General features: G+C 63.2%; 101 protein-coding genes (1 of these 101 only partly in view). 49 read left to right on the forward strand and 52 right to left on the reverse strand.

The genetic code is table 11. The annotated features are described in order from the left end of the window. Nucleotides 1-124, forward strand: the final stretch of a protein-coding gene (locus ACFQ95_RS06340) for a carbon-nitrogen hydrolase family protein (protein WP_422829992.1). The gene continues 650 nt to the left of window position 1, outside the view; the window shows 124 of its 774 coding nt (coding positions 651-774); the start codon falls outside the window, past its left edge; the stop codon is at nucleotides 122-124. Nucleotides 125-178: 54 nt separating this feature from the next. On the opposite strand, the gene ybaL is transcribed toward ACFQ95_RS06340, so the two are convergent. The 4 genes from ybaL to ACFQ95_RS06360 form a co-directional block, all read right to left on the reverse strand. Further along, complete coding sequence (gene ybaL / locus ACFQ95_RS06345; RefSeq protein ID WP_422829993.1) at nucleotides 179-1,915, reverse strand: YbaL family putative K(+) efflux transporter; 1,737 nt, start codon at nucleotides 1,913-1,915, stop codon at nucleotides 179-181. 204 nt (nucleotides 1,916-2,119) lie between these two features. Further along, nucleotides 2,120-2,857, reverse strand: a complete 738-nt coding sequence (gene phbB, locus ACFQ95_RS06350; protein ID WP_422829994.1) for an acetoacetyl-CoA reductase — start codon at nucleotides 2,855-2,857, stop codon at nucleotides 2,120-2,122. A gap of 99 nt (nucleotides 2,858-2,956) precedes the next feature. Continuing rightward, nucleotides 2,957-4,135: an acetyl-CoA C-acetyltransferase gene (locus ACFQ95_RS06355; protein ID WP_422829995.1), complete on the reverse strand. Its 1,179-nt coding sequence runs from the start codon at nucleotides 4,133-4,135 to the stop codon at nucleotides 2,957-2,959. Between the two features lie 193 nt (nucleotides 4,136-4,328). Further along, nucleotides 4,329-6,098: a PHA/PHB synthase family protein gene (locus ACFQ95_RS06360; protein ID WP_422829996.1), complete on the reverse strand. Its 1,770-nt coding sequence runs from the start codon at nucleotides 6,096-6,098 to the stop codon at nucleotides 4,329-4,331. Nucleotides 6,099-6,261: 163 nt separating this feature from the next. Here ACFQ95_RS06360 and ACFQ95_RS06365 point away from each other — a divergent pair, with 163 nt between their 5' ends. After that, nucleotides 6,262-6,564 carry a hypothetical protein gene (locus ACFQ95_RS06365; RefSeq protein WP_422830095.1) on the forward strand — a complete coding sequence of 101 codons (303 nt, stop codon included), beginning with the start codon at nucleotides 6,262-6,264 and terminating at the stop codon, nucleotides 6,562-6,564. Here the strand turns inward: ACFQ95_RS06365 and pgeF are convergent. Both pgeF and maiA read right to left on the reverse strand, forming a co-directional pair. Next, nucleotides 6,496-7,296 carry a peptidoglycan editing factor PgeF gene (gene pgeF / locus ACFQ95_RS06370; protein WP_422829997.1) on the reverse strand — a complete coding sequence of 267 codons (801 nt, stop codon included), beginning with the start codon at nucleotides 7,294-7,296 and terminating at the stop codon, nucleotides 6,496-6,498. The two genes, ACFQ95_RS06365 and pgeF, sit on opposite strands and share 69 nt — an antisense overlap. Next, nucleotides 7,293-7,958, reverse strand: a complete 666-nt coding sequence (maiA, locus tag ACFQ95_RS06375; protein WP_422829998.1) for a maleylacetoacetate isomerase — start codon at nucleotides 7,956-7,958, stop codon at nucleotides 7,293-7,295. The genes pgeF and maiA overlap by 4 nt, the downstream gene beginning before the upstream one ends. Before the next feature lie 194 nt (nucleotides 7,959-8,152). On the opposite strand from maiA, the gene ACFQ95_RS06380 reads away from it, so the two are divergent. Next, entirely contained in the window at nucleotides 8,153-9,379 is a 1,227-nt protein-coding gene (locus ACFQ95_RS06380; RefSeq protein ID WP_422829999.1) for an AI-2E family transporter, read from the forward strand. Between the two features lie 11 nt (nucleotides 9,380-9,390). Here the strand turns inward: ACFQ95_RS06380 and ACFQ95_RS06385 are convergent, their stop codons facing one another. After that, complete coding sequence (locus ACFQ95_RS06385; protein ID WP_422830000.1) at nucleotides 9,391-10,440, reverse strand: NAD(P)H-dependent flavin oxidoreductase; 1,050 nt, start codon at nucleotides 10,438-10,440, stop codon at nucleotides 9,391-9,393. Nucleotides 10,441-10,572: 132 nt separating this feature from the next. On the opposite strand from ACFQ95_RS06385, the gene ACFQ95_RS06390 reads away from it, so the two are divergent. Beyond that, complete coding sequence (locus ACFQ95_RS06390; protein WP_422830001.1) at nucleotides 10,573-11,262, forward strand: mobilization protein; 690 nt, start codon at nucleotides 10,573-10,575, stop codon at nucleotides 11,260-11,262. A gap of 26 nt (nucleotides 11,263-11,288) precedes the next feature. Here ACFQ95_RS06390 and ACFQ95_RS06395 read toward each other — a convergent pair whose 3' ends face one another. The 8 genes from ACFQ95_RS06395 to ACFQ95_RS06430 all read right to left on the reverse strand — a co-directional run bounded on the left by ACFQ95_RS06395 (nucleotide 11,289) and on the right by ACFQ95_RS06430 (nucleotide 19,017). Continuing rightward, nucleotides 11,289-11,903 (reverse strand): GNAT family N-acetyltransferase, encoded by a 615-nt coding sequence (locus tag ACFQ95_RS06395; protein ID WP_422830002.1) that lies wholly within the window; start codon nucleotides 11,901-11,903, stop codon nucleotides 11,289-11,291. After that, complete coding sequence (locus ACFQ95_RS06400; RefSeq protein WP_422830003.1) at nucleotides 11,900-13,102, reverse strand: PP2C family protein-serine/threonine phosphatase; 1,203 nt, start codon at nucleotides 13,100-13,102, stop codon at nucleotides 11,900-11,902. The genes ACFQ95_RS06395 and ACFQ95_RS06400 overlap by 4 nt, the downstream gene beginning before the upstream one ends. A 33-nt stretch (nucleotides 13,103-13,135) precedes the next feature. After that, nucleotides 13,136-14,035: a patatin-like phospholipase family protein gene (locus ACFQ95_RS06405; RefSeq protein WP_422830004.1), complete on the reverse strand. Its 900-nt coding sequence runs from the start codon at nucleotides 14,033-14,035 to the stop codon at nucleotides 13,136-13,138. After that, the gene (locus ACFQ95_RS06410; RefSeq protein ID WP_422830005.1) at nucleotides 14,032-14,376 is read right to left on the reverse strand and encodes an STAS domain-containing protein; all 345 of its coding nucleotides are present in this window, start codon (nucleotides 14,374-14,376) and stop codon (nucleotides 14,032-14,034) included. Before ACFQ95_RS06410 ends, ACFQ95_RS06405 begins: the two co-directional genes overlap by 4 nt. 16 nt (nucleotides 14,377-14,392) lie before the next feature. After that, complete coding sequence (locus ACFQ95_RS06415; RefSeq protein ID WP_422830006.1) at nucleotides 14,393-14,905, reverse strand: ATP-binding protein; 513 nt, start codon at nucleotides 14,903-14,905, stop codon at nucleotides 14,393-14,395. Beyond that, nucleotides 14,902-16,347 (reverse strand): ATP-binding protein, encoded by a 1,446-nt coding sequence (locus tag ACFQ95_RS06420; protein WP_422830007.1) that lies wholly within the window; start codon nucleotides 16,345-16,347, stop codon nucleotides 14,902-14,904. Before ACFQ95_RS06420 ends, ACFQ95_RS06415 begins: the two co-directional genes overlap by 4 nt. A 1-nt stretch (nucleotide 16,348) precedes the next feature. Further along, nucleotides 16,349-17,743, reverse strand: a complete 1,395-nt coding sequence (locus ACFQ95_RS06425; protein ID WP_422830008.1) for an ATP-binding protein — start codon at nucleotides 17,741-17,743, stop codon at nucleotides 16,349-16,351. A 281-nt stretch (nucleotides 17,744-18,024) separates the two neighbouring features. Next, on the reverse strand, nucleotides 18,025-19,017 hold the full coding sequence (locus tag ACFQ95_RS06430; RefSeq protein ID WP_422830009.1) for a Bug family tripartite tricarboxylate transporter substrate binding protein: 993 nt from the start codon (nucleotides 19,015-19,017) through the stop codon (nucleotides 18,025-18,027). Nucleotides 19,018-19,117: 100 nt separating this feature from the next. Between ACFQ95_RS06430 and ACFQ95_RS06435 the strand changes: the two genes are divergently transcribed. After that, nucleotides 19,118-20,170, forward strand: a complete 1,053-nt coding sequence (locus ACFQ95_RS06435; RefSeq protein ID WP_422830010.1) for a LacI family DNA-binding transcriptional regulator — start codon at nucleotides 19,118-19,120, stop codon at nucleotides 20,168-20,170. Between the two features lie 21 nt (nucleotides 20,171-20,191). On the opposite strand, the gene ACFQ95_RS06440 is transcribed toward ACFQ95_RS06435, so the two are convergent. Beyond that, nucleotides 20,192-20,458 carry a hypothetical protein gene (locus ACFQ95_RS06440; protein WP_422830011.1) on the reverse strand — a complete coding sequence of 89 codons (267 nt, stop codon included), beginning with the start codon at nucleotides 20,456-20,458 and terminating at the stop codon, nucleotides 20,192-20,194. Nucleotides 20,459-20,591: 133 nt separating this feature from the next. Between ACFQ95_RS06440 and ACFQ95_RS06445 the strand changes: the two genes are divergently transcribed. The 3 genes from ACFQ95_RS06445 to ACFQ95_RS06455 all read left to right on the forward strand — a co-directional run bounded on the left by ACFQ95_RS06445 (nucleotide 20,592) and on the right by ACFQ95_RS06455 (nucleotide 22,265). Next, nucleotides 20,592-21,248 carry a hypothetical protein gene (locus tag ACFQ95_RS06445; RefSeq protein ID WP_422830012.1) on the forward strand — a complete coding sequence of 219 codons (657 nt, stop codon included), beginning with the start codon at nucleotides 20,592-20,594 and terminating at the stop codon, nucleotides 21,246-21,248. Between the two features lie 74 nt (nucleotides 21,249-21,322). Next, nucleotides 21,323-21,655, forward strand: a complete 333-nt coding sequence (locus ACFQ95_RS06450) for a FlxA-like family protein (protein ID WP_422830013.1) — start codon at nucleotides 21,323-21,325, stop codon at nucleotides 21,653-21,655. A gap of 208 nt (nucleotides 21,656-21,863) precedes the next feature. Further along, complete coding sequence (locus ACFQ95_RS06455) at nucleotides 21,864-22,265, forward strand: hypothetical protein (protein WP_422830014.1); 402 nt, start codon at nucleotides 21,864-21,866, stop codon at nucleotides 22,263-22,265. A 358-nt stretch (nucleotides 22,266-22,623) separates the two neighbouring features. Here the strand turns inward: ACFQ95_RS06455 and ACFQ95_RS06460 are convergent, their stop codons facing one another. From ACFQ95_RS06460 to ACFQ95_RS06475, 4 genes are all read right to left on the reverse strand, one after another. Then, on the reverse strand, nucleotides 22,624-24,699 hold the full coding sequence (locus ACFQ95_RS06460; RefSeq protein WP_422830015.1) for a glycoside hydrolase family 3 N-terminal domain-containing protein: 2,076 nt from the start codon (nucleotides 24,697-24,699) through the stop codon (nucleotides 22,624-22,626). 458 nt (nucleotides 24,700-25,157) lie between these two features. Beyond that, nucleotides 25,158-26,330: a GGDEF domain-containing protein gene (locus tag ACFQ95_RS06465; protein ID WP_422830016.1), complete on the reverse strand. Its 1,173-nt coding sequence runs from the start codon at nucleotides 26,328-26,330 to the stop codon at nucleotides 25,158-25,160. Nucleotides 26,331-26,454: 124 nt separating this feature from the next. After that, a complete protein-coding gene (locus ACFQ95_RS06470; protein WP_422830017.1) occupies nucleotides 26,455-27,228 on the reverse strand; it encodes an alpha/beta hydrolase family protein in 774 nt (257 codons plus the stop codon). Continuing rightward, nucleotides 27,212-28,375 (reverse strand): DUF3182 family protein, encoded by a 1,164-nt coding sequence (locus tag ACFQ95_RS06475; protein ID WP_422830018.1) that lies wholly within the window; start codon nucleotides 28,373-28,375, stop codon nucleotides 27,212-27,214. Before ACFQ95_RS06475 ends, ACFQ95_RS06470 begins: the two co-directional genes overlap by 17 nt. A gap of 354 nt (nucleotides 28,376-28,729) precedes the next feature. Between ACFQ95_RS06475 and ACFQ95_RS06480 the strand changes: the two genes are divergently transcribed. The 5 genes from ACFQ95_RS06480 to groL all read left to right on the forward strand — a co-directional run bounded on the left by ACFQ95_RS06480 (nucleotide 28,730) and on the right by groL (nucleotide 34,178). Then, nucleotides 28,730-29,668, forward strand: a complete 939-nt coding sequence (locus ACFQ95_RS06480) for an ABC transporter substrate-binding protein (RefSeq protein ID WP_422830019.1) — start codon at nucleotides 28,730-28,732, stop codon at nucleotides 29,666-29,668. Next, entirely contained in the window at nucleotides 29,665-31,056 is a 1,392-nt protein-coding gene (locus tag ACFQ95_RS06485) for an LLM class flavin-dependent oxidoreductase (RefSeq protein ID WP_422830020.1), read from the forward strand. The genes ACFQ95_RS06480 and ACFQ95_RS06485 overlap by 4 nt, the downstream gene beginning before the upstream one ends. Before the next feature lie 151 nt (nucleotides 31,057-31,207). After that, nucleotides 31,208-31,675 carry a surface-adhesin E family protein gene (locus ACFQ95_RS06490; protein ID WP_422830021.1) on the forward strand — a complete coding sequence of 156 codons (468 nt, stop codon included), beginning with the start codon at nucleotides 31,208-31,210 and terminating at the stop codon, nucleotides 31,673-31,675. A 437-nt stretch (nucleotides 31,676-32,112) separates the two neighbouring features. Then, a complete protein-coding gene (locus ACFQ95_RS06495) occupies nucleotides 32,113-32,403 on the forward strand; it encodes a co-chaperone GroES (RefSeq protein WP_076197711.1) in 291 nt (96 codons plus the stop codon). Nucleotides 32,404-32,525: 122 nt separating this feature from the next. After that, the gene (groL, locus tag ACFQ95_RS06500) at nucleotides 32,526-34,178 is read left to right on the forward strand and encodes a chaperonin GroEL (protein WP_422830023.1); all 1,653 of its coding nucleotides are present in this window, start codon (nucleotides 32,526-32,528) and stop codon (nucleotides 34,176-34,178) included. Nucleotides 34,179-34,375: 197 nt separating this feature from the next. On the opposite strand, the gene ACFQ95_RS06505 is transcribed toward groL, so the two are convergent. Continuing rightward, a complete protein-coding gene (locus ACFQ95_RS06505; RefSeq protein WP_422830024.1) occupies nucleotides 34,376-35,296 on the reverse strand; it encodes a LysR family transcriptional regulator in 921 nt (306 codons plus the stop codon). Between the two features lie 130 nt (nucleotides 35,297-35,426). Between ACFQ95_RS06505 and ACFQ95_RS06510 the strand changes: the two genes are divergently transcribed. The 3 genes from ACFQ95_RS06510 to ACFQ95_RS06520 are packed head-to-tail and all read left to right on the forward strand — an operon-like array spanning nucleotide 35,427 to nucleotide 38,920. Then, nucleotides 35,427-36,926: a sulfatase-like hydrolase/transferase gene (locus tag ACFQ95_RS06510; RefSeq protein WP_422830025.1), complete on the forward strand. Its 1,500-nt coding sequence runs from the start codon at nucleotides 35,427-35,429 to the stop codon at nucleotides 36,924-36,926. A 36-nt stretch (nucleotides 36,927-36,962) separates the two neighbouring features. Next, entirely contained in the window at nucleotides 36,963-37,970 is a 1,008-nt protein-coding gene (locus ACFQ95_RS06515) for a Bug family tripartite tricarboxylate transporter substrate binding protein (protein ID WP_422830026.1), read from the forward strand. Between the two features lie 47 nt (nucleotides 37,971-38,017). Then, nucleotides 38,018-38,920, forward strand: a complete 903-nt coding sequence (locus ACFQ95_RS06520; RefSeq protein WP_422830027.1) for a DMT family transporter — start codon at nucleotides 38,018-38,020, stop codon at nucleotides 38,918-38,920. Nucleotides 38,921-38,943: 23 nt separating this feature from the next. On the opposite strand, the gene ACFQ95_RS06525 is transcribed toward ACFQ95_RS06520, so the two are convergent. Then, on the reverse strand, nucleotides 38,944-39,894 hold the full coding sequence (locus ACFQ95_RS06525; protein ID WP_422830028.1) for a LysR substrate-binding domain-containing protein: 951 nt from the start codon (nucleotides 39,892-39,894) through the stop codon (nucleotides 38,944-38,946). A 158-nt stretch (nucleotides 39,895-40,052) separates the two neighbouring features. On the opposite strand from ACFQ95_RS06525, the gene ACFQ95_RS06530 reads away from it, so the two are divergent. The 5 genes from ACFQ95_RS06530 to ACFQ95_RS06550 all read left to right on the forward strand — a co-directional run bounded on the left by ACFQ95_RS06530 (nucleotide 40,053) and on the right by ACFQ95_RS06550 (nucleotide 50,624). Further along, entirely contained in the window at nucleotides 40,053-41,039 is a 987-nt protein-coding gene (locus ACFQ95_RS06530) for a Bug family tripartite tricarboxylate transporter substrate binding protein (protein WP_422830029.1), read from the forward strand. A 160-nt stretch (nucleotides 41,040-41,199) separates the two neighbouring features. Beyond that, entirely contained in the window at nucleotides 41,200-42,225 is a 1,026-nt protein-coding gene (locus ACFQ95_RS06535; protein ID WP_422830030.1) for a 4-hydroxythreonine-4-phosphate dehydrogenase PdxA, read from the forward strand. 277 nt (nucleotides 42,226-42,502) lie between these two features. Continuing rightward, nucleotides 42,503-45,151, forward strand: coding sequence for a hypothetical protein (locus ACFQ95_RS06540; protein WP_422830031.1), 2,649 nt, complete (start codon nucleotides 42,503-42,505; stop codon nucleotides 45,149-45,151). Further along, the gene (locus tag ACFQ95_RS06545; protein WP_422830032.1) at nucleotides 45,148-48,789 is read left to right on the forward strand and encodes a hypothetical protein; all 3,642 of its coding nucleotides are present in this window, start codon (nucleotides 45,148-45,150) and stop codon (nucleotides 48,787-48,789) included. The genes ACFQ95_RS06540 and ACFQ95_RS06545 overlap by 4 nt, the downstream gene beginning before the upstream one ends. 26 nt (nucleotides 48,790-48,815) lie before the next feature. After that, the gene (locus ACFQ95_RS06550; RefSeq protein WP_422830033.1) at nucleotides 48,816-50,624 is read left to right on the forward strand and encodes a hypothetical protein; all 1,809 of its coding nucleotides are present in this window, start codon (nucleotides 48,816-48,818) and stop codon (nucleotides 50,622-50,624) included. 123 nt (nucleotides 50,625-50,747) lie between these two features. Here the strand turns inward: ACFQ95_RS06550 and ACFQ95_RS06555 are convergent, their stop codons facing one another. The 5 genes from ACFQ95_RS06555 to ACFQ95_RS06575 form a co-directional block, all read right to left on the reverse strand. Next, on the reverse strand, nucleotides 50,748-51,386 hold the full coding sequence (locus tag ACFQ95_RS06555; RefSeq protein WP_422830034.1) for an HAD family hydrolase: 639 nt from the start codon (nucleotides 51,384-51,386) through the stop codon (nucleotides 50,748-50,750). Nucleotides 51,387-51,414: 28 nt separating this feature from the next. Continuing rightward, nucleotides 51,415-52,644: a winged helix-turn-helix domain-containing protein gene (locus ACFQ95_RS06560; protein WP_422830035.1), complete on the reverse strand. Its 1,230-nt coding sequence runs from the start codon at nucleotides 52,642-52,644 to the stop codon at nucleotides 51,415-51,417. Between the two features lie 24 nt (nucleotides 52,645-52,668). Beyond that, nucleotides 52,669-54,228 carry a glucose-6-phosphate isomerase gene (gene pgi / locus ACFQ95_RS06565; RefSeq protein WP_422830036.1) on the reverse strand — a complete coding sequence of 520 codons (1,560 nt, stop codon included), beginning with the start codon at nucleotides 54,226-54,228 and terminating at the stop codon, nucleotides 52,669-52,671. Nucleotides 54,229-54,256: 28 nt separating this feature from the next. Further along, nucleotides 54,257-55,204, reverse strand: coding sequence for a transaldolase (gene tal, locus ACFQ95_RS06570; RefSeq protein ID WP_422830037.1), 948 nt, complete (start codon nucleotides 55,202-55,204; stop codon nucleotides 54,257-54,259). 222 nt (nucleotides 55,205-55,426) lie between these two features. Beyond that, entirely contained in the window at nucleotides 55,427-56,359 is a 933-nt protein-coding gene (locus tag ACFQ95_RS06575; RefSeq protein WP_422830038.1) for a LysR family transcriptional regulator, read from the reverse strand. A gap of 117 nt (nucleotides 56,360-56,476) precedes the next feature. Between ACFQ95_RS06575 and ACFQ95_RS06580 the strand changes: the two genes are divergently transcribed. Continuing rightward, nucleotides 56,477-57,892, forward strand: coding sequence for a coniferyl aldehyde dehydrogenase (locus tag ACFQ95_RS06580; RefSeq protein ID WP_422830039.1), 1,416 nt, complete (start codon nucleotides 56,477-56,479; stop codon nucleotides 57,890-57,892). A 15-nt stretch (nucleotides 57,893-57,907) separates the two neighbouring features. Here the strand turns inward: ACFQ95_RS06580 and ACFQ95_RS06585 are convergent, their stop codons facing one another. From ACFQ95_RS06585 to ACFQ95_RS06595, 3 genes are all read right to left on the reverse strand, one after another. Continuing rightward, entirely contained in the window at nucleotides 57,908-58,966 is a 1,059-nt protein-coding gene (locus ACFQ95_RS06585; RefSeq protein WP_422830040.1) for an ABC transporter ATP-binding protein, read from the reverse strand. Between the two features lie 103 nt (nucleotides 58,967-59,069). Further along, nucleotides 59,070-61,283: an ABC transporter permease gene (locus ACFQ95_RS06590; protein ID WP_422830041.1), complete on the reverse strand. Its 2,214-nt coding sequence runs from the start codon at nucleotides 61,281-61,283 to the stop codon at nucleotides 59,070-59,072. A 121-nt stretch (nucleotides 61,284-61,404) separates the two neighbouring features. Further along, nucleotides 61,405-62,400, reverse strand: a complete 996-nt coding sequence (locus tag ACFQ95_RS06595; protein ID WP_422830096.1) for an ABC transporter substrate-binding protein — start codon at nucleotides 62,398-62,400, stop codon at nucleotides 61,405-61,407. A gap of 207 nt (nucleotides 62,401-62,607) precedes the next feature. Between ACFQ95_RS06595 and zwf the strand changes: the two genes are divergently transcribed. The 8 genes from zwf (at nucleotide 62,608) to ACFQ95_RS06635 (ending at nucleotide 69,363) form a co-directional block, all read left to right on the forward strand. Continuing rightward, nucleotides 62,608-64,068: a glucose-6-phosphate dehydrogenase gene (zwf, locus tag ACFQ95_RS06600; protein WP_422830042.1), complete on the forward strand. Its 1,461-nt coding sequence runs from the start codon at nucleotides 62,608-62,610 to the stop codon at nucleotides 64,066-64,068. 30 nt (nucleotides 64,069-64,098) lie between these two features. Next, nucleotides 64,099-64,947, forward strand: a complete 849-nt coding sequence (locus tag ACFQ95_RS06605; protein WP_422830043.1) for a MurR/RpiR family transcriptional regulator — start codon at nucleotides 64,099-64,101, stop codon at nucleotides 64,945-64,947. A 96-nt stretch (nucleotides 64,948-65,043) separates the two neighbouring features. Then, complete coding sequence (locus ACFQ95_RS06610) at nucleotides 65,044-65,502, forward strand: hypothetical protein (RefSeq protein WP_422830044.1); 459 nt, start codon at nucleotides 65,044-65,046, stop codon at nucleotides 65,500-65,502. Next, on the forward strand, nucleotides 65,499-65,831 hold the full coding sequence (locus ACFQ95_RS06615) for a c-type cytochrome (RefSeq protein ID WP_422830045.1): 333 nt from the start codon (nucleotides 65,499-65,501) through the stop codon (nucleotides 65,829-65,831). Before ACFQ95_RS06610 ends, ACFQ95_RS06615 begins: the two co-directional genes overlap by 4 nt. Nucleotides 65,832-65,915: 84 nt before the next feature. Beyond that, nucleotides 65,916-66,830, forward strand: coding sequence for a hypothetical protein (locus ACFQ95_RS06620; RefSeq protein ID WP_422830046.1), 915 nt, complete (start codon nucleotides 65,916-65,918; stop codon nucleotides 66,828-66,830). Between the two features lie 13 nt (nucleotides 66,831-66,843). After that, nucleotides 66,844-68,175 (forward strand): leucine-rich repeat-containing protein kinase family protein, encoded by a 1,332-nt coding sequence (locus tag ACFQ95_RS06625; protein ID WP_422830047.1) that lies wholly within the window; start codon nucleotides 66,844-66,846, stop codon nucleotides 68,173-68,175. 600 nt (nucleotides 68,176-68,775) lie between these two features. Beyond that, on the forward strand, nucleotides 68,776-69,048 hold the full coding sequence (locus tag ACFQ95_RS06630) for a hypothetical protein (RefSeq protein ID WP_422830048.1): 273 nt from the start codon (nucleotides 68,776-68,778) through the stop codon (nucleotides 69,046-69,048). 81 nt (nucleotides 69,049-69,129) lie between these two features. After that, nucleotides 69,130-69,363, forward strand: coding sequence for a hypothetical protein (locus ACFQ95_RS06635; RefSeq protein WP_422830049.1), 234 nt, complete (start codon nucleotides 69,130-69,132; stop codon nucleotides 69,361-69,363). A gap of 357 nt (nucleotides 69,364-69,720) precedes the next feature. Here the strand turns inward: ACFQ95_RS06635 and ACFQ95_RS06640 are convergent, their stop codons facing one another. Further along, entirely contained in the window at nucleotides 69,721-70,056 is a 336-nt protein-coding gene (locus ACFQ95_RS06640; RefSeq protein ID WP_422830050.1) for a hypothetical protein, read from the reverse strand. A gap of 333 nt (nucleotides 70,057-70,389) precedes the next feature. Then, nucleotides 70,390-70,995, reverse strand: a complete 606-nt coding sequence (locus tag ACFQ95_RS06645) for a DUF3237 domain-containing protein (RefSeq protein ID WP_422830051.1) — start codon at nucleotides 70,993-70,995, stop codon at nucleotides 70,390-70,392. A 288-nt stretch (nucleotides 70,996-71,283) separates the two neighbouring features. Here ACFQ95_RS06645 and ACFQ95_RS06650 point away from each other — a divergent pair, with 288 nt between their 5' ends. The 3 genes from ACFQ95_RS06650 (at nucleotide 71,284) to ACFQ95_RS06660 (ending at nucleotide 74,573) form a co-directional block, all read left to right on the forward strand. Further along, entirely contained in the window at nucleotides 71,284-71,763 is a 480-nt protein-coding gene (locus ACFQ95_RS06650) for a MarR family winged helix-turn-helix transcriptional regulator (RefSeq protein ID WP_422830052.1), read from the forward strand. 294 nt (nucleotides 71,764-72,057) lie between these two features. After that, on the forward strand, nucleotides 72,058-73,680 hold the full coding sequence (locus ACFQ95_RS06655) for a tannase/feruloyl esterase family alpha/beta hydrolase (RefSeq protein ID WP_422830053.1): 1,623 nt from the start codon (nucleotides 72,058-72,060) through the stop codon (nucleotides 73,678-73,680). 47 nt (nucleotides 73,681-73,727) lie between these two features. Next, the gene (locus tag ACFQ95_RS06660; protein ID WP_422830054.1) at nucleotides 73,728-74,573 is read left to right on the forward strand and encodes a hypothetical protein; all 846 of its coding nucleotides are present in this window, start codon (nucleotides 73,728-73,730) and stop codon (nucleotides 74,571-74,573) included. A 495-nt stretch (nucleotides 74,574-75,068) separates the two neighbouring features. Here the strand turns inward: ACFQ95_RS06660 and ACFQ95_RS06665 are convergent, their stop codons facing one another. Further along, a complete protein-coding gene (locus tag ACFQ95_RS06665) occupies nucleotides 75,069-75,623 on the reverse strand; it encodes a TetR/AcrR family transcriptional regulator (RefSeq protein WP_422830055.1) in 555 nt (184 codons plus the stop codon). A gap of 177 nt (nucleotides 75,624-75,800) precedes the next feature. Here ACFQ95_RS06665 and ACFQ95_RS06670 point away from each other — a divergent pair, with 177 nt between their 5' ends. After that, nucleotides 75,801-78,941 carry a multidrug efflux RND transporter permease subunit gene (locus ACFQ95_RS06670; protein ID WP_422830056.1) on the forward strand — a complete coding sequence of 1,047 codons (3,141 nt, stop codon included), beginning with the start codon at nucleotides 75,801-75,803 and terminating at the stop codon, nucleotides 78,939-78,941. 406 nt (nucleotides 78,942-79,347) lie between these two features. Here the strand turns inward: ACFQ95_RS06670 and ACFQ95_RS06675 are convergent, their stop codons facing one another. Beyond that, a complete protein-coding gene (locus ACFQ95_RS06675) occupies nucleotides 79,348-79,719 on the reverse strand; it encodes a response regulator (protein ID WP_422830057.1) in 372 nt (123 codons plus the stop codon). Nucleotides 79,720-79,837: 118 nt separating this feature from the next. Here ACFQ95_RS06675 and ACFQ95_RS06680 point away from each other — a divergent pair, with 118 nt between their 5' ends. The 3 genes from ACFQ95_RS06680 (at nucleotide 79,838) to ACFQ95_RS06690 (ending at nucleotide 83,366) form a co-directional block, all read left to right on the forward strand. Next, on the forward strand, nucleotides 79,838-81,301 hold the full coding sequence (locus tag ACFQ95_RS06680) for an ATPase domain-containing protein (protein WP_422830058.1): 1,464 nt from the start codon (nucleotides 79,838-79,840) through the stop codon (nucleotides 81,299-81,301). Then, complete coding sequence (locus ACFQ95_RS06685; protein ID WP_422830059.1) at nucleotides 81,301-82,806, forward strand: hybrid sensor histidine kinase/response regulator; 1,506 nt, start codon at nucleotides 81,301-81,303, stop codon at nucleotides 82,804-82,806. Before ACFQ95_RS06680 ends, ACFQ95_RS06685 begins: the two co-directional genes overlap by 1 nt. Before the next feature lie 206 nt (nucleotides 82,807-83,012). Continuing rightward, entirely contained in the window at nucleotides 83,013-83,366 is a 354-nt protein-coding gene (locus ACFQ95_RS06690; protein ID WP_422830060.1) for an H-NS family nucleoid-associated regulatory protein, read from the forward strand. A 126-nt stretch (nucleotides 83,367-83,492) separates the two neighbouring features. On the opposite strand, the gene ACFQ95_RS06695 is transcribed toward ACFQ95_RS06690, so the two are convergent. Together ACFQ95_RS06695 and ACFQ95_RS06700 are read right to left on the reverse strand one after the other, a co-directional pair. Beyond that, complete coding sequence (locus ACFQ95_RS06695; protein ID WP_422830061.1) at nucleotides 83,493-84,854, reverse strand: M16 family metallopeptidase; 1,362 nt, start codon at nucleotides 84,852-84,854, stop codon at nucleotides 83,493-83,495. 22 nt (nucleotides 84,855-84,876) lie between these two features. Beyond that, entirely contained in the window at nucleotides 84,877-86,334 is a 1,458-nt protein-coding gene (locus ACFQ95_RS06700; RefSeq protein WP_422830062.1) for a M16 family metallopeptidase, read from the reverse strand. A 28-nt stretch (nucleotides 86,335-86,362) separates the two neighbouring features. Here ACFQ95_RS06700 and ftsY point away from each other — a divergent pair, with 28 nt between their 5' ends. Then, nucleotides 86,363-87,472 carry a signal recognition particle-docking protein FtsY gene (gene ftsY / locus ACFQ95_RS06705; RefSeq protein ID WP_422830063.1) on the forward strand — a complete coding sequence of 370 codons (1,110 nt, stop codon included), beginning with the start codon at nucleotides 86,363-86,365 and terminating at the stop codon, nucleotides 87,470-87,472. A gap of 13 nt (nucleotides 87,473-87,485) precedes the next feature. Here ftsY and ACFQ95_RS06710 read toward each other — a convergent pair whose 3' ends face one another. Next, nucleotides 87,486-89,039: a hypothetical protein gene (locus ACFQ95_RS06710; protein WP_422830064.1), complete on the reverse strand. Its 1,554-nt coding sequence runs from the start codon at nucleotides 89,037-89,039 to the stop codon at nucleotides 87,486-87,488. Nucleotides 89,040-89,145: 106 nt separating this feature from the next. Continuing rightward, complete coding sequence (locus ACFQ95_RS06715) at nucleotides 89,146-90,057, reverse strand: SDR family NAD(P)-dependent oxidoreductase (RefSeq protein WP_422830065.1); 912 nt, start codon at nucleotides 90,055-90,057, stop codon at nucleotides 89,146-89,148. Between the two features lie 119 nt (nucleotides 90,058-90,176). Between ACFQ95_RS06715 and ACFQ95_RS06720 the strand changes: the two genes are divergently transcribed. The 3 genes from ACFQ95_RS06720 (at nucleotide 90,177) to ACFQ95_RS06730 (ending at nucleotide 92,524) form a co-directional block, all read left to right on the forward strand. Then, nucleotides 90,177-91,052, forward strand: coding sequence for an NUDIX hydrolase (locus ACFQ95_RS06720; protein WP_422830066.1), 876 nt, complete (start codon nucleotides 90,177-90,179; stop codon nucleotides 91,050-91,052). 18 nt (nucleotides 91,053-91,070) lie between these two features. Beyond that, the gene (gene nudC / locus ACFQ95_RS06725) at nucleotides 91,071-91,883 is read left to right on the forward strand and encodes an NAD(+) diphosphatase (protein ID WP_422830067.1); all 813 of its coding nucleotides are present in this window, start codon (nucleotides 91,071-91,073) and stop codon (nucleotides 91,881-91,883) included. 71 nt (nucleotides 91,884-91,954) lie between these two features. Continuing rightward, entirely contained in the window at nucleotides 91,955-92,524 is a 570-nt protein-coding gene (locus ACFQ95_RS06730) for a hypothetical protein (protein WP_422830068.1), read from the forward strand. Here ACFQ95_RS06730 and ACFQ95_RS06735 read toward each other — a convergent pair. From ACFQ95_RS06735 to ACFQ95_RS06760, 6 genes are all read right to left on the reverse strand, one after another. Further along, the gene (locus ACFQ95_RS06735) at nucleotides 92,521-93,528 is read right to left on the reverse strand and encodes a tRNA dihydrouridine synthase (RefSeq protein ID WP_422830097.1); all 1,008 of its coding nucleotides are present in this window, start codon (nucleotides 93,526-93,528) and stop codon (nucleotides 92,521-92,523) included. The two genes, ACFQ95_RS06730 and ACFQ95_RS06735, sit on opposite strands and share 4 nt — an antisense overlap. Nucleotides 93,529-93,553: 25 nt before the next feature. Further along, a complete protein-coding gene (locus tag ACFQ95_RS06740) occupies nucleotides 93,554-94,063 on the reverse strand; it encodes a DUF1993 domain-containing protein (protein WP_422830069.1) in 510 nt (169 codons plus the stop codon). Nucleotides 94,064-94,183: 120 nt separating this feature from the next. Beyond that, nucleotides 94,184-94,579, reverse strand: coding sequence for a hypothetical protein (locus ACFQ95_RS06745; protein ID WP_422830070.1), 396 nt, complete (start codon nucleotides 94,577-94,579; stop codon nucleotides 94,184-94,186). A gap of 194 nt (nucleotides 94,580-94,773) precedes the next feature. Further along, nucleotides 94,774-95,712, reverse strand: a complete 939-nt coding sequence (locus tag ACFQ95_RS06750) for a DUF808 domain-containing protein (RefSeq protein ID WP_422830071.1) — start codon at nucleotides 95,710-95,712, stop codon at nucleotides 94,774-94,776. Between the two features lie 193 nt (nucleotides 95,713-95,905). Beyond that, complete coding sequence (locus ACFQ95_RS06755; RefSeq protein ID WP_422830072.1) at nucleotides 95,906-97,399, reverse strand: GTPase/DUF3482 domain-containing protein; 1,494 nt, start codon at nucleotides 97,397-97,399, stop codon at nucleotides 95,906-95,908. After that, entirely contained in the window at nucleotides 97,396-98,811 is a 1,416-nt protein-coding gene (locus ACFQ95_RS06760) for a DUF2868 domain-containing protein (protein WP_422830073.1), read from the reverse strand. The genes ACFQ95_RS06755 and ACFQ95_RS06760 overlap by 4 nt, the downstream gene beginning before the upstream one ends. A gap of 178 nt (nucleotides 98,812-98,989) precedes the next feature. On the opposite strand from ACFQ95_RS06760, the gene ACFQ95_RS06765 reads away from it, so the two are divergent. After that, entirely contained in the window at nucleotides 98,990-100,045 is a 1,056-nt protein-coding gene (locus tag ACFQ95_RS06765) for a GGDEF domain-containing protein (protein ID WP_422830074.1), read from the forward strand. A 20-nt stretch (nucleotides 100,046-100,065) separates the two neighbouring features. Here the strand turns inward: ACFQ95_RS06765 and ACFQ95_RS06770 are convergent, their stop codons facing one another. Together ACFQ95_RS06770 and ACFQ95_RS06775 are read right to left on the reverse strand one after the other, a co-directional pair. After that, the gene (locus tag ACFQ95_RS06770) at nucleotides 100,066-100,707 is read right to left on the reverse strand and encodes an NrsF family protein (protein WP_422830075.1); all 642 of its coding nucleotides are present in this window, start codon (nucleotides 100,705-100,707) and stop codon (nucleotides 100,066-100,068) included. Next, nucleotides 100,704-101,258 carry a sigma-70 family RNA polymerase sigma factor gene (locus ACFQ95_RS06775; RefSeq protein ID WP_422830076.1) on the reverse strand — a complete coding sequence of 185 codons (555 nt, stop codon included), beginning with the start codon at nucleotides 101,256-101,258 and terminating at the stop codon, nucleotides 100,704-100,706. Before ACFQ95_RS06775 ends, ACFQ95_RS06770 begins: the two co-directional genes overlap by 4 nt. Nucleotides 101,259-101,427: 169 nt before the next feature. Between ACFQ95_RS06775 and ACFQ95_RS06780 the strand changes: the two genes are divergently transcribed. From ACFQ95_RS06780 to ACFQ95_RS06800, 5 genes are all read left to right on the forward strand, one after another. Then, entirely contained in the window at nucleotides 101,428-101,718 is a 291-nt protein-coding gene (locus ACFQ95_RS06780) for a DUF2282 domain-containing protein (RefSeq protein ID WP_422830077.1), read from the forward strand. A 56-nt stretch (nucleotides 101,719-101,774) separates the two neighbouring features. After that, a complete protein-coding gene (locus ACFQ95_RS06785; RefSeq protein ID WP_422830078.1) occupies nucleotides 101,775-102,614 on the forward strand; it encodes a DUF692 domain-containing protein in 840 nt (279 codons plus the stop codon). Continuing rightward, nucleotides 102,611-103,378, forward strand: a complete 768-nt coding sequence (locus ACFQ95_RS06790) for a putative DNA-binding domain-containing protein (protein ID WP_422830079.1) — start codon at nucleotides 102,611-102,613, stop codon at nucleotides 103,376-103,378. Before ACFQ95_RS06785 ends, ACFQ95_RS06790 begins: the two co-directional genes overlap by 4 nt. 34 nt (nucleotides 103,379-103,412) lie before the next feature. Beyond that, nucleotides 103,413-103,880 (forward strand): DoxX family protein, encoded by a 468-nt coding sequence (locus ACFQ95_RS06795; RefSeq protein ID WP_422830080.1) that lies wholly within the window; start codon nucleotides 103,413-103,415, stop codon nucleotides 103,878-103,880. Nucleotides 103,881-103,949: 69 nt separating this feature from the next. Then, entirely contained in the window at nucleotides 103,950-104,219 is a 270-nt protein-coding gene (locus ACFQ95_RS06800) for a hypothetical protein (protein WP_422830081.1), read from the forward strand. A gap of 11 nt (nucleotides 104,220-104,230) precedes the next feature. On the opposite strand, the gene ACFQ95_RS06805 is transcribed toward ACFQ95_RS06800, so the two are convergent. The 5 genes from ACFQ95_RS06805 to ACFQ95_RS06825 are packed head-to-tail and all read right to left on the reverse strand — an operon-like array spanning nucleotide 104,231 to nucleotide 108,736. Continuing rightward, nucleotides 104,231-104,995 carry an HpcH/HpaI aldolase family protein gene (locus ACFQ95_RS06805; RefSeq protein ID WP_422830082.1) on the reverse strand — a complete coding sequence of 255 codons (765 nt, stop codon included), beginning with the start codon at nucleotides 104,993-104,995 and terminating at the stop codon, nucleotides 104,231-104,233. 42 nt (nucleotides 104,996-105,037) lie between these two features. Further along, the gene (locus tag ACFQ95_RS06810; protein WP_422830083.1) at nucleotides 105,038-105,817 is read right to left on the reverse strand and encodes an SDR family NAD(P)-dependent oxidoreductase; all 780 of its coding nucleotides are present in this window, start codon (nucleotides 105,815-105,817) and stop codon (nucleotides 105,038-105,040) included. Next, entirely contained in the window at nucleotides 105,814-106,851 is a 1,038-nt protein-coding gene (gene pdxA / locus ACFQ95_RS06815; protein ID WP_422830084.1) for a 4-hydroxythreonine-4-phosphate dehydrogenase PdxA, read from the reverse strand. The genes ACFQ95_RS06810 and pdxA overlap by 4 nt, the downstream gene beginning before the upstream one ends. Beyond that, nucleotides 106,848-107,921, reverse strand: a complete 1,074-nt coding sequence (locus ACFQ95_RS06820; protein WP_422830085.1) for a four-carbon acid sugar kinase family protein — start codon at nucleotides 107,919-107,921, stop codon at nucleotides 106,848-106,850. Before ACFQ95_RS06820 ends, pdxA begins: the two co-directional genes overlap by 4 nt. Further along, entirely contained in the window at nucleotides 107,918-108,736 is an 819-nt protein-coding gene (locus tag ACFQ95_RS06825) for a DeoR/GlpR family DNA-binding transcription regulator (protein WP_422830086.1), read from the reverse strand. The genes ACFQ95_RS06820 and ACFQ95_RS06825 overlap by 4 nt, the downstream gene beginning before the upstream one ends. A 180-nt stretch (nucleotides 108,737-108,916) precedes the next feature. Here ACFQ95_RS06825 and ACFQ95_RS06830 point away from each other — a divergent pair, with 180 nt between their 5' ends. Then, entirely contained in the window at nucleotides 108,917-109,930 is a 1,014-nt protein-coding gene (locus tag ACFQ95_RS06830) for a Bug family tripartite tricarboxylate transporter substrate binding protein (protein WP_422830087.1), read from the forward strand. Between the two features lie 29 nt (nucleotides 109,931-109,959). On the opposite strand, the gene ACFQ95_RS06835 is transcribed toward ACFQ95_RS06830, so the two are convergent. After that, entirely contained in the window at nucleotides 109,960-110,871 is a 912-nt protein-coding gene (locus tag ACFQ95_RS06835; RefSeq protein WP_422830088.1) for a LysR family transcriptional regulator, read from the reverse strand. A 441-nt stretch (nucleotides 110,872-111,312) separates the two neighbouring features. Here ACFQ95_RS06835 and ACFQ95_RS06840 point away from each other — a divergent pair. After that, on the forward strand, nucleotides 111,313-111,959 hold a 647-nt coding region (locus ACFQ95_RS06840), incomplete at its 3' end, for an alpha/beta hydrolase fold domain-containing protein (RefSeq protein ID WP_422830089.1).

Here is a 111,959-nt window from a genome sequence, read left to right on the forward strand (position 1 = left end):
AAGCGCCTTCTGGGCGCCGGGCGGGGAGCTTGTCGTGCAAGCCCCCGGCAGCGGCGACGTGTTGGTCATCGCCACGCGGGAAGATGGTCAATGGCGCGGTGAGGTGCTGGCCGTGCCGGTGTAAGCAGTCAACGCCCGTGGGCGTATGAACAATTAACGCCCGTGGGCGTATGAACAATTAACGCCCGTGGGCGTGTAGGGCACCGTGCCCTGAATTGGGCCGAGCTTCCTCGGGACGCGCCAGCACCTGGCGCACCATCGCCTGCGCCAACTCCTGCTCGCCCAGGAAGACGTGCTGAGCGCCTTCGCTCTCGAGCAAGCGCGCCTCGGTTTCGTTGTGGGTGCGCACCAGTGTCTGGATGTTGGGGTTGAGCGTACGCGCGGTGCTGATCATCTGGCGCACGTTGAACGCATCGTGTGTGGCAATCACCAGCATGCGTGCGTTCGCAATATGCGCCTGGATCAACACCGTAGGCTCGGCCGCATCGCCAAACACGGCGGCCGTGCCCTCGGCGCGCAGGCGCTCCACCAGTTCGCGGTTTTGGTCGGCCACAACAAACGGAATATGGTGCGCCCGCATGGCGTTGGCGATGCGTTCACCAACCCGGCCATAACCCACCAGCACCACTTGGCGCGAGAGGTATTTGTCTTCGGTGTTCATGGGCAGTTCAGCCATCGGGTCGTCACGCGCCTCCAGCCTGCGCGCGTAGGCCGACTTCGCCAGTATCCACTGCTGCAGCGGCTCCACCATCTTGAAGCAGAGTTGGTTCACGGCGATGGAGATCAGTGCACCGGCCAGTACCAGGCTGTTGGCCTCGGGTGGCAACAGGCCCAGCGCACCACCCAGCCCCATCAAGATGAAGGAAAACTCGCCGATCTGCGCCAGGCTGGCCGACACCGTGAGCGCTGTGTTCAGCGGGTAGCGGAACATCAACACCAAGGCCCCCGCCGCCACAGACTTGCCCACGATGATGATGCCCGCCACGGCCAACACCTGCAGCGGCCGGTCGAGAATGACCAACGGGTCGAACAACATGCCGACCGAGACAAAAAACAGCACGGCAAAAGCATCGCGCAGCGGCAGCGACTCTTCCGCTGCCCGGTGGCTGAACTCGGATTCACGCATCACCATACCGGCGAAGAAGGCGCCCAGCGCAAACGACACACCAAACAGCGCCGTGGCGCCAAACGCAATGCTGACCGCTGCGGCCACCACACACAGGGTGAACAACTCACGCGAGCCCGTGCGCTGCACCTGCCACAACACCCAAGGGAAAAAGCGCCGGCCCAACACCAGCATCAAGGCGACAAAAGCGCCCACCTGCAAAAGCGTCAAACCCAAGGTGCGCCACAGACCCGCCAAACTCTCGCTACCCTCTTCACGCCCGGCCAGCCAGCCACCCAGCGGCGGCAGCAGCACCAACACCAGCACCATGGCCAGGTCTTCCACAACCAGCCAACCGACCGCGATGCGGCCGTTGAAGGTATCGAGCACGCCGCGGCTTTCCAGCGCGCGCAGCAGCACCACCGTGCTGGCACACGACAACGCCAAACCGAACACCAGCGCAGCACCCAGGTTCCAGCCCCACCAATGCGCCAGGCCCATGCCCAAGGCCGTGGCCACCGACATCTGCACCACTGCCCCCGGCACGGCGATCTTGCGCACGGCCAGCAAGTCGTCTAGCGAAAAATGCAGACCGACACCAAACATCAGCAGCATCACGCCAATTTCGGCCAACTGGCTGGCGATGCTGGCGTCCGCGACAAAACCGGGCGTAAACGGCCCTATCACCACCCCGGCGAGCAAATAGCCCACCAACGCCGGCAAGCGCAGGCGTATCGCCAGCATGCCCAGCACAAGGGCCAGGCCCAGACCGGCGGCGATGGTGCTGATGAGCGAAACACTGTGGGGCATGCGCGGGGGCTCCTCTCGAGATGAGATTTAAATATTCTTAGAACGTGTTTTGCAATTTACTACAGCAGGCCCCAAGCCAATCCCCGAAAAGGCGAAGTTCCATGCGTGCGTGGGGTTACCCGAAAGAACAAAACCCGCTGGACCTGAGCCCAGCGGGTTTTGTATGAGCAAACGAGGCGAAAGCGGCGCCACGCCGCTAAAGCATCAGCCCATGTGCAAGCCACCGTTGACCGAGAAGTCGGCGCCAGTGGAGTAACCACCTTCTTCCGACGCCAGCCACGCAATGATGGAGGCAATTTCTTCAGGCTGGCCCAAGCGCTTCACCGGAATGGTGGCAACGATTTTGTCGAGCACTTCCTGGCGGATGGCGCGCACCATTTCGGTCCCGATATAACCCGGGCTCACGGTGTTGACCGTCACACCCTTGTTGGCCAACTCCTGCGCCAGCGCCATGGTGAAGCCGTGCATGCCGGCCTTGGCCGCCGAGTAATTGGTCTGACCGGCCTGGCCCTTTTCGCCGTTCACCGAGCTGATGTTGATGATGCGGCCCCAGCCTTTTTCCACCATGTCGCCGACCACCTGCTTGGTGACGTTGAACATGCTGTTCAGGTTGGTTTCGATCACGGCGTCCCAGTCTTCGCGGCTCATCTTCAGGAACATGCGGTCGCGTGTGATGCCGGCGTTGTTCACCAGCACATCAATGGGGCCATGCTCGGCCTTGGTCTTGGTAAAGGCTTCGACCGTGGATTCCCACGCACCTACATTGCCCACGGATGCATAGAACTTGTAGCCCAGAGCCGCTTGCTCGGCCAGCCATTTGTCGTAGTCGCGGGTCGGTCCGCAACCAGCAATCACTTTGAAACCTTCTTTGTGCAGACGTTGGCAAATGGCGGAACCAATGCCACCCATGCCACCCGTGACGTACGCTACTTTTTGACTCATCTCATATCCCCTTTTTTAAATGTTCGTTGAACCGAATAGCGGGTCACACTTTCGCTGGCAGGACCTTGCCCACCAGGTCTAAACCATTGTGGGCCGATCTCACCGCTCGATAGCTAGGGCAACTCCCATGCCACCCCCGATGCACAGCGAGGCGATGCCCTTCTTTGCGTCGCGACGCCCCATTTCGTGCAGCAGCGTCACCAAAATACGGCAGCCGGACGCACCAATCGGATGCCCAATCGCAATCGCGCCGCCGTTGACGTTGACCTTGCTGGTGTCCCAGCCCATTTCGTTGTTGACGGCGCAAGCCTGCGCCGCAAAAGCTTCGTTGATTTCGAGCAGGTCGAGGTCTTGTGCCTTCCAGCCAGCGCGCGCCAAGGCCTTTTGCGAGGCCGGTACCGGGCCCATGCCCATGTAGGCGGGGTCCAGGCCCGAGGTGGCGTAGCTGGCAATGCGGCCCAGCGGCTTCAGGCCCAGGGCGGCGGCCTTCTTGGCCGTCATCACCATTACGGCAGCGGCGCCGTCATTGATGCCGGAGGCGTTACCGGCGGTCACGCCGCCAGCCTTGTCGAACGCCGGGCGCAGGCCGGCCAGCGCTTCTGCGTTGGTCTTCTTGTTGATGAACTCATCGCTGTCAAAAATGACAGGGTCACCCTTCTTCTGCGGAATGCTGAACGGCACGATTTCGTCCTTGAAGCGGCCGGCCTCTTGTGCGGCTGCCGCCTTTTGTTGGCTGGCCAGGGCCAGCGCGTCCTGCATCTCGCGGCTGATGCCGTACTTCTTGGCCACGTTCTCGGCGGTAATGCCCATGTGGTACTGGTTGTAGACGTCCCACAGGCCGTCGACGATCATGGTGTCGGTCATCTTCCAGTCGCCCATACGCATGCCGTCGCGTGAGCCCAGCAATACGTGCGGCGAGGCGCTCATGTTTTCCTGCCCACCAGCGATGACGATTTCGCTGTCGCCCGTGGCCACGGCCTGCGCCGCCAGCATCACGGACTTCAGGCCCGAGCCACACACGGCGTTGATGGTCAGGCCGGGTGTTCCCTGGTTCAGGCCACTTTTGATGACGGCTTGGCGTGCCGGGTTCTGGCCCGCACCAGCGGCCAGCACCTGGCCCATGATGACTTCACCGATCTGGTCGGCGGCCAGGCCGCTACGGGCCAGCACTTCTTTCACAACGGCAGCGCCCAGGTCGGTGGCGGCGATCTTGGCGAGCGAGCCGCCAAACTTGCCAACAGCGGTACGGGTGGCGGCTACGATGACGATGTCTTCCATGGTGTGCTCCAGAGTGAATTTGAGGTGATGAAAAAAGTTAGTGAACTTGCAGCCGCAAAGCGCGCCCTAGCCCCTAGGTCACACGCCGAGGCCATGCTAAGCCGTCCTCGAGCAAAAGATGACTAGGGCTTTGCCTTGTCAGTCATTCTGCGTACTTTGGATGACCAATACGAACGCGACCTGAAAACCCTGCTCAGGCTCGGGCCTTCACGTAGCGCCCGGGCGCGGGCTCAATGGCTTTGTACTGCGTACCCTTTCCGTAGGTCGTGGGTGCAGCAACTTGCTTGCCAGCATGGCCCTTGAGCCAATCGGACCAGTCGCTCCACCAACTGCCGGGCTGCTCAGTGGCGCCCTTCACCCAGTCCTGTACATCGGCCGGGAACTTGGCAGAGTCGCTGACCCAGTGGCTGCGCTTCTTCTTCGCCGGTGGATTAATCACACCCGCAATATGGCCGGATGCCCCCATGACGAAGCGCTTGGGTCCGCGCAAGTGCTGCGTGGAGGCGTAGGCGCCGCCAATCGGCACGATGTGGTCTTCACGCGAGCCGTAGATGTAGACCGGCGCATCGATCTTGCCCAGGTCTATCTTTTCGCCGCACACCGTCATGTGCCCAGGCTTGACCAGATTGTTTTCCAGGTAGGTATTGCGCAAGTACCAGGCGTAAAAAGGCCCTGGCAGGTTGGTGGCGTCGCTGTTCCAGTACAGCAGGTCAAACGGTGGCGGCGTTTCCCCCTTGAGGTAGTTGCCCACCACGTAGTTCCACACCAGATCGTTCGGCCGCAAGAACGAGAAGGTCGACGCCAGTTCGCTGCCGGCCAAAAGGCCGCCCTTGCCCATCTGCATTTCGCGGTAGGCCACCATGGCCTCGTCGATGAAGACGTCCAGAATGCCCGTGTCTTTGAAGTCCAGAAACGTGGTCAGCAGCGTCAGACTGGCCAGCGGCTTTTCGCCGCGCGCGGCGAGTACCGCGGCAGCCGTGCTGAGTATGGTGCCGCCGACACAAAAGCCCAAGCCGTTGATGGTTTTGCCGCCAGAGATATCGCGCACCACTTCGATGGCCTTGATGGCGGCGTTTTCAATGTAGTCGTCCCAGGTCTTCTCGCCCATGGAGGCGTCGGGGTTGCGCCAACTCACCACGAAGGTGCGGTGGCCTTGCTCCACCGCATAACGGATCAGCGAATTTTCCGGCTGCAGGTCGAGCACGTAGTACTTGTTGATACACGGCGGCACCAGCAGGAACGGGCGTTCGTAGACTTTCGTCGCACCCTTGGCAGCCGGCAAGGGTTTGTATTCGATGAGTTGAAAAAAGTCGTTCTCGAAGACCACCGCCCCCTCGGTGGTGGCGACGTTTTTGCCGACCTCGAAGGCACTTTCATCGGTCATGGACAAATGCCCCTTGCGGATGTCGGCCGCCAGGTTTTGCAGGCCTTTGGCGATGCTTTCACCCTTGGTTTCCACCGCCGTTTTCAGCGCATCCGCGTTCATCGCCAAAAAGTTGCTGGGCGATGCTGCAGCCGTTGCCTGCTCCACGGCAAAACGAATACGCGCACGGGTTTTGTCATCCCCTTCCACGGCATCGGCCAGGGCCAGCAAGGTGCGGGTTTGCAGCAAATACGCCGCCGCTGAAAACGCGGCGCTGGGGTTGTGCCCCCAGGCTTGAGCGGCAAAACGCCGGTCGCCGCCAATCTGGCTCTGGTCAACGGAGCTGTTCCAGAGCTTGGCCGACTCCTCCAGATACTGCTGCTGCAGGGCCAGCAGTTTCTCTGGAGAAAAAGCGATGCGGGGCAGCGTTGCACCGTCTGGAAACGAAGGAAGTGATCCGGACTGAGCACCAAAGGCCGGCGTGCCCGTCATGCTGCTCTGCAGACCCTGCATGGCTTGGAGCCAATTTTTCGACCAGCCCTCACCGAAGGCTTTTTGGAATTGCAAACCTACACTGGTCCAATCCGACTCAGAATGCATGCTGTCTCCTCGCGTGTGAAGCCTGAGAATTAAGGCCTCCTATTATGAGAGCCTTGTACGCACTCTATTGGGACCATTCAATAGACAGCGCACCGACCACCCAGGGTTAACCCTAAATTCTTTCAGAGTCTGTTTGCCGAGGCAATGGAGGTAGTTTCTATTGTTGTACCTAGTTGTAATTGCGTGGACTTATGTCGCGCTGATGATGGGCATTGCCGAGGCCACCAACACCACGGGCACGGTGCTGGGCGGCATCCTCACGTTTGTGCTGTATGGCGCGGCACCCGTGGCGCTGGTGGTGTACCTGTGGGGCGCCCCGTTGCGTCGCCGTGCCATCAAGGCGCAGGAAGCGGCCGAGGCCACGCAAGAGGCCACCTCAGCCGCCGCAGTTGCTGACTCAGCCGAGCCAGATACAAGCGGCCATGCGCCCGCTGACACGCTCCCGCCGGTAGGAAAAGAAACTTGAGGCCTGGTCCACGGTGCACCAGTCGGTACTGCCGTTGTTGCCATAAACACTGCTGATGCCCATGGCCGCCAAGCGCTGGCGCGCCAAGCCTGGTAAATCTGCGAGCCACTTGCCTGGACCATGGGCTTGGAACAGCGCGCTGGCCTGAGCCTGCTGCGCCACAAATGCGCTGCGCACTTCGTCACCCACTTCAAACCGCGCCGGGCCAATACAAGGGCCTAGCCACGCTATGAATTGCGAAGCATCTGGCGCATCTGCAGCCTGCGTTGCCGCCATGATTTGCTTAAAGCTACTTTCCAGGACGCCGCCCTCACCCGGCAACCCCACCAGGCCACGCCAGCCCGCGTGGGCCGCTGCGACCACGGTGCCGCTGCGGTTGGTAAACAACACCGGCAAACAATCGGCCACCATGATGGTGCAGGCCGGGCCGCGTTCGGTGGTGAAGCAGGCATCGGCCTGTACGGGGGCAGCGTTCGGCGACGTAGGCGTAATCGGCAGCCGCACCACGCCCGAACCATGCACCTGCTGCAAATACACCGGTGTGGCACCCAGAACTTCGGCCAGGCGCGCCCGGTTGGTTTGCACCGCTGCCGCATCGTCCCCTACGTGGTCGCCCAGGTTCAGGCTGGCATAAGGCCCGGTGGAAACTCCGCCACTGCGTGTGGTGAAGACACTGCGCACATTGGCCGGGGCCGGCCAGTCGGGCACAAGCCAGTCGATAGGCAGCGTCATGCTTGCACGTCCGGGCAGGCACTGGGGTGGGCCTGTTGCGCGGCGGGGGTTTGCAGCGCGGCTTCAAACGCGGCCATGGTCAATGGCAGGCCCTCCAGCGGCACGTTGAAGCGTTGCGCGTTGTAGATCTGCGGCAGCAGGCAGCAGTCGGCCAGCGTCAGGCTGTCGCCATAACAAAACACCGATGGCGCCAGGCCGCGCCGCGCACGGCTCTCGGCCAACACTTGCAGTTGCCGCTCAAACGCTTCCAGCCCGCTGCGGCACCAGTGGTGGTACCAGGCGGTTTTGTGCTCTTCATCCTGGGCCAGTTCGTTGACCAGGTACTTCAGCACCCGCAAATTCGTCGGCGGATGCATTTCGCAAGCCACCATCTGCGCCAGCGCACGGACCTGGGCGCGGCCCAAGGCGTCGGCAGGCAACAGCGGCGGCGTCGGGTGCTGCTCATCCAGGTATTCGATGATGGCCATGGACTGCGTGAGGAACTCGCCGTCCACCTCCAGCACCGGCACCAGACGGTCCGGCGAGATGGCCGCGTGGGCCGGGGCCTTTTGTTCGCCCTTGACCAGGTGAACGGCTAAGTAGTCATAAGCCAGGCCCTTGACGGCCAAGGCAATGCGCACGCGGTACGAGGCCGACGAGCGGAAGTAGTTGTGAAGCTTCATGGGCCCCAAGGATAGCGCGTTGCCGGGTCGACAGGCATCGCCTTGCTCACGAATCAGGAGCACCTCTCGCTTTTACTACAAGCCTGAAAAGCCTATTTGGCTTCAATCCCAGGCCTGCACTAGCGCCCTGCGCCTACAGCCGATTCCATGCGTCGCTGACGAACCAGACAAGGGCGGCCTCGTATCGTCGCCCCATGTTTGATGCGCCCAACCCCAGCGCTGCACCTAGCGCAGAACCTGTGACGACGTTCCCGTCTGCCCAGCCTGTTGCAGCGGCCGTAGCGGCGGCGCCAGCGTCGGTCGAAGCGGTTGCGCCGGTTCCGGTCGACGTACGCAACACGGCGCTGGTTTTTCTGTCGCTGGCGGTGGCGCTGTTTCTGCTGCACTGGGCGAGCGCGGTCTTCATACCGGTGATGCTGGGCTTGTTGTGCAGCTATGCACTGACCCCCATGGTGGATCGCCTGGAACGCTGGCATGTGCCGCGTGCACTCGGCGCTGGAGTGCTGCTGCTGTTGCTGATCGGGGCCATTGGCGGCGGTGCCTATGTTTTGCGCGACGACGCCTCACGCTTGGTGACGGCCTTACCCGAAGCCGTGCAAAAAGTGAAGGTGGCCACCGACCGCGAGAAACGCGCTGCCAAGGTGGTCGCGCCAAGCACCTTGGAGTCCGTGCAAAAAGCCGCCGAACAACTGGTGCAGGTGACCAGCGGGGACGCGTCCAGCACCACCACGACAACCACCCGCATCACACAGGTGCAGGTGGCACCCGCGCGCTTCAACATCAAAGACTACTTGTGGACCGGCACCATGGGGCTGGCACGCGTGGCCGGGCAAGGCATAGTCACTTTGTTCATGACGTTTTTTCTACTCACCGCTGGCGACACCTTCAGGCGCAAGCTGGTACGTGTGGCGGGCAACACGCTGGCGCAGCGCAAGATCACCGTGCAGGCGCTGAACGAGATCACCGAGCAGATCCAGCGCTACTTGCTGCTGCACCTGGCCATCAGCGCCCTGGTGGGCGTGGTGACCGGACTTTGCTTGTGGGCCGTGGGGTTGGAAAACGCCGCCTTGTGGGGCGTGGTCGGCGCGGTGTTCCGGCTGGTGCCTTATGTGGGTTCGGCAGTGGCCGCGGGTGGCGCGGCGCTGGTGGCTTTTTTGCAGTTTGGCAGCGTCAACATGGCGCTGGCGGTGCTGCTGTTGTCGGTCGCCATCCACAGCATTGCGGGCACCTTGATCACCCCGTGGCTGGCCAGCCGCAACAGCCGCCTGAACCCTGTGGCCATCTTCGTTGGTGTGATCGCCTGGGGTTGGCTTTGGGGCGTGTGGGGGCTGCTGCTGGGCGTGCCGATTCTGATGGCCGTCAAAGCGGTATGTGACCGCATTGACGACCTCAAGCCCCTGGGTGAGTTCCTCGGGAACTGAGCTTTAGAAACTCAGGCCTCCCAGGCCTGTGCCAGCAAGCGGGTGATCTCGGCCGCCGGCAAAGCCTTGCAGCCCGAGGTGTTCTGGCCCGACCAGAGCGGGGTGAAGTCACCGCGGCCTTGGCCCTCGGCCCATGCACGCAGCGGGCCTATCATGGTGGTGGCCAACGGAAAAGCCGGGGCCAGCTCACTCATGGGCCCGAGTTCGCGCATCAGCCGGTTCATGATGCCTCGCGCCGGCTTGCCGGTAAAAAGCCGTGTCAGCGCGGTATGCCGCGCTGCCGGACCTTGCAAGGCCTGGCGGTGAATGGCACTGGTGCTGGCCTCGTCGGCACACAGGTAGGCCGTGCCCACCTGCACACCCGCCGCGCCCATGGCCAGCGCCGCACGGATGCTGGCCACATCCACAATGCCGCCAGCGGCGATCACCGGCACACGCACCGCGCGCACCACTTGCGGCAGCAGGGCCATGGTGCCCATCTGGCTGCTGATGTCGTCGGTTAAAAACATGCCGCGGTGGCCGCCGGCTTCCAGACCCTGCGCAATCACCGCGTCAACCCCCTGGGCTTCCAGCCACAGCGCCTCCTCCACCGTTGTGGCACTGCTCAGCACTTTGCCACCCCAGCCGCGTACCTGCGCCAGCAGTTCGGGCGCGGGCAAACCAAAGTGAAAACTCACCACCGACGGGCGAAAGGCTTGCAGCAAATCCGCGGCTTCGGCGGTGAACGGTGAACGGCCCACGCCCGGCGCAACCGTGGCGCTGTCGATGCCGGCCTCGTCGTAAAACGGCTGCAGCGCGCCACGCCATGCGGCTGCCCGCGCCGCGTCAGGCGTGGGCGGCGTGTGGCAGAAGTAGTTGACGTTGTAGGGCTGCGTGGTTTGCGCCTTTATACGTGTGAGCTCTTCACGCAACTGCGCCGGGCTGAGCATGGCCGCCGGCAATGCGCCTAGCCCCCCCGCGTTGGACACGGCCACCGCCATGGCACTGCCTTGCACGCCCGCCATGGGCGCCTGCAGCAGGGGCCAGCGGCTACCTAGAAGTTCTGTTAAATGAGATGTCACAAAAATTTCCCCTTATGGATAGGCAAACGGCATGCTCTTTGCGTGACACTGCAGTTCGCCATTGTGGCTTTTCGAGCCTGGCTCTTGAAGCCTGTTCACGATCTCTCCACCCATTTCAAACCGGAACCCGACATGTCCCATCTTCATTTCATCGGCGGCGAAAAAGGCGGCGTGGGCAAATCGCTCACCGCACGCGTGTTGGCACAGTACATGATTGACCAAAACCTGCCGTTCATCGGGTTTGATACCGATCGCTCGCACGGCACGCTGTTGCGTTACTACGCCGACTACGCCTCGCCGATTGTGCTGGACCGGTATGACGCATTTGACGCCATCATCGAATCGGCTTCGCAAGACCCGGAACGCCGTATTCTGGTCGATCTGGCGGCACAAACCTATCTTCCGCTGGTGGAGTGGATAGAGGGTGCCGACGTGCTCACACTCGCCAAGGATCTCGGCATGAAGCTGACCTACTGGCACGTGATGGATTCGGGCAAGGATTCGGTCGATCTGCTGGAAAAGCTGCTCGACCGTTTTGGCCACAGCCTGAACCTGCGCATCGTACGCAACCAGTTGCGTGGCAACGACTTCTCCATCCTGGAGGCCTCAGGCTTGCAGGCGCGCGCCGAAGGCATGGGTGCCAAGGTCATCACGCTGAAGAAGCTGGCCGACAGCATCGTGCAGAAAATTGATGCCGGCAACAGCAGCTTCTGGGCCGCGACCCATGCGCAAGACGACGGTGGCCTGGGCCTGATGGACCGCCAGCGCGTGAAGATCTGGCTGCGCGACGCCTACCGCGAAATCGCCGACGCGGGGCTTTAAGGCACGTTAAGGCACGTTAAGGCGTTTTAGTAATTCGCCCAGTCCTCGGGCAGCATGGCGGGTTGATCGGCTGAAGATGCGGCGGAAAACCCGCTCTGCGTGAGTTGGCAGCTGACACGCTCGACACCGCGGTCGGGCGGTGCATCAAAGCCCGGCTCCAGTCCGTGTTTCTTCATGAACGCCAGCATGCGTTTGTTGACATCCAGCACGTCGCCGTAGAGATGGCGTACCCCGGCCTCGCGCGCGCCGGCAATCAGGGTGCTCATCAGCCGGCTCGCCACGCCCGAGCCCTGCCAGCCGTCGAGCACGCTCAGCGCCAGCTCGGCACTGCCGCGCGCCGGGTCCACCAGAAACCAGGTCGCCTCGCCGACGATTTCTTCACCGTTGGCCCCCCAGATGCAGGCCACCCAAGCCGCATGTTGTGTGCCATCGGCGGTGACCAGATCGTCCACCAGCTTGGCTGAGGCGGCGCTCACCCCGCCGTGGAAGCGGTTGCGTCGTGATGGCACGCTCAGTTCCAGTAAAAAGCGCCGCATGGTTTGGGCATCTTCCAGGCGCACACGGCGCAGGAAAACAGGCGGTGGTGAAGACGCTGAGAAACCCCCATCGCCGCTGGCCACATCATCAGGCTGCAGGTTCATGCGCTTCCCCTTTCGCGCGTCAGCGCCAAAAATGTAACGTCGTCATGCGGCTCGAATGCACCCACATGGCCCGCGAGGTGCGCACACACACCGTCCACCATGTTCTGCGCCGATCCGGCCAAAGAGGCCAACGCCTGGCCCAAACTTTCTTCGCCATAAGCCCCCGATGGCCCCTGGGCCTCGGTCGCCCCATCGGTGTAGACCAGCAGCCTGGCGCCGGCCTGCATCGTCAAGCTCTGCACGCCGCAGCGGTTGCCGGGCAACAAACCCACAGCCGGCCCGGTAACCGCGAGCCGGTGCATGGCGCCACCTTCGGCCTGTTGCAAAAACGGCGCTTCATGGCCCGCATTCAGGTAGTACATGCGCCCGCTGCCGGGCTCCAAAAGGGCAAAAAAAACCGTGGCAAACATGTTCTCGTGGCCATGCACGGTGGCGATGTAGTCGTTGGCGAAGGCCACGCTGCGCACCAGCGTCGCCGAGGGCGACTCGTCCGGCAAAGCCTGGCAGGCCATGGCGCGCAGCAAGGTGCGGAACAAGGCCATGTAAAGCGCAGCGCCCACCCCCTTGTCACACACGTCGGCGGCCACCAGCGCAAGCAAACCACCGGGGAGGGTGTAGGCGTCATAGAAATCGCCACCCACCTGCCGCGCCGGCGTACAGCTTGCGCCCAGGGTCCAGCCGCTCAGTTGCGGCAATTCCGCGGGCAGAAAACCCTGCTGTATGCGCTGGCCGATCTGCAGCTCGCGTGAAAGTGCCTGAAACAACTCGCTTCTGTGGTCTTGCAGGCGTTTCTTGGCGAGCGAGGCTTCAATGCGTGCCTGCAGCACCACCGGGTTGAAGGGTTTGGGCAAGTAGTCGTCGGCGCCCAACTCCAGGCAGCGCACCACACTTTCGCTCTCGTCTATGGCCGAGACCATGACCACCGGCAATTGCGCCGAATGCGGCGCGAGCCGGATGCGGCGCAAGGTCTCATAACCGTCCATCTCGGGCATGGTGATGTCCAGCAGCACCAGATCCCAGTCCTGCTGCTGCAGTTGTTCAAGTGCCTCGCGGCCGTTGGCCGCCATGCCGGTCTCGTGGCCCAGCCGTTGGATGCGCCGCACCAGCAGCTCACGGTTGAGCTCCAGGTCGTCCACCACCAGGATACGCATGGGGCGCTCCAGGTGCTCCGCTGAGCTTGACGCCAGGGTAGAGATCATGCTGCCCACACCCGCAAGATGCAGGCCCTGCCCTCAGGCCGCAGCCAGGGCATGGCGATGTTCAACGCGCCGACGATCGGCATCCAGCAACGCGCGCAGGTAAGGCAGCTGCTGCAACGTGGCCTGCTCCCCCTCTTCGATGATGTAGGGCACCTTTTCGGTATCAAACAGGCGCACACGCTGCTTGAATTCCGGCAGGATCAGAATCAGCTCGGAGTGATGTGCTGCACTCTGGAACGCCAGGCGCGACTTCTGCAGATTGTTCGCCAGAATGGCACTCAGTTGTGCCGCGAAGCGCCCCGCGCTGCGGATATTCTCCTGGAAGGGTGTGTCGAAACCCACCGCCACAATCACCCGGCTGCCGCTTTTCATGGCCACGCTGATGGGCAAGGGATCGGACATATAGCCATCCACCAGCAGCCGGCCATCGAGCTTCACCGGCCGAAACGCCAGGGGCAGCGAGACGCTGGCGCGCAGCGCCTGCACCAGGTCACCACGGGTGATGTCGACCAGCTCGCCGTTCATGAAATCGGTCGCCGTGATGTGCAGTGGAATCGCTGTGTCTTCAATGCGCTGCTGGCCAAACACATCGCGAAAGGCGGCCAGCATGGGAGCGTCGTCGCGCAGGCCAAAACTGTCCGGCTTGAAGCCGAACAGCTTGGGTGCCAAAAGCCGCAGAACACCCATGTGGTTGCGCTTGGAGGTGAGCTTGCGCGTCCAGGTGCGCAGCGTGATGTCGGTCAACTTGCGGGCATCGAAACCGAGGGCAATGCCGGCCGCGAACAGCGCCCCGCCACTGCAGCCGACCAGCCGGTCGATGCCGATACCGGCCTCGCTGAGCGCCTTCACCACACCGATGGCGGCCGCACACTTGACGCTGCCCGAACCAATCACCAGCGTGACCACAGGACGGTCTTCCAGAACACCTTTCATGCGGCCTCCGTGAAGCTGTCCAATGCCTGACGCACATCCGGAAAGATGTTCAGAATGCTGGTGAAACCGGCGATCTCCAGCACCCGCTGCACCTGCGGCTGCACCGTGGCCATGCGCAGATCACCGCCAGCGATACGACAGCTCTTGACCGTGCCCAGCAAAGATCTCAGGCCCGCACTGCTGGTGTAGTTCACCAACGAAAAGTCCGCCACCAGGCGGGTGTTGCCCTGGGCAATCGACTCCGCAAAACGTTGCGTCAGGGTGTCGGCGCTCAGGCTGTCTATGCTGCCGGTGATGGCCAGCACAAAAATCTTGTCGTGTTGGGTGATGTCGATTTGCATGAAGGTTCTCCAAAATTTAGGGCGATACGGCTGAAGCTGATGCGGCGGCCGGCGTGGGTGATGCCAGGTACTTTTCCAGGGTGAGCACATTGCCGCGGCTGGGGCTGCGCTGGTAATGCTGGTGGTCGGAGAGCTGCCGGATCAGATGCACACCCAAGCCCCCGAGCGCGCGCGCTTCCACGGCCAGGCTGGTGTCCACAGGCACGACCCGCAATGGGTCAAATGGCTTGCCCTGGTCTTCCAGCGTCAGCACCATGCGGCGCGCGCCTGCGCTGCCGTCCACATCACCCTGGACGATGCGCACTTCCAGCGCCAGCGGACCACATTCGCCGGCCGGATAGGCGTGGTGTATGACGTTGGCACAGGCCTCCTCAACGATGAGCTGAAGATCGTGGCACTCCGCGTCGCTGACCCTGCCCCGCTTGCATATCGTGGCCACCACGTCCTGCAGCGCCGGCAGGCTGGCAAGCTCGGCGCGGCAGACCAGGCGTTCGCCTGCATCCTCTGACCTGAGGCTGGGGGTATTCATGCCAAACGCTCCGATACGCCATCAGGCCCAGGCCCAGGCCCAGGCGCTGCGCGCGGCTCCGGCCCTAGCTCTGCGTCCGTCGACTGCGGCAGCCAGATGGTCAGGCACGAGCCCACGCCGGGCGTGCTGCGTACCTGGATGTCGCCGCCCATCAAACGGCACAGGCGGCGGCTCACGGCCAAGCCCAGGCCGCTGCCACCAAACGCACGTGTCGTGCCTTCGTCAGCTTGCTGAAAGGGCTGAAACAGCGAGTCCATCTGCGATTCACTCAGGCCGATACCGCTGTCTTCGACCTCGATGCGCAAGCCCGGCACACCAGGTGTGCGCTCACCCACGCTGGCGCGCAATTGCACCAGGCCCTGGGTTGTGAATTTGGCCGCGTTGGAGACCAGCGCGGCCAGCACCTGCCGCAAACGCAAGGCATCCACATGGACCAGCGCCAGCCCCGGCTGTATCGTCACCAGCATGTGATTGCCGTTGGCCCTCAGCAGGGGCTGCGCTGCGGCCTCGACCGACGAAAACAACACCCGCAGGTCGCAGTCCTCGAGGTTGAGCTGCAGCTTGTTGGCGTCCAGCCGGGTCAGGTCGAGCACGGCGTTGATCATCGCCAGCAAATCCTTAGCCGCATGTTTGATGCGCCCCAGGTCGGCACGCGCGGCCGGCGGCGTGCTGTCGGCAAGTTCTTCTTCGAGCAGCTCGGCATAACCAATCACCACGTTGAGTGGTGTGCGCAGCTCATGGCTCATGTTCGCCAGAAAGACACTCTTGGCCTGGTTGGCCTGCTCGGCCTCTGCCCGCGCCTGCTCCAGGTGAACGGCCTGGGCCTCGATTTGCCGATTACGCTCTTGTAATGCGGCGCGCGCTCTGGCGGTGCGCAGCGATTCGGCATGGATCGCATGGCCGAAAAGTGACAGGTAGATCGCTGCGGCCACGGCCGACAACGCAATCGTCAGCGACGAAGTCTCCGGACGAAATTCAAAGCCCGTGATGGCGGAGCCCATGCCTATGCCCAGCACCATGGCCGCCAGGCCGCGCCAGGCGTGGCGCGGCCCGCCCGAGCCCAGGTTGGAAGCATGCATGGCCCCGCCCAGTGCCACAAGAATCCACGGGTTCAGCCCCGAAAGCCCGCCGTAGGCGCCAATCAGAAACGAGTCGACCAACAAGGCGCGCATCTCGCTAGCCCGGCTATCGGCGGCACGGCAACTCAGCCAGTAGGCCAGATGCGGCCAGACCAGCATCACCGCCCCGGCCCACCAGAGTGCCGGTGGGTGCTGCTCGGTAAAGACCGAAGCGAGCAACAGGCCGGCGGCCAAATGGGCGCCGATACGCACCGGGTAGTTCACGCGCACACCGCCGTACAGGCGCGGGCGTTCGGTACGCGTAGCTTCGGTAGGCCTGCCTGTGTTCCGCTCCGTGGGCTGCATCAACGAGGCATTGGCCATGTCAATCGTCCTCGCTCTTTTCGGCCAGCGGCATCTTGGCGAGCACGGAGGCGCGAAACCGGCTGCCCTCGCCAGCGGTGCTGATGACGGTGACATCCCCGCCGAGCAGGCGGCACAGGCGGCGACTGATGGCCAAGCCCAGGCCGGTGCCACCATAGTTGCGCGTGGTCTCGGCGTCGGCCTGCACAAAAGGCTGGAACAGCCGGGCCAGTTGCGACGGGGTCATGCCTATGCCGGTGTCGCAAACCTCGAACACCACAATGGTGCGGCCTTGCGCATCAAACTCACTGAAGATTTCGATAGCGACATTGCCATCGCGGGTGAACTTGGCGGCGTTCGACACCAGGTTGATCAAGACCTGCCGCAGCTTGGTCAAATCCGACTGCACCACATGCAAGCCCGGTGACTCCACCACCTGCAGACGGTTGTGATTGTTGGCCAGCAGCGGTTGTGTGATCGAGACCACCTGGTCCAGCAGTTCGGTCAGCTCAAAAGACTCGACATGCAACTCGATCTTGCCGGCTTCAATTTTCGAGATGTCCAGCACATCGTTGATCATTTGCAGCAACTGCCGCGCCGCCCTCTTGATGCGGCCCAGGTCGGCGAGTGAGTTGTCGCGTTCGCCGCCATCCCGCAACTCGTCCTCCAGCATCTCGGTGTAGCCAATCACGGCGTTCAGCGGTGTGCGCAACTCATGGCTCATGTTGGCCAGGAAAGCGCTCTTGGTGTGATTGGCGATCTCGGCCTGCTCGCGCGCGCGCTCGGCCACCACCCGGGCCTGCTCGAGATCCACCTTCTGCTGCTCTATGACCTGGTTGCGTGCCCGCAGCTCGCGTTTGGCGCCAATCACTTGCTGCGTCTGGAAGTGCGACGCCAGACCAAATGCGGCGGTGTAGGCAATCACGGCCGCAGCCGTCATCACATGCGCCAGCAGCGGCACCGGCAACACCGCAAACCCATTGTGGAGCCCGGCCACGCCAATGCCGCAGCCGAAGCATGCGGCGCCTATCAATCCCAGGCGCAGCCCGCCAATGCTCAGGTTGGCGGCGTTGACGGCGGTAAAGGCCACCACGCCAATCCACGGATCCAGCCCGGTCAACAGCGTGAAGGCCCCCATCAGAAAGCTGTCGACCAACAGATTCTGTTGCTCGGCGGCCTTGCTGTTGCGTGCCCGGCTGGCCTGCCAATACGCCAGATGCGGCCACAACAAGGCGGTGCAGCACATCAACACCAAAGCCCACATCGGCAACGCCCGCAGATGCAGCACCGAGAGGGCCACTGCACCATAGAAGGCATGTCCCAGCACCCGCAGACCGTAATCCAGGCGCACGGTGGGGTGGACGAGTGAAGGCGCACGCGACGCGGCGCGAGGCACTTCCTGGGCAACGGTGTTCATAACCGAACTCGGCAGGGATACATGGCGAACGGCATCAGTCACGCGCTGGGCGATCGGAAGGCTTTGGCAGCAAAGACAGGGCTCCAGCCCTATCCAAAAGCAACAAACATGACACGGCTTCCTCCAAATGGCTGAGCCTCCAGCGGGTGCTCGAGGCCGTTACAAATACGAACCGGCGGCATGATAATACGTATTACAGCACTATTTCACGGATTAAAGGTCGATAGCAGCCTGCCTGCCGACGACCAGCAAAACGACTAAAAAGGCCAGGAACCGCGGGTTTAGAGCGGCTCCACGCCGGCGGCCTTGGCCAGGGCTTGCAGCTTGGCGGTGTCCGCAGCGTAGAAGCGCGCAGCGTCGGCCAGCGACATCGGAGGCGGCACAGAGCCCCCGGCGGCCGCAATCGCCGCGCGCACATTCGCATCGGCTAGCGCCGCTGTGACAACTCCGTGCAACTGCAGGCTGGTGCTTTCGCGCATCGCGGCGGGCACCAGCAGGCCAACCCAGATGCTGGGATGGCCGAAGGCTGGCGCCGATCGGCTTTCATTGAAGGTCGCCGCCAAGGGGAATCGGGCGAGGCGTTCTGCAGAGGAGACCCCCAGCACCTTCATCCGGCCACCGCTCACCATGGATCCCAGCAGCGCGTCCACCGGCAGCATGGCGAAATCAATGCGCCCCGCCTGCAGATCCTGCAACATGGGCAAACCGCCTCGGTAAGGTACATGGATGGCGCGCACGCCGGTGGCGGACAGCAGCATCTGCGTCACAAGATGGAACAACGAGCCCTGCCCGGTACTGCCGTAGCTCAGCAGACTGTCGCCACTTTGGCGTGCCAATGCCACGAGTTCGTCGAGGTTGTTTGCTGGCAAATCGCTGCGTGCGTAAAGCGCCAACGGTGAGTTGTTGACCAAGCCCAAAAGCTGAAAGTCCATGGGCTGGTAATGCACTGCACGCAAGGTGAGCGGCGCCAGCACGGTCTCGGAAGGAGAGCCGACAAACAGCGTGGAGCCGTCGGGCGCGGACGCCAGCAGGCGATTGGCCGCCAGGGAACCACTGGCGCCGGCAATGTTCTGCACCACCACCGTTCGCCCAAGCCCGGAGCCCAGCGCCGGTGCCACGGCACGTGCAAAAACATCGGTCACACCACCAGCCGGCTGTGCCACCAACACGTTCAGATAGCCGGAACCAGCTTGCTGCGCGCGCAGCGCAGGAGCCCCCATCAGCACGGCTGCGCCCAGGCCCGAGAGCGTGAATCTGCGACGAGATTTCTGCATGGCGCAAGCGTCTTTTGTGGGGGGCTCGTTCGGCGCTGACGCGCCAGGACTAGAGCAAAGTCTGCACTATAGTAATACGAATTATTGACTGCAATCTGACATGAAAAACCCAAGGCCAGCCCCAGCGGCCGCAGCCGCTACGACCGGGCCTATGCGCCGTCCCACACAACGCGATATTGCCGAGGCCACGGGCCTATCGCAGACCTCGGTATCTCTGGTGCTCAACCGCGTGGCGCCGTCCACTGTGTCCGAGGAGGCGCGCGAACGCATTCTGCGGACCGCGCAGCAGCTCGGCTACGTGCCCAACCGCATGGCACGCAATCTGCAGTCGGCGCGTACACGCACGCTGGCCTGCATCGTGCCGGACATCACCAACCCAACCTATCCGGCACTGATACGCGGATTCCAGTCGGCCGCCGATGCCGCCGGTTACGACACCATGATCTTCGACACCGACGGTACACCCGAGCGCGAACAAAGGGCGCTCCAATGGCTGTCGCAAGGACATGTGGACGGTGTGATGGCGCTGTTTTTCCACACCCAGGAAGCCGCCCTGCTGGAAGCCTTGCGCGGACGCACGGCGGTGGTGCAGATCGAGAGCCAGGCCTATCGGCCGTCACGCGCCATCGACAAGATCTACATCGACAACGCGGCGGCCGCGCAGGCCATGACACAGACCTTGATCGACAAGGGCCATCAGCGCATCGCCATGCTGTTCAGCCCGCTAGGCCCGGGCGCCGAGCGCCAGCGCGGCTACCACGCGGCGATGCGGCAAGCCGGGCTGGTGCCGCATGTGATCACCGCCGAAGACTTCACCCAGGCGGCAGGCTTGCGCGCGATTGCCGCGGAACTGGCGCGCGACTTTCAAAGCAGCGCGGTGTTCGCGGCCAACGACCTGCTGGCCATCGGCGCCATGGCGGCGCTTCGCAGCGCCGGTTTTCGCATACCGGAAGACGTGGCCGTGGCCGGCTTCGATGACATCCCCGCCGCACAATTGCTGCAACCGGCGTTGACCACGGTGCGCCGCTCCGAACAAAGCATAGGCCAGTTTGCTGCAGAACTGCTGATCGCACGCCTGGACGGGCCGGATGCGGACCGCCCTGGCCGAGGATTTGAACTGCCGTTCCAACTGGTGCTGCGTGATTCAAGCTGACGCTCTGTCAGCGGCGGCGTTTTACAGCAGCTTCCACTTGAGCAGCAACGCCGCCACAGCCGGAATGCCAAACAGCATCAGGAAGATCGGCAGTTCTTCCGCCACGCCATAACCCGCCTTGGCCACACCGGTCCACATGTTGAAGCCGGTCAGCGCCAGCCACACCAGCACAAACAAGCCGGTGCACCAGGTGGCGGCGCTAGGATAGTTGTCGCTGAACAGCCGGGCCATGATGGCGCTCACGCCGATCAACAAAAACCCGGAAAGTAAAAACAGACCTGATCGCATAAATTCCTCCTCCTGCTGTTGAATGCTAACCCTGGCCAAGGGTTACGGCCGGTAATAAACGCAGGGCGAAAGTTACCTGCCATCGTTTCGCTCATGCGTTTGCTAGCCCTTGCACGGCTGCTTACACTGCCGCATGCACAAACCGTTACAACCTCGATGGCGCCATGCGGCGGGCGCAATTGCCGCCCTTCTGGCCAGTGGCGCGGTACAAGCCGGTCGGCCTCTCACCGTGGACGATGCCGATGTAGAAGACGCGGGTGCGGGCCACGTCGAAAGCTGGTACGCGCGCCAGCCCGGCAAACTCAATACCTGGACCGTCGCCCCCGCCATAGGCCTGGGCGCGGGCCTGGAGCTGGATGCTTCGGCCATGCGCGACACCACCTCCAGCCTGACCACCAGCGCACTGCACCTGAAGTGGCGCATCACACCGTCGCTGGAGGATGGCTGCAACCTTGGCGCGTCGGCCGGTGTGTCACACACCCAAAATGCGGGCAACATGCCGGACCTGACGGCTTTGTTCACCTGCAATGGCGACTTCGGCGCATTCCACCTCAACGCAGGAGCCAACCGCCCCAAGGACGGACCGACCCTGGGCACCTGGGGCATTGCGCTGGAACACAGCTTTGGTGCCTTTGTCGCCCATGTCGAAACCTTTGGCCAGCGCCACAGTGCACCCACCCAACAAATCGGCCTGCGTACGGAATTTGCCAAGAACTGGCAAGTGGACGGAACCGTGGGACGTATGCAGCACGACACGCTCTACAGCATAGGTTTCAAGTTCTCGTTCTGAGCGCATTGCCTGGGTGCTGCAGCCGTCGGGAGAATGGTGGGTCAAGAAACTTCGGGGTCTGCCGATAAACAGGCATGCAAGTTTCATTTCGCTCCACCGGCGGCGCCAACCAAGGTGCCAGCTCCGCCGCCGCCATCGCACGCCTGGAAAAGCAGATGCGTGAACTGACGGAGCAGCTCAAGGCCGTGGTCTGGGAAGACATGGACCCCAAGCTCAAGGAACAACGCATTCAAATGCTGCAGGGCATGATACAAATGGTCCAGCAGCAGATTATGGCCGTCCAAAGGGCTGAAGAATTGCGCCAGATGCAGGAGCAGCAAGCCAGGGCTGCCGAGCAACAAAAGGCCACTCGAGCCGAGTCCTCACGCCAATCCGGCCTGGGCTACAGGGTAGACGTTTACGCCTGAGCCCAGCATCAGAAGACTGATACACAACCCCGCGCTGCCATCGTCCATCGGCACACCCAAAACCGGGACTCAGCCCACACTGGCAGCATGCGGCCAGAAAAATTCCGCCGTCTGGACATGCTCTCCGGTGAGCAGCCAGCCTGGCAGCGCAGGCTGGTCCTCAGGCGTGGGTGCCCACCAAGTGAACGCTTCCGCCCATCAGAACCCCATGCATCGTCCTCACAGCGCTGGGCATCGAGCGGGCGACAAAACCTGGTGGATCAGCAACCACGACGACCTGGCCATAGAACACCAGCACGGACGCATGGCCGATGTGATCGACATGGTGAACCGCACACCCGGCCGCTCCGGCGCCTCACCCGACAGCGAATTGCTTGTGGTGCATCTGATGGGCACACACCCGCACTACAGCCTGCGTTTTCCCAAACGAGCCAAGCCTTTTACCGAAGGTGCTGACGCAGTGGAAACCGGCCTGGTCAACGACGGGCGTTCGACCTGGGTGCGCAAGTTCAGGCAGGAATACGACGCCATCGTGGCCCGCTTGTTGCAGCTGACCCAGGACGCAGTCCCCCATGTGCAAACCCAGGCCACGCAAAGCTACCGCGCCTGAACGTATTTGTCGGACCACGGCCAGGAGGTCGGACACGGCAGCAACCACACCGGCCACAGCCCCGCCACCCCTTCGGGCTATCACATCCCCAGCATCGTCTGGCAAAGCCAGACGGACAAACCACGCCCGGCCGGCCGGCATGTAGCACCGCCCATTTCGCGCCGACTGGACCGCCTGGGCCGTGGTCGACTTGCTGAACATCCATTGGCCAGGTGACGAATACACCCGCAGCGTGCTGGATGAGGGCTACGGCTGGCAAGACCCGGTCTTGCCAGCGAAGGTGGACTCGTTCAGCGAGTAGCCGGACTGCCGATTCGTTCCCGGATTCGACAGGCCTGCCAAGGCATGGGTCAGCGTGTCAATAGGTCAAACCAAAGCCAAACGGATACAGCGTGTCTTTTGCCGGATAACCCGGCACATCCGGCTGGTTGTCGGCGATAGCCTGGAGATTGTTCGCCAAGGCAAAAGGCAACTTACCTTGCGGCTTGAACTTGCCACTCAGCACATCCAGCAGCGCGGTATTGCTCACGCCGAAGCCAGCAACAATCGCTCCTGCACCCTTCAAGCCACTTGCGTCGTCCAACACATAAGGCTGGCGGAAGTAGATGCTCAAAACCGTCTTCTTCGCGCCGACCTCGTTCATCACCGCCTGAATGTCCGAGAGCTTGGGAGATATCTGCCAAGACTGCGAAGCGGCCATCGCCGTGAAGGACAGGTTGCCAGCTTCCCAGGGGAATGAGCCGCCGAAGGTGATGCCATTGTCCAAGCCGGTGGGATCGTCTGCACCCCAGGTTTTGCCGGTGATCGGGCTAATCAGGCTTGGATTGGCACCGGTTGCAGGGTCGTTGCTCTTGTAGAGGGCACTGGCAGTTCGCGGATTCGACACCTCCACCCGGATGATGGCGTAGTCAGCCCCGGCCGCACTTGGGCGCACGCCACTCACCAAGGCTTCACCGTCGGTCACGGAGTAGCCGTACTTCTCTACATCGGCCTTGGCTATCCCCATGGTGTAGACCTTGGCAGCGGCTTTCAACGGCAGAGTTTGGTCTTGGTTCTGCAGCAGTGCAATCGATTTTCTCTGGATGTCCATGCCCTTTGCCCGGTTGGCATCATTGCCAATTGCGGCTGTGGCCAACTTTGCGTCAACGTATGGGTTTTCAAAAAGTCCAAGCTGAAACTGCTCTTTCAGAAGTCGTTTCGCTGCCTCGTTCACACGGTCAGCGCTCAGCAGATTGGCATTCACCAGGTCCACAATGGTTTGAACCTTGTTGAAGCCCGATAACGTCTCGGTGCCACCGTTGATCGCAGCTGCCACACGCTCCGGAACGGTCTTGTTTTCCAGACCCCAAGCGCGGTCGTTGATGATGCCGGTGTCAGAGTTCACATAACCTTTGAAACCCAGCTTGCCACGCAGCAGATCGGTCACGATTTGCTTTGAGAACGCCATGCCGACCTGGTCGTACGTCACACCTTCATAGGTCACGTTAATCGGCACGCCGTAATAGGGCATGATGGCCGAAACACCCGCGTCGATCGCGGCCATGAACGGCTTCAGGTGATAGCCAAAATTGCCGCCCGGATACACCTGCGTTTTGCCGAAAGTGAAGTGTGGGTCGAGACCTAACTCTTGCGGCCCTCCGCCTGGAAAGTGCTTCATCGTCAACGCCACCGCCGAGGTGGGCGACACAGAACTGCCGCCCACCATAGGCCCCTGCAGAGTCTCCACCAGCGTTTTGATGATGTTCGAGTTGAGGTCTGCGTTTTCGGTGAAGGTTTCGTGCACGCGGTACCAGCGCGGCTCGGTGGACATGTCCGCCATGTAGCCGTACATGCCGCGCAGCCCAATCGATTTCCATTCGTCGCCCATGGTCTGCGCGAACGTCCTGACGACGCCCATGTCACCAGCGGTAGGCGCTTTGCCAGTCTTCAGAAACTCTTCACCCAGGGCAGCAGAGGCGATGCCGGCTTCTTTTGGAAACTCTGTAAAAGCACCAGCGGCTTCGTTGATGCCCACACGTGCATCTTTTTCGTAGTGGTTGCGCGCGTTGGATTTGAACAGGGAAGGAATGCCCAGGCGGCTCGCCTCGGACATTTCTTGCACCGTGTTCGTGAAGTTGGCCGCCTGCAATGGCGTTACCTGCCCCGTCGTCGGTGTAGCAGTGACAACGCTGCGGAAGATAAAACGCCGCATCTTGTTGTCGTTGATGAAGCCGGCTGCCGTCGCCGGTGCTGCGCCATCGGTGCCTGCGTTCATGGTGTCGATGAGCATCAACCCCGCTTTTTCTTCAAGCGTCATTTGCGCAACCAGATCGTCGATGCGCTTGTCAACACTGAGTCGCCAATCTTCGTAAGGGTCCAGCTTGCCGTTGGCGTTCAAGTCTTTGAACTGTTTGGAGTCAACCGTGATGATGGCCTTCGCACGTGCGCCGAGCACAGGCTGCGCAACGTTTAAGTCACCGCTCCCACCGCAAGCGACTATCCCTAGGGACAAGGTGACGCCAATCGCGGTCGCGATTGCCGTTTTTTTGTGGTTGCTCATTGGCTTCATGTCTCTACTCCTGTTTTGATGGACTGATCACTGATAACACTGGGAAACGCGGTCACCACATTGAAAGGTAACGTTATCTTTTTATTGTTATCGTTATCAAACTTCACGTCAACACAGCGTCGTCAGAAGTTTCCCTAGGTCATCAGATCGTTTTGAATCAAAACGAATTGATACGAAAACAAAGTATCACAGTGGAGTTCATAACGACTGCAAACGCGCGTTCAGCGCCACAGTCATGCATCAAGAAACAATTTGTTATCGATAAATATTTCAATCAGCCCAATGGCTGCGGCCACGGCCTAGCGGACACAAGCCCGTGTCGTCTGCATCAAGAAATGAGGGAATTAAAAGCGCTGCAGTTGCAGCCCTTGCGCATCCAGCGTGCATGCCCGCCCCTGCGCCTTGGCGGCGTAAAGCATGGCATCGGCGCGGCGCAGCATGGCGGCCAGGGTGTCGTTTGCCGATGTGCGCATGGCAATACCCGCGCTGTAGCTCAAGCCGCAGCCCAGCTCGCGCGGGGCGGCATCGGTGAGGTACATGCGCATACGGCGGTCGAAGGCGCTGGCGGCCGCCGCATCGGCGTGGTTCATCAGCACACAAAACTCCTCGCCGCCGTAACGCCCGACCAGGTCGCCCGAACGCACGGCGGCCTGCAAGGCCTTGGCGACAAACTGCAGCGCGCGGTCGCCCGCCTCGTGGCCGCGGCTGTCGTTGATCTGCTTGAAGTAATCAAGGTCTATCATCAACACCGCCAAAGGATGGTTGTAGCGCGTGCTGACCTCCATCTCTGTGTTGGCCTGCAACAGCCAGGCGCGCCGGTTGAGCACACCGGTCAGCCCATCAAGCGTGGCCAGCCGCTCCAATGCGCGGGCCGCTTCATCTCTATGGGCCAGCAAAATGCCCGCGAGCGACAACACGGCCGTGGCATTGGCCACCATCGCAAACACAAAGTTCACCGGATGCGGCCACAGGAATGCCGGGAAGTCGGCGGTAAAAAACCCACCGAGCACACCTCGCCACGCGGTCACGACCATTTGCGCCAGCAAAGCCACCACCAGCAACCAACGCCACCGGCCCACCGGCACCGCAGGTTTGCGTATCAGCGGCGCCGCCACCAGCGCCATTTGCAGCGCCAAAAGCCCATTGGCCCACCCCACACGAAACGCGTAGCTCGAAAAACCCAGGCCATAACCCACGGGCATCACCAGCGCAATCAACATCGGCATACGGGCATGGGCGGCGCGCCCGCACCATAGATCAAAAGCGGTGGCGTTCAAGGCCAGGCCACCGGTGATGCCAAACATCGACAGCGTAGACAGCAGCCTATCGGCCATGGAGTCGGCCTGCACCACCCCGGACAGCAGCAACAGCACCCACCCCAAGGCCTGCAAGGCAACACCCGCCTGGGCGCGGCGCGCAGCCGCATTCACCTGCCCCATGACGGCGGGCAATGCTACGGCCATGGTCAGCATGCTGACGGTCAACGCCAGCAGCAGGGATTGGATATCGTTGGGCATAAAGAAGAATTCGGCCGCAACTGGCGGCCGCGTATTGTCCGGCTAAGTGGCTAGGCCGTGTTGATCAAGCGCAGCAACTCGGCCAAAACTAGGGAGCGCGGCGCACGGCGGACTTGTCCCAGGCTTAGGCGGCCTGTGCGCTGGGCTTTTTGGCCGCCTTGGTTTCTTTGGCCAGGCCCAACATTTCCGAGATCCAGTTCACCAGCAGCGAGGTGTAGGCATCGTTCCACTCGGGCGTGGAAAGCGCATGGTCGGCTTGTTTGATGACACGGTAGGTCATGGAATTGCTTTGCACCAAGGCGGCGCGGTAGTTCTCAATCACCGGATGCGGCACGATGTGGTCCAGCTCTGATTCGACGATCAGCGCATCACCACGGAACTTGGTGCAGGCCGCCAGCGCTTTGTTGCTTTCGGGCACGTGCACCAGGGATCGGTAGTTGGCAATCTCCATGCGGTTCAGGTGTTGCTTGGAGCTGAGCCAGTCTTCGTCTTTGTAGAGGGCCGGCGCACGCAAAGCCATCCAGCGCACGGGCCTGATGGCGCTGAGCAGGGCCGCCAAATAGCCGCCGTAACTACTGCCGACCACCACAATCGATTGTGCGTCCACCGCCGGGTGGCCGACCAACAAGTCGTAGGCCGCCAGCATGTCGTTCAGATTGTCCTCACGCGTCACGGTGTCGCGGTAAGCGCGGTCTTTGGCATGCCCGCGCAAATCAAACGTGAGGCAGATGCAACCCATGGCGGCAATGGCGTGGGCACGCTCCAGGTACTGCTCCTGGCTGCCGTCCCAGCCGTGCACCAGCATCACGCCAGGCACCACGGTGTCCGGCGCCACCAGGGTGCCCGCAATGGTCCGGTCCCCAACCGCGATCTGGATACTTCTATGCCTTGTTGCCATCGATTTCTACCTCGGCGTACTTGATCAACAAGCCCACTTCCGGATCTTCGCCCTGAAAGTAGACCGTCGCCGCACCGCTGGGTGCGTTGTGGGGACCATATCGTTCGGTACAACTGACACGCACCGTCTGGAGTTCCGGGTCCGCGTGCAAAGCCTCCAATGCCGCGATCTCAGCCGGGGTTGCACCACCAATGCGCCACGATTGCTCCAGCACACCAGAACACCAGCGCCCTGCCGCGTTCAGGCCTTGGGCCACGTCGTAATTGGTGCGCGAAGCAAAAAACCCCGGAAAACAAGCCCTCACCGCCGTGTCGTACAGCAGCGCCTGGTCAACCGCCATGCGCAGGGGCCCGGCCGGCGTACGGTCCAGCAAAGCCTCAAAGCCACCTCGCACCACGGTGAGGTCGGAGCCCCCGTAGGCCATGGAGCCGGTGTTGTTCGGTGTGAGTTTCTGCGTGCCATGGTAGCTGGCCACAATACCCGCCACACGCACCTGGCCAATGCTCAGGGTTTCGACATTCGACAAGTCATGCTCCAACACCACGCCATGTTCGGCCAGGACGGCATCGTTGATCTCGGCGAGTGCACTTTTGGCGGCGCCCATATCGGCGGCCACACTCTGCCCGCGGCCGCCGGTTTCCCAGACGGCCTTGATCCTGACGGGCCCCAAACGCAACATCTGCTCGGCCGCCTGCAGCGCATCCTGGCGTGAAAACGCGGTTAATCCGGGCAGCACGGCATCGGCCACCATGCTGGGGAAGTCGTGGCTCCAGCCCTTGGGCGCCGCCGCCTGCCGCGACACCAGAGGATGGGTGATGGCCTTGGTGGCAACAAAGGCTTGAGGCACCACACCCCCCAGAAAATCATCTTCGCCCAACACGCCCAGTTGTTCCGCCGAGCGCACACCCACCAGGGTTTCGCTGGGCACAAGATAAGGCCGCACGGCCCACATCTCGACTGGGATTTCTGCAGAAAACTGCCCGCCTTTGAGCCGCGCAATACGCTTGGCGATTTCGTGGCGCGTGGCGTTTTCGTGCAGGCTGGCGTGGCCCTCAAGTCCCTGCGTGAAAGGCATCACCAGCTCTTGGTGGGCCTCCGCCTGCGGCAGGACGGGATCCAGGGGACGGTGTACAGCATCTGCGAGCATGGGATACCCCTTTTCAAAAGCCATCAAAAGACCGGGCCGGTGGTGTCGCCAGTATCCGCATGCCTGCACGCCGTCGCAGGTACGAGCGGCGCATTGCTTTGTAGGACAGATGAGCATGCAGCGGCACCACACCGTCCGGCTTCGCACCTGTATAGAGCAAAAACATATATCGATACGCGCAAGCCTTCGTTGCCCAAGCCGGTGCATAGGCGGCCCAATCGGCACACCGTTGTCTTCTTTTTTGCGCGCAGCCCCATGCAACTTGCAAAGGCTGCCTGTGCGCTGGCGCAACGGTAGTTCCACGTTCACCACCGGCCGGCGGCCCCCCGCTGACCTCACTGTTCCCTCACATCCATGTTGACTTTCTCTTCTTTCAAGGCCCGTGTATTGGGCCTGGCCCTGCTTGTCACCGCAGCCACATCGGCCACAACGGCCATGGCGCAAAACATCACCCTGCGCGTCGGCGACCAACGCGGCAATGCACGCGCAGTGATGGAAGCCGCCGGCGTGCTGCAAAACCTGCCCTATACCGTGGAGTGGAGCGAATTTCCGAATGCCGCCCCGCTGCTGGAAGCGCTGCGCGCCGATGCGATCGACGCCGGTTCGGTGGGCGACGCCCCTTTGACCTTTGCTGCTGCAGCCGGCCTGCAAGCCAAGGCAATTTTTGCCACCTCTTATGAAGGCAATGCCATCATCGTGACCAAGGCCTCGCCGTACAAAACCATTGCCGACCTGAAGGGCAAACGCATTGCCGTGGTCAAAGGCTCGTCCGGCCACAACCTGCTGCTGCAAGTGCTGGCCAAGGCCGGGCTGGCGCCAGACGCCGTGACGCCAGCGTTTCTGGCGCCATCTGAAGCCACACTCGCGCTGACGCAGGGCTCGGTCGACGCGGTGGTGACCTGGGAACCCTATGTGTCGTTTGCCACGCTGAAGTCGGGCGCACGCATTTTGGTGGACGGCAAAAGCTACCCCGCCGTGTCTTACTTCGTGGCTTCGGACAAGGCCATCAAATCAAAGAAAGACGCGCTGAAAGACTTTGTTGCGCGCAACGCCCGGGCGCGTAGCTGGGGCCAGACCAATGCCGAGCCCTACTCCAAGCTGATCGCCAAACTGGTGGGCATTCCCGAAGACGTGGCCCTGGCCAAGCAAGGCCGCGAAGGCCATGCACCACTGAAAATCGACGAACACATCTTGCATCTGCAACAGGCCACCATAGACCTCTACGCCACCTCGGGCCTGATCCCCAAGCGGCTGGAAGCCAGCCAGTTGATCGACGCCTCGTTCAACCCATGAGCAACACCCGCAGCCGCAGTACACCCCGTCAGATGCACCTGGCGCTTTACCTGAGCGAGGTCGGCAGCCAGCTTGGCGCCTGGCGCCATCCGCTGGCGGGCAACACCGCGCCACTGGACTGGCGCTTCTACAAAGACATGGCGCAAAAGGCCGAGCGGGCCTGTCTCGACATGATTTTTCTGGCCGACAAGCTGTCGGTGGACGACGTCTACGGTGGCGACTTTGCGGCCAGCGTCAGCTCGCGCGCGCTGCCGCAGCATGCCGAGCCCTTGAGCGTGATGGCCTCGCTGGTAGGCGCCACCTCGCAGATCGGCCTGGCCGCCACGGTGTCGGCCACCTACAGCCAGCCCTACACCACGGCGCGCATGCTGGCCACCATAGACCACCTGAGCGGCGGCCGCGTGGGCTGGAACGTGGTCACCTCGGTCAGCGACGGCGAGGCGCGCAACTACGGCCAGGCCGAACACCTGGGCCACGACCCGCGCTACGACAAGGCCCAGGAATTTGTTGCCCTGGTGAAGAAGCTGTGGGACAGCTGGGAAGACAACTGGTTGATACGCGACCAGGCCAGCGGCATTTACGGCGACGCCAGCAAAGTGCACCGGGTGGACCACAACGGCGCCTGGTTCAAGGTGCGCGGCCCGCTGAACGTGCCGCGCCCGCCCCAGGGTCACCCGGTGCAGATCCAGGCCGGCGTGTCGAGCAACTTTGAGCGCACGGCCTTGGAGCAGGCCGAGGTCATTTTTGCGGTGCAACCCACGCTGGAGAAAGCGCGCGATTTCTATGCACGCTTCAAGCAGCAACTGGAAACCGTGGGCCGCAGTGCCAACAGCCTGAAGGTACTGCCCGGCATCGTGCCGATTGTTGGCCACACGCGGCAGGACGCGCTGGACCTGCAGCGCGAGCTGAATGAAAAGCTTCTGCCCCAGGCCGCGCTGAGCTTCATGTCAGCCAGCATGAACCACGACCTGGCGCAGTACGAGCTGCATGCGCCGGTACCCGACATTGCCGCTCGCATCACCGGCAGCAAGGGGCGTTTTCAGGCGGTGCTGAAAAAGGCGCAGGACGAAAAGCTGACCCTGGCCCAACTCGGTGTCTGGTACGCCCAGAGCCTGTCATTCTTCGCGCCCCTAGGCACGGCCGAAGAGGTGGCCGAGCAGCTCATCACCTGGTTTGAGGCCCGCGCCTGCGACGGCTTTGTGGTGCTGCCGGCCATCATGCCGCTGGGCGCCAACGACTTCCTGGAAAAGGTGGTGCCGCTGTTGCAGCAGCGTGGCGCGTTTCGCAAGGCCTACCCCGGCACGACCCTACGCGACACCTTGGGCCTGCAGATACCACCGAACCAGTTTGCGGCAGCTGCACCCGAAGAAGCGCCTCTTGCTATCTAAAAAGTAGCATCTTGCGCTGATTAAGCCTACAATAGAGGCCTGTTACGCTGCAAACTGCTGGCGTCACGGGCCGATTTGTTTGCGCTGCCCTGCAGCAGCTTGACTTTATGCAGACGGTCGTTCGGCATGCAACGCTTTACACAACCGCTTCATGAACTTGCGAAAAATTGTGCTCGTCGCATCCCTGGTCTGGTGCGGCTTAATTAGTGCCCAGGCGCAAAGTCCGGCAGCAGCGACCTCACCCGCGACCACGCCTATCTGGTTCACCATCATGGGCGACCCGGACGAACCCAGCGTGAACACCATACAGGTCGATCCCGTGGACATCGAAGGCAAGCCACGCACAAAACGCGTGCGCGTCAGCCGTTCGACCCAGCGCACCAGCTGGGACGGCGTGCCCTACCGCTCGTACACCTCGGCTGTGGTGTTCGATTGCGAGAAACACAAGGCGCGTTACCTGCAGCTGACCTACTACGACCAGCCCAACTGGCAGGGTGAGCCGAGCAAAACCGTCGACTACAGCACCGGCACGCCACGCTGGATGGAGTTCCGTGACGTCACGCCCAACCCCACCCAACGCATACTCACCGCCGCCTGCACGGCCGCCGCCAAGCGCTAAGCGCGCCCAACAAAACCGTCACCCAGTCGTCACGGTCTTAGCCGACGATGGGCGAACCGGCAGCCTCCCGCGCGACCCATTCCTTCCAGGACAGGGGACCATAAATCCTCAGGTACATATGCAGGGCAATGGCATGTTTTCTTCTTCGCGCACTCATTTTCTCTCTCTCGGTGGATGTAGTGAAGACACTCAGAAAGCTTAGCAGACGGCCATCGTCGCGCAGCCTGCTGGGCTGCGTCAAGCTTGCTGCGGCCCGATGTCAGGCCAGCGTTTTCAGTTTTTTTTGAACTTCGACAGCTTGAAATCCCCAAATTCACATCCATTATTAGCACTCGTGCGATAGGAGTGCTAACATCGCCACCGCACCAAATTTGCCAGCCCAGCAGCCTGCTGGGCTGATAGATGTTTAACCCTTTGTTTGTAATCTAGGAGATGCAATGAACCTTCGTCCTTTGGCCGATCGCGTGATCGTCAAGCGTGTTGACAGCGAAACCAAGACCGCCTCTGGCATCGTGATCCCTGACGCAGCTGCTGAAAAGCCTGATCAAGGTGAAGTTCTGGCCGTTGGCCCAGGCAAGCGTAACGACAAGGGCGAACTGGCCGCACTGACCGTCAAGGTTGGCGACCGCGTCCTGTTCGGCAAGTACAGCGGCCAAACCGTCAAGGTTGGCGGCGACGAGTTGCTCGTCATGAAGGAAGACGACCTGTTCGCAGTTGTCGAGAAGTAATTCGCCACCAGCGATTTACTTCCGTCGAAGGCTGACTTCGCTCATGCGAAGTCAAGGGGCAAAGCCCCGGCCGTAGACAAAAGCCCTCATCCCCCATTTTTTAGATTTCTGGAGAATTCAACATGGCAGCAAAAGACGTAGTCTTCGGCGGTGAAGCCCGCGCACGCATGATCGAAGGCGTGAACATTCTGGCCAACGCCGTTAAAGTGACCCTGGGCCCCAAGGGTCGCAACGTGGTTCTGGAACGTTCGTTCGGCGCCCCTACGGTGACCAAGGACGGTGTGTCCGTCGCCAAGGAAATCGAACTCAAGGACAAGCTGCAGAACATGGGCGCCCAGCTCGTGAAGGAAGTGGCCTCCAAGACCAGCGACAACGCTGGTGACGGCACCACGACCGCAACCGTGCTGGCCCAAGCCATCGTGCGCGAAGGCTTCAAGTACGTTGCCGCTGGCATCAACCCAATGGATCTGAAGCGCGGTATCGACAAGGCTGTGACGGCCCTGGTTGAAGAGCTGAAGAAGGCTTCCAAGCCCACCACCACCTCCAAGGAAATCGCTCAAGTTGGCTCGATCTCGGCCAACAGCGACGAAACCATCGGCAAGCTGATCGCTGACGCCATGGACAAGGTTGGCAAGGAAGGCGTGATTACCGTTGAAGACGGCAAGTCGCTGGAATCCGAACTCGACGTCGTCGAAGGCATGCAATTCGACCGCGGCTACCTGTCGCCCTACTTCATCAACAACCCAGAAAAGCAATCCGCCATTCTGGACAACCCCTTCGTGCTGCTGTTCGACAAGAAGATCAGCAACATCCGTGACCTGTTGCCTACCCTGGAACAAGTCGCCAAGGCTGGCCGCCCTCTGCTGATCATTGCTGAAGAAGTCGAAGGCGAAGCCCTGGCTACCTTGGTCGTGAACACGATCCGTGGCATCTTGAAGGTTGTGGCTGTCAAGGCTCCTGGCTTCGGCGATCGCCGCAAGGCCATGCTGGAAGACATCGCCATCCTGACGGGCGGCAAGGTCATCGCAGAAGAAATCGGTCTGACCCTGGAAAAAGTGACGCTGGCCGACCTCGGCCAAGCCAAGCGCATCGAAGTGGGCAAGGAAAACACCATCATCATCGACGGCTCCGGCGCCGCTGCTGACATCGAAGCCCGCGTCAAGCAAGTGCGCGTGCAAATCGAAGAAGCGACCAGCGACTACGACCGCGAAAAGCTGCAAGAACGCGTGGCCAAGCTGGCCGGCGGTGTTGCCGTGATCAAGGTTGGCGCTGCCACCGAAGTCGAAATGAAGGAAAAGAAGGCCCGCGTTGAAGATGCACTGCACGCTACCCGCGCTGCCGTGGAAGAAGGCGTTGTGGCTGGCGGCGGCGTGGCACTGTTGCGCGCCAAGCAAGCTGTTGGCGACCGCGTCAAGGGCGACAACGCTGATCAAGAAGCCGGCGTCAAGCTGGTGTTGAAGGCTATCGAAGCGCCTCTGCGCGAGATCGTCAACAACGCCGGTGGCGAAGCTTCTGTGGTGGTGAACGCTGTGTTGGCCGGCAAGGGCAACTTCGGCTTCAACGCTTCGAACGACACCTACGGCGACATGCTGGAACTGGGCATTCTGGACCCAACCAAGGTCACCCGCACGGCTCTGCAAAACGCAGCTTCCGTCGCTTCCTTGCTGTTGACGACCGAAGCCATGGTTGCCGAAGCCCCAAAGGATGACGCACCAGCTGGCGGCGGCATGCCTGACATGGGCGGCATGGGTGGCATGGGCGGCATGGGCATGTAATTGGCTCACCCCCAGGTTGCTCACTGCGTGTAGCGCCCACCCCCTTGCAGGGGGCGACACCTGCGGCCCGGCAGAGCCGGTTCCGCGGTGTCCCGCTCTAGGGGATGGCGTTAGACGCTGTTGTCGATCTATGAAAAAAGCCCCGGTGCGCAAGCGCCGGGGCTTTTTTCATGGTCTATCGGCTGGGCCTTTGGCCACTACGCTCGGCTGGTGGCGTTGATAGCAGAAATCGCCGTGCGCTCGACGATGCGCAGCACTTCCTTGCAGGCGGGCGTGGGTGGCCGTGCGGCCGTTACCCGCAGCACGATGTTGCGGTTCAACTCTGGCGAGACCACACGCGCGGCCTGCAGGCGCCCCGCCGCCAGGTCCTCGCGCACCGCACCGCTGGCCATGATGGCGTAGACCCCGGAGCTGGCCACCAGGTGCTTCTGCAGCGGCAGCGAGTCACACTCGGCCACCACATTCAGCCTGATGCCCTTGCGCGCGGCCCAGTGTTCCAGCAGGTTGTGGAAGGTATAGGGCCTGCCCGGTACCACCAGGGGCAAACCGTCCAGACTGGCAAACGGCACGGTCTCGGCGCGTGTCAGCACGTCGCCCATCGGGCCCACCAGCATGTGCGCAATGGAGCCAATGGGAATCTCCTGGTTGTGCTGCTCGCGGCTGTTGGTCGACAACAGCGCCAGGTCAAGCGCCCCGCTGTGCACGCTGTCGGCCAGCCAGCCGCTCAAGCCGGCCGCGATACGCAAGGTGATGTTGGGAAAACGCAGGCGCACCTCACGAAACACCTTGCTGAGCAGATCCGGGTCGAAGGACGCCAACAGCCCCAGGCGCACCACGCCCGCGGGTGTGCGCAAGTCGCCGCGCGCATCGGCCACCATTTCGTCGGCCTGTGCCAGCCAGGCCACGACACGCGGGTACAAGCGCTGCCCGGCCTCGTTCAACCGCAAGCCGCGGGCACCGCGTTCAAACAGCCGGCCGCCACAGCTACGTTCTATGGCCGCCAGCTGCCGGCTCAGCGCGGGTTGGGCCACGTCTCGCGCGGCGGCGGCCAGGGTCAGGCTGCCGTGGTCGGCGATCTGCACAAACAGGCGCCAATGGTCCAGGCTGGGCTCTTTCATGACATAACACTCAAGGCATAACAAATATGCCAAGCATAACCATTCCAAGCCAGAGGCACGCTGCCTAGACTGTGCAGCCTGGACAAGAGCCGCGCAGCCGTTCGCCGCTCGACCGCTGGAGACAAATACTTTGAATACCCCCACCCGCGATAAGCGCCCCCACGTCCTGTTCCTCATGGTGGACCAGTGGGCCGGCCCTATGTTTGGCCACGCCGGCCATCCCGTCATCCAGACCCCCACCATAGACCAGCTGGCCCGCCTGGGCACCCGCTTCCCGCGCGCCTACAGCGAGTCGCCGATCTGCATTCCGGCGCGGCGCAGTGTCATGACCGGTTTGTCACCGCGCGGCCATGGCGACCGCTCGTTCCTGCCCGCCGAGCCCATGCCCCAGAAGCCGCTGCTCGCACAGTGTTTCCGCGGCGCCGGCTACCAGGCCCAGGCCATAGGCAAGCTGCACGTGTTTCCGCAGCGCGACCGCATCGGTTTTGACGACGCCCTGCTGGCCGAAGAAGGCCGCCCCGGCCTGGGCGCGGTCGACGACCACGAACTTTTCATGGCCGACCGTGGCCTGGCCGGCCAGGCCTTCATGCACGGCATGGCCAACAACGACTACCAGCACCGTCCCTGGCATCTGGACGAATCGCTGCACGTCACCAACTGGATCACGCGTGAAGCCGCGCGCAGCATCAAGCGGCGCGACCCGACGCGGCCCGGTTTCTGGCATGTGTCGTACAACCATCCACATCCACCGCTGGTGCCGCTCACGCCCTATCTGGACATGTACCGTGACGCCGCCATCGATCTCCCGGTGCATGGCGATTGGTCGCACGACCTGGCGAGCTTGCCCAGTGCGCTGCACGTCATCCACAACTACTGGCCGGCCCCACACACCGATGCCTCGCACCGCGCGCTGCGCCGCGCCTACTATGCGCTGTGCACCCACATAGACCACCAGATCCGCATCCTGATCGGCACGCTACGCGAAGAAGGCCTGCTCGACGACACCATCATCCTGCTGACCTGCGACCATGGCGACATGCTGGGCAACCACGGGCTGTGGGCCAAGCGGCTGTTCTACGAAGCATCGGCCCAGGTGCCTATGATTGTGGTCGGCACCAGCGCTTGCAAACGCCTGCCCCAAGGCGGTGTGGACCACCGCCTGGTCGGCCTGCAGGACGTGATGCCCACGCTGCTGGACCTGGCGGGCATCGCTATACCGGACTCGGTCGAAGGCCTGTCCATGGTCGGCGAGAAGCAGCGCCAAACCCTTTATGGCGAATGCGGCGAGAAACACAACGCCAGCCGCATGCTGCACGATGGCCGCCACAAACTCATCTGGTACCCGGCGCGCAACGTGGTGCAGTTGTTCGATCTACACCAAGACCCGCAAGAGCTGCACGACCTGGCCCACAACAACAACGCCGCCCCCGTGCGCCGCCGACTCGAAGAAGCCCTGATCGCCGAGCTATATGGCAGCGACCTCGAATGGGTGCGCCATGGGCGACTGGTGGGTTACGAGCCCGGCCCTTTGAACTTCAAACCCGACCGCGCGCTCGCGGGCCAGCGCGGCGTGCAGTACCCGCAGCCACCGGTGGACCACCCGGATCGCACCGCCATACGCCCAGCCTGAGCAAGACCTGAAAAAACAACGCCATTGGAGACCTACATGCCCTCACGCACCTTTGCCAACGCTGCTCTCACACGCCGCCGATTGATAGGCAACACCTTGGCCGCGGGCATCGCCGCGCCCTGGCTGCTGTCGCCAGCACAGGCGCAAAGCGCCTACCCCAGCAAGCCGCTGAAACTCATCGTGCCCTACCCTCCAGGCGGCAACACCGATGTGGTGGCGCGCGTATTCTCCACCCCTCTGGCCGAAGCCCTGGGCCAAGCCGTGGTGGTGGACAACCGGGGCGGCGCTGCAGGTGCGATTGGCGCCACAGCAGGTGCACGCAGCGCGGCCGACGGCTACAACCTGGTGGTCGGCGACCTGGGCACGCTGTGCATCAACCGCGTCGCCCGTGCCGACCTGCCTTACGACCCGGCAAAAGATTTTGTGCCGGTGTCTATGATTGCCTCGGTGTCGGTGGTCATCACCGCACGCAACGATCTGCCCGTGAGCAACTTCAAGGATTTCCTCGCGCTGGCCAAGGCCAACCCCGGCAAATACAAATGCGGCACCTCGGGCCCGGGCTCTATAGGCCATCTGGTGCTGGAGATGATCAAGAGCATGGCCGGCATCGACCTGGTCCACGTGCCCTACCGCGGTGGCGCCCCCGCCGTGACCGACCTGCTCGGCGGCCACATCGATGTGATGATTGACGGAGCCGCTTTCGCCCAGGCCAAGGCCGGCAAGATACGCCCGTTGGCCACCACCGGCGACCGTGTGGCCGCCATGCCAGACGTGCCGACCTTGGCCGAGTCCGGCATCCCCGGCTTTCACTTCACCAATTTCTGGGGCTATCTCATGCCCACGGGCGCCCCGCCTGCTGCAGTGCAGCGCATCAGCAAGGAGTTGCAGCGCATCGCCACCACGCCCAGCGTACGCCAGCAACTGGAGGCCGCAGGCCTGGCCGCCGTGGGCAGCACGCCGCAGGTATTTGCCGAGGCCATTCGCAGCTCTGACGAAAAGATCGCGCAGATCGTCAAAACAGCCAACATCCAGTTCACGGGCTAACCGGCGCCGTCAGCAGGCAGCGCCGCTTTGCCGCACAATCGGCGCCCATGCCCACACTCAGCCGCCAACAGCTTGTTATCCTGATCCTGCTCACCCTGGTCTGGGGCATCAACTGGCCCATCATGAAGGCTGGTGTGACCGACTATCCGCCGCTCACCTTCCGGGCGCTGTCCATGCTGTTAGGCGTGCCCGTGCTGGGGATGGCGCTGGTGCTGATGAAGGTCCCGTTCCGCGTGCCGCGTGCACATTGGCGCGAACTGCTGTGGCTGACGCTGACGAATATGCTGGTCTGGCACACCTTGATCATCATCGCGGTGAAGTCGCTCTCCAGCGGGCGCGCGGCCATTCTCGGCTACACCATGCCCATCTTCTCGGCGGTGCTGGGCGCGATCTGGTTCGGCAACCGCATGTTGCCGCGTGGTTGGGCCGGTGTGAGCGCTGCGGCCTTGGGTGTGCTGCTGTTGCTGTGGCATGAGTTCACCAACCTCACGGGCCGTCCGCTGGGTGTGCTGCTTGCGCTGTGCGCGGCCGCCACCTGGGCGCTGGGCACACAAAGCCTGCGCGCCAGCCGCATCCCGGTGGCCACGTTGACCATCTCTTTCTGGATGACGCTGCTCACCAGCCTGGCCCTGACCCTGCTGGCCAGCGTGTTTGAAATGCCGCAGTGGAAGGCCCCCTCATCCGTGACCTGGGGCTCCATTCTCTACAACGCGGTCTTGATCTTCGGCTTTGCACACGCCGCCTGGTTTTTTCTGGCGCGCAGCCTGCCGCCCGTGGCCTCGACGCTGAGCGTGATGTTCATCCCCGTGCTCGGCGTTTTCAGCGGTGCCTGGTGGCTGGGCGAGGTCCTGCACTGGCAGGACTGGACCGCCGTGGTGCTGATGGTGGTGGCCATCGCCTCGGTGCTATGGCCTAGCGCTGCGCCGGCTCGCGCCCAACGTACAGGCTGAACGCTGCTGCGTCGGCGGCGGGCTCAGGCCACCGCTGCGCTTTCCTCGCGTTGCCCCTGCAGCAGGTGCACATAAGCCAGGGCCGCGGGCGACAGTTGCCGATCGCGCCGCGTCACCAGGTGCACGGGTGGCACATGCACCGGCAGCGCCAGGGGCAGCACCCGCAATACGCCCAGCCGTGCGTAGTGCGCCGCCAGCGAGGCCGGCATCACCGCCAGCATGTCCGATAGCTCCAGCAGTGCTGTCGCCACGATGGTGGACGAGGACTCGGTAATGTCCAGCCGGGGACGCAAGCCAGCGCGTGTCAACGCCGCTTCGAAGTGGCCGCGCTGCGGCGAGCCTGGCGGCTGCAGAATCCAGGGCCAGCCGAGCACATCGTCAAAGGCCAGCACCTGGCGCGCAAACAGGGGATGGCCGGTGCGCGCCACCACAACCTGTGATTCACCCAGTAATTGGGTGCTGGCATAACTGTCGGCATCGTGGCCGGGCGTCAGGCGGCCCAGCATCAAGTCAACCTGCCCCCGCCCCAGTTGCGCCAGCATCACATCGCTGGTGTCCACCAACACCGACACCGCCACACGCGGGTGGCGCTGCTTGTAGTCGATCAAGGTGGGCGCCAGCAGCTCGGGCACAGCGCCCGGCACACTGCCTATACGCAGCAAACCCGTCAGCCCGCCCTTGAGCGCGCTGATTTCTTCGTGCAGCGTGCCGAAGTCGGTCAACACCTGGTGTGCATAACGAATCAGCGCCTCACCCACCAGCGTAGGTGTCATGCCACGCGCGGTGCGCGTGAACAGCTCGGCCTTCACCGCTTCCTCCAACTGCTGCAGCAGCTTGGTGGCGGCCGGTTGGCTGATGTTCATGGCCGTGGCGGCACGGCCCAGGTTGCGGTGCTGGTCCAGCACCTTGAGCAGCAGCAATTGGCGCGTGCGCAGGCGCAGCAGCAGGCCCATGTGGGCGGGATCAAATTCCATGGGGTGGGGTTCTCCGGCCCGTGAACAGTGGGCCATCACCTTTTGTATATGGAATCTTCCAAACTTTCAATTAGCAATACATGGGTTGACCCGGTACGCTGCCAGCACGACTCACCCTTGAAGGTGGGCGCTACAGAAAACAAACGGAGACAAAAAAGATGAAACTCACCCCACGACGGCTCGTGCACGCGGCGCTGGTTTGCGCCAGCCTTTGCAGCATTGCCACTTTGCCCCTCACCGCCCAGGCCCAGAGCAGCGATAAATCGGTACGCATCATGGTCGGCGCCTCGCCCGGCGGCGGCACCGACATCCTGGCGCGTGTGCTGGCCGACAAGTTCGGCCCGGTGCTGAAGCAGCCCGTGGTGGTGGAGAACCGCCCCGGCGCGTCCAACACCATCGCCGCCGAACTCACGGCGCGCGCCCAGCCCGACGGCAGCACCCTGCTGCTGGCCACCAACACCGGCCAGGCCATCGCACCGCAACTGCTCAAGCTCAAATACGACTCGCTGAAGGATTTGCAGCCCATAGGCCTGGTGGCGGTGATGCCGAATGTGCTGGTGGTGTCGAGTAATGCGCCCTACAAGAACGTGAAGGAACTGCTTGCGGCCATGGCGGCCAAGCCCGGCGGCTTCAAATACGCGTCCTCGGGCATAGGCAGCACACAACACGTGGGTGGCGAGGCCTTTGGCCTGGCCACGGGTACGAAGTCCATCCACGTGCCGTACAAGGGCAGCGCCCAGGCCCACATCGACATCATAGGCGGCGAGGTCGACATGATGTTCGACAGCACCTCCTCGGCCATGGGCCAGATCAAGGCCGGCAAGTTCCGCGCACTGGCCGTGACCTCGCCGAAACGCGCGGCCGAACTGCCCGACGTGCCCACACTCGCCGAGCAAGGCATCACCGGCGCCGACGTCTCCACCTGGTACGGCCTGTTCACCACCGCCGGTGCACCGCGGCCGCTGGTCGACCGGCTCAATGCCGAGCTGCTGGCCGCGCTGAAGATGCCCGACGTGCAGGCGCGCATCAAGGGCCTGGGCGGAGAAATCACGCTGATGAGCATTGAACAGTTCACCGACATGAACCGCAGCGAATACGAAACCTATGGCCGGCTGGTGAAGGCGGCCAACATCAAAGCTGAATAAGTGTCACACCCCCAGGTTGCGCGCACTGCGTGCCGCGCGCCCACCCCCTTGGCTGGGGGCACAACCGGCGGCCTGGCGGAGCCAGTTCCGCGGTTGCTCTGGAACAGACAGTCGCGTCTTTTGACCGCGCAGGTTCATTTACTTTTGAAGGACTTTCACAATGACTTCCCCACGTTCCAAACTCTGCCTGCTGCTCGGCGACCCTAGCGGCGTCGGGCCTGAAATGGCGCTCAAGCTGCTGGCCCGGCCGGCCAATCTGCAAGCGGCTGACATCCTGCTGATCGCCGACCCGCAGGCGCTGGCCAGCGGTCAGCAGATTGCGCAGCACAAGCTCGATGCGCTGGTGGTGCACGACCTGGCCGAGCTGCGCTTCGAGGCCGGTCGCCCTACCGTGCTGCTGCAGGACAGCTTGAACGGCCAGAAACCCGAGATCGGCACCTCCAACCTTGCCTCGGGCAAGGCTTCGTTCCAGGCGCTGGAGCTGGCCACCGTAACCGTGAAGCGTGGCCTGGTCGATGCGTTGCTGTTCGCGCCGCTCAACAAACATTCGCTGCGCCTGGGCGGCCTCACGCAGGAAGACGAGTTGCGCTACATGCAGGAGCGCTTTGACGTGAACGGCTTCGTCTGTGAGTTCAACATCACCAAGGGCCTGTGGACCTCGCGCGTAACCTCACACGTGCCGATCAGGGACGTGGCCCGGCTGATCACCGGCCAAGGTGTGAGCGAAGCGGTGAAGATCATCGACAGCGCGCTGCGCCAGTCCGGCGTGGCCAAGCCACGCATCGCTGTTTCCGGCCTGAACCCACATGCGGGCGACGGCGGCTCCATAGGCATGGAGGAAATCGAAATCATAGAACCGGCTGTGCGCCAACTGCAGGCCGAGGGTTTCGACGCACGTGGCCCGTTCTCGCCCGACACGGTGTTCATAGGTGCACGCCGCGGCGACGTGGACGCGGTGGTTTCCATGTACCACGACCAGGGCCAGATCGCGATGAAACTCATGGGCTTTGAAGGCGGCGTCACGCTGCATGGCGGCCTGCCCGTGCCGGTGGCCACCTCGGCCAGCGGCAGTGCATTCGACATCGCGGGCAAAGGCATCGCGCAGATCGAAGGTTTGCAGGAAGCCTTCAACCTATGTGTGCGCATGGCCGATGCGCGCAAACAGGCCATTTCCAAGGCCGCATGAACCGGGCCTGGCACCGGCACAGCGGGCCGGTATTTGATTGACTTTTGTTTCATAAAACGCTTCTTTTTGTTGTACCTCCCCTACAAAAAAAAGCATTAAACGAAACCGAACTTGCGGCAGGTTTTGCCCCTTGTTTCCGAGATAAATTGCTCCGCAATACGCGAGTGATTTAGCAATGTCCGCCTCGGCCATGCCGATGCGCGGCTCATGGAAAAAGGGTTGCCATGACACGGCCAGCGGGACGTAAAGCACTACGCAGCATGAGGGGACATGCTCCGTGGGCCTGAGGCTTGTCCGCATCCGATTGGTTTGTGCGGCCGCACTGCTAGGCCTTGCCTCACTGGTGCAGGCGCAGGTCACGCTCAACAACACCGCCAGCATCACGCCGCCTGCAGGCGTCAACGACCCCGACTGCGGCCTGCCCGGCCCGACCGATTGCGCGGGCAGCAACATCAGCAGCGCTTCGGCCGCAGTCTGGGTCGATGCCGTCACCAAGAGCGCCGAGCCGGCCAGCGGCACCGGAGTGCAGGTCGGCCAGACCATCACCTACAGCCTCACGGTGGCCGTGGCCAACGCGGCCACCAGCGTGCCCATCGTGCTGCAGGACCGGCTCAGCGCCGGCCTGCAGTTCGGCCAGGTGCTGAGCGCCGGGCCTTTTGTGGCGGGTGGCAGCGGCAACACCCGCAGCTTCACCTTACCCGCCGGCACACCTGTGGGCACACATGTGCTGCGCTACACGGCCACGGTGGCCGCGTCCAGCGGCACAGTCTCCAATGCGGTGACGGCGCCCGGCTGCACCGCAAACAGTTGCAGCACCGCACACCCCATCGGCGGCGTGACCGTGGTCAAGCAACTCACCAGCGAAAGCGGCACGCAGGCCGGCCTGGCGGAATTCGCCGAGACCCTGGGCTACACCATCACGGTCAGCAATGCCGACACCACAGTGGCCAGCAACGTCCGCTTCAACGAGAACGTGCCGGCCGGCGCCACGCTGGTCGGCGTGGACGGCGCCGCGGGCTTCACCGGCGCCGTGACGGGCCCGGCGGTCGTGCCGCTGGTGGTGGCCCAGGTGCCGGCGGGCGGCACGGCCACCGTGGCCGTGCGCTTCCGCATCGCCGATGTACCGCCCGCGGGCCAGACCGAGATCATCAACCGCATCGACGGCGGCGACATCAACAGCACGCTGTGCGGTGCACGCTGCACCGTCACCACGTCGCTGGAGCAGCCCACGGCCATGCGCATCGTCAAAAGCGTGGCCGTGCGCGAGGTGCACATCGGCGACCTGGTGCGCTACACACTGCGCGTGGCCAACGCCGGCGCCATCAACATCGTGGACGGCCGCATCCTCGACACACCGCCGCCCGGCTTCAGCTATGTGGCCGGCTCCATGGCCGTGGCCGACCGCGACGGCGCCTTCACGCTGGGCAGCGCGCAGACGCCGCTGCAGATAGCCGGCCTAGACATCGCCACCGGCCAGGAGGCCGTCATCAGCTACCTGCTGCGCGTGGGCGCCGGTGTGCGCCAGGGCGTGCACACCAACCAGGCGCAGGCGGTGGACCGGCGCGGCTGGGCCATCTCCAACACCGCGACGGCGCAGGTCACGGTGGTGGCCGATCCGCTGCTGGACGAAGCGCTGATCCTGGGCACGGTGTTCGACGACCGCGACGGCGACGGATGGCAGGACCCGGCCAGCCTGAGCGGCGTGCGTGTGCAGGGCGGCTTCGCGCCCGAGGCCTACATCGCCGGCTCGACCAAGATCGACCGCGGCCAGGGTTTCGCGCCCGTGCCGGACGAGAGCGCGCCGCTGCTGCACGGCATCGACCTGGGGCACATTGCCGGCCGCCAATCCGAGGCCGACGCGCCCGAGAACCACCAGATCGTGCTACGCCAGCGCCTGCGCACACTGGACTGGCGTGACGACTTCGTGTTGCACAGCGCCCAGGGCGTGCGGCTGCGCATGGACGCCGCCGGCAGCACCCGCATCGAGCGCGAGGGCGATGCCGCCAAGGGCCTGAACGCCGCGTTGCCCGCCGTGCGGCGCGAGGTCGCGCTGGGCGAGGGCGGCTACGTGGTGGACTACGTGGTGCGCAACCTGGGCGTGGACGAGCGCGGCATCGCCGGTATGCGCATCGCCTCGGCCGAAGGCCTGCTCATGGAGACCGATGCCTACGGCCGCTACCACCTGCTGGGCATCTCCGGCGGCACGCAGGGCTTCGGCCGCAACTTCGTGCTCAAGCTCGACCCGGCCACGCTGCCGGCCGGGGCCGAACTCAGCACGCCCAACCCGCTGGTGCGCCGCATCACGCCGGGCCTGCCGGTGCGCTTCGACTTCGGCGTGCGCCTGCCCGTGCAGCGCGTGGGTGGCCAGGCGGCTCCCGTCGACATCGTGCTCGGCGAGGCCTTGTTCGAGAGCGGCCAGGCCGGCCTGAACCCGGCCCACAGCGCTGCGCTGGAGGCGCTGGCGCAGCAGCTGCAGGGCGCCGGCAGCGGCGGCATGCTGGTGCTGGATGTGCGCGGCGATGCTGCGCTGGCCCTGGCGCGCGCCCATGCCGTGCGCAGTGCACTGGTGCCGCGCCTGCAGCCGGCCAGCGCCCGCGCGCTGCGCGTGGGGCTGCAAGAGCCTGGTGGAACGCTGGCAACCCAGCTGCACGGCGGCGTGCTGCTGGGCACGGCGCTGTTCGACACCGGCCAGGCCACGCTGCGGCCGGCCGCCGGCCCGCTGCTGGGCCAGCTGGCCCAGCAGCTGCAGCGCGATGGCGGCGGCCGCGTGTTGATCGCGCAGGAGGCCGGTGCGTCGGCCGCGCTGGCCCTGGCCCGTGCCGGCGCCGTGCAGGCCGCCCTGCAGACCGAATTGCCCGAAGCGCTGCGCCAACGCGTGTTGTTCGCGCCCGAAACGGCCGCACAGCCGACCGGAGTCCAGCCATGAAGCGCCGCCTGCTGGGCTGTGCCCTGTTTTCCATCGCCTCGGTCGGCACGCCGGATGCCTGGGCCCAGGTGCTGCGGCCCGTGGCCCCGGCCCCGGCCACCCCCGCGGCCAGCGCCGCGCCCGGCTGCGGCCCCCAGGGCTGCAGCACCGCCGAGGGCAGCCCGCTGTTCCAGCTGCAGCCGCGCGGCGCGCCGGACGCGCAGCCCCCGCGGCCGGCCCCGCCCGGCCGCGCGGCCACGGGCACCGGCCTGTCGCTGCTGCTGCCGAATGGCGGCATGGTCTGGGCCACCGAAGACCCGGCGCTGGGCCAGCCCGAACTGAGCGTCTCGGGCCCAGCCGAGGTGGCTTTCGAGAACGGCCGCCTCACGCGCGCCGTGCCCTTCTACCTGCGCAGCAACTACCCGGCCTTCATCCGCAGGCTGGAGCTGAGCATCTACCGCGCCAGCGACACCGCCTACACCGAGCCGCTGGCCCGGCTGCCGATGCCGGTGGCGGCCGTGGGCAGTGTGCAGTGGAGCGGTGCGCCGGCCTCGCGCTTTCCGCTGCGCACGGGCGACGAGCTGGTCTATGTGCTGCGCGCCTATGGGGCCAATGGCGAGAACATCGCGGTGGACGAAACCCTGCCGCGCAGCCTGCGCCTGGCCCGCCCCGAGGACGTGGAGCGCCGCGACAGCCAGTTGCGCGACACCACCGAGCGCAGCCTGGGCGCGGCCCTGAGCCTGCAGCAGGCCCAGGCTCAACGGCTGGTGGACAGCGTGTTCGCCAGCAACGACCTGCGCCAGCAGAACATCGCGCTCTACGGTTCGCGCATCCGCATCCAGGGCCGCAACCTGCCCGAAGGCGCGGCGCTGGAGATCAACGGCCAGGGCTACCCGACCGATCTGGAGCGCAAGTTCGTGGCCGAGTTCCTCTCGCCCGTGGGCCTGCACCGCTTCGACCTCACGGTGCGCGCGCCCGGCCAGGCGCCGCTGCAGCATGTGCTGGAGGTGGATGTCACGGGCAAGTACCTGTTCGGCGTGGGCATGGCCGACCTCACGGTGTTCCAGAACCAGGCCAGCGGCCCGGGCCGCGAACTGGCGCTGAACGGAAACGAAGGCAGCGTGCTGAGCAACGGCCGGCTGGCCTTCTACGGCAAGGCCAAGATAGCCGGCACCTACCTCGTGACCGGCCAGGTCGACACGCAGGAGCGCGACGTGCGCCAGCTGTTCTCGGGCTTCAGCAAGGCCTATCCACAAGACATCTTCCGCCGGCTCGACCCCGACCTGTACTACCCGACCTATGGCGACGACTCGACCACCGTGCGCGATGTGGACACGCAGGGCCGGTTCTACCTGCGCGTGGACTGGGACAAGAACCAGGCCCTGTGGGGCAACTACCAGACCGGCTTCAGCGGCACGGCCTACGGCCAGTACATACGCTCGCTGTACGGCGCGGCCGCCAAGTGGCGCTCCAGCGGCACCAACCCCTGGGGCGAGGCCAACACCCAGCTGCGCGCCTTTGCATCGGAGGCGCAGACCGCGCCTGGCCACAGCGAGTTCCTGGGCACGGGCGGCAGCCTTTACTACCTGCGCCACACCGACATCCTGCCGGGCTCGGAAGTGGTGGTGGTCGAGCAGCGCAACCGCAGCACCGGCCGCGTCGAGAGCCGACGCCAGTTGCAGCGCGGCACCGACTACGAAATCAGCGACCTGCAGGGCCGCATCGTGCTGCTGCACCCGCTGCTGCAGTTCGCCGATGATGGCCTGCAAGGGATCACGCGCGACACACCGCTGGCCGGACTGGAGCAGTACTTGCTGGCCGACTACGAATGGCGTCCCAGCGGCTACAACAACGGCAACCTGGCGACAGGCCTGCGCGGCAAGCATTGGGTCAACGAGTACCTGGCCGTGGGCGCAACCTACGTGGACGAACGCCGCGCTGGCGAGGACTACAGCCTGAAAGGCGTGGACGTGACGCTGCAGGCCGGCCGCGGCACCACCCTGCGGCTGGAGCGCAGCAACAGCCACGCCACAGCCGCGCCGGTGTTCGTCTCCAGCAACGGCGGCCTGAGCTTTGCGCAACGCAACAACGAGGTCGGCCCGCGTGCCGGTAATGCCACCATGGTGGAAGGTACGGCCAGCCTGCAGGAGCTAGGCTGGACCGAACGCAACTGGACGCTGGGCGCCTGGTGGCGGCGTGTGGATGCGGGTTTCTCGGCCGCGCGCGAGGACTACGGCGTGGACCGGCTCGAGGTTGGTGCAGAAGTTCGCGGCCAGGTCAGCGACACGCTGGAGCTATTGGCCCAGCACAGCCGTGCCACGCGCGGCGCCGAAGCGCTGGAGCAAACCCGCCTGACCACACAATGGCGTGCGACCGAGGACAACACCGTGACCGGCGAGTTGCGCCGTATCACGCAGCAGCGGCTGACGGGCATCGCCGAGGGCACGCTGGGCGCGATCAAGTACACACGCCGCGTCACGCCGCAGCTGGAGCTGTACGGCATCGCCCAGCAGACGCTGGACAACGACGGCGGCCGCTACCCCGACAACGACGCCACCACGCTGGGCACGCGTTACCGTTTCGACAACCTCTCGGTGCTGGGCGCGGAAGTCACACACGGCGACCGCGGCAACGCGGCTCAGCTCAACGGCGAGTACCGGCTCAGCGCCGACCACACGCTGTACGGCACACTCACACACAGCACCGACAGCAGCGACTTCGACTCCTTGTTCAACAACCGGATGCAGAGCGGCTGGACGCTGGGCCAGCGCTGGCGCCTGGGCGAGCGCAGCACCCTGTACAACGAGAGCCAGTACCTCAAGGAGCCGGCGGCGAACGGCCTGATGCACACCTTCGGCATGGACTTCTACCCCGTGGTGGGCTGGAGCACCGGCTTCACGCTGCAAAAGGGCGACCTGGAGAGCAGCGCCGGCACCGTGCACCGGCGCGCCGTGAGCGTCAGCGCGGGCCGCGCCTCGCCGACCACCGAGTGGTCGAGCAAGCTCGAATGGCGCGAGGACACCGGCGCCGAGCGCCGCCGCCAATGGGTCAGCACCAACCGCGTGAACCACAAGCTGGACGAGGACTGGCGCGTGTCCGCGCGGCTGAATTACTCGCGCACACGCGACCAGATCGATGCCCTGGCCGGTGCCAGGTTCGCCGAGGCCGGCGTGGGCTTCGCCTGGCGGCCGCACGACGATGCTCGCTACGCGCTGCTGGGCCGCTACACCTACCTCTACGACCTGCTCTCGCTGGGCCAGATCGGCAACACCGATTACGACCAGCGCTCGCACGTGGTCTCGCTGGAGGGCATCTACAAATACGACCACCAGTGGGAGTTCGCCGCCAAGCTGGCCCAGCGCGAGGGCGCCGCACGTGCCGGCCGCGGCACCGGCCCATGGTTCGATTCCAGCACACGCTTTACTGCGCTGCAGGCGCGCTACACCCTGCCGCGGCAGTGGCACGGCCTGGCCGAGTACCGCTGGCTGAACGTCAAGGACGGCGGCACGCGCCAGGGCTGGCTGGTCGGCTTAGACCGCGACATCACCCAGAACCTGCGCCTGGGCGTGGGCTACAACTTCACCGACTTCAGCGACGACCTGACCCGTTTCGGCTACCGCTACCGGGGCTGGTACATCAACGTGGTGGGAACGTATTGAGGACCATGGACACAACACTTCTTCCTATGGCGCGACGCCTGCTGGCAACCCTGGCTTTGCTGCTGGCGACCGCGCTGGCGCTGGGCACAAGCCCGGCAGCGCGTGCGCAGACCAGTTGGGTGAGCCTGGCCGGTGGTGCACCGGGTCTCAGCAACGATGGCCAGGCACGTTCGCTGACCTGGCTCTGGTCGCCGGGCGGGGCCAGCATCAGCGGCACGGTGGACATCACACGCACCGGCGCAGGCCAGCACTACGTGCTGGCCGAGAGCCAGTTGGCGACGATCCAGGCCTACGCGCCGTCTTCGGGCGAGTACGACAACAGTCCCTATGCCGTCTCGCTGGGCGGCGCGGCGGGCATACTGCAGTTCGGCTCCGAAGGCGAGTCTGGCCGTGGCCCCAACGATGTGCCGGCGGGACAGTTCTCCACCACCGTCGTGGACTTCCGTTTCGACGGCACCGTCAGTGCGCCGCGCAACACGCTGCTCACCCTGTTCGATCCGGGCAGCATCGAACTCGGCGTCGCCGGCCCGGCCGTCTACCGCTTCACGGCTTTCTACCGCGGCGCGCCAGTGGACACCAGCAGCTGGACCGTGAGCGTGGTCAAACCTTACCTGCCGGCTGTCGCACCAGCCAATTGGAGCTGGGATGCGCCCTCGGGCACCTATAGGCTTTCGCAGTACCCGTCCGCCTCCGCCCAGCCCGACTACAGCGACTACAGCTTCCCGGACACGCTGGTCTTCATCAACACCCAGAACACCACCTTCGACCGGGTGGTGCTGACCGCGGAAGGCCTGGCCTTCGACACCATGGCCATGTCCATAGGCTCGGCCAACCGGCCTAACCTGCCGATCACGCTGAATGCAGCCTGGAGCAACGCCACGGCGGCCGACGCGGTCGGGCTGACCATTGCCGGTGCGGGCGCAGAATTGACCAGCGCCGGCAGTGCCGTGGCACCAACCAGCAGTACGGCAGCCAGCGCCAACGGCGTGCCAGGCCAGTTGGCCACCATCCGCGAAACCTTCACGCGCGGTGATGCGGCCAACTACACCATCACCTGGTCCTGCCGGCGACTCTCGAACAACGTGGTCTTCGCCAGCGGCACGGGCGCCACTGGCGGCTTCATCATGCCCACCGACAGCGGCGTGGCCTGCGGTTTCACCAACCTGGGCCGGGCCGCACTGCAGCTGCGCAAGGCGCTGCCATTCGGCCGCCGCGTGGCCAGCGACCAGTTCAGCCTGGCCGTCGCCGGCCCGGGCGCGCCGGTGGTGGTGACCACCAGCGGCACTGGCACCACGGCCACCGGCAGCGTCGCGCTGGCCACCGCCACGGTGGGCAGCAGCTACACCTTCACGGAAACCGCCGCGGCTGGCGCCAACCTCGCCGACTACGGCAGCAGCTGGAGTTGCAGCAACACGCGCTCTGGCGGGCAAACCCCCAACGGCACGGGCACCAGCTTCGCGCTGACACTGGTGGCGGGCGACGATCTCGACTGCAGCTTCCGCAACAGCGTGCGGCCCGCTGCCGACCTGCGCGTGCGCAAGAGCGTGGCGCCAGCCGGCGCACGCACCGGCGAAGTACTGAGCTATACCCTGGTGGCCGACAACCAGGGGCCGGACCCGGCCAACGGTGCACTGCTGCGCGATGCGCCCGGTGCGGGTTTGGACTGCAGTCGGCCCGCGAGCACGGCAGCATGCACCGCCAGTGGCGGCGCTGCCTGCCCCTCCCCCACGGTACCGGTTGCCAGCCTGTTGGGCAGCGGCATCCTGCTGCCGACGCTTCCGGTCGGTGGCAGCGTCAGCCTGAGCCTGCAGTGCACCGTGACGGCCACACCGTAAGAAGCTGTTGAATGCCATTTCGGGGATCACACATGTGCTTCAAGCCGTGTCCACCAAGGCACGCGCTGCAGCGCATATGTCAGCATGGCGCGCAGCCGCTTGGCTGTGCGCGCATCAAACGGCTTAGAAATCCAGGCCCAAAGCCTTTAAATCCTGCTCCACCTGCGCGGTGGATTTGAAGTGAATGCCATGCCAGCCCTGCGCCTGGGCGGCCTGCACATTGCCCAGCAGGTCGTCGATGAACACGGTCTTGGCGGGCTCCAATGCATGGCGGCTTTGCAGCAGCTCGAAGATGGCGGGCTCGGGTTTGATGAGCTTCACGTCGCCCGAGAAGATGCCACCGTCGAAGTCGCCCAAGAAGCCGTGCAGGCGCTCCAGGGTGCGCGCAAAAGGCGCGGGCATGTTCGAGAGAAAGTAGAGCTTGAGCGGCTCGTCGCTTTGCGCTGCACGTTCACGCAAAGCCACCAGGCGTGCCAGCATCGCCACCGATTCGGGCATGGGTTCCAGAAACAGATCCATAGGCTCGATCAAGGTGGCGAGCTTGGGTCTATCCAAGGACAGACGCGCAGCCATCAGGTCAATCACCTCGGGCAAAGACACCGTGCCACGGTCAAACGCCAGCCAGTCGGCGTGGCCAAACATCTCATGTGCCAGATGCCCTGCAGCCGCAAGGCTGTCGGCGCGCTCGGGAAACCACTTGGCGACCATTTCCACGGGGCGCCAGGTGAATAACACGGCGCCAAAGTCGAATACCACGTTCATGAATTCCTCCTGTTTTTTCTATCGTGTTTTATTTCAAAGCCCGCAGGGCGCGCCGCAGCGGCACCGCAAGTTTGGCCGGTTGTGTGCGTGTGATACGCACCTTGGGTGTGCCATGCCAGGTGGCGCTGCGCTGTATGGCCTGGGCCACAGCGGCCATTTGCGCGTCGCTCCACTGCAGGCCGGGCTGCACATGCAGCGCACGCACTTCAAACACACCCTCGGCGCGGTGCGCCTTGGCGTCGAGCCGGCCTATGAGTTCACCTCGGCTCAGAATCGGCAGCACGAAGTAGCCGTAGAGGCGTTTTTCTTCGGGGGTGTAGCACTCCAGGCGGTAGTCGAAGTCGAACAGCGCCAGCGCGCGTTCGCGGTCCCAGACCACCGGGTCGAAGGGCGACAACAACGCCGTGTGTGTGGCCTGCAAGCTGCCGGCTTGTGCCTGCTGCAACCACCCGGCATTTTGTTGATGCACGTAGCCCGGCAGGTCCCAGCCGTCCACCGCCACACGCAGCAGCACCCCCGCCTCCACCAGCGCATCCAGATCGGCATCCTTGAAGCGCGGCTTGGTGCGAAAGTAGTCATGCACCCAGCGCGCCTGTGTGATGCCTAGAGCAGCAATCGCGCGCTCGGCCCAATGCTGGTTCAACGCCTCCACCGAAGTCTCGGCCGATGCAGCATGGCTCAGCAGCTGTGGTGCCACACGTTCGCTGAGGTCGTACACGCGGTGAAAGTTTTCGCGCCGCGCAATCATCAACTCGCCTTTGGCAAACAGCGCTTCGAGCCAGCGCTTTTCATCCTTCCAGCCCCACCATGGGCTGCCAGCAGCTTGCACACGCTCAAAGTCCGACGACTTGACCGGTCCATGGGCACGCACATGCGCCAACAATTGATCGAGATGCGGGCGCTGTGCCTGGTGGCATTGTTCGGCCTTGGTGATGCCCCAGTGCTGGCGCGCCAAGCGGTTGTAGGCACGGTGTGTATGTAAATCGGCCATGGGCGCAAAACACGCTTCGTGGGCCCAGGTTTCGAACACCTGGGCGCTGGCTAAAGTGTCTTCCAGCCATTGGCGCGGGTAGTCACCCAAACGCGAATGCAGCACCAGGTAGGGGCTGCGCGACACCACGTGTATGGTGTCGATCTGCAGCAGCGCCATGCGCTCGATGCAAGCCGCCACATCGGCCAAGGTGGCGGCGGCGCTGGGCGGCTGCAGCAGGCCCTGCGCGGCCAGATGCAGCGCGCGGGCTTGTGCAAGGCTCAGCAAGATCTAACCGCTCTTAAAAGCGACTTAGCCGCGCAAACGTGCCAACAGCCCTGCGGTAGAGCCATCCAGCCCCGCCACATCGCCCGATTGCAGGCGCGGCTCTATGTCCTTGGCCAACACCTTGCCAAGTTCCACACCCCATTGGTCAAAGCTGTTGATGCCCCAGATGGCGCCGCTGACAAACACGCGGTGCTCCTGCAGCGCGATCAACGCGCCCAGTGTGGCGGGTGTCAACGCTTCCAGCACAAAGAAGCTGCTCGGGCGGTTGCCCGGGAAGTTGCGGTGCCCGCCCGCATCGGTCTTGCCCACCATCAAGGCCTGGGCTTGCGCCAGCACATTGGCCAACAAAGCCGCGTGGTGGCCGGGCAGCGTGTGGCGCTCCTTCTTCACCGCGACAAACTCCACCGGCACCACGTCAGTGCCCTGGTGCAGCATCTGAAAATAAGCATGCTGACCATTGGTGCCGGGCTCGCCCCACAACACCGGCGAAGTGCCATAGGCCAGCGGCTGGCCGTGGATGTCGACCTGCTTGCCGTTGCTCTCCATCTCCAACTGCTGCAGGTAGGCCGGCAGGCGGCGCAAGGCGCTGTGGTAGGGCGCAATGCTGCGGCTGGTAAAGCCGTGAAAGTTGCGGTACCAGACATCGAGCAAGCCCAACTGCACGGGCAGGTTTTGCGCCAGCGGCGTGGTGCGGAAGTGTTCGTCCATGGCGTGGGCGCCGGTCAGAAACTCGCGGAAGCTGCCCGCACCAATGGCGATGGCCAGCGGCAGGCCAATGGCCGACCACATGGAGTAGCGCCCGCCCACCCAGTCCCAGAAACCGAAGGTGGTGGTGATGCCAAAGTCCTTGGCGGCCGCCACGTTGGTGGTCAGCGCCGCGAAGTGGCGTGCCACATCGGTGCCGCCCTGCTGCTCGAACCAGGCCTTGGCCGAGCGCGCATTGGCCATGGTCTCGGCCGTGGTGAAGGTTTTTGACGCAACCAAAAACAGCGTGTTCTTCGCCTGCAACTTCGGCAGCAGTGCAGCCATTTCGTGGCCGTCGACGTTGGAGATGAAGTGAAAGCGTTTGCCCGGCAGCACAAAAGAATCGAGCGCCAGCACCGCCATTTGCGGGCCGAGGTCGGAGCCGCCGATGCCGATGTTGACCACGTCGGTGATCTCGGCGTCGCCACGCACTTGCTCCGCATAGGCCAGCATGGCGTCGAGCACGCTGTGCACGTCTTGCAACGCGGATGCCACAAACTCGGCCTTGGGTGTTGCCGCAGCCGGTGTGCGCAGCAGCCAGTGCATCACCGCGCGTTGCTCGGTGCTGTTGATGGCCGCGCCAGCAAACATCGCGTCGCGCGCCTGCTCCAGGCCGGTTTGCTGCGCCAGCTCCAGCAACAAGGCCTGCGTGGCCGCGTCGATACGGTTCTTCGACAAGTCGGCAAAGACGTGCGGCGCGGCAATGCTGAACTTGGTGAAACGCTCGGAATCGGCGGCAAAGGCTTGGCGCAGGTCAAAGGCTTCGCCACTGCAGTCAAACTGGGTCTGCAGCTTTTCCCAGGCGGGCACCTGATCGCAGCGTGGGCGCTTGCTAGGCACTTGAGAGGTTGGCGCGGCGCTCGTCATATCAGGCGGCCTGCAACAGCTTGTCGAGCTTGCCTGCATCCACCGCAAAGGCGCGAATGCCTTCGGCCAGTTTTTCGGTGGCCATGGCATCTTCGTTCAGCGCGTAGCGGAAGGCGGCTTCGTCATAACTCACCTGATCCAGCTTCATGCTCTTGGCGGCGGCGGGGTCGAGCTCGCGCTGCAGCGGGGCATTGCTGTCGGCCAGGTTGGCCAGCAGGTCGGGGCTGATGGTCAGCAGGTCGCTGCCGGCCAGGGCGGTGATCTGGCCGACATTGCGGAAGCTTGCCCCCATCACTTCGGTAGCAATGCCGAAGTGTTTGTAGTAGTTGTAGATCTGGCGCACCGACTTCACACCGGGGTCGTTGGCACCCGCGTTGTCGGCTTCGACCCAGTTGGCACCGGCGGTCTTTTTGTACCAGTCGTAGATACGGCCGACAAACGGCGAGATCAACTGCACCTTGGCCTGGCCGCAAGCCACGGCCTGAGCAAACGAGAACAGCAAGGTGAGGTTGGTACGGATGCCGCGTTGCTCCAGTTGTTCGGCGGCGCGGATGCCTTCCCAGGTGGCGGCCACCTTGATGAGCACGCGGTCGCTGCTGATGCCTTCGGCCTTGTACAAGGCGATGAGGCGCTCACCACGCTTGACGGTGGCGGCGGTGTCGAAACTCAGGCGTGCATCAACTTCGGTGGACACACGGCCAGGAATGATGGAGAGGATTTCGCTGCCGAAGCGCACCAGCAGGTGGTCGACCACTTCGTCCAGCGGCTTGCCACGGTACTTGGCCACGGTTTCCGTGAGCAGCGGCTGGTAGTCGGCCTTTTGCACGGCCTTGAGGATGAGTGAGGGGTTGGTGGTGGCGTCGGTTGGTTTGTAGACCCCAAGCTGCTTGAAGTCGCCGGTGTCGGCCACTACGGTGGTGAATTGCTTGAGCGCGTCGAGTTGGTTCATGTCTTGATGCCGGGTTCACCGGTTGTTGTGCCCAGGGGGAGCTTGTTGGACAGGCTCCCGGGGGCCCTCACTGAAAACGTGTGACAACACTTGCCGCGTCATCACACACAACAGCCCCATGGTACAAACAAAAACGGTTCCCCGGACAGCGTTGGGGTTCTTCCGTGTTACCAAACACGCAGCGCGCAGGCCCTATGTGGTTCCATTGGGTTCCAATGGGTGCTACTTCTTTCGTGACGTGGCGGTGACAGCATTCCCCTTGCCCTCCAAACCACCCGCCAAACGCCACAGCAAGGTTTGCCGCGCATGCGCCACACGGGCCTGGCGCAGCGCAATGGGCGTCCAGGCCAGGTGGTAGCTCAGTGTGGTCGAGGCCACGGGCGCGGCGATCTCCAGCAGTTCACCTTTGGCCAGGTAGTCGCGGCAAAGATACTCGGGCAGCGCCGTCCAGCCAAAGCCCCGGCACAGCAGGCTGCGCAGCGAGCGCAGGTCCTGGCCAATCATGGCCGGCGGCACCTGCAGCGGGCCGAGTGCGTTTTTCTCCAACCATTGGTCGATCAGCGGAATCTCCAGGCTATAGGCCAGCAAGGGCTCGGCGCGCAAGGCGCTTTTCAGGTCTTTGGCCTGGTGTATGCGCTGTGCCACGGCCGGCGCCGCGACAGCCAAGACCCGCTCGGTGCGGATCAGGTCGCTGCGCAAACGCGGGTCGGTGCTGGGGAAGGCGGTGATGCCCAGGTCGCTGTCACCGTCGATCAGCATTTGGTGGATCAGGTCGCGGTCGCCCGACTGCAAACGCACACGCACACCCACCTCCAGCAGCGGCACCAGTTCGGCCGCCACCACCTCGGCCAGAAAGTCCACATGGCCGACGATTTGCAGCGCGCCAGCCACTTCCACCGAACGTGCACGCGCCGACGCTAGCGCGGCCTCGGCCGAATCAAGCTTGTCGCCCACGTCAGCCGCCAGTTCATCGGCCGCCGCCGTGGGGCTCACACCTTGGCTTTCGCGCACAAACAGGCGCCGGCCAATCGTCGCCTCCAGCCCGGCGATGTGTTGCGACACCGCCGGTTGTGTGAGGTTCAGGCTGCGTGCGGCGGCGCTGATGGATTTTTGGCGATAGACCTCGATGAAGGTGCGCAGGCGAGAAAGCGACATGCGCTCATCATAAATAAATTTATACCCCTACCTAAATCATGCTGTTGGCGCTTTGCGGCGGCTGTTCCTACCATTCGCCATCGCCTTTAGAAGGCACTCAACGGAAGCGAATCGCATATGAACTCCACCCAATCCGTGCAAGACCTCAAAGCCATAGTGCAAGCCATGAAACAAGCGCATTTGGCCAAGGGGCCAGCCGATGCCGCGCTGCGCCGTGACCGCCTGTTGCGCGCCGCCAGCCTGATCAAGGACAACCACGCCGCGCTGGCCCAGGCCATGAGCGCCGACTTTGGCCACCGCGCCATCTACCACTCGATGACGGCCGACGTGATGACCACCATCAAGATGCTGCACTACTCGGCCGAGAACCTGGCGCAGTGGATGCAGGCCGAGGCCGTGGAGACCCCGGCACCTGGCATCAAGGGCTGGATCCAACCGCAACCGCTGGGCGTGGTGGGCATCATCAGCCCGTGGAACTTCCCCATCAACCTGGCGTTTGGACCGCTATCGGGTGTGTTTGCGGCGGGCAATACGGCGTTGCTCAAGCCTTCGGAGCTGACGCCACGCACCTCTGACCTGTTTGCCGAACTCGTGGGCCGTTACTTCGACGCCATGGAGTTTGGCGTGGTGCTGGGCAACGCCGAAGTTGGTGCCAGCTTCAGCGGCCTGGCGTTCGACCACCTGGTGTTCACCGGCAGCACCACCGTGGGCCGCCACGTGATGCGTGCCGCCGCCGACAACCTGGTGCCAGTGACGCTAGAGCTGGGCGGCAAGTCGCCCGTGGTGGTGGACGATGATGCCGACATCCAGGTTGCGATGGAGCGTACGCTGACCGTGAAGACCTTCAACGCCGGCCAGATCTGCATCTCGCCCGACTACATGCTTGTGCCGCAGAAACAGGTGGATAGCTTGGTGGCCACGGCGCAGCGCTTCATGGCCAAGGCCTTCCCCACGCTGCAGGACAACACCGAATACACCGCCATCATCAGCGACCGGCATTTTGAGCGCCTGGCCCATCTGCTGGCCGATGCCGCGCAAAAGGGCGCACGTGTGCTGAGCCTGGCGCCCGCCGGTGAACCCGCCTTTGATGCGGCCACACGCAAGATGGCGCCGCACCTGGTGCTGGACGTGAGCGACAACATGCAGATCATGCAGGAAGAAATCTTCGGCCCGCTGCTGCCCATCAAGACCTACAGCGACCGCAGCGAACCCGTGGCCTACATCAACGCCCACCCACGTCCCTTGGCCGCGTATTACTTTGGCAACGACCCGGTGCGCCAGCAAGCGTTTGCCCTAAACACCACCTCGGGTGCGCTGGTGTTCAATGACGTGATGACCCATGTGTCGATTGAAACCCTGCCCTTCGGCGGTGTGGGCGGCTCGGGCACGGGCGCCTACCACGGCATCCACGGTTTCCGCCGTTTCAGCCATGCCAAGGCGGTGGTGCAGCAGAGCGCAGACGGCGCCTCGGGCCTGCGTTTACGCGCCCCTTACGCCGACAAGTTGCAGCAGTTGATGGCGCTCGTCGGCTAAGCGACTTCAGCGAAATCAGGCCACACGTACCACGGAAACCCCGTGGTCGGCCAGGCGCAGCACCACGGTGGCGCCCACCGGCAACACATTCGTCAGATCCGGCGAGACCACAAAAATTTTGCCCAGCGCGGTCTCGAAGGTGTATTCGAAAAAGCTGCCCAGGTAGGCCGACTTGAGCAGCGTGGCGGGCAGGCTGGTGGCGTCAGCGCTGGCGGCAGCACCAATGTGCCAAGCCTCGGGCCGCACCGCCACCTTCACCGGGCCAGCCGCCACGCCTGGGCGTGCGGCCAGGGTGATGGGGCCCAACTGCACGCGGCCATCGGCGTCGGCCGTGCCGGGAAACAGCATGGCCTCGCCCATGAAGCCAGCCACAAATTCGCTTTGTGGGCGCTCGTACATGTCTTGCGGCGTGCCGCTTTGGGCAATCAGGCCCTGGTTCATCACGATGATCTGGTCGCTCACGGCCAAGGCTTCGCTCTGGTCGTGGGTGACGTAGGCCACGGTGAGTTTCAGGCGTTGCTGCAGCGAGCGGATTTCTTCACGCATTTCGCGGCGCAGGCGTGCGTCGAGGTTGGACAGCGGCTCGTCGAACAACAGCACCGCAGGCTCCAGCACCAAGGCGCGCGCCAGCGCCACACGTTGTTGCTGGCCGCCCGACAGCTCACTCGGCAAACGGTCGTCAAAACCCACCAGCCCTACGCCATTCAACACCTCGCGCGCGCGGCGAGTGGCTTCGGCCTTGGGCACATTGCTCATCTTCAAACCGTAGCAGACGTTCTCCAACACGTTCATGTGCGGAAACAGTGCATAACTCTGGAACACCAGGCTGACGTTGCGGTCCGCCGGACCCAGCGTGGTCACGTCTTTGCCGTCGATGAAGATCTGCCCGCCGCTGGGCGACTCCAGCCCCGCAATCATGCGCAGCGTGGTGGTTTTGCCGCAGCCGGAGGGGCCGAGTATGGTGGTCAACGTACCCTTGGGCACCACAAAGTCAATGCCCTTGACGGCCAGTGGCGCCGCTGCATCGCTGCCGTAGCGCTTGGTCACGCCCTTGAATTCGATCCCGTGGTTCATGCCATTCCCTTGCTTCAATTCTGTACGTTATTGCTATCGATAGAGAAGCTGCTCACGCTTGCTTAGAAAGCGCTGCAGCCCTATTTCTTTTAAATCACGGAGATCAGAGTGCCGTGGGCTGCACCACCGGCGCACCCGCTGCCACCTTGCGCCGGCCGAGCTTGCGCTCACCCACCAACAACTGGATCAGGCCAATCACCGCCGACATCAGAATGATCAGCGTGGTGCAGTAGGCCAGTGCCACGCCGTAGTCGCCATTGCCCACGCGGCCAATGATGTAGGTGGTGGCCAACTCGTTCTCGGCCGTGACCAAAAACACCACGGCCGACACCGTGGTCATGGCGCGCACAAAGCTGTAGACCAGAGCCGCCACCAGGGCAGGCTTGAGCAGCGGCAGCACCACATGGAACAGCGTCTGCAGTGTCGACGCGCGCAGCATCAGCGAGGCTTCGTCGAGTGAACGGTCCAACTGCTTGAACGCCGCCGTGCCCGCACGCACACCCACCGGCAGGTTGCGGAACATAAAACACAACACGATGATCAGCCCCGTGCCCGTCAACTCAAACGGCGGCACGTTGAACGCCAGGATGTAGCTCACGCCCAGCACCGTGCCGGGAATGGCAAAGGCCAGCAGCGCCAAGAACTCGAACAGGCCCTGGCCCTTGAATTCGGTGCGTGCCAGCAGGTAGGCAATCAACAAACCGATGAAGGCGGTGATGGGCGCGGCCGCACCCGCCAGCTTCAGCGTGGTGAACAACGAGTTCCAGGCCGTGCCCGCCCACACCAGGCCAAACTGGCCCCACTCCAGGCCAAACGCGGTGCGGAAGTGGTTCAGCGTGAAGGTGTAGTCGCGGCCCCAGGTCTGCACAAAACCGCCGGCAAACGCGAACAGGTAAACAATCACGGTGAACGCCAGCCAGGGCATGGCCACACACATGATGGTGCGGCGCACACCATCGGGCAGCGCCATGGCGATGCCCGAGTCGCCCTTGCCGCTGACCGTGGTGTAGTTTTTCTTGCCCAACACACCACGCTGAATGGCAAACACCACCAAGGCAAACAGCGTGAGTATCCAGGCCAACGAGGCGGCCCGGCCCTGGTCGTACTGCGCGCCGACAATCGCAAAGAAGATGTCGGTCGACAACACCGAGAACTGTCCCCCCACCACGATGGGGTTGCCGAAGTCGGCAATGCTTTCAATGAAACCCACCAGGAAGGCATTCGCCAGGCCGGGCTTGAGCAGCGGCAGCGTCACCGTCCAGAAGGTTTTGCTGCGGCTGGCACGCATGGTTTGCGCGGCCTCTTCCAGGCTCGGCGCCACACCTTGCACCACGCTGCGCATGATCATGAAGGCGATGGGCGTGAAGGCGAACATCTGCGCAATCCAGATGCCCAACATGCCGTAGAACCAGCGCGTGGGCTCAATGCCAAACGCGTATTCCAGAAACTGGTTGACCACACCGGCGCGGCCAAACAGCAAGATCAGACCCAAGCCCACGACAAACGGCGGCGTGATGATGGGCAGCAGCGCCAGCACCTTCAGCGGGCCTTGCAGCTTGCGGCTGCCACGCTCGGCCATCAGCGCCAGCATGGTGCCCAGCACCACGGTGCCGGTAGCTGTTAGCAGCGCCAACACCAGCGTGTTCCAGGCCACACCGCAGCGCACACCGCCGGTGACGCAACTCAAGCCCCAGACACGCTCGTTGCCTACACGCGCCATCAGCGCGGCGATGGACCACTGGCCGTCTTCATTCAGGAACGCGCCGTACAAGGCCTTGGTGACCGGGTAAGCGATGAACAGCAGCATCAACACACCGCAGCCGACCACGCTGGCCGAGACAAACAGATCACCCTTGAAATAACCGCGCCGCGCCAGGCCAAACGCCGACAACATGACCAGCGCCAGCAGGGCCACAAAAGCACCAATGCCCATGCCGAACTGGTTGACCGCCAGCTCACCAAAACTATTGTTGAAAGCGGTGAAGGACCAGCCGCGTGCGCCGATCAAAAATCCGCTGGCCGCCAGGCCCAGCCCGCCGACCAAACCGCCGGCCAACAGCCAGGCGCCCTGCGCTTTGCCAGGCGTTTGCAACGCGCCCACGGCCGCCAGCAACAGGCCGGCCACGCCCACCAGCAGCCAAGGCCGGCTCATGGTCAGTGCCTGCACCACGCCGTTGGCGGCGTCGCCCTCGGTGAACACCTGGCCCAGCACGCCATACCAGGCCGAGTCCTGGATGGCGTACCAGGGCAGCAATACATAGGCCAACAGGCCCAGAACGATCCAGACATGGACCACGATGTTTGAGTTTTTCTTCACCACTTGACCCAGGCTCGTTCAAGACAAGATGGCAGTCGCCTCCCGCGTCTGCCATCACTCACACACCTCAAGGCTACTCTGAACAAGTCGCAGCGTGTGGGACTTGTTCAGCGATACCTTACTAGCGCGGCAACGAGTTGACGTCTTTTTCCCAACGCGCAATCAGGCGGCGGCGTTCGGTGCTCGCGCCGTATTTGGCGTAGTCGTAGTTGATCATCTTGATCTTGCGGAAGTCGGGCACGTTGGGGTCGACGGCGGTGTTCTTGTTCGACGGCAGTTGGAACTGCTTGGCCGCGGCGCCAAAGGCCTGCGCCTGCGGCGTCAGCGCCCATTCGTAGAACGCCTTGGCCGTGGCCAGGTTGCGTGCGCCTTTGATGATGCTCATGGAGCCGATCTCGGCACCCGTGCCTTCGGACGGTGTGACCGTCTCTATGGGGAAGCCCTGCATTTTTTCTTGCGGCGCGTCGTGCACAAAGCTGATCGACACCGCTGTTTCGCCACGCGCCACCGCCTTGATCGGGCCGGTGCCCGAACGTGTGTAGGCGCTGACGTTTTTATGCAGGCCCTTCAGGTACTCAAAAGCCTTGTCTTCACCCATCAACTGCACCAGCGTGGCGATCATGGTGTAGGCCGTGCCGCTGGAAGCCGGGTTGGCCACCTGGATGTCGCCCTTGTAGATGGGCTTGAGCAAATCGGCCCAGCTGGTGGGCGCGGGAATCTTCTTCTTGGCCAACAGCTCGGTGTTGTAGCCAAAGCCCAAGGGGCCAGAATAAATGCCCACAGTCTTGTAACCCGACTGCTGCGCCTGTTGTTGCGCCCAAGGGTAAAGCTGCGCCAAGCTGGGCGATTTATATTCCACCGTGAGACCAGATTCGGCCGCTTGCAAGTGCGGATCACCCGTGCCGCCAAACCACACATCCGTCTTGGGGTTGTCTTTTTCTGCAATCAGTTGCGCCAGCGCTTCGCCCGAACCCTTGAGCGACAGGTTCACCTTGGTGCCCGTGGTCTTGGCGTAGACGGTGGCAATCATATTGCACCATTCGGCTTGTACCGAGCAGATGATGTTGACCTGGCCTTGTGCCGCTGCGCCGAAGGATGCGCCTGCAATGGCTGCCATGGCAGCGCATTTTTTGAATACTTTCACGTTGTTTCCTGGTAATTTGGTTACGGGCAGGAGCATCACTTTATGACAGTTTTTTGACAACCGGGAAAACACCATAAATACAAGCACTTACAAAGGCCGCTGTTGTTCCGCGTGCGAAACCGCACTTTTTAAAAGCATGAAACTAAGTTACATTGCCAGCCTGACTTCAATCTACACACCATGAGCTTTGACCTAGTCCTTTTTGGCGGCACCGGCGACCTCGCCTGGCGCAAACTGATGCCCGCGTTGTTCCAGGCGTTCCGTCACGGCACGCTGCCCGCAGAGGGCCGCATCACCGGTGTGGCGCGCGACGACATGAGCCACGAGCAATACCGCACGCTGATCCAGTCTCGCTTCAACAGTGTGGAGGGCGCCAAGCGCCCGTCCGATGAAGAGTTCCAGCGCTTTGCCGCCCTGCTGCACTACGTGCGGCTAGACGCCTCCAAGGCCGAAGACTTCCAGCGCCTGCGCAACCATCTGGAAGAACGCAACGCCGACACCGTGGTGATGTACGTGGCCACCGCGCCCGGCCTGTTCACCACCGTGTGTGAGCAACTCGCCACGGCCGGGCTCAACACGCCGAAAACCCGCATCGTGCTGGAAAAGCCGCTGGGCCACGACCTGGCCTCGAACCGTGCCATCAACCAAACGGTGCGCAAGGCGTTCAACGAAAACCAGATCTTCCGCATAGACCACTACCTGGGCAAACCTTCGGTGCAAAACCTGTTTGCGCTGCGTTTTGGCAATGCATTGTTTGAACCCATGTGGCGCCGCGAACACATCGCCAACATCCAGATCACCATCTCCGAAGACCTGGGTGTGGAAAAGCGCGGAGCCTTCTACGAAAACACCGGCGCACTGCGCGACATGGTGCAAAACCACGCCTTGCAATTGCTGTGCGCCGTGGGCATGGAGCCGCCCATCAACGCCCATGCCGATGCCATCCGCGACGAAAAGCTCAAGGTGCTGCGCTCGCTGAAACCCTGGACCAGCGAAACGCTGACACACCACGTGGTGCGCGGCCAATACAGCGCTGGCGCCGTGGGCGGCACGGCCGTGCCCGGCTACCGCGCCGAGTTCGGTGTCGACCCGCAAAGCCACACCGAAACCTTTGTTGCGCTGCGCACCGAAATCGCCAACTGGCGCTGGGCCGGTGTGCCGTTCTACATCCGCACCGGCAAACGCCTGGCCGGGCGCGATGCACACATAGAGGTGAACTTCCGCCCTATGCCACACGCCATCTTTGCCAACACAGGCAACACCGCCAACCGCCTGGTGATCAACCTGCAACCCAAGGACGGGCTGGAACTTCACTTGATGGCCGAAGGCCAGGGCACGCGTTCGGGCAGCGCGGGCCAGACCCTGGTGCCGGTACAGCTGGACCTGGACTTCGACAAACGTTTTGGCGCCGAACGTGTGGGCGCGTACGAGCGCCTGTTGCTCGACGTGCTGGACGGCCGCCTGAATCTGTTTGTGCGCAGCGACGAACAAGAAGCCGCCTGGCGCTGGGTCGAGCCCATCCTCAACCATTGGAAAAACGACACCGTGGGCCCACGCCTCTACGCCGCCGGGACCTGGGGCCCGAGTGCTTCCAGCGCCATGATTGCGCGTGATGGTTTCTGCTGGAGCGAAGAGTGCTGAGCACGCCTTATGTGGCCATCGAGTTCTTCCATGCTTGACCGTCTCAAAGCCTCGTTGTCCTCACTCGCGCCGGCCGAGCAGCGTGTGGGGCGCCTGGTGCTGGCCGACCCTAGGGCGTTTGCCAACCTGCCGGTGAGCGAACTGTCGGACCGTGCACACGTCAGCAAACCCACCGTGGTGCGCTTTTGCCGCAGCATGGGCTACGACGGCCTGAGCGACTTCAAACTCAAACTCGCGGGCAGCGTGAGTGAAGGTGTGCCCTTCATCCACCGCAGCGTGGACGCGGACGACAAAACCAGCGACGTTATGGTCAAGGTGATAGACAACGCCGTTGCCGCGTTTTTGAAGTACCGCAACGACGCCAGTTCCTCCGCACTCGAAAGAGCCGCGGAGGCGCTGACCGGAGCGGTACAGGCCGGGCGGCGGGTGGAGTTTTACGGCGCCGGCAACTCCGGCATCGTGGCGCAGGACGCACAACACAAATTCTTCCGCCTGGGTGTGCACACCATCGCCTACAGCGACGGCCACATGCAGGTCATGGCCGCGTCGATGATGACCGCCGGCGACTGCCTGGTGGTGATCTCCAACTCGGGCCGCACACGCGACCTGATGGACGCTTGCGACATCGCGCGCAAGAACGGCGCCACCACCATCGTCATCACCGCCAGCGGCTCGCCCCTGGCCGCCGCGGGCCACATCCACCTGGCGGCCAACCACCCCGAGGGTTATGACCGCTACAGCCCCATGGTGTCGCGCCTGCTGCACCTGACCATAGTCGACATCCTGGCCACCAGCGTCGCCCTGCGCATTGGCGGCACACACCTGCAGCCCAAGCTGCAGGAGATGAAGAACAATCTGCGCAGCAAGCGCTACACCTGAGCGCGCCGAAACCGGCGCACAAAGGCCAGCCGCTGCGGCAGAATCAAAACCTCAGCCACCGCAGCCCGTGGGAGCCATCAAGTCCCAGGACCCCTCATGCTGACACTACGCGCGTTTTTGAAGCTCCTCGGTTTTGCCGCGTTAGCCGTTTTGTACAACGCGCTGGCCGCCACCACCATCAGAGAACTATGGCAGCCCATGCCAAGCTGGTGGGACCCCAGCCTGGTCAAGCTCGGCGTTTCTGTCGCGACCAGCCAGCTGGCCTGGATGCAGCTCATACACGGGCTGTCGCTGCTGGCGGCAGCGCTCCCCGTGGCCTTGGGCATTCACCTGGCCAAGCTGCAGCAGCCCGTGGTGCTGGCATTTCTGCTGTCGTTGGCTGCGCTGGTGATGCCCAATATGCTGCTGGCCTACTCCAGCTACCTGGACTTGAGCTTGAGGATGAAATGCCTAATGGTGCTGGACCTGCTGAAGTTCAGCTTCACCCTGCCCTTGCTGGTGTGGCTGCTGCAACCCTGGCGCACCTCGCCAAGCAGCTCCGAAAGCATGGCTTGAAAACTCGCACTGCGCTTCTGTTAGCGATTCTGCTGGCGCCCAGCATGGCGCCGGCCGCGCCGCAAGATCCGCTGGCAGCCAAGGCCAGCAGTTACGGCTGTTTTTCCTGCCATGGCATGGTGCGCAAACAGGTCGGCCCGGGCTTTGCGCAGATTGCCGAGCGCTACCGCAAAGCCCCCGCGCCCCCGGAACAACTGGCCAGCAAAATCCGCAATGGCAGCGTGGGCACATGGGGCCGCGTGATCATGCCGCGCCAGCGGCAGGTGAGCGAAGCCGATGCTCAAGCGCTGGCGGTATGGGTGTTGTCGCAGCCGCCGCCCCCACCCTGATTCCACGCTCGGCGGGAAGTGCGCCATCGCCACCCCGTGTGGCATACTTCCGGCCCCTTATCAGCAGATAGCAGAAGCCCCGAAATGGAAACCGAAGTCGCTCCCCAAGTCCTCACCGTCATCAACGAGGAGCGGTTGTCCGGCGCCAAGCTCACCCCGGTCGACATCATCGTCAAGATGGGTGTTTTTGACGGCCGTGAACGCGCTTACGAACACGCATGGCTGGCCTCGGGCGACATCATCATCGCCACCGTCTGGGGTGAACATGTGAGCCTTGGCGCTGAGGGGCAATGGTTCAGCATCGAATCGCTGGATCCGCAACAACGTATTGGTGGCGGCACCCGCTCACCCAGCCAAGCCCAACGTGCCACGGACCGCATCGCCCTGCTGCGCCGTGCATTCAAGGAAGAAAAGACCTTCCGCGCGGTGCTGCAGACCAACCGCGTCGCGATCGCCGAACTCGAAACCGACAAGGCCGCCAAGGTGTCCACACGTGTGCGTGACCCCGAAGAATGGCACGTCGCCGCCTGGGAAGGCGAACAACAAATCGCCGTGCTGGTGCGCGGCCCGCGCGGCTGGATGCCCAGCGCCGACGAGATCCAAGCCGCGCGCGCACGTTGCGGCATTCCCGCGCTGGACCTGGCCAGCCTGGAGGCCGCCAAAAACGTCTCGCAAGACGAACTGCAGAGCGCAGCCATCGAATACGTCACCAAACATTTCCGCGGCTACGGCTACAAGGCCGAAAACGTGGCCGAGCAAAACACCGGCGTGCACATCGAGGTGTCGAACAACAAGGGCGCGATGCTGCTGAAGGTGGCGATCAAAGGCGTTTCGCGCGGTGTGCCCTCTTTCCGCCTGACCCCCGAAGAACTCGCCGGCTCCAAACGCGAGCCCCTGTGGCGTCTGCTGGTGGTGAACGACGCCCTGGGCGCGGCCCCGACACACAAGATCTTCAAGCCAGCCGAAATCCACCAGGCCGAAGGTTACGACCCGCAGTAAGCGTTCCGCCCCCGTGCACACCCTCGCCGCACTGCGTGCCGGTGAACTCAGCGGCATTCAAAGGCTGGACCTGTCCTGCGGCCTGGTCGAGTTCCCGCGCGAAATTTTTGCGCTCGCAGACAGCCTGGAGGTGCTCAACCTTTCGGGCAATGCGCTGACCAGCCTGCCCGATGATTTGCCCCGGCTGCACCGGCTGCGGGTGATCTTCTGCTCCGACAATTCGTTCACCACCTTGCCGCCGGTGCTGGGCCAATGCGCGCAGCTGGAGATGCTGGGGTTCAAAGCCAACCGGATCGAACACGTGCCGGCAGAGTCCCTGCCGCCGCGCCTGCGTTGGCTCATCTTGACCGACAACTGCATAGAACAGTTGCCCGCAGCCATTGGCCACTGCCATGGTTTGCAAAAGCTGATGCTGGCGGGCAACCGCCTGACACAGCTGCCGGCTGAATTGGCACAGTGCCGCGCATTGGAGCTGCTGCGCATCGCCGCCAATCGGTTGGACGCCCTGCCCGAGTGGCTGCTCGGCATGCCGCGCCTGAGCTGGCTCGCTTGCGCCGGCAACCCCATGGAAAGTGCCGTGCCTGCCCCAGCCCCTGCGGCCCGCGCCATCCACTGGCACGAGATCAGCATAGGCCAACTGCTGGGAGAAGGCGCCTCGGGCCTGATCTACCAAGCCCAGTGGCAGCGCGATGGTGATAACGCGAGCATGCCGGTGGCCGTGAAGCTGTTCAAAGGCGAAGTGACCAGCGATGGTTGGCCGCAGAACGAAATGGCCGCCAACTTGGCCGTGGGCCAGCACCCCAACCTGATACCCATGGCGGGCCCACTGGCCGATCACCCGCAAGGCCGGGCTGGCCTGGTGCTGCACTTCATACCGCTGCACTACAAAACACTGGCGGGCCCGCCTAGCCTGGCTTCGTGCACACGCGACGTGTATGCGCCCGGCACCTCGTTCAGCCCGGCGAATGCCTTCAACATTGCCAGCGGTGTAGCCGCTGCCGTGGCCCATCTGCATACGCGCGGACTGTTGCATGGCGACCTCTACGCCCACAACCTGCAATGCGACGACCAAGGCCACTGCCTGCTAGGCGACATGGGCGCCGCCTCGTTCCTGCCGCCACAGCGCGCGCCGTCGCAAAACCTGCAGCGGCTGGAAGCACGCGCCTTTGGCTGCCTGCTGGAAGAACTGCTGCTGCGGGTGCAGCCGTCTTTGCCCGAGGCGATACGCCAAGCCTGGTCCAGCTTGCGCGACGACTGCCTGCAGCCCACCGTGGCTGCGCGCCCCTTGTTCGCCGAAATCTTGCAAAGGCTGCAAGCCTCGTGTTCTCTGCCAATAAAGTCGTAGACATGGCAATAGAGTCGTAGACATTGCAATAAAGTCATAGACACGAATTATTGCGACCTAGGCTTAGAGCGCCTGCTAGGATGTTCGCTCTCGGCCACTTGCGGACATTCACATCACTCAATGAGCAACCCGAAACGACAGTTGCATCGGTTCTTCAGCAAGCTGGAGGCGGAGATGACAGTATTGGAGTCCTCGCCCCGTCGAGATTGGGTTGACCGCGCTCTACCTTGGCTGATACTCGTACTTGCGCTAGTCGCATTTGCAACAGGCGCTCATGCACTGGTTGGCGCCGAATACTGTTATCGGGGACGTGGTTCATACACCTGCGTAACTGGCGTTACCGCACAGCTCCAGGGGGCAGCGACACTCGCTGTAGCAGGTGCGCTCGCCCTGGTTCCGCTTTTCCGATGGTCGGCAAAAAAGGTGGCAGTCATCTTAGTGCTCGCGGCCACTGCTTTCGGCCTTTTGATTGCTTCGCTGTTGCTTCGTTAATCACTGCCTTGGCGTACCGGGAAGGTCGGCGAGAGCCCGACTGAGTCGGCTAGGTATCAGGCAGAATCTGGCCAGAACCGGACAATCGCACCACCTTAAACAACGCAAATGGACGCACTTGTTTTTGCCTTTGGCCTCGTGTTAGATGCCATCTTGATGTTCACGGGAAGAGCTGTTGTTTTTGGGCTGTCTTCAGGGAGGTGGCGAGGCGTAAACCTCGCCGGCGATGAAGCTCGAATCTATGGGCGGGCCGGAGCACTATCTTTTGTCCGTGATGGACAGAGAGTTGTGACAGGATTAGGTCTTTCTGCCGTAGGTGGACTTTTCTATTTTTTCTTGCTGCTTGTGGTGGCTTGGGTCGGCATCTTATTTAGCGGCTGACGACCAATAGCGGGCCTTGCTCCAATGACAAAAATTTCAAGACCAAACTCGCCGGTCAGAGCGTTGCTCTTTGGCTCTGCGATGTTCCTTGCCGTTGCCGTAGGTGGCTGGCACATCCGTTCCGTGGGACTTGAAACTGGTGTTTTAGAGTTTGGCGGCAAAGCAAAGAAGGCTGTTCTTAGAGAAGTTGAACCTGCGGCGTTCGCTTTCTGGGAGTCTTTCTTCTTCTGGCAAGTTGCGGTCTGCTCTGTGTTCGGCGTCTCCGGTCTCGTGCTTAGCTGGCGACTAGCAAAGAGAAGCAGTTCTGTGTTTTGAGGCTCGAAGCGAGTCTTAAATGACCGCTTCGGAGCGAACTGCATAGCTGCTTTGGGCCCTAAGTTGCCGTCCGCTTTCGAACCACTAAAGACAGCCACGAAGCGAGAGCAGTCACTCAACCGCCCCTCAAAAGTACGTACTTTTGACTCAATTCGGTCATTCCTACGGCTCCAAATCAGCCTTTCGCCAGCGAGCGCAAAGGGCATCGAACCTGCCAGCGGACGGCATCGATAGCTGTAGCTGTATAGGCTGTCGACGCCATGGCAACCAAGATAGCGGAATCGGTGGTAGCGCCGAACAAACCACTGCTCTAGCAATCGCGAATACTCGCTGTGCAATGAGGCGCAGGCCAACGATCTACTGCCATCGATGCAACAAGTGCTGAGCGGCATCAAAAAGCGCCTCTTTCGCGGCCGGTGATACAGGCGCATTCCTCAGCAGTCGGACATCGTCTTTGAGCATGTGCAGTAGAGGGAGCGTGCTGCTCGCTTCTGCACACACTTGGCTGAAATCTTCCTCGCCTACGTAGACCAATATGACGCCATGGGACCGCAAATTCCGCACAGCTTCAGCGGCGATTTGGTTCCTGCGCGTTTCTACATCCTGCTGGGCTTCTACAAGCTGATTTTCAAGCTCGGCAATGCGCTCCTTCAGCGCTTGGATGGTGGAGGGTTGTGCGTATGGTTCGGACATAGCGTCTTCTTGGCTCTGTGTCGGGCAACTGGTCTTTCGGATGCATCCAATCGTACTTGGATTCATTTTTCATACGCTTGCGCGAACGCGGTTATGGGCTGGCCTGGACTAGCTACTCGAGCTGAAGATGACCTTCGCCATGCTTCTTGCCCAGTACCGGTCCCTGAGTGAAAAAAGGGGCCGCAGGCGCGGCCCCAAGCACGTACTCCATTCAACTTGCGCGAATAGCCGCAAGCGGCTGTCGGCTCATTGCGTCGGGAGTTCGGATTACGCGGAGCAGCACGGCGAGAAGTATTCGCTCGGGCTTCATAGCGTGACCATCGTCAGCTTGCGTCAGTAAACGCGATGCACCTGCAGCAAGCGATCATTCTCATTCGGCCCGCGTGCGTTGATCCAACGTGGGGGGATGTCTTCGACCAAGGTGCAGATAAAAAGTGATTTGGTGAGCCAATCCCATGGTCCAGCGGTGACTTGAAAGACGGGGGCTAGCCGCGTTTTGTTTGGCACGTAGATGCCCTGGTTGTGGATCACAATCATCGTTCCGTCTTCTACCCGAAGACGGTAAAGCGCGTTAATCCACTCCACACCATCGGGTCGCACAACGGGCAAATCGGCTCCGCCGGGAATCACACTGCCACGAAGGCCACCGCGACCTTCAAAGCGCCCGCCAACGATAGGCCAGGCCTTGCCATGCATGCCGAGTGGCCCCTTTTCACTGCGGCCCATGGACTCTGGATTGGAACAGGTGACCACCAGGTCCATGACGTGTTCTGTCCGAACGGGGTCGTAGTTTTTGCCGCGGTATCGACCCGGGTCGAAACGCAACGCTTCTTCTTGTTGCGCACCCAAAAGTTCCGGATTATTGGTCCCAGCCGCACCGGCACTGCCAACTGTCATGGCAACGCCTGCCGCCAAAACATCTCTCCGATTTGTCTTCATAAGTCCTCGCGTTTCCTAGGTTTTTCGACGCATCGCGCCAAAGGAACAAATCTCGGGAAGGCCGAATATGTCCCTTCCCAATCCTCATCCCGCCAACGACCAGCACCGCATAAGACATCTCCTCCATGTGCTAGATCGTTAACTAGCTTAATTAGTTTGACTGCTGCGGGTCTTGTACAAAACGATGGATGAGGGAATACGCTGAGACCGCCTAGAGGTCACGGTTACTCAGCCTCCGCCGTAGATGTGAAGCCCAATTTGGTTGGGCAATCCAATAGACTTCGGGGGATGACCAAACACACACAGACCGCCGCTCTGGAGCCATCCCCAAGCCCTAATGCTGAGGGTGACGTTTCCCTGCGCGACGTTCTCGGTTTTCAGTTGGTCGCGGCATCGCTCGTGACGAATGCCATGTTTGAAGAGGCTGCGGGGAAGCCGTTGGGAATGAGCCGAGTGGACTATGCCGTGCTCATGCTCATACGCGAAAGCCCCGGCTTATCTGGCTCGTCGCTCGCCCAAACTTTGGCGGTCACCCCGCCTTACATCGCCGGCCGGCTCGCGAGTCTGCAGAGCCGTGGGTTGATTACTCGCTCGGCGAGCAAGGTGGATCGCCGAGCCCAAGTGTTGAAACTCACTGCGGCCGGTATGCGCCTTTGCGAAACGGCGACCAGCCGTTTGGTCATCGCTGAGCGGGCCATCAGCCAGCGCCTCAGTCCCGGCGAAACATTGATGCTGCGAGAGATGTTGTTGAAGATCGCCAGCATGTAAGTCCATCGCGGGTGAAACGCCATTGTTCGCGTCGCCCGATGCGCTGCAGCTTTTTCCATAGCGCGTCCTAGCGCATCTTCCGTTATCCGCATCTCGCCGTTCCGATTCTGGGACGGTGGGGACACGTTCGTTCCGTTCTAGTTGACTACGTGTACTCCCGGGGTAGGCTCCATCGTCTTGTGCAAAAAGCCATGAGAGATGGTTAGTAAAGTAAACCTTCATCTTGCATGCCGCGTGGCGTGCAGATGCTGACCGTCGATTCTTTCGAAAACTACTACTAGGAGGCATGCTCTTATGCATTACAACGAACGCTTGGCTCGTCGCGCGGACAGGTCCGCCCTGTTTCTATATGCCACAGCTCTTTATGCTGTTGCCGCCGTTCTCTCCGGCTGCGGAGGTGGCAGCAGCGACAGCGCCTTGGCAGTGCGGGAGAAGACACTGGCTCAGGCTTGCGCCGAATACCGACCCAGCACGCTACCGCACGGCGCGAAGTTCACAAAGACCGAGCTTCGTGCCGCCAACGGCTTTCTGCCTGAGACGTGTGCCGTTCGTGGGGTGATCGTGTCATCGGCCGCGTCGACCATCAACTGGGTCATCGACCTCCCTGATCCGTCCAAGTGGAATGGCAAAACCTTGACGATAGGCGGCAGCGGTTTCGATGGCTTCATCCCCTCCGATTCGCAGTGGCACCACTGGCTGGTTGGCGAGTCGGCAACGCCATACGTCAAGATCAGCTCCGACTCTGGCCATCAGATCGAAGGCTTTTACCCCTGGGGCCTCGATGAGGCCGCCATCCGAAACCATGCCTTCGATGCAAACCATTTTTCTCTGGAGATTGGCACGCAGGTGGCCAAGGAGTTCTACGGCAAGGCGCCTACCCGCCGGTACATGATGGGCCAGTCCAACGGCGGGCGACAAGGCTTGATCTCTGCACAACGTTATCCGGCCGACTACGACGGCATTGTCTCGATGGAGCCGGCGATGAGCCAGCAGGGACATCAAGTCAACATGGGCGACCTGATGAAGTGGATTTTCGCTTCGAAAGACAACTGGCTCAGCCCGGCCAAGACAGAACTGTTCGCGGCAGCAGAGATCGCGGCTTGTGACGCGCTGGATGGCGTCAAAGACGGGATCATCAGCAATGTTGCAGCCTGCAGCTACATTCCGTCCGATTTGCTGTGCCAGGGTGCGGACAACGACACCTGCCTCACGGCGGGCCAGGTCGAGACAATCCGCAGAATCTATAGCGACCATAAAGTACAGGTCACACTCGCCAATGGGGTGACTGGCTACCCGCGCTTCGGTCGTAGCGGAGCCGCATCCTCCGACTGGAAGAGTTATCTCTTCGGCAGCTCTTTCGACTCACCAGGGTTTAACTACATTGCGCCACTGGAAGCCGCTAAAGTGGTGGAGAACAATCCGGACGTCGACCTGATGTCCCATGACCCCACCCTCTTTGCGGCCCAGTACCTCAAGCTGTCGAACATGATCGATGGCAACAACCCTGACATCAAGGCCTTCGCCGACAAGGGCGGGAAGCTGCTCCTCTGGTATGGCATGGCAGATTCATGTGTGAGCGTGTACCGCGCAGCGGACTGGTTCAAGGAAGTGACATCGGTGGTGGGTGAAGCCAAGACGCGCAACTTCGCCCGCTTCTTGACGTCCCCTGGTGTGAGCCACGAACTGGATGGTCCAGGAGCGGGTTCTGCGGACCTTCTGGCCGCCTTGGACGCCTGGGTGGAGCGCGGTGAGGCCCCCAATGCTCTAGTCGCATCCAAATATGAGGCCGCCCAGAGCGTCACTGCGAAACGAGGCGCCCCCGTTCTTCAGCGCCCTTTGTGCGAGTATCCGAAGTTTCCCCGGTACACCTCCGGCGATCCCGCCAAGGCTTCCAGCTTCGTCTGCTCTGAAACCTGAAATTGACTGGTTGGCGACAGCCCTTGGCACTTTAAGAAGGACACAACTTGCTCACTGTCGCCCAGCCCACCGTACCTGAAACCATTGTGGGCCTTGGCAGCGATTGGCTGTTGTATGCCTCCCTGTCGGGAGGGTATAGCCGGTCGGAGATGCTGAGTCCTGCACTGGTGATTGCGCCTAGCAATGCACCCGTGCAGATCGCTGTCGACGACCTGCTCCCTCGTACCAGCCCGATGTTCTTTCACGCGGCGGGTAAATGGAGTTCTGCCAAATCCTCCTTTATCGCGATCCTGTATTGCGACCCCATGACCGAGGCCGGCATGGTGGTGCATCGGAACGCGCGGGCTGCATTGGCGCCGTGGCGAACGGTGTTCGACCACGGTGCGGTGCTGCGCGGGTTGCTCACCAGTGCTTCCGCAACCCCTACATCTGTGGAGAGTTGGGTTCAGCGGGTACGAGACGGGCTGTTTGCCGACGAGCTCGTGCGCCCGACGGTAGACCCAAGGCTTCTCGTGGCTGCGCAATACATCGGCGCGAATCCAGAGGGCCGATTGGCGGCCGAGGCCCTCAGCCGGGAGAGCGGCTTGTCTGCCGTGCATCTCAGACAATTGTTTCGCCGTAGTACCGGCATGACTTTAAGCCGGTACCAGGTTTGGCAACGCTTCCGCAGCATGACAAGCACCGCTTGCATCACGTCCAGACACCGCCACAGTGTTCAAGCCAGCCAAGCACTCCATGACGCCGGCTTCTTTGATATGCCGCATGGAACTCGCGCGCTGCAACGCTTTTTAGGCATGACCCCGAAAGCCGCGCTGAGCCCAGAAATTCAGTTTATTGACTGCCGCCGCAACGGCGTTGAAGCCCTTGGCACAAGCCGGCGGTCAGGTTCCTAAGTCAGCACTGATGCCTCCGCAATGGGCCCGCAATTTGGGTTCTGAATGTCGCACATCGGAACCGCCAGAAAGTCCACGTTCAGTACAAAAAGACGGTACCGCTCATATCTGGCCAAGATACCGTTGCAGTTGTCACCGAGAACGTCAACTGTTTAGGCCCACGCTTGCCAACATGACCCAATATCAACCGAAAGCCCACCCAACAAACGGCCTGAAGCTGCGCCATTTCTCTTTGGGGACATGGATGCGCAATCGTGTGGTGCTGGTGTCGTCCGCTGCATTGTTGGCTGGGTGTGCCAGTGGCCCGTTTGTCGATTCGCCCCCATTTCAAGAGGGCATCGCGGCGCCCAGCTCACCAGTCACCACATTAGACGCCTACAGGCAGGTTCTCACCCTGTATAGCCTGAGTCGATAGATGAACCGGCTATGAAGCCGTTGGTACCGACATCACGAATACCGAGTTGCTCTCTGAGAAAGAGATATCAAATCAAAGATTTATCGAACGGCCGCACCGGTTAGGAAAAGTTGCTCGATGGTCGTTTTGAGGCTTGCACGCGCGATTCGCCCCCGGCTCTCGGAGTCCATGAGTCCGATGATGAGCCAGATGACGGTGTCGTTGAGCGTCGAGGCGGTGATATCGATGCGGAATGCCCCCTCTTTCTGTCCCCGCAAAAAGAACGCGTCTAAAGCGGCTTCATGGGCTCGCCAGCGTTCCGCAAGAAGTGGGTGCCTCTCCGCTTCAACGTCCCAGAACTGCAGCATGAAGGCCATCAGTTCTTTGTGCTCCACATGACTTTCGATCAGCCGGGACAGCGCCTCCCGCGGTGGGCCCTCCTGCAGCCTCGCCTTTTCAACCCCTTCACCCAAACGTTCGCTCGCGTGTAAGAACAAGCGCAACAACAGCTCATCGCGTGTCTTGCAGAAGCGGAACAGTGTGGCGCGTCCGACGCCGATGGCAGTGGCCCAATCCTGGATCGTGCCCCGGGGCTGTTGCACCATGGCCGCTGCAAGGGCAGCAAGGGTCTTGTCATTGTCTAGGGTCATGTTCACGGGGGCATTATTCGGACGGGCAGCACATTACACACGCATAAAGACCTCAAAGCCTATCGGGTCGACTGTGTATCATTTGATACTTAATCGTATCATTCTGCTTTCACAAGCTTTCTTCAGGCACTGGTCTGCACGCGATCAGGCCCCCACAGGCGCGCGTGACGACGCCGTAGCACCATGTCCAATTTTTTCATTGCCAGGCCCAAGTTTGCGTGGGTCGTGGCCATCTTCATCACACTCGCAGGCCTGCTTTCGATCCCTAACCTGCCGGTATCGCAATTCCCTAACGTCGCACCGCCGCAGATTTCAATCACGGCCTCTTATCCCGGCGCATCTGCTGCAACGATTGCCGAGGCTGTGACCAGCGTCATTGAGGAGGAGCTATCAGGTACGAAGGACCTGTTGTACTTCGAGTCGTCCAGTTCGACCGGTTCGGCCGAACTCACCGTCACGTTTCGGCCAGGGGCCGACCCTGCCTTGGCGCAGGTGGATGTTCAGAACCGGTTGAAGAACGCCGAGTCGCGCATGCCCGAGGCCGTGCGACAGACAGGACTGACGGTCGCGGAGGCCAATGCCGGCTTCTTGCTCATCTACGCCTTGAGCTACACCGATAACGATCCGGACAAAGACGTGGTGGCGTTGTCCGAATACGCGGTGCGATTCCTGAACAACGAGATTCGGCGTGTGCCCGGCGTGGGCAAGGTGCAGTTCTTCAGCGCCGATTCCGCCATGCGGGTCTGGGTGGACGCGGGCAAACTGCGCAGCTTTGGGCTGTCGATGGCGGACGTGAACCAGGCCATCCGCGACCAGAACATCCAAGTGCCTGCTGGCAGCTTCGGTAGCAGGCCTGGTGCGACCGATCAGCAGTTGACCGCCACGCTGGTGTTGCAGGGCCAGAAGCGCACACCCGAGGAGTTCGGCCGCATCGTGCTGCGCGCCAATCGTGATGGCTCAGCGGTGCGTTTGGCCGACGTGGCCCGACTGGAAACCAATCTGCAAGATTTCGGTTTCGAGGCTCGCCTGGACGGGAAAAAAGCCGCTGCCGGCGCGGTCCAGTTGGCGTCAGGCGCGAATGCCATTGAAACAGCCAAGGCGGTGAGAGCCAAGTTGGCCGAACTCAGTGTCAACTTCCCGCAAGGTGTCACGTACTCGGTGCCCTACGATACATCGCAATTTGTCGAAGTCGCCATCCACAGAGTGGTCATGACGCTGCTGGAAGCCGTCGTGCTGGTGTTTCTGGTGATGTTGCTGTTCCTGCAGAACCTGCGCTACACGTTGATTCCGACCATCGTGGTGCCCGTCTGCTTGATGGGGACCTTCGCGGTCATGTACGGCCTCGGCTTCTCGGTGAACATGATGACGATGTTTGGCATGGTGCTGGCCATTGGCATCTTGGTAGACGACGCCATTGTGGTGGTGGAGAACGTCGAACGCATCATGGCGGAAGAGGGACTGTCGCCACGCGAAGCCACCATCAAGGCCATGCAACAAGTGGCGGGCGCTATCGTGGGCATCACCTTGGTACTGGCCGCGGTGTTTCTGCCCCTAGGGTTCATGGCTGGCTCTGTCGGCATCATCTACAAGCAGTTCGCTTTGGCACTGGCGGTGTCAATCTTGTTCTCCGGTTTCCTGGCATTGACGCTCACGCCGGCGCTGTGCGCGACACTGCTCAAGCCCATCGTCAAAGGCCAGCACCACGAGCGCAAAGGTTTCTATGGTTGGTTTAACCGACAGTTCGGCAAGCTCACTGACCGCTTCGATGTGCTGAACCACCGTCTGGTGCGTAAAACGGGGCGCTACATGGTGGTCTACGGCATGCTCGTCGCCGTCCTGGGGGCTCTCTATGTACGCGTTCCCGAAGCGTTCGTGCCCGTCGAAGACCAGGGCTACAACATCGTCGACATGCAACTGCCGCCGGGCGCCACCTTTGCGCGCACCGAGCAGGTCGTGACCGATGTCGAAAAATACCTGGCCTCGCGTGATGCAGTCGATTCGGTCATCACCATCCTGGGCTGGAGCTTCTCCGGTATGGGCGAAAACGCTGCCATTGCATTCCCTAGTTTCAAACACTGGGACCGGCGTTCGGCAGAGCAATCTGTAGAAGCCGAAACTGGCGCGCTGAACGCTGCGCTCGGAGACCATCGCGGCGGCCAGGTCATGGCCATCAACCCGCCGCCCATTGAAGGCCTAGGTAACGCGGGCGGATTTGCCTTGCGCTTGCAAGACCGCGGGGGCATCGGCCTCGAAGCACTGGGCCGTGCGAGCGAAGAGTTCTTGCTGAAGGCAAACGCGGCACCGGCGATTGCTTATGCCACTGTCGAAGGATTACCTAACGCCCCGCAACTGCATTTGCGCATCGACCACGCCAAGGCCGAGGCCCTGGGCGTGCGATTCGATGCCATCAGCACGGCGGTGGCTACGTCTTTCGGCTCCAATATGGTCGGTGATTACGTCAATGACGGCCGTTTGCAACGTGTGGTGGTTCAAGCGCAGCAAGAAGACCGTATGTCGCCGGATGCCGTCCTGAAAATCACCGCACCCAATGCAGCAGGTCAGCAAGTGCCATTGAGTGCCTTTGCGACCACCGAGTGGGTTTTGGGCGCAGCACAGATTTCGCGCTACAACGGCTACCCGGCCTTTCGCATCAGCGGAGATGCCCGTCCCGGATACAGCAGCGGAGACGCCATGGCAGCCGTTGAGAAAATCATCCATGAGCTGCCCCCTGGCGTGGGCTACGAGTGGACCGGGCTGTCATACCAGGAGCGACAAGCCGGAGCCCAGGCGCCTATTCTTTTCGCACTGGCGATTCTGGCGGTCTTCCTGCTGCTGGTGGCTTTGTACGAGAGCTGGATGATTCCGGTGTCGGTCATGCTCATCGTCCCGATTGGTGCACTGGGCTCGGTGCTGGCCTTGATGCTGGTCAACCTGCTTCCATGGGGAGGCGCCATGGCCAACGACGTGTACTTCAAGGTGGGGCTCATCACCATCGTCGGTCTGGCGGCGAAAAACGCCATCCTCATTGTTGAGTTCGCGAAGAGCTTGCGTGAGTCAGGCGTACCGCTACTGGAGGCCACGACTCAGGCGGCAAAACTACGGTTTAGGCCTATCCTCATGACCTCGCTGGCCTTCATTCTCGGTGTTTTGCCGATGGCGATTGCAAGTGGGGCGGGAGGCGCCAGCCAGAGGTCCTTGGGCACCGGAGTCATCGGTGGGATGGCGGCTGCAACAGTCATCGGGGTCATTTTTGTGCCGGTGTTTTTTGTGACTGTGATGTCGCTGGTGGACCGTTTTCAGCGCAGAAATAGCACTGCTACTTAGGCTTGCTTAACGTACTTGGCTAACAGAGGGGTGCCGCTGGGTTGAGCGATGGCCAAGAATATCGGCTCTTGGTCGATGGTTCCAATTCGGCATGAGGCGTGCCAACGACTGCAATCAGCCTAATGTGACCTTCTGGCAAGCTCGCTCGAACTTCCGCTCCTGGCCGAAAGCGAACATCCTAGTAGCCGAGCAGAGATGTCGATATCCGCTTTCGCGCGCGAAAGTGGATCGCATCGAGTGTCTACGACTTCATCGCCTAATCAAACTCCTGGCAGCCAAAAGGCGGGAGGTGTTGACGACTTTACTGCTGCAGGAGTCTTCAGCACTTGGGCCTCCCAACAAGGAATGGTGGCCACGACTGTATTGCCAGGGAACACCTCGGCCGCCTAACCCCAGGGGCAAGCCCTTAGCCGCCTTTAGGTGGAAAGAGCTTTCGAATGTCGGCCGCGAGTATGGGCTTCACAAAGTAATGGTCGACCAAGGCAAAGGTCTCGACGACACGCGGCTCCAAGGCACTGTGGCCGGTGATGGCGACCAGGATCACATCGTCGCCAAACTTGGCGCGCAGGTGGCGCGTGAGATCCAGGCCGTCCATCTCTGGCATGGAGATATCCAGCAGCACACACAGCGGTGTGGACACTGCAATCGCCTCCAGCGCCTCTTGTGCACTAAAGGCCAGGCGTACGTTGTAGCCGTCGATCTCCAGCAAGGTCGCCAGTGACTCGGCGGCGTCACGCATGTCGTCGACCACCAAAATATCGATAAGATCTGTTTCCACTGGCTTCACCCTCTGGCGGTGTACTGGATGCTGCAATGCCGGGCATTCTGACACACCGCCCTTGGCGCTATTCTGAGAGCGTCATGCCTTGGTCACACACGCACTTGGAGTCGACTGAATGCTTTCAACAGGAATCCCCGGCCTCGACATTATCCTGAATGGCGGGCTGACAAAAGAGCGCATCTACCTGGTCGAGGGCGAGCCCGGCACCGGCAAAACAACCACGGGCCTGCAGTTTCTGCTCGAAGGTATTCGCTGCGGCGAACAGGTACTCTACATCACCTTGGCGGAGAGCACCCAGGAACTGCAAGCGGTGGCGCAGTCACATGGTTGGGATATGGCCGGCGTCCATGTCCATGAGGTTTTGCCATCGGAAAACATGTTGGCCGCGGATACGCAGTACACCATGTTCCATCCGTCGGAGATTGAACTCTCGGACATGCTGAAGACGATTCTGACCGCAGTCGAAACACTCAAACCGGTGCGCATCGTGTTGGACTCCTTGTCCGAGTTGCAGCTGTTGGCCGAATCCCCTTTGCGCTACCGGCGCCAGGTGTTGGCGCTGAAGCAGTTTTTCGCCAAGCGCGCATGCACCGTCCTGCTGCTGGACGACCGTACCTCGGCCGTGGGCGACTTGCAGGTGCGCAGCATTGCCAACGGGGTGATTCAACTGACCCACACGGTGAAAGATTACGGGGCCGAGCGTCGCCGCCTGCGGGTCATCAAATACCGGGGCCACGCCTTCGAAGGAGGCATGCACGACTACGTGCTGCGCCGTGGCGGAATGGAGGTCTTCCCCCGCCTGGTGGCATCCGTGACGCGCGGCATCCATACCCGCCGCCAATTGAGCAGCGGTCTGGACACACTCGATCTGCTGATCGGTGGCGGACTCGAAGAGGGCAGCAGCACACTCATCGTTGGCCCACCCGGCACGGGAAAGTCCTCGCTGGCCGCGCAATTCGCCTACGCCGCACACCTGCGCGGTGAAAAAACAGCGATGTTTCTGTTCGAGGAATCCGCCAGCAACCTATTGCATCGCACCGACGGCATCAACATGCCCTTGCGATCGGCCATGGATGCGGGGCAATTGACCATACAGCAGGTGGACCCGGCTGAACTCACGCCCGGTCAATTCTCTGCCGCCATCGTGGCCGCAGTACAGCGTGGCACCAAGGTCCTGGTGATCGACAGCCTGAACGGTTATTTACACGCGGTTCCGGACGAAAAATTCCTGATCACCTACCTGCATGAAATCCTGACCTACCTCGGCCAGCATGGCGTTGCCAGCATTCTGGTCGGTGTGCAGCAGGGCATGCTGGGCGGCAATATGTCCACGGCACTCGACGCCAGCTATGTCGCGGACAACGTGTTGATGCTGCGTTATTTTGAAGACGACGGTGAGGTCAAACAAGCCGTGTCCGTGCTCAAGAAACGTGGCAGCGCGCATGAGCGCACCATACGGAGTTTTGCGATCTCGTCGGCGGGCATCTACGTCGGCGCTGTGTTGCGCGGTTACCGCGGCATTCTCACAGGTGTTCCGGTGTCGTTGACCGAGAAAAAGGCCGGCGCAGGAGAGCCCTGATGGAACTCGGCGTCCTGGTTTACCTGCCAACCGGGCAGGACGGCTTCCTGACGCAGAAACTATTGCAAGCGTCCAGCATCAAGGCCAGTGTCTGCGGTTCTCCAGCGGATCTGGCAAGCCAGTTGGAGAAAGGTGCAGGCGCCGTCCTGCTGGCGGAAGAGACCCTGGGGAGCACGGCCCATCTGTTGCGCCAGTTTGTCGACCAGCAAGCCGCATGGTCCGACCTGCCGGTTTTGTTGCTGACCAAGAGCGGCATGGACTCCCTGGTGATCCAGCGTGCGGTGGAACATCTGGGCAACGTCACCTTGCTGGAACGCCCGGTGCGCACGATGGCACTTTTGAGCATGGTGCGTTCGGCGCTCAGGGCACGCGAACGGCAATACCAGGTGCGCGCTTTCAACCAACGCAAAGACGACTTCCTCGCCACGCTAGCCCACGAGTTACGCAATCCATTGGCCCCCATACTGAATGCAAGCGGCATCTTTGAGCGGCTGTACCCTTCTCCGCAAACCAGCAAACTGACCGACATGGTCAACCGGCAGATCAAACACCTGACGCGCCTGGTCGATGACTTGATGGAAGTCGCCCGCATCAACACCGGCAAGATTGAACTGCGCCTGGACCACACCTCGGTGGCACAGGTGGTGCGGCACGCGCTGGAGGTGGCCGATGCCCCGATACGCGATCGCAGGCACCAGTTGACGGTGCATCTTCCCGAGCAAGACCTGGCGCTTTTTGCCGACCATGTGCGGCTGGTGCAAAGCCTGGGCAATCTCCTCACCAATGCCGCCAAATTCACGCCCGTGGGTGGCCGCATTTGTGTTCGTGCAGGTGTGGAAGCGGGCCAGGCATTTTTCAGCGTGGAAGACAGTGGCAGAGGTTTGAGCAGCGCCGGATTGGCCAAGGTCTTTCAGATGTTTGCCCAGGAACGCGCACCCGGTGAACCCTCTACCGGATTGGGCATAGGTTTGCATCTGGCCAAGGTTTTCACCGAAATGCACGCCGGCTCCATACAGGCCATCAGTGCCGGGGCTGGACAGGGCAGCACATTCACCATCAGGCTGCCATTGGCCGGACCAGCCGCACAAGTGTTGACGCCGCCCGCACAAGCCATGTCGCCCTCTCCCGTAAGCCGCTATGTCCTGGTGGTGGACGACAACCAAGATGCGGCCAACAGTCTGGCCGAATGGCTTGCGCTGCAAGGTGTCGAAACCTCAGTGGCCTACGATGGTGCCTCTGCAGTGGCCCTGGTACGCCAGCGGCCGCCCTCGACGGTGTTGATGGACATTGGCATGCAGGGGATGAACGGTTATGACACCGCCCGCGCCATGCGGCACGAACTGGCCGAGCACAGTGCCAAATTGATTGCCTTGACCGGATGGGGACAACAGGTTGACCGTGCACTGGCCAAGGAAGCCGGCTTCGACTTTCATTTCGTGAAACCAGCGAGTGTGGAGCGGCTCATGGCCTGTATGGCCGGCGAAAGTGATGCGGGTGCGTTGTAGCGGCAGCTATGGCGCGGCACATGAGCCGCGATCAGGCAGGACATTTCCTTTGAATGCCAAAAGCGGTTTAAATGCGAGAGGCATCATGGCCGCCTAGCCGGGGCAGATCGCCCCCGGGCTACGCACGTCACACGCGCCTTGGGCCCAAGCCTCAGTACGAAGTATCAGCAGCCCCAGAAGCACTCAAAGCAATAGAAGGAAAAGTCATGGCAACAACACTGGCCAGTCTGCAAAAGAAGATAGAGAAGCTGCAAGCCCAGGCCGCGAAGCTGAAAGCGCAGGAAGCGCGTGGGGTGATTGAGCGCATCAAGCTGGCCATCCAACACTATGAGCTGCAGCCGGCTGACCTGTTCGCTGCCGAGCCGTCGAAACCAGTGCCGGGCAAACGTGCCAGGACGCTGCCGGCAAAACCCAAGGCCACACGCGCAAAACCGGCCTCGAAGATCAAGTTCAAAGACGAACAGGGCCACACCTGGACGGGCCACGGCAAACGCCCGCGCTGGTACGTCGAGGCCCTTGAAAGTGGCAAGACGCCAGAAGATCTGATGCTGAAGGACTGACGCGGCGCCGATTCCGCGCCCGGCGCTCTCAAGACGTTCTTACGGCGCTCCCGGCACACGCCAAGCGGCTGCCAACAACGCGCCACCTGGCCAGGGTGATGGCGCGCGCAGGCTGGGTTTGGCCGACTACTGCGCCGCGCCCAACACCACCGTCACCATTTTTTCTGGCTGCAGCTTGCGCGCAAACGCAGCGCGAATTTGTGCCGTGGTGAGGCCTTGCACCTGCTGGGTCCAAGTGTCCAGGTAGTCCAGTGGCAACCTGTTCCAGGCTATGTTGGCCACGTTGTCCAGCAGTTTGCGGTTGTTGTCTATGCGCAGTGCAAAGCCGCCAACCAGGTTGTCCTTGGCGGCACGCAACTCGGCCTCGGTGGGGCCGTCCGCGACAAACTTCGCCAGCACTTCTTTGGACACCTGCACCGCCTGCGCCGCCTGGTCGGGCCGGGTTTGCAGGCCTATGGTGAAGGCGCCCGCATGCAGGCCGGGTGAGAAATAGCTGTAAACGCTGTAGCTGAGTCCGCGCTTCTCGCGCACCTGCTCGGTCAGCCGCGACACAAAACCACCACCGCCCAGGATGTAGTTGCCCACGGTCAGGGCAAAGTAATCCGGATCATTGCGCTTGTAGCCCGGCTGCCCTATCAGCACCTGGGCCTGCGCCGAGGCGAAGGGAATGTTGATGTCGCGCGCGGCCGTCAGCGGGGCCACCTCGGGCACAGCGGGCAAGGCCGGGCAGCCGGCAGCGCCTGCGGCGGGCTGCGGCAAACGCGCCAGCAACTGCTGCACCAGCGCATCGGCCTGCGCACGGTTGACCGCGCCCACCAGACTCACGGCGGCACGGCAGGGCAGAATTTCGCCGCTGTAGAAACGTTGCATGTCGGCCGGTGCAATACGCGCCAACGTCGCCTCGGTGAGTTCGTAGCCATAGGGATGGTCGGCGTACACCGCGCCCTCAAACGCGCGGTTGGCCAACACGCCGGGACGGGTGTTGGCCTCTTTCAGCGAGGCCTTGATACGCTCGCGTTCGCGCTGCCAGATGTCGGGGGGAAACGCCGGTTCACCCATTTGCCGTGCGGCCAGGGCCACGGCCTTGGGCAGCAGGTCGGGCGCGGTCAGGGTGCGCAACGAGAAGCTGGCACGGTCGGCACCCGCGCTGGCACCGAACGAGGCGCCCAGGTCCACCCAGGCTTCGCTCAACTGGTTTTCGTCTAGCGCCGGTTCGTTGCCGCGTGCGGCCACACCCTTGGAGGTCATGCCCATGGTGATGGATGCCAGGCCGGCCTGCTCCGCCGGGTCGCGCCGGCCACCGGCGTCGAAGTCTATCTTCACGTCCAGCATGGGAATGCCGGGGCTTTCCACCAGAAACACACGTGCACCGCTGGCCTGTGTCCAGGCCTGTATGGGGATTACGGCCCAAGCAGATTGCGAAGCAAAAAAGACTGTAGCACTCGCCAACAAAGCGAGAGGCGCTCTCTTTTTAGATAAAAAAATCATCGGTCAACTTTCTTGCTGGGGTTCAGTGGCGTGCGCCCGTGGGCGCTGCACGTGGCTTGCGGCCGGCGGGCACAGGCTGCGGACGCAGCACCGCCACGGTGAGCTGGTCGTCGCCAAAATAACGTGCGGCCACCGCCTGCACCTGCGCGGCGGTGACGCCGCGCAAACGTTCGATCAAACGCTCGCTTGCGTCCACTGGAAAACCTTGCGCCCAGTAGTTGCCAAACTCGCGCGCCTGGCCCATCACCGAGTCACGCTTGTACACCTCGCTCGCCACCCATTGCACCTTGACACGCGCCAGTTCGGCCTCGGACACACCCTCGCGCGCCACCTTGGCCACCTGCTCGCGCAAGGCCGCCTCCACCTGGTCAGCGGTTTTGCCTGCGGCGGGCACACCGTCCAGGATGAACAATTGCGGGCCACGACCTATCAAGCCACCACCGGCGCCAGCGCTGTCGGCGACACGGCCCTCGCCTTGTGTCAGCGCACGGTTGATACGCGCGCCGGGGTAGCCGTCGAGCACCTCGGACAACACCGTCAACGCCAGTGCGTCCTGGCCTGCGGCCGACATGGCCGAAGCATCGCCCGCCAAATCTTGCGCGCTGAGTTGCGGCGTGCGAAACGCCAAGGCCAGATAGGTTTGTTCGGCCGGGGCTTTGACCTCGATGCGGCGAATGCCGACCTGCTCGGGCTCGGGGCGCGGCTTGCGTGTGGGCACGGCGCGCGCCGGGATGTGGCCGTAATACTTGTCGACCAGCTTGCGCACTTGCGCCACCGTCACGTCGCCGGCCACCACCACGGCGGCATTGGCCGGCACGTACCAGTGTTTCCAGAAGGCGCGCACGTCGTCAGCGGTCATGCTGTCGAGATCCCCCATCCACCCCACGATGGGGCGGTGATACGGCGAGGCGGTGAACACGGCGGCGTTCAGCGCTTCAAACAGCAGGGCGCGCGGCGAGTCTTCGGTGCGCATGCGGCGCTCTTCTTTCACCACTTCGATTTCTTTGCTGAACTCTTCATCCGGCCACTGGCTGTTGGCAAAACGGTCGGCCTCCAGGCGCATCACGTCTTCCAGTTTGTCGGCGGGGATTTGCTGGTAATAACCGGTGTAGTCGCGCGAGGTAAAGGCGTTTTCCTGCCCGCCCAACGCCGCCACCTGGCGCGAAAACTCGCCCGGCTTGAGCTTCTTGGTGCCCTTGAACATCATGTGCTCCAGCGCGTGCGCCACACCCGAGGTGCCGTCCACCTCGTCGATGGCGCCGGTGCGCACCCACAACATGTTCACCGCCGTGGGCGCACGGTGGTCGGGTTTGACGATGACCGTCAGCCCGTTAGGCAGCACAAACTGCGTGACTGCATCCGGCGCCAGCGAGGTCGGCTGAGCCGAAATCGACGGTGCGACAGAGGGAACGGGGGCTGTTGTTTGCGCCTGCGCCAATGTGGCGAGACCCCAGCAAAACGGGAGGATGTAGCGTTTCATAGAATGGTGGATTCTAAGAACGGTCCAAATGTTCAGCTTTTTCAAGAAAAAAACTTCGCCGCCCGAAAACACGCCTGCGGCAGCAGCACCAGCGGCTGCACCTGTCGTGCCCGCGCAAGCTGAAGCCAAGCCTGCCGACAGCGCTCCCAAGAGCTGGATGCGCAATCCGTTTGGCGGTAAAACGGCTGCGCCTGAGCCCGTGCCGACCGCCGCGCCCGCAGTGCTCGCAGACGTGCCCGCGCGCCAGACCTGGCTCAACAAACTCAGCAACGGCCTGCGCAAAACCGGCTCCAGCATCTCCACCGTCTTCACCGGCACCAGGATCGACGAGGCGCTTTATGAAGAACTCGAAGATGCGTTGCTGATGGCCGACACCGGCGTCAAGGCGACCGAGCAGCTGCTCAGCGACCTGAAGCGCCGTGTCAAAGAACACAAGACCACCGATCCCGCCGCCGTCAAAACCCTGCTGGCCGATGCCATCACCGATCTGCTGGCGCCGCTGCAAAAGCCGCTGGTGATTGGTGAACACACACCCACGGTGGTGATGGTGGCCGGTGTCAATGGCGCGGGCAAGACCACCTCTATTGGCAAACTCACGCGCCACCTCTCCAGCGAGGGCGCGAGTGTGCTGCTGGCTGCGGCCGACACCTTCCGCGCCGCTGCACGCGAACAACTGGGCGTGTGGGCCGACCGCAATACCGTCGAGATCATCAGCCAGGAAGGCGGCGACCCGGCGGCCGTGAGCTTCGACGCCGTGAGCGCCGGCAAGGCGCGTGGCAAGGACGTGGTGCTGGTCGACACCGCCGGCCGCCTGCCCACGCAGTTGCACCTGATGGAGGAGCTGAAGAAGATACGCCGCGTGGTGCAAAAGGCCGATGCCACGGCGCCACACGAAGTGCTGCTGGTGATAGACGGCAACACCGGCCAAAACGCCCTGGCCCAGGTGCGTGCGTTCGACGACGCCCTGCAGCTCACCGGGCTGATCGTCACCAAGCTCGACGGCACGGCCAAGGGTGGTGTGCTGGCCGCCATTGCGCAGGAGCGGCCCATCCCGGTCTACTTCATTGGTGTGGGCGAAAAGCTCGAAGACCTGGAAACCTTCAACGCACGCGAGTTTGCGCAGGCCCTGCTGGCTTGATCTGTTGGTTGGGCTAAACCTGGCCCAGCCGGTAAGCCTCGACCAGGGCTGAGCCCGGCACTGCGGCAGCCGGCATGGCGCCCAGCACTTTCTGCACATCGGCCAGCAACACACCCGCCAGGCTGGCCAACACCGCTTCCGGCCATTGCGCGCCGCGCCGTGCAATCGTCGTGACACTGCCGGGCTGCCATTTTTCACTGCGTATCAGTTGGTTGGGCTCAGCGGCGGCCTTGGCTTTGAACTTGTGCATGTGCCACAACAAGTAGGCCAACACGCGGTTGTAAAGCATGGCTTTGGGGTTGTTGACCAAGGCCCGCAGCGGGTTGCCGCTGGCGTCTTGCTGCGCAAACTCGGGCAAGACCTGCAGCAACACGTCGACCCCCTCTTTGCAACGCGCGCGCAAAAAGGCATGGGCCAGATAACCCAGGCTTTGGCCATCAACCTTCTTTTTTCCCACCACCTTGCCTTGCCAGACACCGTCCAGCAGGTCACACACGTCGGCCGGCGCCGCCTTGGCCAGGTCGCGCAGCAAGCGTTTGTACTGGCTCGCCAGGTCCCTGCGCAAAGCCTCTGAGGCTTTGGAGTTGGGGTGCACGCGGCGCACTGCTTCAGCAAACGCCGCGTCGATATCCGCGTCCTTGACCGGCAGCAGCTCACGCATGACTTCGTCGTAGGAAAAATCGTAAAGGCATAACCGGAACAAGTCCGTCAGCCCGCCGTCGCCCGCGCCGGAGATCACAAAACGTTGCTTCTGCCCGTACAGCGGGGCCTGACCCAAGTCGTCGTTGCGCCAGTAGGAAAGGCGCAGCTTGTCGTCAGCACCTGGTACCTCCACACCAAAGCCGGTCGCAAAAACCACGATGTCGGCGCGCCACGGGCCGGTGTCGGGCACCACGTCAACGCGGCTGGGGTCTATGCGCCTTGCCTGTTCGGCCGTGAGCCGGTAGGGCGCCAGCCCCGAATCATCGAGGCTCACCTTGACTTCGGCCGACTGCAACATGCTCCAGTTCAGCTTGGCTTTCCAGGCGGCGCGGTAGTTGCTCAGTACCTGCAGCACCAGGCTGGCCGCCATGTCACCGGCGTTCGCGGCACGCCAGTCGGTCAGCGTGGGCGGCAGCCCGGTCGGCCCCAGGGTCTGGGTCAGCAGCGGCAGATCAAAACAACTGCTCGCCGGCCAGGTGTGGATGGCGGGGTGCAGCTTGCGTATGGCACAGCCACGTTGCATGGGCACGAGCTGGTTCTGCCGTTCGAACACCAGCACATCCCAGCGCATGGGCTGCGCCAGGGCACCATGGCCGAACTTCGCGGCAAAACTTTGCTCCGCCAAATAACTGGCCAGCGTGAGCCCACCCACACCCCCACCGATGATGGCCACACGTGGCGCCTGTTTGCCATGTGGGCTGCGGCGCCACAACGCACCCAGGCGATCGGCCAGCGCCATGGCGCGGCGCTGTTGCGACTTCACGGTCAGGTACCGCGCCTGGCTTTTCTGTCCCAGCGTGTAAATGCCTTGCCATTCACCCGGCGTGCCGTGGAGGCGCTCGAGTTCCAGAATCTCATCCTGCATGCACAACTCCTGCGGTGTGGTTCTCGCCGAAGATACTATAAAAAATGTAGCTACCTACGCTCAGCAGGCATGCACTGGGGGGCTTTTTACCTTAAAGCCCCAATGCTTAATGCCCGAATTGCGCCAGCGCCAGGCCGACCTCGTTCGTGCCCTGCGCCGCACCGCTGTCGGGCACGCTGTCGCCCACACGGTCCACCACCGCGTCCCACTGGGCCAACAACTCTTCGGGCGCATCCGGGCCTATGCCCACCCAGGCGCCCTGGGTGAGTGTGATGTGGGCGGCTTCAAACGTGCCGGCCCCGGCGCAGAGGATACGCCGCGTGGGAGCCTGTTCGGCACACAACACCAGCATGGCCGGCACCACGGCTTCGGGCTTCAAGGCGGCCAGCACGGCCTCAGGCATCAGGCCTTCGGTCATGCGTGTGGCTGCGGTCGGGGCCAGGCTGTTCACGCGGATGTTGCTCTTCGCGCCCTCTATGGCCAGGGTCTGCATCAAGCCCACCAAGGCCATCTTGGCCGCACCGTAATTCGACTGGCCGAAGTTGCCAAACAGGCCGGAGGATGAGGTCGTCATCAGGATGCGGCCATATTGCTGCGCCGTCATCACCGGCCACACCGCCTTGCAGCAATGCACGGAGCCCATCAGGTGCACGTCCAGCACCAGGCGGAAGTCGTCGAGTTCCATCTTGGCAAAACTCTTGTCGCGCAGAATGCCGGCGTTGTTGACCAGAATATCAACACGGCCCCAGGCGTCCACGGCCTGCTGCACCATGGCCTGCACGGCGGCAAAGTCGGTGACCGAGGCCGCATTCGCCAGCGCCTCGCCACCGGCGGCGCGGATCTCGGCCACCACCGTTTCGGCAGCGCTGGCGCTACCACCCGAACCCTCACGCGACCCACCCAAATCGTTCACCAGCACTTTCGCCCCACGCGCGGCCAAGGCCAACGCGTGTTGTCGTCCCAGCCCACCACCCGCGCCGGTGACGATGGCCACACGGCCTTTGAAATCCAGATCCATCTGCTTGTACTCCTGTGTTGTGGACGTTGTGGGCGTGGTGCGCCAAGCGCATCGTGGCCAACTCTGATAGCCTCAGACTTTAATACAGCCCCCCACGCGCCCCGTCTCTTAGAACACACATGGAACTGAACTACAGCGTCGTCACCAGTCCTCCGGTTGCCGCCGCCAGCCTGGTGCTGCTGCGCGACGGCGCACAAGGACTGGAGGTCTTTCTGGTGCGCCGCCACCAGGCCTCCAACGTGCTGGGCGGAGCCCATGTGTTCCCCGGCGGCAAGGTTGATGCGGCCGATGCCGCACCGGCCTGGCAACCGCTGCTGGACCAGCCCGCTGCCGTGCTGCAGGCCGCATTGGGTGAAGCCGAGACCGATGCCACCACGGCCAGCGCCATCTTTGTTGCCGCACTGCGCGAAGCGTTTGAAGAAGCCGGCGTGTTGTTTGCCCAGGCCAGCAGCCCGGAGCAATTGGCACAGGTGCGCCAGGCGCTGCGCGAAGAAGTGGCCTTGCGCACGGCGCTCACCACGGCAGGGCTTGGCCTGTCGTCCCGGGCGGTGACGCCCTGGTCGCGGTGGATCACCCCGACCTCGCCCTCGGTGATGGACAAACGTTTCGACACCCGCTTCTTTCTCGCCGCCGTGCCGCCGGGCCAAACCGCCGTACACGACGACTTTGAAACCACCGACAGCCTTTGGCTCAGCCCACGTGCGGCGCTCACACAATACTGGGACGGCCAGCTCAAGTTCGCGCCACCACAAATCTTGAGCCTGTCGGCGCTGGCACGTTTTGCCCATGTCGCCGACGCCCTGGCCGACGCACGCAGCCGCCCGCCGCCGGTGGTGCGCCCGGAGCCGTTTGACGAAGCCGGTGTGCGCGTCATTTGTTACCCCGGCGACCCACGCCACAGCCTGCCACAAGCCGTGGTGCCGGGTCCCACGCGGCTGAGCTTTCGTCACCAACGCTTCGAACCCGAGGGTGGTTTCGAAGCCTTTTTTAATTGACCTGGATTGCCACAGAAGATGCTGCAAACCCCCGCCAGTTTTGTTCCCCTGCTACAAGCGGTAGACCACCCGGCGCCGCTGCACTTTGTGTTTCGCGGTGGCGAGTTGCTGGTGCAGGAGCAAGACCTGTCCTTGCCGGATACCGTCACGCTCACCGCGTTCTCCATCACCTTCCAACCCATAGGTTTACTCGACGGCCGCTACGCCCAAGCGGCATGGCTGCCCCAGGACGCCGAGGCGCCACAGGGCTTGGTATTTCGCAAGCTGCGCAGCCTGTTCGGCCAGATCGACGATCAACTGCTGGCCGTGGCCGGCCGCGCTTTCCAGCTCAGCGAATGGGCCCGCACCCACCGCTTCTGCGGCGCCTGCGGCGGCCCCACCAGCCTGGTCAGCGGCGAGCGCTGTGTGCGTTGCCCGGCCTGCGGCCATTCGGCCTACCCACGCATTTCACCGGCCATGATGGTGCTGGTGAAAGACGGCGAGCGCATACTGCTGGCGCGCCACAAACAAAACGCCTCGCAGTTCTTCACGGCGCTGGCAGGTTTTGTCGAAGCCGGCGAATCCATAGAAGACACCGTGCACCGCGAGGTATTTGAAGAGGTCGGGGTGAAGGTGCGCAATCTGCAGTACTTCGGCAGCCAGCCCTGGCCGTTTCCACACTCGCTGATGGTGGCCTACACCGCCGACTATGCCGGTGGCGAGATCCGGCTCGATGAAAACGAGATCGCTGAAGCGGCCTGGTTCGGCCCCGGCGATGTGCTGCCGCCGGTGCCACCGCTAGGCCTGTCGATTGCGGGGCATTTGATCCACGCCAACCTGCCGAAGAAGTAGGCCCAGCGTCAGGGGCTTACTCGGCGTTTGCCGGCTTGCCGACTGTCACGCAGCATGCTTATCATCCCCGCATGTCCGACCACCTCACCGACCCGCCACGCGCACCACCCACGGTGCTGGATGTGGAGGCTTCAGGCTTCGGGCGCAACAGCTATCCGATCGAAATCGGTTATGTGCTGCCCGACGGCAAAACCTTTTGCACCTTGATCCGCCCCGAACCCGGCTGGACACACTGGGATACACAGGCCGAACACCTGCACCACATCTCCCGCGAACTGGTGGAAACACGCGGCCGCCCGGTGGCCGAAGTGGCGCGTATGCTGAACGCGCAGTTGGCCGGCCAGACCGTTTACTCCGATGGCTGGGCCAACGACTACAGCTGGGTCGGCGCGCTGTATGACGCGGCCGACCTGCTGCCACGCTTCAAACTGGAAAACCTGCATGCCCTGATGCGCGGCGACGAGGCCGACCGTTGGCATGAAGTCAAACAAAAGGTGCGCGAAGAACTCGGCGGCCAACGCCACCGCGCCAGCACCGACGCCGTGGTGCTGCAGAAAACCCTGATGCGGGTGCGCGAGTTGTCACACGACGAGACCGAGGCCGAAAAGCCCCCCGCGGCTGCGGCCACACACCGCGACTAGATCTGGCCCGCCTCTGCGGCCAGCCAGCGGTCTATCTCGGTCAAGTCGGTCACCGTGCGCAGCGTTTGAAATGCGGCTTCGGCCTCGGGGTAACGGCGGCGCAAAAAGTTGAGCCACTGCTTCAGGCGGCCGGCCTTCTGGCGTGGCTCCAGCGTGGCGCAAACCAGTTTCCAGAACTCGGCAATCAGCGGCAACAACTCGCTCCACGTGAGCTGCCGCGGCGCGCTGGTGTCGCCATCGGCGGCGCGAATGGCGAAAGCCAGGCCGGGGTCGGCCACGATGCCACGGCCCAGCATGAGCTGGTCGCAGCCCGATTCTGCGCGGCAGCGCAGCGCGTCTTCCACGGTCCAGATTTCACCGTTGGCGACCACCGGAATCTTCACCACATCGCGGATTTCCTGCACACGCTGCCAATAGGCTGGCGGGCGGTAGCCGTCGGCCTTGGTGCGCGCATGCACCACCAGTTCGCAGGCACCGGCTTGGGCAATCGCCTGCGCACAGGCCAGGCGTTTGCCGTCGTCGTTGTAGCCCAGGCGCATCTTGGCCGACACCGGCAGGTGTGCCGGCACGGCCGCACGCACGGCGGCGACGATGCGGCCCACCAGTTCTGGTTCGTCCAGCAAGGCGGCACCGCCGCCATGGCGGTTCACCACCTTGGCGGGGCAGCCGAAGTTGATGTCGATCCCGGCCGGGCCCATCGCGGCGAGCGCAGCAGCGTTATCGGCCAGGCAGACCGGGTCGGAGCCTAGCAGTTGCGCGCGCACCGGCACACCCGCCAGCGTGCGGCCACCATGGGCCAGCTCGGGGATGTAGCGCAGGAACACCCGGTCGGGCAACACCGTGTTGCTGACGCGGATGAACTCGGACACACAGCGGTCTATGCCGCCCACACGCGTGAGGATGTCGCGCAGCACGAAGTCGAGCAGGCCCTCCATGGGTGCCAGCAGCAGGCCCTTGGGTGGCAAGGTTTCGATCAACGGCGGCAGTGCGCCCTGCCCGGCCATGAGCATCTCTGTCGGCAAAGACGGCTCAATACGTGCCGATGAAATCCTTCTTGCCCACGGCCAGGCCGTTGTGGCGCAGGATGTCGTAGGCCGTGGTCACGTGGAAGTAGAAGTGCGGCAGGCCGTAGTGCAGCAGGTAGGCCTGGCCGACGAACTTCTTCTCGCGTGGTGTGCCGGCTTGCAGCACGATGTCGCGCGTGGCGCCAGCGTCGATATCGGCAGCGGGCAGGCTGTCGATGAATTGCAGCACCTTGGCGATGCGCGCCTGCAATTCGGCAAAACTCTGCTCGGTGTCGTCGTAAGCCGGTGGCTCAATGCCAGCCAGACGCGCCGACACACTCTTGGCAAAGTCGCTGGCGATCTGCACCTGGCGCACCAGCGGGAACATGTCGGGGTAGAGGCGCGCCTGCAGCAAGGCGCTGGGTTCAAACTTGCGCTCGGCGGCGTAGGTTTCGGCCTTCTGCAGCACGGCGCTCAGGGCACCAAGCATTTGCTTGAACACGGGAACGGAAGCGGTATGAATAGAAAACGACATGACAGACTCCACGGGCTGCTGCCCTGATACCGAACAGCCCAAAGTTGAAAAGGCCGTGGAGTGTAGGCTTTCACGCGCCGCTGCGTGCGGCGTGGCTGCCAATGACCGTACGGCCAAAAGTCAGGGCTTGGCGACGTGCCAGACGCCTTGCACACCATCGCCGGTGGTGTCGCCGACCTTGGCGTCTTTAGCCCAGTAATACAGCGGCTTGCCCTTGGAAGCCCATTGTTTCTGGCCGTCGTCGCGCGTGACGACGGAGTAGTCGCCTATGGCTGCGGCATTGGCCTTGGCGATCAACGGCGGCCAGTTGGTGGCGCAGGTGCCGTTGCAGACCGACTTGCCACTGTTGGCCACATCTCGGTCCAGGGTGTAGAGCGTCATGCCGCTGGGGCCCACCAAAATGCCGTTGCGCACGGTAGCCGTCGAGCTGTCGGCCATGGGCGCGGAGGTGGTGCCGCAACCGGTGACACCGGTCAGGGCAGCGCAGGCGAGTGTCAAAGAAACCAGGTATTTCATGATCGTCTGTTCCTCGAGGTTGTTGCAGCAGGTGGCTGCAGCGCTATCTTGCGCCTTTCTGGCCGCCTCTGGTAGCCCTTGTCTGCGGCTGTTGCAGCGTCGACAAAAGCTATCAAAATAGAAGCTACTGAAGCCTACCCAGAAAGCTCAATCGGCCAATTTCTTTTGCAATTTTTGATCTCAGGAGCAATCCTTCAGCGCCCGCGTAAACGCTGCACCCCGCTGACCGCGGCCAAGACCAGGCCACCGGCCACAATGCCAATGGCCGCATTCGCCAGGGGCGCTGCCAACCAGGAGGCCACGCTGCCCACACCGGGCCATTCACCCATGGCCATGGCCAATTCTTCAACCGCGTGGTGCAGCGCCGGCACCCCATGGGTCAGTATGCCGCCGCCGACCAGGAACATGGCCGCCGTGCCCGCCACCGACAAGGCCTTCATCAGCCACGGTGCCGCACGCAGAATGCCGCGTCCCAGGCTGCGCTGCAACGCCGCTGCGCCGCCCTGGCCGGGGCGCTGCGACAGGTACAGGCCACCATCATCGAGTTTGACAATACCCGCCACCAGGCCATACACCCCCACGGTCATTACCAGGGCGATCCCGCTGAGCACCATGACCTGGGTGCTGAAAGGGCTTTGCTGCACGGTGCCCAAGGTGATGGCGATGATTTCGGCGGACAACACAAAGTCGGTGCGCACCGCCCCTTTGATCTTGTCTTTTTCCAGCGTCACGAGGTCGACCTCACCATCGACCAGCGCCTCGATCTGGGACACCTGGGCCTCGACCACTTCTTCCGGGCTGTGCAAAAACTTGTGCGCGAGTTTTTCAAAACCCTCGTAACACAGAAAGGCGCCGCCAATCATCAGCAAGGGCGTGACCGCCCAGGGCGCAAAAGCACTGATCAACAGCGCCGCGGGTACCAGGATCAGCTTGTTGACAAACGAGCCTCGCGCCACGGCCCAGACCACAGGCAACTCGCGGTCAGCGGTCACACCCGAGACTTGCTGGGCATTCAACGCAAGGTCGTCGCCCAGCACACCGGCGGTCTTCTTGGCCGCGACCTTGGTAAGCACCGAAACGTCGTCGAGTACGGTGGCAATATCGTCAAGCAGGGCAAGCAGGCTGGAAGCCATGTGGCAGATCTTTCTCTAGACAGGCATCGGTTGGCGCAAACCTCGGTACTGCGGTGCAGGACCGGAACGACAGTGTTGAGGATAACGCGCATGGTTACGGCAGTGTGACGATATGGCAACCGCGGCCGCCGCAAGCCGCCGCCACGGCCAACCCACGGCACCGGGCGCAAAAGGCTAAGAGCCTGTTCCTCATCTATTGAGGGCCGCGTTGCGCTGCCAGCAAGCCCGCCACCTCGGCCACCAGCGCGGCCCGGGCAGCAGAGGACGAGGAAGCCCCCCGGCCGGGCCGACGCGACCAACTGTCGTGGCTGCGCGCGGGCTCCAGTGCCCGCACACAGGCGCGCAAGCCTTGCTGCGCGGCGGCTGACGACCGCGGGCCAGGTGACGGCGCGGCCAGCGGCTCGAACGCAGAGCCGGGCGCGCTGGCCGAGGTTGGCGCCGTTGGCGCAATCTGCAGCTTGTCTTGTGCCGCATGGCCACGTTGCTCCAGCGCCGCGATCAGCTCCAGAAAACCCTCGGCGGCCAACAGCAGCAACTCGTTTTCCACACTCAAGGCTTGTACACCGCGAGCCTGGTTCCACAAGCGGCGGCCAAACTGGCTCCAGCCCTGGGTCAGCATGCCCCCGAGCAGCCCACCCAGCGCAGCCCCGGCACCCAGCGAGATGCCGCCCACCGCCAGGTCGGCGACAACACCAATCGACGCGCCTATGGTCGCCCCTTGGCCCAGGCGTTTGCCGGCCTGGCGCAAGGTCTCGGGGTTGAACAGGTCACTCTCCCAGCGGCCATCGAGCCAGGGCAGATCGGCCAGTTCCGCCTCGTCGGCGCGAAAGCCATAGACCTGCAGCAACTCCTGCGTCCCGGCACGTACCCGCTCGCGCGCCAGCTGCTGAAAAGCCAGCACAAAAGCCTTGCGCTGCGCGGCATCGGCAAAAGCTTCGGTGTCGATGTCGCGGCGCAGCGCAGCCAGGTTGACCAGGGTGTCGGCCACCACACGGTATGCCGCGCTGGCGCGCTCCTGTGCCTCGCGGTCCAGGTAGGCCACCACTTGCAACAACGGCGCGCGCAGGCGCGGCAGCAGCGTGCCCAGGTCCTGGTACAGATGCTGCTGCGACCCGACAAACGGCGCCACAGCATCAAAGCGTACCTGCGCATGCAGGCCCGTGGCCGACAACAACGCCTGCCACTCGGCCTCGCGGCTGGCTGGGTCGCGCACGAAGTTCAGCACCGGCATCAAGGGTTTGGCGCAGGCCGCCAAAATCTCCAGCTCGCAGCGGAACTTGGGCAACACCGGCTCGCGGCTGTCTATCACCACCAGTGCCGCATCCATCTCGGCCAAAGTGCGTAACACCTTGGCTTCCTGCTCGAAGCTGCGCGTCGCTTCAGGTCCGGCCAGAAAAGCCTGCACACGCCCCAGGCGCGTGAGCTCAGGGTCCAAGGATTCAAGGTAGTCGAGCAGGCCCACCGCGTCTTCCAGGCCGGGTGTGTCGTAGAACCACACGGCCTCCATGCCATCGACCACCAGGGCAATACGCTCCACATGGCGTGTGGTGCCCGGCCGGTCCGACACCTCGCCAAAACCGGCCTGGCGAATAAGCGTGCGCACCAGCGAGGTTTTGCCTGCGTTGGTATGCCCCACCACGGCGATCTGGATGGGGCGCTGAGCCGATGAAGCGCTACCTGCCGTCATGCCGCATGCCCGGTTTGCAAGGCCAGCCACTGCTCGGCGGCAGCGCCATCGGTGCACAAGCCAACACCTTCTTTTTCCAGGCCGCTGCGACTCAACCAATCAGCCCAACGCGCAACGTGGGCGGCTTGTGGCACAGCGCCCTCGGCCGCCACCAGCAGAATGCTGCAGGCCCCGGCTTGCGCCGCACAGACGCGCACAAAACGCTCGGTGCCACGGTCGGGCGACGAGGCGCCATGGCACACCAGCAACAAGGCTGCGGGGCGGCGCTGGTGCAAGCTGGCCAAGACCGCTTGCCGCTCGCTGCCACTGCCCGCCAGCCGGTGTTGCCAGGCATTGGGCAAGGGCTTTGGCGGCGCCCACGCCAGCTCGGGCGGCAACTCAAAACCCACGATGGCGCAGGCCGTGGCATCTGCCGGCGCGCGTTGGCCGGGCGCAGCAGCGGCTGCTGCCCAAGCGTGTTCTTCGTCCAGCACAGCCACCGGCTGCAGGGCTTCGATACGGGCCAGAATTTTGCGGAAATAGGGTTCTGAAGTGTCTAGCCGCAAGCCGCGCAAACGCCTGCGCCACACCGCCCAACAGCACAGCGCCAACAGGGCACGCGGCAGCAGGCCATAGACCAGCACACAGCCCATCAGCCACAACGCCCAGGCACGCTGGTCGGCCAGCGCAGCGTTGGGCTGGGCCACCGAGGCCACGTCCGGCACCGGCACGCCCAGCAAACCCGGCAACCAGCCGCTGGCCTGCACAAAATCGACAAAAAACTGCGGGCTGAGAATGGTGCTCTCCCAGGTAAGCCGAAACGCCTGGAACGAAAACGCAAAGCCCAGCACCACCAGCATCACCACAAACGACAAGGTCCACACGCCGTGGCTCACCAGGCCCAGCAGCCACGGCAGCAGCCGCTCGCGCTGCAGCAGGTCGCGCCCGGCGTACGCCAGGCTTGCGCTGTTGCCGGGCTCAGGGCCGCGCCCCCAGGGCAAACGCGTGACCAGCGCCAGCCACAAGCGCCCCAGCAACGCGCCCGAAGCCGGCCACGGCAACACCAAGCCCAGGCACCACAGCAGCAAAGTCACAAAATGCAGGCCCAACAACGAGGCCCATGCGGCTGCCACGTTGATGGTGCTACCACTTCCTAGCGTGGCGCGCGCCGTGCCCCAGGCCAAGGCCAGCACCAGCACCACCAGGCCCAGCGCCATCAGCAGCGCCAGGTCGCGCAAATGCTGCATCTGGCGCTCCAGTCCCTGCGCTTGGCCGAGCGACCAGGCGCGCGCCAGCAGGCGCGTTTCTCGGTCGGGGCTCTCGGCCAACACCGCTTGCAACACCGGGCCGTCGTTCAGCGGGCCTTGCGCTTCCAGATGCTGCACAGCCTGCGCCATCCAGATCTGGTCCAGCTTGTGGCTCTTGTGGTTCAAACTCGTTGCCTCATGTCTGCCCTGTTCCTCTACATAAATTCGACCAAATCAGCAGGCGGTGGCATCATCCACACACGACTCTGATCAGGGGTCGGTTGATTATGCGCAAACGTGCCAAGGCCGCCAGGCTGTTGTGTCAACAGCCTGCGACAAGGCTGCGCAGGAGGAGCCGGACACCATGCAAGCCACCACCTCCCTGCCCACCGGCCAGGCGGCGCCCACAGGGGTTCCGCGCCCCTTCAACGAAGCCCAGCGGTTGAGCACGCTGCGCGAATACCAAATCCTAGACACCGGCGACGAGGCGGCCTTCAACGACCTGGCCAGCATCGCGGCGGCCGTGTGCAACACGCCGGTGGCCCTGGTGTCGCTGGTGGATGCCGACCGCCAGTGGTTCAAGGCGCGTATTGGTGTGGATGTGGCGCAAACCCCGCGCGACGCGTCTTTCTGCGCCCGGGCCATACTGCGCCCGGACGAGTTGATGGAGATCCCAGACGCCGCCAAAGACAGCCGCTTCAGCCAAAACCCGCTGGTCACCGATGGCCTGAAAATCCGCTTCTACGCTGGTGCCCCATTGCTGGCTGACGACGGCACCGCCATGGGCACCTTGTGTGTGATCGACCAGCAAGCGCGCGAACTCACGCCCACGCAGTGCGAAGCCATGCAAGCGCTGTCACGCCAGGTGATGGCCTATATGAACCTGCGCAAGCTGGCTTCGCAGTTGGCGCACCAGAGCAGCACCGACGCGCTCACCGGCATCTGGAACCGGCGCGCATTCGACCTGCGGCTGCAGGAAGAGTGGAGCAAACACCTGCGGCGCCTGGCACCCTTGGCCCTGTTGATGCTGGACGTGGATTTGTTCAAATCGTTCAACGACAGTTTTGGCCACCCGGCGGGCGACGTGGCCTTGACCAGCACCGCGCGTATCCTGAGCCAGCCCCTGCGCACCGAAGACTTTTGCGCGCGTTATGGCGGCGAAGAGTTTGCCATGATCCTGCCCGAGCTGGACATGAACGCGGCCTTACTGGCGGCCGAGCGCTTGCGCCTCGCCGTCGAGAAAGCGCCGTGGCCGAAACGCCCCATCACGGTGAGCATTGGCGTGAGCGCGTTGGTGCCGCGGGCTGATGCCAACCCCAGCACCCTGGTGGCCCGTGCCGACCGCGCGCTCTACGACGCCAAGGCCTCCGGGCGCAACCAAACGGCGCAGTTCAAAGACTGGTCACACGCTCTCGCGTGAGGCGGCAAGCTGCGCGCCCATCACCAGCGCAGCAAACGCGGCCCGAGGCAAGCCCCCAGCAGCGGCAACACGGCCATGCCCAGCACGTACCAAATCGCCAAAAACGGCGCCGCCAACTCGGGGCAATGCAAGGCATACACGGCAGCCCCCGTGCCCGCTGCCAGCACACCGGCGGCGGCACCCGCAAGCGCTGGCCGCGTGGGGGCCAACTGTTTCAGTGCCACCAACGTGGCCACAAACACCGGCAGTGCCATCGTCACAATGCTCAAAGCGCAGGTGGCCCAGGTTTGCCCTAGGACCAGGCTGGCCCGCTCGGGCGCTGGCGCTTGTACCAACACCCACAGCGCCAACACCCACAACGCCGCCACGGGCAACACCACGCCCAGCCAAGCCTTGCGCACGGCCACGCCGGGGCGCGACAAGCGGTACACCAGCACAAAGCCGGCCAGCGCCACACACACGGGAAAGGCCAGCTTCACCCAGAACATGGGCAAGCTCATGGCCTGCACAATGTCTTTGCGCACGCCGTACTCTGCCAGCATCCACACCACCGACAGCACCAGCCCCACCGCCAGCGCCGCCAGCACATGGCGTAGCGCTGCCTGGCGCGGCACGGGCGTCACATGGCTTGCCAGCATGGCGATCACATCATCGGTTTTCATTTGGACGAGCCCTTTAACTTCAATGCCAGGGCTTTGAGCCCACGGTGAATGCCCACCTTGACGGCAGATTCCGACAAGCCGGTTTTGGCTGCGGCTTCCACCACCGACAAACCTTGCAGCTTGACGTGCAGGATGGGCAGGCGTTGTTTGTCGGGCAGCGTTTCCAGCAGTCCCTGGATGTCGCGCTGCGCGTCGCTGGCCTCGGTGGCCGAATCGGCAAAGATCTCCAGGTCGTCTTCAAGCGGCTCGTGCAGCGCCTCGTGTGCCCCTTTGGCGCGCAGCAAGTCGATCATTTTGTAGCGCGCAATCGCATGCACCCAGGCCGTGAGTGGCTGATCGGCTTGGTAGGTGTGGCGCTGGTTGTGCATGGCGATCAAACATTCCTGGACGAGGTCTTCCACCTCATCGGGCCATCCAAACAGTCGCCTGCCCAGAAACGCCCGCAAATGGCTGCTGAGTTGCCGCAGACAAGCCTGGTAGGCCGCGCCGTCGCCATTAAGCCCCTGGATGAAAAGGCTGCGCAGCTTCGTCTCGGTGTGGCTTGGGTCCATGGGTCTTCACAGAGGAGTTCGTGGCGGGTATCGCAAAAGTTACAGCGTCGATGAAAAAAAGTTTTTTCAGATATTTTTATGCGGCGTGTAACCCGCCAGCGATTTTGGAAGAACTAAGAACGACGGCGCATGTTGCCTGTCATCGACCTCAACCAACCGGAGTATTCACATGATCGCACGCCAAATCGCCCTTTCCGCCATTGCCCTGACCGCCCTCGCCGCCGGTGCCGCCATGGCCCAAGACACCAAACCCATGGCCGACAACATGGCCAAAGTTGAAAAATGCTACGGCGTGTCCATGGCCGGCAAAAACGACTGCGCCGCCGGCCCCGGCACCACCTGCGCCGGCACCGCCAAGATGGACTACCAGGCCAACGCCTGGAAGAACGTGCCCGCCGGCACCTGCACCACCATCAAGACCCCCAAGGGCATGGGCAGCCTGACCCCGATGAAGTCCTGAGGTCAGCCGCAACGGGTTCCACTCTGCCCCGCCCACCACGCCAAGACTGCATCACCATGTCGCCTGAACTCAGCACCGGCCTCAGCCTCAAGCCCCAGCATTTCGACGCGGCCATAAGCTGCCGTGCAGCCGGTTTGTGGTTCGAGGTACACCCCGAGAACTACATGGTGGACGGCGGCCCGCGCCTGCGCTGGCTGGAGGCGGTGCGGGCGGAACACGCCTTGTCACTGCACGGTGTGTCGCTGTCCTTGGGTGGTGAAGAGCCACTCGACACCGCGCATCTGCAGCGGCTGGCGCACCTGGTGCAGCGGCTGCAACCCGCGCTGGTGTCTGAACACCTGGCGTGGTCGCGCTGGGAAGGGGTTTACTTCCCCGACCTGCTGCCGTTCCCGCGCACCACTGCGGCACTGCAACGCATGGCCGTACACATCGACCAAACACAAAACGTGCTGGGCCGCCACATCGCAATTGAAAACCCATCCCACTACTTACACATCGCCCAACACACCTGGGACGAAACCGATTTTCTAGCCGAGCTGGTGCGCCGTACCGGCTGCAGCCTGCTGCTGGACGTGAACAACGTACACGTCTCGGCGCGCAACCTCGGCTTTGGCGCCAGCGACTATTTGGCGCGCTTCCCATGCCATGCGGTGAGCGAAATCCACCTCGCCGGCCACACAGCAGACCCCACGCTAGGCGAAGCGCTGTTGGTCGACTCGCACGACACACCGGTGGCACCCCAAGTGTGGGCACTGTACAAAGACCTGGTGGCCAAGATTGGCCCACGCCCGACCTTGATAGAACGTGACGGCAACGTGCCCGCATTCGACGACCTATGGAATGAACGCAGCCAGGCCGAGCGTGTGTTGCGCTCTGCGCAGCAGGTGGCCGCATGAACAGTTTTCAACAAAGCTTCGCCCAAGCCCTGCGGCAGAACGCGGCAGGGCCCATCGGCTCTGCCAACGCCGCCGGCAACAGCGCCATCAACGCCCTGCTGCAACAACCGGCGTTTGCCGTCTACCGCAACACCGTGCGCAAAGGCTGCATCGACGCACTGGAAGCCAACTACCCCAGCGTGGTGCGCTTGGTGGGCAGCGAATGGTTTCGCTCGGTGGCGGCGTTCGTGGTGGCCGCTGCGCCGCCACAAGACAGCCGGCTGCTCGACTACGGCCAAGGCTTGGCCGATTTTCTGGCGGCGTTTGAGCCCGCCGCCACACTGCCTTACCTGCCCGGCGTGGCCCGTCTTGACCGCTTTTGGACCGAGGCCCACACCGCCGCCGACGCGTTGGCGCTGGACGGCAGCGCCCTCGCCAGCCTGGCCCCCGAAGCGCTGGCAGGCCTGGCACTGCGGCCCCACCCCGCCGCGCGCTGGCTTTGGTTTGACGACATGCCGGTCTACACCATCTGGCAGCGCAACCGCGACGCCAACCCCGACAACAGCGACATCCCCTGGCAGAGCGAAGGCGCGCTTATCACCCGCCCTGCAGACAAGGTGTGGTGCAGTCCCTTGAGCAACGCTGGCACGGCCTTTTTAGATGCTTGCGCCCAAGGTTGCAGCTTGGGCGAAGCCGCCGCCGCTGCGCTGGCCCAAGACCCGCAAGCCGACCTCACGGCGCTGCTCGCGCATCTGCTGCGCAGCGGGGCGCTGAGTACGCCGTGATGCGCGCCATCCCACTCCCCCTCGAAAGGCTTTTATGAACGCCATCCCACTCCCGCCCTCTTCCCAAGGCCTACGCGGCCTGTGGAACACCTGTGCCAACACCCTTACCCGGCTGGTATCGCACGACCTGCTGGCCCTGGCCACGCGCCTGGCCGTGGCCGCCATCTTTTTCTATTCGGGCCGCACCAAGGTCGAAGGTATCTTGAGCATCACCGACGGCACCTACGAACTGTTTCGCTCCGAATACAAGCTGCCGCTGGTGCCACCGGAAATCGCCGCGCATATGGCCACCTACGCCGAGCACTTCTTCCCGCTGCTGTTGCTGTTGGGTCTGTTCACACGCCTGTCAGCCCTGGCGCTGCTTGGCATGACGTTGACCATCCAGCTCTTTGTCTACCCCGATGCCTGGCCCACACATCTCTCGTGGGCGGCATTGATGCTGTACCTGGCCGGGCGCGGCGCTGGCAGGCTGTCGGTCGACCACGGCTTACGACTGGCCTGAGGCTGGGCTGAAGCGCGCGGGGGTAAGCTGCGGTGCGTGTGGATTACACACGCCACCCCGGAGCCTCCTATGCAAAAAGCATCTCTCTACACCATGGCCGCTGCCGCAGTGAGCGCTGTCGCTGTGCCCAGCATGCTGTTCTTCTTCAGCGCCACGGCCAACTCGCAAATTCGCGCAACACCGGCCATGCAGGTGATCGGCACATCGGCCAGCGGCAGCACCAGCACGGCCTGGTTTCACGACGCGTCGGGCAGCCGCGCCGTGGCCTGCCAGACGGTCAACAACGCCAGCGGGCTGGTCAGCATTCAGTGTGTGTCAACCAAGTTGCCGCAAGAATAAAAGTCTGAGTCTTATTTCTTGTATTGCGCTGCCAGCGCATCGGCGCCAGCCACCAGCAAATGCAGGTCGCTGCCCACACCCACCATGGTCGCGCCCTGCTCCAGGTAAGGCTGGCCCTTGCCGTCCACCGTCAAGATGCCCACGGCTTTGCCAGCGGCCTTACCAATGGCAATCGCTTGGCTGATCGCCGCCTGCACCACCGGGTGACCCGGCTGGCCGCGGTGGCCCAGGCTGGCGGCCAGGTCTGATGGGCCTATGAACACCGCGTCCACTCCGGGAACGCGGCAGATGGCGTCCAGCTCGCCCAGCGCCTCTTTCGACTCGATTTGCAGCACCAGCGCAATCTCGTCGTTGGCACGCGCCATGTAGTCCTTGTAGCGTGTGTAGCCACCGCCGCGCGTGCTGCCGGCCACGCCGCGCAGCCCCTCGGGCGCGAAGCGCGTGTACGACACCGCCTCTGCGGCCTCGGCCGCGCTGCGGATGTTGGGGATCATCAGGTTCGTTGTGCCCGCGTCCAGCAGGCGCTTGATGAAGGCCATGTCGTTCGACGGCACCCGCACCACCGCAGCACTCGGTGTGCCACGCAGGGCCAGCAGTTGTGTGCTGATGGTGTCAAGGTTGCTTTGTGTGTGCTCCATGTCGAGCAGCAGCCAGTCGAAGCCGGCATGGGCCAAGGCTTCCACCGTGGGCAAGAAAGCGAAGTTGCACCACAGGCCTATCAACGGACGGCCCGAGGCCAGGGCTTGTTTGAAGGTGTTGCTGGGTAGGCTGTTCATGCTTGTCTCCGGTTTGTTTTAAGTAGGTTTTCTAAGAGCCGCTCAGGGCATCAATTGGCCGCCGTTAACTTCCAAGATCTGCCCGGTCATATAACCCGACAACACGTCATCGGCCAAGAATAGATAGGCGCCCACGCAATCATCCGGCTCGCCAGTCCGGCCCATGGGAATGCTCTTGCGTGCGCCTTCCAGTTGCGCAGCGCTGGAGTTGCGCACATGAAAGTCGGTGAGGATCACGCCCGGCGCCACACCGTTCACACGCACACCAAACGGTGCCATCTCGCGTGCCAACACGCGTGTCATGGTGCTCACAAAGGCCTTGGCCGCGCCGTACAGGCCCACACCGTCGCCACCGCCCGTGCGCGCGGCGATCGAGGTGGTGTTGACCATGCTGCCGCGCCCGGCCTGGCGCATCACCGGTGCAGCGGCGCGGCACACGGCAAACGCGGCGTGTACGTTCAGGCCCATCACGCGGTCGTAGTCTTCGTCGCTGGCCTGCTCCAGCGGGCGGCGGCCAAACATGTCGCCGGCGTTGTTGATCAACACGTCCAGGCCGCCAAACGCGTCCACCGTTTTGGCCACAAGTTGATCGGCCACGCTACGGTCTTGCAGGTCACCACCCAGGGTGATGGCCTTGCCGCCCGCCGCACGAATGGCGGCGGCCACAGTCTCGGCACCGTCGCGGTTGTGCGCGTAGTGCACGGCCACCTGCGCGCCCTTGGCACCAAAGGCCAGCGCCACCGCCGCACCTATGCCCGAGCCGCCGCCGGTCACCAGCACGCGGCGGCCGCTGAATTGCAGGGCTTTTGAAAAGTCGATCATGTTGTCTCCTGGACTTGTTGTGTGTTCTGTGCTGCGGCCGTTTTGCGCAGGCCCTCCACCAGCGTCATCGCGTATTGCGCCGCATCGACCATGCTGTCGGCGCTGGCGATGCCTTTGCCGGCAATGTCAAACGCCGTGCCGTGGTCAACCGATGTGCGCAGAATCGGCAGGCCCAGGGTGATGTTGACGCCGCTGACCGCGTTCCAGGCGCCGGTGGCCGGATCTATGGAAAAGCCCAGCAGCTTCACCGGAATGTGGCCCTGGTCGTGGAACATGGCCACCACCGCATCGAACTGGCCGGCGCGCAATTTGATGAACACCGTGTCGCCCGCCCAAGGCCCGGTCACCGCATGCCCGGCGGCCGCGTATTCGGCCACGATGGGAGCGATGATTTCACCGTCTTCCTTGCCCAGGATGCCACCCTCGCCCGCATGCGGGTTCAGCCCCGCCACGGCGATGCGCGGCTCTCTGATGCCCAGCGCGCGCAGCGCGTTCAGCGTCACGTCGAGCACACGGCGCAGGCGCACCGGCGTGAGCCGCTTGGGCACTTCAGACAACGGGCAGTGCGTAGACACGTGGCTCACGCGCATGCCGCCGTGTGCCAACATCATCACACCGTCGCGCATGCCGGTCAGGTGCGCCAGCATCTCGGTGTGGCCTTCAAACGGGTAGCCCGCGAGGTGTAGCGCCTCTTTGCACAAAGGCGCGGTGACGATGGCGTCTATCTTGCCGGCCTGCGTCATCTGTACTGCACGCTCCACGGCCAGATAAGACCACTTGCCGGCCGCAGCCGACACCTGGCCGACAGGCATGTCGCCGTCTACCGGGCCCACGTCCACCATGTGCAGCGGCGCCGCGCCCAGGTTGAGCGCTGTGCTCGCACGTTGCAGCGCCGCAGCGCTGCCGAACACCTGCAGTTCAATGCGGCCTTGCTGCACCAGGTCACGCATCTGGTGTGCGGCCTTGACGATGATTTCGGGGCCGATACCGGCCGGGTCGCCCATGGTCAGGGCCAGGCGTATGGGTGCGGTCATGTTGTGGGCTCCTTCTCGGCCAGCAAGGCCAGTAATGCAGACAGATCGTCCGGCGCACCAAAGGCACCGGAGCGTGAATAACAAGTGACGCCGTGCCACGCCCCGCCCTGCAGCCGCGCACAGCCCCAGCCGCTGCGCGGACCAGCGCCGGCCAAAAGACTTTGCACACCCGCCGCGCGGCACAGGGCCAGCAAGGTATCGCCGCCCACCACCACCAGGTTGTCGGGCCGGGGCAGCGTGGCGACCAGCTGCCGCGTGCGCTGGCGCAGCAAGTCTGCTGCGGCCGACGCAGACAAGGGCTCGGCGCTGGCCAGGTCGGCGCAGTGCATACCGGCAGCGGCCAAGCCCTGCAACTGCGCACGCAATACCGGATGGCGGCTGGCCGTGACCACATGGGTCAAGCCAGGTTGAATCGCAGGCGCAGCGCCTGGCCTGGTCTGCGCCGACAAGGCCTGGGCCAAACCCGCGCTGCCACACCACAACCAAGACTGGGCATGGGCTTGACCTGCCTGGGCCGCCAGCGCAGCCAGGTCGGCATCGGAGTTCACGTCGGGAATCAACACCTGGCCTTGACCGCCTGCGGCCAGATCGTGCCCCAACCGCGCCACCACGCCGTGCAAGGCAAACACCTCCAGCAAGGAAGGGCTGCTGGCCTCGGGGCTTGGCGCTTGTGATGTGCCCACCCAATGCCGGCCACCACGCGTGAAGCGACCCTGTGCCGGATAGGCCGGTGCAAACACCACACCCTCAAAACCGGCGTGGCGCAGCAGCCAGGCCACCTCGGCAAAACTGTTGCCACGCAGCAGGCTGTCGACCTTCTTGAATGCCGCATGACCGGGTGTGGTGAACCACGGCAGGCTGCTTTGCAGCGCACTGACCATGGCGTCGTGCTGTACATCACGTGTGCCGGTGGCGAGTGCCTGGACGGGTGAGGCAGCGGCTTCCAAAGCCTGGTCTGGTGGCGCCAGATATACCGGCACCGGCGCCACACCCGCAAACATGGCGGCGCTGTCGAGTGCGCCCGTCAAGTCGTCCGCCAGGATGCGCCAGCTTCCCTTGTGCTGCGTCATGCCACCGAGACCTGTGTCACCTTCACCCCCGCCTGGTGCAGCCCTTCCAGGGCCAGCGGCGGCACACCGCTGTCGGTGATCACTTCGCTGAACTCAGCCAGCGCGCAAATCGTCATGAAGGCGCGTGGGCGGAACTTGGAGGCATCGACCAATAACCGCCTGGTATGCGCAGCCTGCATCAACGCACGTTTCACGGCAGCCACTTCGGGCTCGGTTTCCGACAACACACCGTCGGTGACGGCGTGGGCGCCCATCAGCAACACGTCGGCGCGGATTTGTTTGGCGCCGGTCAGCACCTCGTCACCCATCAAGGTGTTGCTGCCGGCGCGCAGCATGCCGCCCAGCACATGTACACGCACCAGAGCACTGGTGCCCAACAGTTGCGCCACGGCCAAGTCGTTGGTCACGGCGACGAGCGGAATGCGCCGCTCCAGCGTGGCCCGCGCGGCCTCCATCACGGTGCTGCCGCTGTCGAAGATCACGCTCTGGCCGGGCTCCAGCCCTGCGGCCGCCGCATAACCAATGGCACGTTTTTCACGTGGCGACAACTCGGCCGCCGCCACCGGGTCGGGCTCGAAGGTGCTGTAGTGCTGCTGGCGCAGCAAGGCGCCGCCGTGGGTACGGTCCAGCACCCCCTCGGCCTCCAGCGCATCGAGGTCGCGGCGCAGTGTGGAAACCGAAGCATCCATGGCCTGCGCCAACTGCTGCAGGGTGACGGCGCCATGCCGGCGCAGGAAGTCAACGATGCGGTCACGGCGCTGGCTGGGCAGCAAGGAAACCATGGCGAGCTGGGGCGAACGAGAAGATGAGGTCATGAGGCTTGGTAGATCTTGCGAGGGTCTTCCTAGGGCTTTCACCTAGTAACGACTTTTTTCTAGCGATAACTGTTGATTGATTTTGGAAGATTGTGAAAGAATTTGACCGAAGTTGCAAGACTCTCGTTTTGCAGCCCGTTCAACAGCCCAGACAACGATAAAAACCCGGAGACCTAGCTCATGTTGATTTCCCGCTTCATCCCCTCTGCGTTGCCACGCCGCAGCGTGCTCGGCGCGCTGGCCTGCGCCGCCGTTGCCAGCCTGTCCACCTGGCCAACACTGGCCCAAGCCCAGGCCTACCCCAGCAAACCCATCACCCTGGTGGTGCCCTACCCTGCGGGCGGTGCCAACGATGCCGTGGGCCGGCTGGTGGGCCAGAAACTGGCCGAAACACTGGGCCAAGCCATCATCATTGACAACCGCCCCGGCGCCGGCACCACCATAGGCGCGGCGCTGGCGGCACGCGCCCCGGCCGACGGCTACACCCTGGTGCTGGGCTCCCTGGCGAGCAACGCCGTGAGCCCGCACCTCATCCCCAACCCAGGTTATGACGCGCTGAAAGACTTTGCGCCCATAGGCCTGATCGGTGTGGCGCCCATCGTCGCCACGGTGAACAAGGACTCGCCCTACACCTCGCTCAAGTCGCTGGTGGACGACGCCAAGAAGCGCCCTGGCGAAGTGATGTATGGCTCGGCCGGCAATGGCTCGCCGCTGCACCTGGCGGGCGAGTTGTTCAACCAGTCAGCGGGCATCAACATGACCCACGTGCCCTACAAGGGTGGCAACGCCCACACCATGGATTTGATTGGCGGCCGTCTGGCGGTGATCTTCGACACCACCACCGCCGCCATGCCCATGATCAAGGGCGACAAGGTGCGCGCCATTGCCGTGGCCTCACCCACTCGCCTGCCCGATCTGCCCAACGTGCCGACCTTTGCCGAGGCTGGCTACCCGACGTTTGAAGTGCAGGGCTGGTACGCGCTCTACGCCCCGGCCAAGACACCACCCGAGATCCTGGTCAGGCTCAGCGCCGACCTGGGCAAGGTGATGCAGATGCCCGAGGTGGACAGCAAACTCAAGGCCCTGGCTGTGAAACCCGCCTATGGCTCGCCGCAGGAACTGGGTACCTTCACCCAGAGCGAATTCGTGAAGTACGGCAAGGTCATCAAGACGGCCAACATCAAGGCCGATTAAGTCCGACCAGGTCCGGGCAGCGGTCGCGGTTACCGCATGCTCGGATGCTTGGCGAACAGGTCCGCCGTCCAATCGACAAACGAGCGCACCTTGGCGCTGAGGTGGCGATTCGGCGGGTAGACCACGTAGACCGGCACAGGATCTATCTTCCAATCCGCCAACACCTGCACCAACTGGCCGTTGGCTAAATAAGGCTCGGCCATGAAGGTGACCAACTGCGCCACACCCAGGCCGGCCAGAGCGGCCTCCAGGTAGGCATTGCTTTCGTTCACGGCCACGCGGTAGGGGCCGCTGAGTTCTATGCGTTCGCCGTCCTTGGCAAAGTCGTGGCCCATCAAGCGGCCGGTGCGTGGCGAAAAATAACGCACCAGGTTGTGGCCGGGCTGCTCCAACTCCAGCGGGTGTTGCGGAGTGCCGTGGCGGCGCAGGTAGTCAGGCGTGGCCACACTCAAAAACGACAGGTTGGCGATGCGCCGTGCCACCAATGACTGTTCGGACAGTTCACCGCCCCGGATCACGCAGTCCACGTTGTCAGTGATCAGGTCCACCGGGCGGTCGCTCACACCCAGGTCGAGCTGGATGTCGGGGTACTTGTCGTAGAAGGTGGACAGCGCGGGAATGATCAGCAGCCGCGCCACCGAGGAACCCACGTCCACACGCAGCCGCCCGCTGGGTGTGGCCTGGGCGTTGGCCATGCTGGCTTCCAATTCATCCAGATCGGCCAGCAGGCGTGCGGTGCGCTCGAAGTAAGCCGCACCATCGGGCGTCACCGTCACGCGGCGCGTTGTGCGGTTGAGCAGCTTCACGCGCAGGCGTGCTTCCAAGTGCTGTACCAACTTGGTCACCGTGCCCTTGGGCAAGCCCAGCGAGTCGGCCGCCTTGGTAAAGGTACCGGCTTCGACCACCCGGGCAAATACACGCATCGTCTGGATTTGGTCCATGGTTCTAGGGCCTGTTAACACTATGGATGGGAGACGCGTTGCGTGTCCAAAGGGCCAGCGGCGAGGCGCAAAACGCAGCCGGGGTGAACCCCGGCAAGGCTTTGCAACGACGCGGCTGGTCCTTTGGGCCGCAACCCGAAGGGAACGTGCTTAAAAAGCCGCCACTCCGCGTTGCGCTCCTAGGCCAGGCGGACGCCTGGCCGCCAAAGTTCTGATGACACAGCGCCTTGATCGGCGACTTTTTAATCACGTTCGCGCTCCCATCCATAGTGTTAACAGGCCCTCGCTCAACTTCTAGGGTCGCGGATCATCTCACGTAGAAAATGGCTGATTGTTAGTCGTTTGGAAACAGTGAACTGGCAAATCAGCCATTTATCTAACAGTAGCTGCCCTATACATTTACTCACACCAGCCACTATGCCGTCTAGTCAAAGTAAAGCCATGAACACCCGTACCGCCCCTGCCGCTGCAAGCTCCCCCGCGCCCCACGCGGAGGTGGACATGCAGATCCAGCTCGCCACCCGTGGCGTGGTGGCGGTGCGCCAGTACGGCCAGCGCTCTCCGCGTGTGGGCGGTGCGGCCGGCTTGGGCAACCCGGTGGTGCTGCACTTCCACGGCGGCGCGTTTGTCGCCGGTGGGCTGGACGACGGCGCCTGTGTGGCGCGTCTGCTGGCCGACTCTGGCGCCGTTGTGCTGTCGCTGGCCTACCCGCTGGCGCCGGTGCACCCCTTCCCCGAAGGTGTGGAAGTGGGTTATGAGGTGCTTGAATGGGTGCACAAACACCGCGTCAAACTCGCCGGCCAAGGCGCCCGCGTGTTCGTGGCCGGTGAAGAAGCCGGTGGCAACATCGCCGCCGCCGTGGCCGTGATCGCCCGCGATCGCGCACAGCCACCGCTGGCCGGGCAGATCCTGGTTTCGCCCATGCTGGACCCCTGCGTGGCCACCCCTTCACAACGCGACGATCTAAACCGCCCGGTGATGTGCAAGTGGGCCGAGGGCTGGAAACAATACCTGCGCTGCCCCATGGACGCCGAGCACCCCTACGCCGTGCCCGGTGGCTCGCGCCGCCTGGCGCAACTGCCGCCCAC

It is taken from the genome of Variovorax sp. HJSM1_2, from assembly GCF_049316285.1.
In the GTDB taxonomy this organism is placed as follows: Bacteria; Pseudomonadota; Gammaproteobacteria; order Burkholderiales; family Burkholderiaceae_C; genus Rhodoferax_B.

Bases quoted from the DNA above. Each gene is read 5' to 3' on its own strand.
- ybaL (WP_422829993.1), bottom strand. From the start codon at position 1,915: ATGCCCCACAGTGTTTCGCTCATCAGCACCATCGCCGCCGGTCTGGGC.
- phbB (WP_422829994.1), bottom strand. From the start codon at position 2,857: ATGAGTCAAAAAGTAGCGTACGTCACGGGTGGCATGGGTGGCATTGGT.
- ACFQ95_RS06355 (WP_422829995.1), bottom strand. From the start codon at position 4,135: ATGGAAGACATCGTCATCGTAGCCGCCACCCGTACCGCTGTTGGCAAG.
- ACFQ95_RS06360 (WP_422829996.1), bottom strand. From the start codon at position 6,098: ATGCATTCTGAGTCGGATTGGACCAGTGTAGGTTTGCAATTCCAAAAA.
- pgeF (WP_422829997.1), bottom strand. From the start codon at position 7,296: ATGACGCTGCCTATCGACTGGCTTGTGCCCGACTGGCCGGCCCCGGCC.
- maiA (WP_422829998.1), bottom strand. From the start codon at position 7,958: ATGAAGCTTCACAACTACTTCCGCTCGTCGGCCTCGTACCGCGTGCGC.
- ACFQ95_RS06380 (WP_422829999.1), top strand. From the start codon at position 8,153: ATGTTTGATGCGCCCAACCCCAGCGCTGCACCTAGCGCAGAACCTGTG.
- ACFQ95_RS06390 (WP_422830001.1), top strand. From the start codon at position 10,573: ATGTCCCATCTTCATTTCATCGGCGGCGAAAAAGGCGGCGTGGGCAAA.
- ACFQ95_RS06395 (WP_422830002.1), bottom strand. From the start codon at position 11,903: ATGAACCTGCAGCCTGATGATGTGGCCAGCGGCGATGGGGGTTTCTCA.
- ACFQ95_RS06400 (WP_422830003.1), bottom strand. From the start codon at position 13,102: ATGATCTCTACCCTGGCGTCAAGCTCAGCGGAGCACCTGGAGCGCCCC.
- ACFQ95_RS06405 (WP_422830004.1), bottom strand. From the start codon at position 14,035: ATGAAAGGTGTTCTGGAAGACCGTCCTGTGGTCACGCTGGTGATTGGT.
- ACFQ95_RS06410 (WP_422830005.1), bottom strand. From the start codon at position 14,376: ATGCAAATCGACATCACCCAACACGACAAGATTTTTGTGCTGGCCATC.
- ACFQ95_RS06415 (WP_422830006.1), bottom strand. From the start codon at position 14,905: ATGAATACCCCCAGCCTCAGGTCAGAGGATGCAGGCGAACGCCTGGTC.
- ACFQ95_RS06420 (WP_422830007.1), bottom strand. From the start codon at position 16,347: ATGGCCAATGCCTCGTTGATGCAGCCCACGGAGCGGAACACAGGCAGG.
- ACFQ95_RS06425 (WP_422830008.1), bottom strand. From the start codon at position 17,743: ATGAACACCGTTGCCCAGGAAGTGCCTCGCGCCGCGTCGCGTGCGCCT.
- ACFQ95_RS06430 (WP_422830009.1), bottom strand. From the start codon at position 19,017: ATGCAGAAATCTCGTCGCAGATTCACGCTCTCGGGCCTGGGCGCAGCC.
- ACFQ95_RS06435 (WP_422830010.1), top strand. From the start codon at position 19,118: ATGAAAAACCCAAGGCCAGCCCCAGCGGCCGCAGCCGCTACGACCGGG.
- ACFQ95_RS06440 (WP_422830011.1), bottom strand. From the start codon at position 20,458: ATGCGATCAGGTCTGTTTTTACTTTCCGGGTTTTTGTTGATCGGCGTG.
- ACFQ95_RS06445 (WP_422830012.1), top strand. From the start codon at position 20,592: ATGCACAAACCGTTACAACCTCGATGGCGCCATGCGGCGGGCGCAATT.
- ACFQ95_RS06450 (WP_422830013.1), top strand. From the start codon at position 21,323: ATGCAAGTTTCATTTCGCTCCACCGGCGGCGCCAACCAAGGTGCCAGC.
- ACFQ95_RS06455 (WP_422830014.1), top strand. From the start codon at position 21,864: ATGCATCGTCCTCACAGCGCTGGGCATCGAGCGGGCGACAAAACCTGG.
- ACFQ95_RS06465 (WP_422830016.1), bottom strand. From the start codon at position 26,330: ATGCCCAACGATATCCAATCCCTGCTGCTGGCGTTGACCGTCAGCATG.
- ACFQ95_RS06470 (WP_422830017.1), bottom strand. From the start codon at position 27,228: ATGGCAACAAGGCATAGAAGTATCCAGATCGCGGTTGGGGACCGGACC.
- ACFQ95_RS06475 (WP_422830018.1), bottom strand. From the start codon at position 28,375: ATGCTCGCAGATGCTGTACACCGTCCCCTGGATCCCGTCCTGCCGCAG.
- ACFQ95_RS06480 (WP_422830019.1), top strand. From the start codon at position 28,730: ATGTTGACTTTCTCTTCTTTCAAGGCCCGTGTATTGGGCCTGGCCCTG.
- ACFQ95_RS06485 (WP_422830020.1), top strand. From the start codon at position 29,665: ATGAGCAACACCCGCAGCCGCAGTACACCCCGTCAGATGCACCTGGCG.
- ACFQ95_RS06490 (WP_422830021.1), top strand. From the start codon at position 31,208: ATGAACTTGCGAAAAATTGTGCTCGTCGCATCCCTGGTCTGGTGCGGC.
- ACFQ95_RS06495 (WP_076197711.1), top strand. From the start codon at position 32,113: ATGAACCTTCGTCCTTTGGCCGATCGCGTGATCGTCAAGCGTGTTGAC.
- groL (WP_422830023.1), top strand. From the start codon at position 32,526: ATGGCAGCAAAAGACGTAGTCTTCGGCGGTGAAGCCCGCGCACGCATG.
- ACFQ95_RS06505 (WP_422830024.1), bottom strand. From the start codon at position 35,296: ATGAAAGAGCCCAGCCTGGACCATTGGCGCCTGTTTGTGCAGATCGCC.
- ACFQ95_RS06515 (WP_422830026.1), top strand. From the start codon at position 36,963: ATGCCCTCACGCACCTTTGCCAACGCTGCTCTCACACGCCGCCGATTG.
- ACFQ95_RS06520 (WP_422830027.1), top strand. From the start codon at position 38,018: ATGCCCACACTCAGCCGCCAACAGCTTGTTATCCTGATCCTGCTCACC.
- ACFQ95_RS06525 (WP_422830028.1), bottom strand. From the start codon at position 39,894: ATGGAATTTGATCCCGCCCACATGGGCCTGCTGCTGCGCCTGCGCACG.
- ACFQ95_RS06530 (WP_422830029.1), top strand. From the start codon at position 40,053: ATGAAACTCACCCCACGACGGCTCGTGCACGCGGCGCTGGTTTGCGCC.
- ACFQ95_RS06535 (WP_422830030.1), top strand. From the start codon at position 41,200: ATGACTTCCCCACGTTCCAAACTCTGCCTGCTGCTCGGCGACCCTAGC.
- ACFQ95_RS06545 (WP_422830032.1), top strand. From the start codon at position 45,148: ATGAAGCGCCGCCTGCTGGGCTGTGCCCTGTTTTCCATCGCCTCGGTC.
- ACFQ95_RS06550 (WP_422830033.1), top strand. From the start codon at position 48,816: ATGGCGCGACGCCTGCTGGCAACCCTGGCTTTGCTGCTGGCGACCGCG.
- ACFQ95_RS06555 (WP_422830034.1), bottom strand. From the start codon at position 51,386: ATGAACGTGGTATTCGACTTTGGCGCCGTGTTATTCACCTGGCGCCCC.
- tal (WP_422830037.1), bottom strand. From the start codon at position 55,204: ATGAACCAACTCGACGCGCTCAAGCAATTCACCACCGTAGTGGCCGAC.
- ACFQ95_RS06575 (WP_422830038.1), bottom strand. From the start codon at position 56,359: ATGTCGCTTTCTCGCCTGCGCACCTTCATCGAGGTCTATCGCCAAAAA.
- ACFQ95_RS06580 (WP_422830039.1), top strand. From the start codon at position 56,477: ATGAACTCCACCCAATCCGTGCAAGACCTCAAAGCCATAGTGCAAGCC.
- ACFQ95_RS06585 (WP_422830040.1), bottom strand. From the start codon at position 58,966: ATGAACCACGGGATCGAATTCAAGGGCGTGACCAAGCGCTACGGCAGC.
- ACFQ95_RS06595 (WP_422830096.1), bottom strand. From the start codon at position 62,400: ATGGCAGCCATTGCAGGCGCATCCTTCGGCGCAGCGGCACAAGGCCAG.
- zwf (WP_422830042.1), top strand. From the start codon at position 62,608: ATGAGCTTTGACCTAGTCCTTTTTGGCGGCACCGGCGACCTCGCCTGG.
- ACFQ95_RS06605 (WP_422830043.1), top strand. From the start codon at position 64,099: ATGCTTGACCGTCTCAAAGCCTCGTTGTCCTCACTCGCGCCGGCCGAG.
- ACFQ95_RS06610 (WP_422830044.1), top strand. From the start codon at position 65,044: ATGCTGACACTACGCGCGTTTTTGAAGCTCCTCGGTTTTGCCGCGTTA.
- ACFQ95_RS06620 (WP_422830046.1), top strand. From the start codon at position 65,916: ATGGAAACCGAAGTCGCTCCCCAAGTCCTCACCGTCATCAACGAGGAG.
- ACFQ95_RS06630 (WP_422830048.1), top strand. From the start codon at position 68,776: ATGGACGCACTTGTTTTTGCCTTTGGCCTCGTGTTAGATGCCATCTTG.
- ACFQ95_RS06635 (WP_422830049.1), top strand. From the start codon at position 69,130: ATGTTCCTTGCCGTTGCCGTAGGTGGCTGGCACATCCGTTCCGTGGGA.
- ACFQ95_RS06640 (WP_422830050.1), bottom strand. From the start codon at position 70,056: ATGTCCGAACCATACGCACAACCCTCCACCATCCAAGCGCTGAAGGAG.
- ACFQ95_RS06645 (WP_422830051.1), bottom strand. From the start codon at position 70,995: ATGAAGACAAATCGGAGAGATGTTTTGGCGGCAGGCGTTGCCATGACA.
- ACFQ95_RS06650 (WP_422830052.1), top strand. From the start codon at position 71,284: ATGACCAAACACACACAGACCGCCGCTCTGGAGCCATCCCCAAGCCCT.
- ACFQ95_RS06655 (WP_422830053.1), top strand. From the start codon at position 72,058: ATGCATTACAACGAACGCTTGGCTCGTCGCGCGGACAGGTCCGCCCTG.
- ACFQ95_RS06670 (WP_422830056.1), top strand. From the start codon at position 75,801: ATGTCCAATTTTTTCATTGCCAGGCCCAAGTTTGCGTGGGTCGTGGCC.
- ACFQ95_RS06680 (WP_422830058.1), top strand. From the start codon at position 79,838: ATGCTTTCAACAGGAATCCCCGGCCTCGACATTATCCTGAATGGCGGG.
- ACFQ95_RS06685 (WP_422830059.1), top strand. From the start codon at position 81,301: ATGGAACTCGGCGTCCTGGTTTACCTGCCAACCGGGCAGGACGGCTTC.
- ACFQ95_RS06690 (WP_422830060.1), top strand. From the start codon at position 83,013: ATGGCAACAACACTGGCCAGTCTGCAAAAGAAGATAGAGAAGCTGCAA.
- ACFQ95_RS06695 (WP_422830061.1), bottom strand. From the start codon at position 84,854: ATGATTTTTTTATCTAAAAAGAGAGCGCCTCTCGCTTTGTTGGCGAGT.
- ACFQ95_RS06700 (WP_422830062.1), bottom strand. From the start codon at position 86,334: ATGAAACGCTACATCCTCCCGTTTTGCTGGGGTCTCGCCACATTGGCG.
- ftsY (WP_422830063.1), top strand. From the start codon at position 86,363: ATGTTCAGCTTTTTCAAGAAAAAAACTTCGCCGCCCGAAAACACGCCT.
- ACFQ95_RS06710 (WP_422830064.1), bottom strand. From the start codon at position 89,039: ATGCAGGATGAGATTCTGGAACTCGAGCGCCTCCACGGCACGCCGGGT.
- ACFQ95_RS06715 (WP_422830065.1), bottom strand. From the start codon at position 90,057: ATGGATCTGGATTTCAAAGGCCGTGTGGCCATCGTCACCGGCGCGGGT.
- ACFQ95_RS06720 (WP_422830066.1), top strand. From the start codon at position 90,177: ATGGAACTGAACTACAGCGTCGTCACCAGTCCTCCGGTTGCCGCCGCC.
- nudC (WP_422830067.1), top strand. From the start codon at position 91,071: ATGCTGCAAACCCCCGCCAGTTTTGTTCCCCTGCTACAAGCGGTAGAC.
- ACFQ95_RS06730 (WP_422830068.1), top strand. From the start codon at position 91,955: ATGTCCGACCACCTCACCGACCCGCCACGCGCACCACCCACGGTGCTG.
- ACFQ95_RS06735 (WP_422830097.1), bottom strand. From the start codon at position 93,528: ATGGCCGGGCAGGGCGCACTGCCGCCGTTGATCGAAACCTTGCCACCC.
- ACFQ95_RS06740 (WP_422830069.1), bottom strand. From the start codon at position 94,063: ATGTCGTTTTCTATTCATACCGCTTCCGTTCCCGTGTTCAAGCAAATG.
- ACFQ95_RS06745 (WP_422830070.1), bottom strand. From the start codon at position 94,579: ATGAAATACCTGGTTTCTTTGACACTCGCCTGCGCTGCCCTGACCGGT.
- ACFQ95_RS06750 (WP_422830071.1), bottom strand. From the start codon at position 95,712: ATGGCTTCCAGCCTGCTTGCCCTGCTTGACGATATTGCCACCGTACTC.
- ACFQ95_RS06755 (WP_422830072.1), bottom strand. From the start codon at position 97,399: ATGACGGCAGGTAGCGCTTCATCGGCTCAGCGCCCCATCCAGATCGCC.
- ACFQ95_RS06765 (WP_422830074.1), top strand. From the start codon at position 98,990: ATGCAAGCCACCACCTCCCTGCCCACCGGCCAGGCGGCGCCCACAGGG.
- ACFQ95_RS06770 (WP_422830075.1), bottom strand. From the start codon at position 100,707: ATGAAAACCGATGATGTGATCGCCATGCTGGCAAGCCATGTGACGCCC.
- ACFQ95_RS06775 (WP_422830076.1), bottom strand. From the start codon at position 101,258: ATGGACCCAAGCCACACCGAGACGAAGCTGCGCAGCCTTTTCATCCAG.
- ACFQ95_RS06780 (WP_422830077.1), top strand. From the start codon at position 101,428: ATGATCGCACGCCAAATCGCCCTTTCCGCCATTGCCCTGACCGCCCTC.
- ACFQ95_RS06785 (WP_422830078.1), top strand. From the start codon at position 101,775: ATGTCGCCTGAACTCAGCACCGGCCTCAGCCTCAAGCCCCAGCATTTC.
- ACFQ95_RS06790 (WP_422830079.1), top strand. From the start codon at position 102,611: ATGAACAGTTTTCAACAAAGCTTCGCCCAAGCCCTGCGGCAGAACGCG.
- ACFQ95_RS06795 (WP_422830080.1), top strand. From the start codon at position 103,413: ATGAACGCCATCCCACTCCCGCCCTCTTCCCAAGGCCTACGCGGCCTG.
- ACFQ95_RS06800 (WP_422830081.1), top strand. From the start codon at position 103,950: ATGCAAAAAGCATCTCTCTACACCATGGCCGCTGCCGCAGTGAGCGCT.
- ACFQ95_RS06805 (WP_422830082.1), bottom strand. From the start codon at position 104,995: ATGAACAGCCTACCCAGCAACACCTTCAAACAAGCCCTGGCCTCGGGC.
- ACFQ95_RS06810 (WP_422830083.1), bottom strand. From the start codon at position 105,817: ATGATCGACTTTTCAAAAGCCCTGCAATTCAGCGGCCGCCGCGTGCTG.
- pdxA (WP_422830084.1), bottom strand. From the start codon at position 106,851: ATGACCGCACCCATACGCCTGGCCCTGACCATGGGCGACCCGGCCGGT.
- ACFQ95_RS06820 (WP_422830085.1), bottom strand. From the start codon at position 107,921: ATGACGCAGCACAAGGGAAGCTGGCGCATCCTGGCGGACGACTTGACG.
- ACFQ95_RS06825 (WP_422830086.1), bottom strand. From the start codon at position 108,736: ATGACCTCATCTTCTCGTTCGCCCCAGCTCGCCATGGTTTCCTTGCTG.
- ACFQ95_RS06830 (WP_422830087.1), top strand. From the start codon at position 108,917: ATGTTGATTTCCCGCTTCATCCCCTCTGCGTTGCCACGCCGCAGCGTG.
- ACFQ95_RS06835 (WP_422830088.1), bottom strand. From the start codon at position 110,871: ATGGACCAAATCCAGACGATGCGTGTATTTGCCCGGGTGGTCGAAGCC.